The sequence below is a fragment of the Variovorax sp. J22G73 genome, from assembly GCF_030317035.1.
Taxonomy (GTDB): domain Bacteria; phylum Pseudomonadota; class Gammaproteobacteria; order Burkholderiales; family Burkholderiaceae_C; genus Variovorax.
On record NZ_JASZYK010000009.1, the window covers coordinates 55,082 to 165,411 of the forward strand.

At 69.0% G+C, this 110,330-nt stretch carries 107 protein-coding genes, 1 tRNA gene and 1 pseudogene (2 of these 109 running past the window's edge); 59 read left to right on the forward strand and 50 right to left on the reverse strand.

Translation table 11 applies throughout. The features are described from left to right. Together QTI51_RS27285 and QTI51_RS27290 are read right to left on the reverse strand one after the other, a co-directional pair. Positions 1-526: the start of a CaiB/BaiF CoA transferase family protein gene (locus QTI51_RS27285; RefSeq protein WP_116911831.1), read on the reverse strand. 713 nt of this gene lie to the left of the window's left edge; 526 of the gene's 1,239 nt are visible here — the first part of the coding sequence; its start codon is at positions 524-526; its stop codon lies off the left edge, out of view. 8 nt (positions 527-534) lie between these two features. After that, positions 535-1,734 carry an acyl-CoA dehydrogenase gene (locus QTI51_RS27290; RefSeq protein ID WP_116911830.1) on the reverse strand — a complete coding sequence of 400 codons (1,200 nt, stop codon included), beginning with the start codon at positions 1,732-1,734 and terminating at the stop codon, positions 535-537. Positions 1,735-1,923: 189 nt separating this feature from the next. On the opposite strand from QTI51_RS27290, the gene QTI51_RS27295 reads away from it, so the two are divergent. Next, positions 1,924-2,838 carry a LysR substrate-binding domain-containing protein gene (locus QTI51_RS27295; protein ID WP_116911829.1) on the forward strand — a complete coding sequence of 305 codons (915 nt, stop codon included), beginning with the start codon at positions 1,924-1,926 and terminating at the stop codon, positions 2,836-2,838. Here the strand turns inward: QTI51_RS27295 and QTI51_RS27300 are convergent. Beyond that, the gene (locus tag QTI51_RS27300; RefSeq protein ID WP_116911828.1) at positions 2,813-3,349 is read right to left on the reverse strand and encodes a GFA family protein; all 537 of its coding nucleotides are present in this window, start codon (positions 3,347-3,349) and stop codon (positions 2,813-2,815) included. The genes QTI51_RS27295 and QTI51_RS27300 overlap by 26 nt on opposite strands. A 122-nt stretch (positions 3,350-3,471) precedes the next feature. On the opposite strand from QTI51_RS27300, the gene QTI51_RS27305 reads away from it, so the two are divergent. Together QTI51_RS27305 and QTI51_RS27310 are read left to right on the forward strand one after the other, a co-directional pair. Further along, positions 3,472-4,182 (forward strand): 2OG-Fe(II) oxygenase, encoded by a 711-nt coding sequence (locus QTI51_RS27305; RefSeq protein WP_116911827.1) that lies wholly within the window; start codon positions 3,472-3,474, stop codon positions 4,180-4,182. Between the two features lie 230 nt (positions 4,183-4,412). After that, the gene (locus QTI51_RS27310) at positions 4,413-6,362 is read left to right on the forward strand and encodes an adenylate/guanylate cyclase domain-containing protein (protein ID WP_116911826.1); all 1,950 of its coding nucleotides are present in this window, start codon (positions 4,413-4,415) and stop codon (positions 6,360-6,362) included. A 33-nt stretch (positions 6,363-6,395) separates the two neighbouring features. On the opposite strand, the gene QTI51_RS27315 is transcribed toward QTI51_RS27310, so the two are convergent. Both QTI51_RS27315 and QTI51_RS27320 read right to left on the reverse strand, forming a co-directional pair. Then, a complete protein-coding gene (locus QTI51_RS27315; protein WP_116911825.1) occupies positions 6,396-6,854 on the reverse strand; it encodes a YbaY family lipoprotein in 459 nt (152 codons plus the stop codon). Between the two features lie 7 nt (positions 6,855-6,861). Then, the gene (locus tag QTI51_RS27320) at positions 6,862-8,955 is read right to left on the reverse strand and encodes an acetoacetate--CoA ligase (protein ID WP_286516841.1); all 2,094 of its coding nucleotides are present in this window, start codon (positions 8,953-8,955) and stop codon (positions 6,862-6,864) included. Between the two features lie 100 nt (positions 8,956-9,055). Between QTI51_RS27320 and QTI51_RS27325 the strand changes: the two genes are divergently transcribed. Genes QTI51_RS27325 through fahA form a run of 7 tightly spaced genes read left to right on the forward strand, consistent with a single transcriptional unit; the run spans position 9,056 to position 15,430 of the window. Continuing rightward, positions 9,056-9,844 (forward strand): TetR/AcrR family transcriptional regulator, encoded by a 789-nt coding sequence (locus QTI51_RS27325; RefSeq protein WP_116911824.1) that lies wholly within the window; start codon positions 9,056-9,058, stop codon positions 9,842-9,844. After that, positions 9,841-10,803, forward strand: coding sequence for an ABC transporter substrate-binding protein (locus tag QTI51_RS27330; protein WP_286516842.1), 963 nt, complete (start codon positions 9,841-9,843; stop codon positions 10,801-10,803). The genes QTI51_RS27325 and QTI51_RS27330 overlap by 4 nt, the downstream gene beginning before the upstream one ends. After that, positions 10,800-11,675 carry an ABC transporter ATP-binding protein gene (locus tag QTI51_RS27335; RefSeq protein WP_116911822.1) on the forward strand — a complete coding sequence of 292 codons (876 nt, stop codon included), beginning with the start codon at positions 10,800-10,802 and terminating at the stop codon, positions 11,673-11,675. Before QTI51_RS27330 ends, QTI51_RS27335 begins: the two co-directional genes overlap by 4 nt. Further along, positions 11,668-12,438: an ABC transporter permease gene (locus QTI51_RS27340; protein ID WP_116911821.1), complete on the forward strand. Its 771-nt coding sequence runs from the start codon at positions 11,668-11,670 to the stop codon at positions 12,436-12,438. The genes QTI51_RS27335 and QTI51_RS27340 overlap by 8 nt, the downstream gene beginning before the upstream one ends. Beyond that, positions 12,435-13,223, forward strand: coding sequence for an ABC transporter permease (locus QTI51_RS27345; protein ID WP_116911820.1), 789 nt, complete (start codon positions 12,435-12,437; stop codon positions 13,221-13,223). The genes QTI51_RS27340 and QTI51_RS27345 overlap by 4 nt, the downstream gene beginning before the upstream one ends. A gap of 54 nt (positions 13,224-13,277) precedes the next feature. Next, positions 13,278-14,084, forward strand: a complete 807-nt coding sequence (locus tag QTI51_RS27350; RefSeq protein ID WP_116911819.1) for a cyclase family protein — start codon at positions 13,278-13,280, stop codon at positions 14,082-14,084. An 11-nt stretch (positions 14,085-14,095) separates the two neighbouring features. Next, positions 14,096-15,430 (forward strand): fumarylacetoacetase, encoded by a 1,335-nt coding sequence (fahA, locus tag QTI51_RS27355; protein WP_116911908.1) that lies wholly within the window; start codon positions 14,096-14,098, stop codon positions 15,428-15,430. A gap of 87 nt (positions 15,431-15,517) precedes the next feature. Here fahA and QTI51_RS27360 read toward each other — a convergent pair. From QTI51_RS27360 to QTI51_RS27370, 3 genes are all read right to left on the reverse strand, one after another. Continuing rightward, positions 15,518-15,593: transfer RNA gene (locus QTI51_RS27360), tRNA-Gly, on the reverse strand. Positions 15,594-15,656: 63 nt separating this feature from the next. Further along, positions 15,657-16,559, reverse strand: a complete 903-nt coding sequence (locus QTI51_RS27365; RefSeq protein WP_116911818.1) for an NAD(P)/FAD-dependent oxidoreductase — start codon at positions 16,557-16,559, stop codon at positions 15,657-15,659. Continuing rightward, on the reverse strand, positions 16,549-17,010 hold the full coding sequence (locus QTI51_RS27370) for an RrF2 family transcriptional regulator (protein WP_116911817.1): 462 nt from the start codon (positions 17,008-17,010) through the stop codon (positions 16,549-16,551). The genes QTI51_RS27365 and QTI51_RS27370 overlap by 11 nt, the downstream gene beginning before the upstream one ends. 246 nt (positions 17,011-17,256) lie before the next feature. Between QTI51_RS27370 and QTI51_RS27375 the strand changes: the two genes are divergently transcribed. Beyond that, complete coding sequence (locus QTI51_RS27375) at positions 17,257-17,739, forward strand: adhesin (RefSeq protein WP_116911816.1); 483 nt, start codon at positions 17,257-17,259, stop codon at positions 17,737-17,739. Positions 17,740-17,808: 69 nt separating this feature from the next. Here the strand turns inward: QTI51_RS27375 and QTI51_RS27380 are convergent, their stop codons facing one another. The 5 genes from QTI51_RS27380 to QTI51_RS27400 form a co-directional block, all read right to left on the reverse strand. Then, complete coding sequence (locus QTI51_RS27380; RefSeq protein WP_116911815.1) at positions 17,809-18,252, reverse strand: MaoC family dehydratase; 444 nt, start codon at positions 18,250-18,252, stop codon at positions 17,809-17,811. Between the two features lie 10 nt (positions 18,253-18,262). Then, the gene (gene boxA, locus QTI51_RS27385) at positions 18,263-19,555 is read right to left on the reverse strand and encodes a benzoyl-CoA 2,3-epoxidase subunit BoxA (RefSeq protein WP_116911814.1); all 1,293 of its coding nucleotides are present in this window, start codon (positions 19,553-19,555) and stop codon (positions 18,263-18,265) included. A gap of 128 nt (positions 19,556-19,683) precedes the next feature. Continuing rightward, on the reverse strand, positions 19,684-21,111 hold the full coding sequence (boxB, locus tag QTI51_RS27390) for a benzoyl-CoA 2,3-epoxidase subunit BoxB (RefSeq protein ID WP_116911813.1): 1,428 nt from the start codon (positions 21,109-21,111) through the stop codon (positions 19,684-19,686). Positions 21,112-21,145: 34 nt separating this feature from the next. Next, complete coding sequence (gene boxC, locus QTI51_RS27395; RefSeq protein WP_116911812.1) at positions 21,146-22,822, reverse strand: 2,3-epoxybenzoyl-CoA dihydrolase; 1,677 nt, start codon at positions 22,820-22,822, stop codon at positions 21,146-21,148. A gap of 140 nt (positions 22,823-22,962) precedes the next feature. Further along, positions 22,963-23,904, reverse strand: coding sequence for a helix-turn-helix transcriptional regulator (locus QTI51_RS27400; RefSeq protein ID WP_116911811.1), 942 nt, complete (start codon positions 23,902-23,904; stop codon positions 22,963-22,965). Between the two features lie 164 nt (positions 23,905-24,068). Between QTI51_RS27400 and QTI51_RS27405 the strand changes: the two genes are divergently transcribed. The 12 genes from QTI51_RS27405 (at position 24,069) to QTI51_RS27460 (ending at position 38,522) form a co-directional block, all read left to right on the forward strand. Further along, the gene (locus QTI51_RS27405) at positions 24,069-24,560 is read left to right on the forward strand and encodes a 4-hydroxylaminobenzoate lyase (RefSeq protein ID WP_116911810.1); all 492 of its coding nucleotides are present in this window, start codon (positions 24,069-24,071) and stop codon (positions 24,558-24,560) included. Then, entirely contained in the window at positions 24,557-26,107 is a 1,551-nt protein-coding gene (locus QTI51_RS27410; protein ID WP_116911809.1) for a 3,4-dehydroadipyl-CoA semialdehyde dehydrogenase, read from the forward strand. The genes QTI51_RS27405 and QTI51_RS27410 overlap by 4 nt, the downstream gene beginning before the upstream one ends. Before the next feature lie 31 nt (positions 26,108-26,138). Continuing rightward, on the forward strand, positions 26,139-27,686 hold the full coding sequence (locus QTI51_RS27415; RefSeq protein WP_116911808.1) for a benzoate-CoA ligase family protein: 1,548 nt from the start codon (positions 26,139-26,141) through the stop codon (positions 27,684-27,686). 67 nt (positions 27,687-27,753) lie between these two features. Beyond that, a complete protein-coding gene (locus QTI51_RS27420) occupies positions 27,754-28,557 on the forward strand; it encodes an alpha/beta fold hydrolase (RefSeq protein ID WP_116911807.1) in 804 nt (267 codons plus the stop codon). Then, positions 28,557-29,756 carry an ABC transporter substrate-binding protein gene (locus tag QTI51_RS27425; RefSeq protein ID WP_116911907.1) on the forward strand — a complete coding sequence of 400 codons (1,200 nt, stop codon included), beginning with the start codon at positions 28,557-28,559 and terminating at the stop codon, positions 29,754-29,756. Before QTI51_RS27420 ends, QTI51_RS27425 begins: the two co-directional genes overlap by 1 nt. A gap of 146 nt (positions 29,757-29,902) precedes the next feature. After that, on the forward strand, positions 29,903-30,775 hold the full coding sequence (locus QTI51_RS27430) for a branched-chain amino acid ABC transporter permease (protein WP_116911806.1): 873 nt from the start codon (positions 29,903-29,905) through the stop codon (positions 30,773-30,775). Next, positions 30,772-31,722, forward strand: coding sequence for a branched-chain amino acid ABC transporter permease (locus tag QTI51_RS27435; protein ID WP_116911805.1), 951 nt, complete (start codon positions 30,772-30,774; stop codon positions 31,720-31,722). Before QTI51_RS27430 ends, QTI51_RS27435 begins: the two co-directional genes overlap by 4 nt. Positions 31,723-31,858: 136 nt before the next feature. Further along, a complete protein-coding gene (locus QTI51_RS27440; RefSeq protein WP_116911804.1) occupies positions 31,859-32,608 on the forward strand; it encodes an ABC transporter ATP-binding protein in 750 nt (249 codons plus the stop codon). Continuing rightward, a complete protein-coding gene (locus QTI51_RS27445) occupies positions 32,608-33,309 on the forward strand; it encodes an ABC transporter ATP-binding protein (protein ID WP_116911803.1) in 702 nt (233 codons plus the stop codon). Before QTI51_RS27440 ends, QTI51_RS27445 begins: the two co-directional genes overlap by 1 nt. 31 nt (positions 33,310-33,340) lie before the next feature. Next, positions 33,341-34,258, forward strand: coding sequence for a helix-turn-helix domain-containing protein (locus QTI51_RS27450; protein ID WP_116911802.1), 918 nt, complete (start codon positions 33,341-33,343; stop codon positions 34,256-34,258). Positions 34,259-34,365: 107 nt separating this feature from the next. Next, entirely contained in the window at positions 34,366-36,306 is a 1,941-nt protein-coding gene (locus tag QTI51_RS27455) for a tannase/feruloyl esterase family alpha/beta hydrolase (protein WP_116911801.1), read from the forward strand. 176 nt (positions 36,307-36,482) lie between these two features. After that, positions 36,483-38,522 (forward strand): sigma-54-dependent Fis family transcriptional regulator, encoded by a 2,040-nt coding sequence (locus tag QTI51_RS27460; protein WP_116911800.1) that lies wholly within the window; start codon positions 36,483-36,485, stop codon positions 38,520-38,522. Positions 38,523-38,574: 52 nt separating this feature from the next. On the opposite strand, the gene QTI51_RS27465 is transcribed toward QTI51_RS27460, so the two are convergent. Further along, positions 38,575-39,951, reverse strand: a complete 1,377-nt coding sequence (locus tag QTI51_RS27465; RefSeq protein WP_165840420.1) for a hypothetical protein — start codon at positions 39,949-39,951, stop codon at positions 38,575-38,577. Positions 39,952-40,337: 386 nt separating this feature from the next. Here QTI51_RS27465 and QTI51_RS27470 point away from each other — a divergent pair, with 386 nt between their 5' ends. Further along, positions 40,338-42,161, forward strand: a complete 1,824-nt coding sequence (locus QTI51_RS27470; protein ID WP_116911797.1) for an NAD(P)/FAD-dependent oxidoreductase — start codon at positions 40,338-40,340, stop codon at positions 42,159-42,161. 324 nt (positions 42,162-42,485) lie between these two features. On the opposite strand, the gene QTI51_RS27475 is transcribed toward QTI51_RS27470, so the two are convergent. Further along, on the reverse strand, positions 42,486-43,196 hold the full coding sequence (locus QTI51_RS27475) for a Crp/Fnr family transcriptional regulator (RefSeq protein ID WP_116911796.1): 711 nt from the start codon (positions 43,194-43,196) through the stop codon (positions 42,486-42,488). 16 nt (positions 43,197-43,212) lie between these two features. Then, positions 43,213-43,611, reverse strand: a complete 399-nt coding sequence (locus QTI51_RS27480; protein WP_165840419.1) for a DUF1090 domain-containing protein — start codon at positions 43,609-43,611, stop codon at positions 43,213-43,215. Positions 43,612-43,764: 153 nt separating this feature from the next. On the opposite strand from QTI51_RS27480, the gene QTI51_RS27485 reads away from it, so the two are divergent. The 5 genes from QTI51_RS27485 to QTI51_RS27505 all read left to right on the forward strand — a co-directional run bounded on the left by QTI51_RS27485 (position 43,765) and on the right by QTI51_RS27505 (position 49,714). Continuing rightward, the gene (locus QTI51_RS27485; protein ID WP_116911794.1) at positions 43,765-44,685 is read left to right on the forward strand and encodes a beta-keto acid cleavage family enzyme; all 921 of its coding nucleotides are present in this window, start codon (positions 43,765-43,767) and stop codon (positions 44,683-44,685) included. Positions 44,686-44,755: 70 nt separating this feature from the next. Further along, entirely contained in the window at positions 44,756-45,970 is a 1,215-nt protein-coding gene (locus QTI51_RS27490) for an ABC transporter substrate-binding protein (RefSeq protein WP_286516849.1), read from the forward strand. Between the two features lie 26 nt (positions 45,971-45,996). Continuing rightward, entirely contained in the window at positions 45,997-46,950 is a 954-nt protein-coding gene (locus QTI51_RS27495) for a 3-hydroxyacyl-CoA dehydrogenase NAD-binding domain-containing protein (protein ID WP_286547665.1), read from the forward strand. A gap of 137 nt (positions 46,951-47,087) precedes the next feature. Then, positions 47,088-48,896, forward strand: a complete 1,809-nt coding sequence (locus tag QTI51_RS27500) for a feruloyl-CoA synthase (RefSeq protein ID WP_116911905.1) — start codon at positions 47,088-47,090, stop codon at positions 48,894-48,896. A 38-nt stretch (positions 48,897-48,934) separates the two neighbouring features. Next, positions 48,935-49,714 carry a crotonase/enoyl-CoA hydratase family protein gene (locus QTI51_RS27505; protein ID WP_116911904.1) on the forward strand — a complete coding sequence of 260 codons (780 nt, stop codon included), beginning with the start codon at positions 48,935-48,937 and terminating at the stop codon, positions 49,712-49,714. Here QTI51_RS27505 and QTI51_RS27510 read toward each other — a convergent pair. Then, positions 49,704-51,092 (reverse strand): annotated as a pseudogene (locus tag QTI51_RS27510) (aminotransferase-like domain-containing protein). The gene QTI51_RS27505 and the pseudogene QTI51_RS27510 overlap by 11 nt on opposite strands. Before the next feature lie 119 nt (positions 51,093-51,211). On the opposite strand from QTI51_RS27510, the gene QTI51_RS27515 reads away from it, so the two are divergent. The 3 genes from QTI51_RS27515 (at position 51,212) to QTI51_RS27525 (ending at position 54,451) form a co-directional block, all read left to right on the forward strand. Then, a complete protein-coding gene (locus tag QTI51_RS27515; protein ID WP_286516877.1) occupies positions 51,212-52,516 on the forward strand; it encodes a hydroxymethylglutaryl-CoA reductase, degradative in 1,305 nt (434 codons plus the stop codon). Between the two features lie 88 nt (positions 52,517-52,604). Continuing rightward, positions 52,605-53,066, forward strand: a complete 462-nt coding sequence (locus QTI51_RS27520) for a hypothetical protein (RefSeq protein ID WP_116911791.1) — start codon at positions 52,605-52,607, stop codon at positions 53,064-53,066. Further along, positions 53,063-54,451 carry a tripartite tricarboxylate transporter permease gene (locus QTI51_RS27525; RefSeq protein WP_116911790.1) on the forward strand — a complete coding sequence of 463 codons (1,389 nt, stop codon included), beginning with the start codon at positions 53,063-53,065 and terminating at the stop codon, positions 54,449-54,451. Before QTI51_RS27520 ends, QTI51_RS27525 begins: the two co-directional genes overlap by 4 nt. Here QTI51_RS27525 and QTI51_RS27530 read toward each other — a convergent pair. Further along, positions 54,435-55,802, reverse strand: coding sequence for an AsmA family protein (locus tag QTI51_RS27530; RefSeq protein ID WP_116911789.1), 1,368 nt, complete (start codon positions 55,800-55,802; stop codon positions 54,435-54,437). The two genes, QTI51_RS27525 and QTI51_RS27530, sit on opposite strands and share 17 nt — an antisense overlap. Positions 55,803-55,917: 115 nt before the next feature. Here QTI51_RS27530 and QTI51_RS27535 point away from each other — a divergent pair, with 115 nt between their 5' ends. The 5 genes from QTI51_RS27535 (at position 55,918) to minE (ending at position 59,884) form a co-directional block, all read left to right on the forward strand. Continuing rightward, entirely contained in the window at positions 55,918-56,340 is a 423-nt protein-coding gene (locus QTI51_RS27535; RefSeq protein WP_116911788.1) for a hotdog fold thioesterase, read from the forward strand. Between the two features lie 166 nt (positions 56,341-56,506). Continuing rightward, positions 56,507-57,790: a solute carrier family 23 protein gene (locus QTI51_RS27540; RefSeq protein ID WP_116911787.1), complete on the forward strand. Its 1,284-nt coding sequence runs from the start codon at positions 56,507-56,509 to the stop codon at positions 57,788-57,790. A gap of 140 nt (positions 57,791-57,930) precedes the next feature. Next, positions 57,931-58,716, forward strand: a complete 786-nt coding sequence (gene minC, locus QTI51_RS27545) for a septum site-determining protein MinC (RefSeq protein WP_116911786.1) — start codon at positions 57,931-57,933, stop codon at positions 58,714-58,716. 64 nt (positions 58,717-58,780) lie between these two features. Further along, positions 58,781-59,596 carry a septum site-determining protein MinD gene (minD, locus tag QTI51_RS27550; RefSeq protein WP_116911902.1) on the forward strand — a complete coding sequence of 272 codons (816 nt, stop codon included), beginning with the start codon at positions 58,781-58,783 and terminating at the stop codon, positions 59,594-59,596. A gap of 3 nt (positions 59,597-59,599) precedes the next feature. Next, positions 59,600-59,884 carry a cell division topological specificity factor MinE gene (minE, locus tag QTI51_RS27555; RefSeq protein ID WP_116911785.1) on the forward strand — a complete coding sequence of 95 codons (285 nt, stop codon included), beginning with the start codon at positions 59,600-59,602 and terminating at the stop codon, positions 59,882-59,884. On the opposite strand, the gene QTI51_RS27560 is transcribed toward minE, so the two are convergent. Together QTI51_RS27560 and QTI51_RS27565 are read right to left on the reverse strand one after the other, a co-directional pair. Next, a complete protein-coding gene (locus tag QTI51_RS27560; protein ID WP_116911784.1) occupies positions 59,835-61,553 on the reverse strand; it encodes a rhodanese-like domain-containing protein in 1,719 nt (572 codons plus the stop codon). The two genes, minE and QTI51_RS27560, sit on opposite strands and share 50 nt — an antisense overlap. A gap of 17 nt (positions 61,554-61,570) precedes the next feature. Beyond that, entirely contained in the window at positions 61,571-62,551 is a 981-nt protein-coding gene (locus QTI51_RS27565) for a Bug family tripartite tricarboxylate transporter substrate binding protein (RefSeq protein ID WP_116911783.1), read from the reverse strand. 150 nt (positions 62,552-62,701) lie between these two features. Here QTI51_RS27565 and QTI51_RS27570 point away from each other — a divergent pair, with 150 nt between their 5' ends. Next, complete coding sequence (locus tag QTI51_RS27570; protein ID WP_116911782.1) at positions 62,702-63,637, forward strand: fatty acid desaturase; 936 nt, start codon at positions 62,702-62,704, stop codon at positions 63,635-63,637. Here QTI51_RS27570 and QTI51_RS27575 read toward each other — a convergent pair. The 3 genes from QTI51_RS27575 to QTI51_RS27585 form a co-directional block, all read right to left on the reverse strand. Next, positions 63,612-66,587: a WG repeat-containing protein gene (locus QTI51_RS27575; RefSeq protein ID WP_116911781.1), complete on the reverse strand. Its 2,976-nt coding sequence runs from the start codon at positions 66,585-66,587 to the stop codon at positions 63,612-63,614. The genes QTI51_RS27570 and QTI51_RS27575 overlap by 26 nt on opposite strands. 90 nt (positions 66,588-66,677) lie before the next feature. Beyond that, positions 66,678-67,613, reverse strand: coding sequence for an alpha/beta fold hydrolase (locus tag QTI51_RS27580; RefSeq protein ID WP_116911780.1), 936 nt, complete (start codon positions 67,611-67,613; stop codon positions 66,678-66,680). Between the two features lie 200 nt (positions 67,614-67,813). Then, the gene (locus QTI51_RS27585; RefSeq protein ID WP_116911779.1) at positions 67,814-68,416 is read right to left on the reverse strand and encodes a TetR/AcrR family transcriptional regulator; all 603 of its coding nucleotides are present in this window, start codon (positions 68,414-68,416) and stop codon (positions 67,814-67,816) included. A gap of 197 nt (positions 68,417-68,613) precedes the next feature. Between QTI51_RS27585 and QTI51_RS27590 the strand changes: the two genes are divergently transcribed. After that, the gene (locus tag QTI51_RS27590; protein WP_116911778.1) at positions 68,614-69,558 is read left to right on the forward strand and encodes a CysB family HTH-type transcriptional regulator; all 945 of its coding nucleotides are present in this window, start codon (positions 68,614-68,616) and stop codon (positions 69,556-69,558) included. A gap of 137 nt (positions 69,559-69,695) precedes the next feature. After that, positions 69,696-69,959, forward strand: a complete 264-nt coding sequence (locus QTI51_RS27595) for a hypothetical protein (protein ID WP_116911777.1) — start codon at positions 69,696-69,698, stop codon at positions 69,957-69,959. 78 nt (positions 69,960-70,037) lie between these two features. Here the strand turns inward: QTI51_RS27595 and QTI51_RS27600 are convergent, their stop codons facing one another. The 3 genes from QTI51_RS27600 to QTI51_RS27610 all read right to left on the reverse strand — a co-directional run bounded on the left by QTI51_RS27600 (position 70,038) and on the right by QTI51_RS27610 (position 71,338). Then, entirely contained in the window at positions 70,038-70,463 is a 426-nt protein-coding gene (locus QTI51_RS27600; protein WP_116911776.1) for an RcnB family protein, read from the reverse strand. Between the two features lie 159 nt (positions 70,464-70,622). After that, positions 70,623-70,751 carry a hypothetical protein gene (locus QTI51_RS27605; protein ID WP_286516851.1) on the reverse strand — a complete coding sequence of 43 codons (129 nt, stop codon included), beginning with the start codon at positions 70,749-70,751 and terminating at the stop codon, positions 70,623-70,625. Further along, complete coding sequence (locus QTI51_RS27610; RefSeq protein WP_132748924.1) at positions 70,727-71,338, reverse strand: CPBP family intramembrane glutamic endopeptidase; 612 nt, start codon at positions 71,336-71,338, stop codon at positions 70,727-70,729. The genes QTI51_RS27605 and QTI51_RS27610 overlap by 25 nt, the downstream gene beginning before the upstream one ends. A gap of 13 nt (positions 71,339-71,351) precedes the next feature. Between QTI51_RS27610 and QTI51_RS27615 the strand changes: the two genes are divergently transcribed. After that, positions 71,352-71,738, forward strand: coding sequence for a VOC family protein (locus QTI51_RS27615; RefSeq protein ID WP_207786769.1), 387 nt, complete (start codon positions 71,352-71,354; stop codon positions 71,736-71,738). Between the two features lie 30 nt (positions 71,739-71,768). Here the strand turns inward: QTI51_RS27615 and QTI51_RS27620 are convergent, their stop codons facing one another. The 6 genes from QTI51_RS27620 to QTI51_RS27645 form a co-directional block, all read right to left on the reverse strand. Continuing rightward, entirely contained in the window at positions 71,769-72,659 is an 891-nt protein-coding gene (locus QTI51_RS27620; RefSeq protein WP_116911773.1) for a VOC family protein, read from the reverse strand. Between the two features lie 42 nt (positions 72,660-72,701). Further along, positions 72,702-73,574: an ABC transporter ATP-binding protein gene (locus QTI51_RS27625; RefSeq protein WP_286516852.1), complete on the reverse strand. Its 873-nt coding sequence runs from the start codon at positions 73,572-73,574 to the stop codon at positions 72,702-72,704. Further along, positions 73,571-74,458 carry an ABC transporter ATP-binding protein gene (locus QTI51_RS27630; protein ID WP_116911771.1) on the reverse strand — a complete coding sequence of 296 codons (888 nt, stop codon included), beginning with the start codon at positions 74,456-74,458 and terminating at the stop codon, positions 73,571-73,573. The genes QTI51_RS27625 and QTI51_RS27630 overlap by 4 nt, the downstream gene beginning before the upstream one ends. Next, positions 74,433-74,999 carry an OsmC family protein gene (locus QTI51_RS27635; RefSeq protein WP_116911770.1) on the reverse strand — a complete coding sequence of 189 codons (567 nt, stop codon included), beginning with the start codon at positions 74,997-74,999 and terminating at the stop codon, positions 74,433-74,435. The genes QTI51_RS27630 and QTI51_RS27635 overlap by 26 nt, the downstream gene beginning before the upstream one ends. 13 nt (positions 75,000-75,012) lie before the next feature. Beyond that, complete coding sequence (locus tag QTI51_RS27640) at positions 75,013-76,842, reverse strand: ABC transporter permease (protein WP_116911769.1); 1,830 nt, start codon at positions 76,840-76,842, stop codon at positions 75,013-75,015. A 172-nt stretch (positions 76,843-77,014) separates the two neighbouring features. Beyond that, positions 77,015-78,211 carry an ABC transporter substrate-binding protein gene (locus tag QTI51_RS27645; protein ID WP_116911768.1) on the reverse strand — a complete coding sequence of 399 codons (1,197 nt, stop codon included), beginning with the start codon at positions 78,209-78,211 and terminating at the stop codon, positions 77,015-77,017. Between the two features lie 155 nt (positions 78,212-78,366). On the opposite strand from QTI51_RS27645, the gene QTI51_RS27650 reads away from it, so the two are divergent. Beyond that, a complete protein-coding gene (locus QTI51_RS27650; protein ID WP_116911767.1) occupies positions 78,367-79,005 on the forward strand; it encodes a GDSL-type esterase/lipase family protein in 639 nt (212 codons plus the stop codon). On the opposite strand, the gene QTI51_RS27655 is transcribed toward QTI51_RS27650, so the two are convergent. The 4 genes from QTI51_RS27655 to QTI51_RS27670 form a co-directional block, all read right to left on the reverse strand. Then, positions 79,002-79,544 (reverse strand): class IV adenylate cyclase, encoded by a 543-nt coding sequence (locus QTI51_RS27655; protein ID WP_116911766.1) that lies wholly within the window; start codon positions 79,542-79,544, stop codon positions 79,002-79,004. The genes QTI51_RS27650 and QTI51_RS27655 overlap by 4 nt on opposite strands. Before the next feature lie 114 nt (positions 79,545-79,658). Continuing rightward, complete coding sequence (locus QTI51_RS27660) at positions 79,659-80,018, reverse strand: hypothetical protein (RefSeq protein ID WP_116911765.1); 360 nt, start codon at positions 80,016-80,018, stop codon at positions 79,659-79,661. Next, positions 80,015-80,617, reverse strand: coding sequence for a cob(I)yrinic acid a,c-diamide adenosyltransferase (locus QTI51_RS27665; RefSeq protein WP_116911764.1), 603 nt, complete (start codon positions 80,615-80,617; stop codon positions 80,015-80,017). The genes QTI51_RS27660 and QTI51_RS27665 overlap by 4 nt, the downstream gene beginning before the upstream one ends. A gap of 21 nt (positions 80,618-80,638) precedes the next feature. Beyond that, a complete protein-coding gene (locus QTI51_RS27670; RefSeq protein WP_116911901.1) occupies positions 80,639-81,139 on the reverse strand; it encodes a DinB family protein in 501 nt (166 codons plus the stop codon). Between the two features lie 80 nt (positions 81,140-81,219). Here QTI51_RS27670 and QTI51_RS27675 point away from each other — a divergent pair, with 80 nt between their 5' ends. Beyond that, positions 81,220-82,644 (forward strand): FAD-binding oxidoreductase, encoded by a 1,425-nt coding sequence (locus QTI51_RS27675; RefSeq protein WP_116911763.1) that lies wholly within the window; start codon positions 81,220-81,222, stop codon positions 82,642-82,644. A 131-nt stretch (positions 82,645-82,775) separates the two neighbouring features. On the opposite strand, the gene QTI51_RS27680 is transcribed toward QTI51_RS27675, so the two are convergent. The 10 genes from QTI51_RS27680 to QTI51_RS27725 form a co-directional block, all read right to left on the reverse strand. Next, positions 82,776-83,684 carry a CsgG/HfaB family protein gene (locus tag QTI51_RS27680; protein WP_116911762.1) on the reverse strand — a complete coding sequence of 303 codons (909 nt, stop codon included), beginning with the start codon at positions 83,682-83,684 and terminating at the stop codon, positions 82,776-82,778. Between the two features lie 162 nt (positions 83,685-83,846). After that, complete coding sequence (locus QTI51_RS27685) at positions 83,847-84,812, reverse strand: ParB/RepB/Spo0J family partition protein (RefSeq protein ID WP_116911761.1); 966 nt, start codon at positions 84,810-84,812, stop codon at positions 83,847-83,849. After that, positions 84,812-85,357: an RBBP9/YdeN family alpha/beta hydrolase gene (locus tag QTI51_RS27690; RefSeq protein ID WP_116911760.1), complete on the reverse strand. Its 546-nt coding sequence runs from the start codon at positions 85,355-85,357 to the stop codon at positions 84,812-84,814. The genes QTI51_RS27685 and QTI51_RS27690 overlap by 1 nt, the downstream gene beginning before the upstream one ends. 42 nt (positions 85,358-85,399) lie before the next feature. Beyond that, positions 85,400-86,317, reverse strand: a complete 918-nt coding sequence (locus QTI51_RS27695; protein WP_116911759.1) for a ParA family protein — start codon at positions 86,315-86,317, stop codon at positions 85,400-85,402. Positions 86,318-86,335: 18 nt separating this feature from the next. Continuing rightward, positions 86,336-86,950, reverse strand: a complete 615-nt coding sequence (locus QTI51_RS27700; RefSeq protein WP_116911758.1) for a LysE family transporter — start codon at positions 86,948-86,950, stop codon at positions 86,336-86,338. Positions 86,951-87,146: 196 nt separating this feature from the next. Then, positions 87,147-87,788, reverse strand: a complete 642-nt coding sequence (rsmG, locus tag QTI51_RS27705; protein WP_116911757.1) for a 16S rRNA (guanine(527)-N(7))-methyltransferase RsmG — start codon at positions 87,786-87,788, stop codon at positions 87,147-87,149. Further along, the gene (gene mnmG / locus QTI51_RS27710) at positions 87,785-89,770 is read right to left on the reverse strand and encodes a tRNA uridine-5-carboxymethylaminomethyl(34) synthesis enzyme MnmG (RefSeq protein WP_116911756.1); all 1,986 of its coding nucleotides are present in this window, start codon (positions 89,768-89,770) and stop codon (positions 87,785-87,787) included. The genes rsmG and mnmG overlap by 4 nt, the downstream gene beginning before the upstream one ends. Before the next feature lie 176 nt (positions 89,771-89,946). Further along, positions 89,947-90,834 (reverse strand): transglutaminase-like domain-containing protein, encoded by an 888-nt coding sequence (locus QTI51_RS27715; protein ID WP_116911755.1) that lies wholly within the window; start codon positions 90,832-90,834, stop codon positions 89,947-89,949. Positions 90,835-90,844: 10 nt separating this feature from the next. Continuing rightward, positions 90,845-90,973, reverse strand: a complete 129-nt coding sequence (locus tag QTI51_RS27720; protein WP_286516853.1) for a hypothetical protein — start codon at positions 90,971-90,973, stop codon at positions 90,845-90,847. After that, a complete protein-coding gene (locus QTI51_RS27725; protein WP_116911754.1) occupies positions 90,973-91,158 on the reverse strand; it encodes a DUF1328 family protein in 186 nt (61 codons plus the stop codon). The genes QTI51_RS27720 and QTI51_RS27725 overlap by 1 nt, the downstream gene beginning before the upstream one ends. Before the next feature lie 197 nt (positions 91,159-91,355). On the opposite strand from QTI51_RS27725, the gene gstA reads away from it, so the two are divergent. From gstA to gloA2, 7 genes are all read left to right on the forward strand, one after another. Beyond that, complete coding sequence (gene gstA / locus QTI51_RS27730) at positions 91,356-91,964, forward strand: glutathione transferase GstA (protein ID WP_116911753.1); 609 nt, start codon at positions 91,356-91,358, stop codon at positions 91,962-91,964. Between the two features lie 196 nt (positions 91,965-92,160). After that, positions 92,161-92,904: an enoyl-CoA hydratase/isomerase family protein gene (locus QTI51_RS27735; protein WP_116911752.1), complete on the forward strand. Its 744-nt coding sequence runs from the start codon at positions 92,161-92,163 to the stop codon at positions 92,902-92,904. Beyond that, positions 92,901-94,817, forward strand: coding sequence for an acyclic terpene utilization AtuA family protein (locus QTI51_RS27740; RefSeq protein ID WP_116911900.1), 1,917 nt, complete (start codon positions 92,901-92,903; stop codon positions 94,815-94,817). The genes QTI51_RS27735 and QTI51_RS27740 overlap by 4 nt, the downstream gene beginning before the upstream one ends. An 87-nt stretch (positions 94,818-94,904) precedes the next feature. Beyond that, positions 94,905-96,008 carry an alkene reductase gene (locus QTI51_RS27745; protein ID WP_116911751.1) on the forward strand — a complete coding sequence of 368 codons (1,104 nt, stop codon included), beginning with the start codon at positions 94,905-94,907 and terminating at the stop codon, positions 96,006-96,008. A gap of 103 nt (positions 96,009-96,111) precedes the next feature. Next, complete coding sequence (locus tag QTI51_RS27750) at positions 96,112-96,594, forward strand: RidA family protein (RefSeq protein WP_116911750.1); 483 nt, start codon at positions 96,112-96,114, stop codon at positions 96,592-96,594. Continuing rightward, positions 96,591-97,088 carry a GNAT family N-acetyltransferase gene (locus tag QTI51_RS27755; protein ID WP_286516855.1) on the forward strand — a complete coding sequence of 166 codons (498 nt, stop codon included), beginning with the start codon at positions 96,591-96,593 and terminating at the stop codon, positions 97,086-97,088. Before QTI51_RS27750 ends, QTI51_RS27755 begins: the two co-directional genes overlap by 4 nt. Then, positions 97,085-97,846 (forward strand): SMU1112c/YaeR family gloxylase I-like metalloprotein, encoded by a 762-nt coding sequence (gene gloA2 / locus QTI51_RS38985; protein WP_353506557.1) that lies wholly within the window; start codon positions 97,085-97,087, stop codon positions 97,844-97,846. The genes QTI51_RS27755 and gloA2 overlap by 4 nt, the downstream gene beginning before the upstream one ends. A 170-nt stretch (positions 97,847-98,016) precedes the next feature. Here gloA2 and QTI51_RS27770 read toward each other — a convergent pair whose 3' ends face one another. Together QTI51_RS27770 and QTI51_RS27775 are read right to left on the reverse strand one after the other, a co-directional pair. Further along, positions 98,017-99,417 (reverse strand): sensor histidine kinase, encoded by a 1,401-nt coding sequence (locus tag QTI51_RS27770; protein ID WP_286516856.1) that lies wholly within the window; start codon positions 99,415-99,417, stop codon positions 98,017-98,019. A gap of 7 nt (positions 99,418-99,424) precedes the next feature. Continuing rightward, positions 99,425-100,114: a response regulator transcription factor gene (locus tag QTI51_RS27775; RefSeq protein WP_116911749.1), complete on the reverse strand. Its 690-nt coding sequence runs from the start codon at positions 100,112-100,114 to the stop codon at positions 99,425-99,427. Positions 100,115-100,254: 140 nt separating this feature from the next. On the opposite strand from QTI51_RS27775, the gene QTI51_RS27780 reads away from it, so the two are divergent. From QTI51_RS27780 to QTI51_RS27800, 5 genes are read left to right on the forward strand one after another with little or no spacing between them, the layout of a single operon-like run. Continuing rightward, complete coding sequence (locus QTI51_RS27780) at positions 100,255-101,115, forward strand: alpha/beta hydrolase (protein WP_116911748.1); 861 nt, start codon at positions 100,255-100,257, stop codon at positions 101,113-101,115. Between the two features lie 35 nt (positions 101,116-101,150). Next, on the forward strand, positions 101,151-101,459 hold the full coding sequence (locus QTI51_RS27785) for a phosphopantetheine-binding protein (RefSeq protein ID WP_116911747.1): 309 nt from the start codon (positions 101,151-101,153) through the stop codon (positions 101,457-101,459). Next, positions 101,456-102,736, forward strand: coding sequence for a beta-ketoacyl-[acyl-carrier-protein] synthase family protein (locus QTI51_RS27790; protein ID WP_116911746.1), 1,281 nt, complete (start codon positions 101,456-101,458; stop codon positions 102,734-102,736). Before QTI51_RS27785 ends, QTI51_RS27790 begins: the two co-directional genes overlap by 4 nt. Positions 102,737-102,785: 49 nt before the next feature. Next, positions 102,786-103,913 (forward strand): sterol desaturase family protein, encoded by a 1,128-nt coding sequence (locus QTI51_RS27795; RefSeq protein WP_116911745.1) that lies wholly within the window; start codon positions 102,786-102,788, stop codon positions 103,911-103,913. A 43-nt stretch (positions 103,914-103,956) separates the two neighbouring features. Continuing rightward, entirely contained in the window at positions 103,957-104,439 is a 483-nt protein-coding gene (locus QTI51_RS27800) for a GNAT family N-acetyltransferase (RefSeq protein ID WP_116911744.1), read from the forward strand. A 19-nt stretch (positions 104,440-104,458) separates the two neighbouring features. Here QTI51_RS27800 and QTI51_RS27805 read toward each other — a convergent pair whose 3' ends face one another. Then, positions 104,459-106,729: a heavy metal translocating P-type ATPase gene (locus QTI51_RS27805; RefSeq protein WP_116911743.1), complete on the reverse strand. Its 2,271-nt coding sequence runs from the start codon at positions 106,727-106,729 to the stop codon at positions 104,459-104,461. 158 nt (positions 106,730-106,887) lie between these two features. Between QTI51_RS27805 and QTI51_RS27810 the strand changes: the two genes are divergently transcribed. Continuing rightward, a complete protein-coding gene (locus QTI51_RS27810; protein WP_116911742.1) occupies positions 106,888-107,082 on the forward strand; it encodes a heavy-metal-associated domain-containing protein in 195 nt (64 codons plus the stop codon). Next, complete coding sequence (gene cueR, locus QTI51_RS27815) at positions 107,079-107,480, forward strand: Cu(I)-responsive transcriptional regulator (RefSeq protein ID WP_116911741.1); 402 nt, start codon at positions 107,079-107,081, stop codon at positions 107,478-107,480. Before QTI51_RS27810 ends, cueR begins: the two co-directional genes overlap by 4 nt. A gap of 45 nt (positions 107,481-107,525) precedes the next feature. On the opposite strand, the gene QTI51_RS27820 is transcribed toward cueR, so the two are convergent. Then, positions 107,526-108,527 carry a YcjF family protein gene (locus tag QTI51_RS27820; RefSeq protein WP_286516859.1) on the reverse strand — a complete coding sequence of 334 codons (1,002 nt, stop codon included), beginning with the start codon at positions 108,525-108,527 and terminating at the stop codon, positions 107,526-107,528. A 587-nt stretch (positions 108,528-109,114) separates the two neighbouring features. On the opposite strand from QTI51_RS27820, the gene creB reads away from it, so the two are divergent. Together creB and creC are read left to right on the forward strand one after the other, a co-directional pair. Next, entirely contained in the window at positions 109,115-109,918 is an 804-nt protein-coding gene (creB, locus tag QTI51_RS27825) for a two-component system response regulator CreB (RefSeq protein ID WP_116911739.1), read from the forward strand. Next, a protein-coding gene (gene creC / locus QTI51_RS27830) for a two-component system sensor histidine kinase CreC (protein ID WP_116911738.1) crosses the window boundary here: on the forward strand, positions 109,915-110,330 show its 5' end (the start). Its footprint extends 1,045 nt past the window's final position; 416 of the gene's 1,461 nt are visible here — the first part of the coding sequence; the start codon lies at positions 109,915-109,917; the stop codon falls past the right edge of the window. The genes creB and creC overlap by 4 nt, the downstream gene beginning before the upstream one ends.

A 110,330-nucleotide genomic window follows, 5' to 3' on the forward strand; every position in this document is an offset into this window, starting at 1 on the left:
GCAGAGGGCCGCCGCCGGGCACTTCGTCGGGGCGGCCGGTGATGCTCATCATGCCGGTCATGGCCTGGATCATCAGGTCGTAGCCCGCGCGCTCGGCATAGGGGCCGTCGTGGCCGAAGCCGGTCACGCTGCAGTAGATGAGGCGCGGGTTGGCCGCGCGCAGGCTTTCCTGGTCGAGGCCGTATTGCTTCAGGCCGCCGGTCTTGAAGTTCTCCACCACGATGTCGGCCTGCGCCGCCATCTGCCTGAGCAGCGCCTGCCCCTCGGGCGTGGCCATGTCGATGGTGACCGAGCGCTTGTTGCGGTTGCAGGCGGTGAAGTAGCTGGCCTGGTCCGTGTCGTTGCCGTCCGCGTCCTTGATGAAGGGCGGGCCCCAGGTGCGCGTGTCGTCGCCGACGCCGGGGCGCTCGATCTTGACGACGTCGGCGCCCAGGTCCGCCAGTATCTGCGTGCACCACGGGCCCGCGAGCACGCGGGACAGATCGAGGACCTTGATGCCGTCGAGTGCTGCGGGCTTGTTGCTCATGCCTTCGATCAGTTCGCGAACGCTGCGATGCCGGTGATGGCGCGGCCCAGGATGAGCGCATGGATGTCGTGCGTGCCTTCGTAGGTGTTCACCACTTCCAGGTTCACCAGGTGGCGCGCCACGCCGAACTCGTCGCTGATGCCGTTGCCGCCCATCATGTCGCGCGCCATGCGGGCGATGTCCAGCGACTTGCCGCAGTTGTTGCGCTTCATGATCGAGGTGATTTCCACCGCGGCAATGCCCTCGTCCTTCATGCGGCCCAGGCGCAGGCTGCCTTGCAGGCCCAGCGTGATCTCGGTCTGCATGTCGGCCAGCTTCTTCTGGATGAGCTGGTTGGCGGCCAGCGGGCGGCCGAACTGCTTGCGGTCCAGCGTGTACTGGCGGGCGCGGTGCCAGCAGTCTTCGGCGGCCCCCAGGGCGCCCCACGAGATGCCGTAGCGGGCGCTGTTCAGGCAGGTGAAGGGGCCCTTCAGGCCTTGCACTTCGGGGAAGGCGTTTTCTTCGGGGCAGAACACGCCGTCCATCACGATTTCGCCGGTGATGCTGGCGCGCAGGCCCACCTTGCCGTGGATGGCCGGGGCGCTCAGGCCCTTCATGCCCTTTTCGAGCACGAAGCCGCGAATGGGACCGACCGTGCCGCTTTCGCTGACTTCCTTGGCCCACACCACGAACACGTCGGCGATGGGGGAGTTGCTGATCCACATCTTCGAGCCGCTGAGCGAGTAGCCGCCCGGCACCTTCTTGGCGCGCGTGGCCATGCTGCCGGGGTCGGAGCCGTGGTCGGGCTCGGTCAGGCCGAAGCAGCCGATCCATTCGCCGGTGGCGAGCTTGGGCAGGTACTTCTGCTTCTGGCCTTCGGTGCCGAATTCGAAGATGGGCACCATCACCAGCGAGCTCTGCACGCTGGCCATCGAGCGGTAGCCCGAGTCAACGCGCTCGACTTCGCGGGCGATCAGGCCGTAGGCCACGTAGTTGAGGCCGGGGCCGCCGTATTGCTCGGGAATCGTCGGGCCCAGCAGGCCGAGCGCGCCCATTTCACGAAAGATGGCCGGGTCGGTCTCGCCGGTGCGGAAACCCTCGATGACGCGGGGCGCCAGGCGCTCCTGGCAGTAGGCATTGGCCGCGTCGCGGATCATGCGTTCTTCGTCGGTCAGTTGCTGGTCGAGAAGAAGGGGGTCGTCCCAGTGGAATTGCGCTTTGGCGGCCATGTGGCTGTCTCCGGAAGAGAAAAAATTGAAGGAAAAATTGAAGGGAATGGCCCGATCCTAGCCACCCGGGGGCCCCGAGGCAAACGAGGATTCCGCACCCAGATATGCGTTCGTAGAATGTCTTGCAAGATGTTGGAGCCGCATCTCCATTGGCAAGGCCCCGTTCCCATTCATACATTCCAGGCATACATGCGCCGCAAGATCCCACCCCTGCAGACCCTGGTGTGCTTCGACGCCGCCGCGCGCCACGAGAGCTACACGCGCGCCGCGCAGGAGCTTGCGCTCACGCAGAGCGCGGTGTCGCGCCAGATCGGCACGCTCGAGGCCTTCCTGGGCGTGGCGCTGTTCCGCCGCACGCGCCACGGCGTGGCGCTCACGGCCAGCGGCGCGGCCTACGCGCGGCAGACCGCCATGCGGCTGCAGGCCATGGAGCGCGACGCGCTCGACGCCATGGCGCACCAGGGCGAAGGCGGCTCGCTGTCGCTGGCGGCCGTGCCCACCTTCGCCACGCGCTGGCTGATGCCGCGGCTGAAAAGCTTCGCGGCGCTGCAGCCCGACGTGGTGGTGCACATCGAGACGCGCACGCGGCCCTTTCTGTTCGCCGACGCGGAGTTCGACGCCGCGCTGTATGCCGGCACGCCCGCGCAGGTCGAGAACTGGGCGGGCACGCATGCGCTGCTGCTGATGCACGAGGACGTGGTGCCGGTGTGCAGCCCGTCGCTCCTGCAGGCTCACCGGCACAAGGCGAAGGCCGTGACGCCCGCGGCCATCGCGAAGATGCCGCTGCTGCAGCAGAGCACCCGGCCCGACGGCTGGCGCCAGTGGTTCGATGCGCAGCAGATCGACGCGCCCAACGCGCGGGGCGGGCCGCGCTACGAGCTGTTCTCCATCCTCGCGGCGGCGGCCTCGCAAGGCCTGGGCGTGGCGCTGATGCCGACGATGCTGGTGGCCGACGAGCTGGCGCGCGGCGAACTGGTGGTGGCGTGCGCGCGGCCGCTGTCGGGGGAGCGGAACTACTACCTGGTCACGCCGGAGCGCGCGGACCAGCGGCCGTTGCTGAAGTTTTTCAGTGACTGGCTCATCGCGCAGGCGCGGGAGGGCTGACCGGCCTGAAAGGTCTGTCAGGCCGAGCTCCCTCCTTCGCATACGCCTCGATCAACCCCGCGAACGCCTCCATCGCAGGCAGCGCGCCGAAGCTGTGCTTAGCCGGCGTCGTCGCCCAGGGCAGCTTCTCGTCGGTCCAGGTCTCCACGTAGGGCGCCACCCATTCGTGGTGGTCGAGCATGCTGGGGCGCAGGTTGACGAACTGGTCCATGCCTTCTGTGCGCGTGAACATCCAGCTCTTGCAGTGCGGGCAGAAGTAGTGGTGCGAGTCGCCATGCAGCCCGCCGATGACGGGCTCGCCCGACACCACCTCGAAGCCCGGCGTCGGAATGGCGAGCGACAGCGAGAACGCGCTGGCGCTCATGCGCTGGCAGCCGGTGCAATGGCAGGCCATGGCCAGCAGCGGCGGCGCGGTGATGCGCAGGCGCACCTGGCCGCAGCGGCAGCCGCCGCTCCAGGGGAGTTGCCAGTCGGCGCCGGCCTTGTCGGGGGAAGGGTTCGATGGGGTCATGCGCGGAATTCTGCCTCGCGAGTGCTCTGCATTGCTCTTGTGTTTCGTTGCGTTGCGAGCGGCTGAAAGACGTGTCCGGAAACGGCGAGCCGCGCGCCCGCTGAAACGACACACTGCATGCCATGACATCTCCCGCCTCCCAGGTCGCGGCGTTCGACTGGCCCCGCATCGAAACCGACCTTGCCGCACGCGGCTGCGCCATCGCCGGCCCCGTGTTCACGCCCGACGAATGCGCCGCGCTCATCGCGATGTACGACGAGAGCGAGCGCTTTCGCAGCCGCGTCGTGATGCATCGCCACGGCTTCGGCCAGGGCGAGTACCAGTACTTCGCGTACCCGCTGCCCAAGAAGCTCGCGGCCTGGCGCAGCGCGCTGTACGAACGCCTGGCGCCCCTGGCCAACGCCTGGGCCGCGGCCATGGGCCAGCCGGCCGACTACCCGCCAGAGCACGCCGCCTACCTCGCGCGCTGCCACGCCGCGGGCCAGTTGCGCCCCACCCCGCTGCTGCTGCGCTATGAGGCGGGCGACTACAACTGCCTGCACCAGGACCTGTACGGCGAGCTGCAGTTTCCGCTGCAGCTCACGGTGCTGCTGAGCGTGCCGGGGCAAGACTTCATGGGCGGCGAGTTCGTGCTGACCGAGCAGCGCCCGCGCATGCAGTCGCGCGCCGAGGTGGTGTCGCTGGCGCAGGGCGAGGCGGTGATCTTCGCGGTCAACCAGCGTCCCGTGACGGGCACGCGCGGCAGCTACCGCGTGACGATGCGCCACGGCGTGAGCCGGCTGCGCTCGGGCCGGCGCCACACGCTGGGGCTGATCTTTCACGACGCGGGCTGAGCGGCGCCGCCGCGGCGCCCTTGCCGAGCATCACTTGGCGCTACCGGGCCTTGCCGGGCATCCGGTCTAGACAGGCCTGAGACACCCCGCCCGCGAACACAAGCGAAAATCTCGCCCGCCTGCGGCACTCACCAGGATCCCTGACGCACACGATCGGGGCCGTGGGCTCTCCGCAGGCCGACCCGCGGCCTTGGCGCCGCGGGTGTGTCCGATGGATGCCAGGGAGCTGCATGAACAAGAACTCGTCCGGGAACTCGACCGGAAACTCGGCCGCGGCCGCAAAGCCGCCGATGGAACCTGTCGCCGCCACGGCGGCTGCGCCGCCCGGGCGCTCACGCCGCTTCAGGGTCGACGTGGGCACCATCGTCAGCGCGGTGGCGCTGGCGCAGTCACTGCTGCTCGTGTCGCTGGGCTACTGGGGCTCGCAGCGGCTGGTGTCGCGCATCGGCGTGTCGGCCCACAAGTCGAACCACGACCGCACCGAGGACAAGGTGCTGGCCTTTCTGCAGAAGGCCGAGTCGGTCGTCAACGCGGTGGGCACGGCGCCCAGCCTGCGGCCCGCGGGCGAGCAGTCGGAGCACACGGCCGAGCTGCTGTGGACGCTGCTGCAGCAGTCGCCCGAGCTCGACAGCATCTACGTGAGCAACGAGCGGGGCCAGATGCTGATGGCCCTGCGCTACCCGGTGCCGGCCATGCGCCACATCGAACTCGGCGCGGGCTTCACCACCGAGACCTGGCAGTACAAGCTGCCGCTGGACGCCGAGGCCGACGTGCAGCAGCGCTACGCCACGCAGCGCATCGCCTCGTACCGCAGCGACTACAACCCGACGCAGCGCAGCTGGTACCTGCAAGCCAGCCGCACGCAGGGCCCGATCTGGACCCGGCCCTACGTGTTCGCGGCCGCGCAGGAGCTGGGTGTGACCTACGCGCTGCCCAGCAAGCGCCGTTACGCGGACAGCAGCCCGCAGGCGCTGGTGGTGGCGGGCGACGTGTCGCTGGGGCGGCTGTCGGAGTTCGTGCGGCAGTTCAGCAGCGGCGGCTACGGCGACAGCGCCCTGCTGAGCGCCGACGCCCGCGTGCTCGCGCGCAGCGACCAGCCGGGCGTGATGCACAAGCTCGACGCGCCCAGCGGCGTGCTGGGCGCGCTGCACCAGCACATGCTGGCCGACGGCACGGCCGGCAGCGGCGACGACACGGAGTTCTCGTTCACCCACGAAGGGCGGCGCTACCTGGCGCAGACATCGCGCATTCCCGCCACCGGCTGGCAGCTGGTGAGCTGGGTCCCCGAGGACATGCTGCTGGGCGACCTGCGCCGCGCGGTGCTGTGGGGGCTGCTGATGGCGCTGGCCTTTTTGGCGATCTCGCTGTTCATGTCGCTGAGGCTGTCGAAGCTGGTGACCTCGCCGGTGGAAAACCTCTCGCACATCGCGCGGCGCATCGGCCTGCTGGAGCTGGACAACCTGCCGCGCGAGACCAGCCGGGTGCTGGAGATCCAGCACCTGGACCAGGCGCTGGACGACTCCGCGCGCAGCCTGCGGGCCTTCAGCAAGTTCGTGCCGGTGGACGTGATCAACCAGCTCATCGACGAAGGCAACGCGCTCGCGCCCAACGGCTCGCCGCGCCGCATCACGGTGATGTTCACCGACGTGGAGGGCTTCACCTCGATCTCGGAGTCGCTGGACACCGACGTGCTGGTGGGCATGCTGACCGAGTACTTCAACCTGGCCACCGGCGTGTTCGCGCGGCACGGCGGCGTGGTCGACAAGTTCATCGGCGACGGCATCATGGTGCTGTGGGGCGCGCCGGCCGACCTGCCCGACGCGGAGCACAAGGCCTGCCTGGCCGCGCTGGAACTGCATGTGGAAATGAGCGAGCTCAACCAGAAGTGGCAGGACCAGGGCCTGCCCGAGTTCCGCACGCGCATCGGCATCCACACGGGCACGGTGATCGCGGGCGTGCTGGGCTCGAACGACCGGCTGTCCTACACGGCCTTCGGCGACGTCATCAACGTGGCGAGCCGCATCGAGGGCATCAACAAGCAGCTGGGCACGCAGATGCTGATGTCGGAGGTGACCTTTGCCGGGCTGGCCGGCCGGCTGCACACGCGGCGCATCGAGGAGCTGGTGGAGCTGCGCGGCCGGCAGACGCGCATGGTGCTGTACGAGCTCCTGACGAGTTGATGTCGAGTTGATGCCGAGTGGGTTGCCGCCGGGTCAGCGCGGGGCCTGCGCGACGCGCACCAGCACCAGGTCCACGCTGGCACCGGCGCCCTGCGTGAGCACCGGATGCTGCGTGTCGTTGATGAACAGCAGCTGCTCGCCGCGCAAGATGCGCGCCGACACCGCATAGCGCATGCGCGGGTCGATGCGCGCGACGTCCACCTTCAGCTCGTAGGCGAAGGGCGGCTGCCTGCCGTTGGCTTCGATGCGCTGCTCGGCCAGCACGGTGGAAGGCGCGTCCATGCGCGACACGTCGAGCAGCTGCACCACGACCACGGCCTTGGGGTCGAGGGCCATGCGCTCGCGGTAGGCGACGGTGCCGCTCACGCGCAGCGCGGCGGTGGAGGCACCGGAGGCCGCAGGCGTGGAAGGCGTGGAAGGCATCGCGCAGGCGCTCAACAAAGAAGCGCTCGCCCATGCGAAAAAGCCCAGCAGGTTGGTGCGCCTGTTCATTGCTGCCTCATGCTGAAGTCGTGGCCGAAGTCGTGGCCGCGCCCGCGCGCTCCGCGGCAAAGGCCACGTACCAGTCGAGGCTCGCGGGGTTCGCCATGGCCTCGCGGTTGACCACCTTCTCGATGGGCTGGCCCAGCAGCAGCTTCTTGATCGGCAGCTCCTGCTTCTTGCCCGACAGCGTGCGCGGAATCTCGGCCACCTGGAAGATGTCGTTGGGCACGAAGCGCGGCGACAGCGAGGTCTTGATGGCGTTGTTCAGCCGCGCGCGCATCGCGTCGTCCAGCGCCACGCCGGGGCGCAGCACCACGAACAGCGGCATGTAGCTGTCGCGGCCCAAGTACTCCAGGTCGACCACCATCGAGTCGAGCACCTCGGGCAGGCCTTCGACCGCGCTGTAGATCTCGCTGGTGCCCATGCGCAGGCCCTGGCGGTTGATGGTGGCGTCGCTGCGCCCGTAGATGACGCAGCCGCCGTCGGTGCCGATCTTGATCCAGTCGCCGTGGCGCCATACGCCGGGGTAGGTGTCGAAGTAGCTCGACAAGTACCGCGCGTTGCCCTCGTCGCCCCACAGGTACAGCGGCATCGACGGAATGGGCTGGGTGCACACCAGCTCGCCCACCTCGCCGATGACAGGCTGGCCGCTCTCGTTCCAGGCCTCCACGGCGTGGCCGAGTTCGCGGCATTGCATCTGCCCCGGCACTTCGGGCAGCTCGCGGTTGCCGCCGACGAAGGCGCCGCAGAAGTCGGTGCCGCCCGAGATGTTGCACCACCACACGTCCTTCGAGCCCGCGTCGAGGATCTGCCGCGAGCCCCAGCGCTGCACCTCTTCGGGCAGCGGCGAGCCGGTGCTGCCGAGCGCGCGCACGCGCGAGAGGTCGCCGCAGTCCTTCGCGACCAGGCCGGCCTTCATGCAGTTGGTGAAGTAGGCCGCGCCCGCGCCGAAGAAGGTGACCTTGTGGCGCGCCACGAAGCGCCACAGCACGCCCCAGTCGGGCTTGTCCTTGCTGCCGGCCGGGTTGCCGTCGTAGATGCAGATGGTCGCGCCGAAGGCCATGCCCGAGAGCTGCGAGTTCCACATGACCCAGCCGGTGGAGCTGTACCAGTGGTAGCGCTCGCCGAAGTTGTTGGCGCCGTAGCTGGGCCCCACGTCGTTGTGCAGGCCGCAGGCATGCATGGTGAGGATGATGCCGCCCTGCCCGTGCACGATGGGCTTGGGCAGGCCGGTGGTGCCGCTGGAATACACGATCCAGATCGGATGGTCGAAGGGCAGCCACTCGGGCTCGAAGGCCGCCACCTTGTCGTCGTAGCGGTCGGTGGCGTGCACCCATTCGACGTCGTGCGGCACGGCCTGCGTGGCGTACGGCGACTTCACCAGCAGCAGCTTGCGCACGCTGGGCAGCTGGCCGCGCAGCTCCTGCAGCACGCCGCTGCGGTCGAGCGGCTTGCCGCCGTAGTGCACGCCGTCCACCGCGATCAGCACCTTGGGCTCGATCTGGCGAAAGCGGTCGGCCACGGCGGCGGTGCCCATGTCGGGCGCGCACACGCTCCACACGGCGCCGATGCTGGAGCACGCCAGGAACGCGACCATGGTCTCGGGCACGTTGGGCATGTAGGCGGCCACGCGGTCGCCGCGCTGCACGCCCAGCGACTTGAGCGTGAGCGCCACGGAGGCGACCTGTCGGCGCATTTCGGGCCACGACATTTCGCGCACCTCGCCGCGCTCGTTGTCGCTCACCATGGCCGGCATGCCGGCCGCGTGCGCGGCGTCGACATGGCGCAGCACCTCGCGCGCGTAGTTGACCTGGGCGCCCGGGAACCAGCGCGCGCCGGGCATGCGCCGCTCGGCCAGCACCGCGGTGTGCGGCGTGGGCGACTCGATGCGGGCGTAGTCCCAGATGCTCTGCCAGAAGGCGTCCAGGTCGGTCACGGACCAGCGCCACAGCGCGTCGTAGCTGTCGAACGAGAGGCCGCGCTGCGTGCGCAGCCAGTCCTGGTAAAGGCGGATCTGGGGAACGTTGCGGGCAACGCCGGGAACCGTGCTCGAAGCGGTGTCGGTAGAGGGAGACGAGGACTGCGATGAAGGCTGAGATGAAGGAGGCATGTCACGAGCGTAGCGCTGCGAACCACCATGCTCAATGAGGGTTGACCTCAGGGTTTGTACGCGTGTTCAATGTTTTTGTACAAGCGTTCAATACGCCCCGATGAGCACCCGCACACCTGCCACAAGGCGCAGCGCCTCGCGCGCCCCCACGCCAGCCGCCGCCGCAGTCACGCCCGAGACTGCGCGGCCCGACCGCAAGCAGGCGATCCTGCTGGCGGCCGAGAAGCTTTTTGCGCGCCACGGCTACCACGTGGTCACGATCCGCCAGATTGCCGAGGAGGCCGGCGTGCCGCTGGCGCTCGTGGGCTACTACTACGGCCAGAAGCACGAGCTGTTCCACGCCATCTTCGAGCACTGGGGCCACTCCATCGAGGCACGGCTCGCCGGCCTGGCCACGGTGGACATCGCCCCCGACGACGCGCGTACGCTGCCGCGCATCATCGACGCCTTCACCGCGCCCGTGCTGGCGCTGCGCGCGAGCGCCGAGGGCGAGTACTACGCGCTGCTGGTGGCGCGCGAGCTGTACCACGCCACCGAGGAAGCCGACCGCGTGCTGCGCAGCTACTTCGACCCGCTGGCCGAGGCCTACATCGACGCGCTGCACGCCGCGCTGCCGCACGCCACGCGCAGCCAGGCCGCCTGGGGCTACCAGTTCGCGCTGGGCTCGCTGCTGCACCACCTGAACGACAGCCGCATCGAGCGCCTGTCGCGCGGCGAGAACAAGCGCGCCGACCCCGCCGTGGCGCCGATGCTGGTGAACTTCATCGTCGGTGGCCTGCGCGCGGCGCTGCCGAAGCCGAAGGCCAGCACAGCCGCCACAGCAGCCGCAGCAGCCGCAGTCGCCAAGACCCCACGCACAAGAACCACCCCCAGGAGACAGACCCCATGACGAGCACTCCCACGATGAAACGGCGCACCCTGCTCTCGGCCCTGGTGGCCGCGTCGGCGGCGTCGGCCACGCTGCCCGCCTTCGCGCAGGCCAACCCGAAGATCGTGTTCGGCTACACCGCCGTGACCGATTTCGCCTCGGTGTTCGTGGCCGCCGAAGAGGGCTACTTCAAGAAGCGCAGCCTCGAGGTCGAGCTCAAGTTCATTCCGCTGAACTCGACCATTCCGGCGGCGCTGCAGTCCGACTCGCTGCAGATCGGCGGGCCCACGCCCTCGGTGTTCCTGCAGGCGGTGGACGGCGGGCTCGACCTGGTGCTGGTGGCCGGCGGCGGCCTCACGTCGAAGACCATCACCGGCTTCGGCCTGGTGGCGCGCGCGGGCTCGGGCATCAAGGGCCCGCAGGACTGCGTGGGCAAGAAGATCGGCGTGCCCGGCCTGGGCGCCTTCCTGCACGTCACCTTCCGCGCATGGCTGAAGGACAGCGGCGTGGACTACCGCAAGGTCAATTTCGTGGAGGCCGCGTTCCCGCAGCATGCCGACCTGCTGCGCGGCGGCTCGGTCGACGCGGTGGTGTCGGCCGACCCGTTCATGAGCCGCATCACAGAGAGCGGCGCAGGCTACGTGGCCTCGTACTACTCGACCTTCCTGCCCGAGAACAACCAGACCATCGTGCATGCGGCCAAGCGCGACTGGGTGGCGAAGAACCCGGGCGCGGCGCGCGCGTTTCGCGAGGCGCTGGTGGAAGCCGGCGCGTTCATGCAGCAGCCGAAGAACGATGCCAAGGTGCGCGCAGCCATCGGCAAGTACATCAAGCTGCCGCCCGAGGTGCTGGCCAAGGTGCAGGTCTCTCCGCCCGGCCCCGTGGTGACCGAGAAGCAGCTCGCCTACTGGACCGGGCTGATGAAGGAGCAGGACATGCTCAAGACGAACATCGACGTGGCGAAGCTGGTGGCCAAGTGATCGCGGCACCCGCTCCTGTGGTGGCGCGTGCCGCGTTGGCCGCCAGCGCCTTTCCTTCGACCAACGGCGAGGCGGGCCCGGCGGGCCCGGAGATAGAGACCACCCCGTTCCTGCGCTTCGACGGCGTGGCCATCCGCCTGGGCGGGCGCGAGATTCTCTCGCCCACCTCGTTCGACGTGGCGCGCGGCGAGTTCGTCTGCATCGTGGGCCCGAGCGGCTGCGGCAAGACCACGCTGCTGCGCGCGGCCAGCGGCCTGGTCACCGCCAGCGCGGGCGAGGTGCGGCGCAACGGCGTGAAGATGAGCGAGCCTTCGCGCGAAGTAGCTTTCGTGTTCCAGGACTACGGCCGCGCGCTGCTGCCCTGGCGCACGGTCGAAGGCAACGTGAGCCTGGCGCTCGAAGCGGCCGGCGTGCCCGCGGCCGAGCGCGCGCCGCGCATCGCCGACGTGCTGGGCAAGGTCGGGCTCGCCAGGCATGCGCAGAAGTTTCCGGTGCAGCTGTCGGGCGGCATGCAGCAGCGCGCGCAGATTGCGCGCTGCCTGGCGCAGAAGCCCGAGCTGATGATGATGGACGAGCCCTTCGGCGCGCTGGACGCGCTCACGCGCCAGAGCCTGCAGGACGAGCTCGCGCGGCTGGTGCGCGACGACGGGCTCACGGTGCTGTTCGTCACGCACGACCTGGAAGAGGCCATCTACCTCGGCGACCGCGTGATCGCGCTGCAGGCCAACCCGGGCCCGGGCCGGCCCAGCCTCGCGCGAATGATCGACGTGAAGATCCCGCGCCCGCGCGACCAGCTGACGACCAAGGAGCATCCCGAATACCTGCAGTTGCGGCGTGAGCTGTTCGCCTTCATCGAGCAGGGCCATGACTGAGCGCGGCGTCGTCCGGTGGGTGCGGCCGTGGGTGCTTCCGGTGGTGCTCGTCGGCCTCTTCGAGTGGTACGCGCGGCGCGCCGCCGCGCTGGGCAGCGACTCGCTCGCGCCGCCCAGTGCCGCGGCCAAGGCCTTCGCGGGCGCGGCGATGGACGGCTCGCTCTGGCAGGCCACGGGCTTCACGCTGGGCACGGCGGCGCTCGGGCTGCTGCTGGGCGCGGTGCTGGGCATTGCGCTGGGGCTGGTGCTCGGGCTGTCGCGCCGCGCGGCGCAGCTCGGGTCGATGTCCATCGAGGTGCTGCGCCCCGTGCCTTCGGTCGCGCTGATTCCGCTCGCGATGCTGGGCTTTGGCTTCGGCGTGCGCATGGAGCTGGCCATCGTCGCCTTCGCCACCTTCTGGCCGCTGCTGGTGCTGGTGCAGGCGGCGGTGCAGCAGGTGGAGCCGCGCCTGCTCGAGGTGAGCCGCGTGCTGGGGCTGTCGGCGCGCGAGCGGGCCTTCAAGATCGTGCTGCCAGCCATCGTGCCGCGGCTGTTCGTGGCGCTGCGGCTCGGCGTGGCGGTGGCGCTGGTCGTGGCCGTGACGGTCGAGATTGCCGCCAACCCCAACGGCATGGGCTACGCGATGATGATCGCGCAGCAGAGCTTCGACCCCGCGCTGATGCTCGCGTGGCTGGGGTGGATCGGCGTGGTGGGCTTTGCGGTGAACGCGGGCATGCTGCTGCTGCAACGCACCGTGGCGCGGCGCATGGGAGTGCAGCCATGAACGGCAGCAGGGAACGCGCGGGCTGGAGTTGGCTCGGCTCGTTGGGCGTGCTGCTCGCGCTCGTGACGTTGTGGTGGGTCGCGAGCAACGCGGGCTGGGTCAGCCGCGTGTTCCTGCCGACGCCGCAGGCCACCTTCGCGAGCCTGCTCGAAGGGCTCAACCTCTCCGGCGATTCGGGCAACGGCGAGCTGCTCGCGTTCACGCGGGCCACGGTCGGGCGCATGGTCGAAGGCTGGTTGCTGGCGTCGCTGTTCGGCGTGGTGCTGGGCGCGGCCATCGGCGTGTCGCCCGCGGTGCGCGCCTGGGTGCAGCCAACGCTCGAATTCATTCGCCCGCTGCCCGCCTCGGCGCTGTTGCCGCTGGCCATTTCGATCTTCGGGCTCAACCCCGGCATGGTGCTCTTCGTGGTCGCCTTCGGCGCGATGTGGCCGGTGCTGCTGGCCACGGTGCACGGCTTCGCGGCGGTGGAGCCGCGCCTGTCGGAAGTGGCGCGCTGCCTGCAGATGTCGCGCGCCGCGTACATCTGGAAGATGGGCCTGCCCAACGCCATGCCCGACATCCTGGCCGGCATGCGGCTGGCGCTGACCATCGCGCTCATCGTGGCGGTGGTGGGCGAAATGATCGCCTCGCAGACCGGCCTGGGCCAGGCCATCCTGCTGGCCGCGCGCGCCTTCCGCGCCAGCGAGCTGTTCGCCGGCATCGTGCTGCTGGGGCTCATCGGCTTCGCGAGCAACGCGCTGCTCGCCTTCGCCGAACGGCGCCTGCTGCGCTGGCAGCAGCCCTGACCCTCTTTGCTTCGTCGTCCTCTTCATTCCCACGAAAACACAAGGAGCCTCCCCATGCCACGCCAATTCGTCGACCTGTCGATCTTCCTGGAGAACGACGTGATGTCCGACCCGCCGGCCTTCGCGCCGAAGATCCAGTACTTCACGCACGAGCAGACCTACGAGCAGATCGAGCCCTTCTTTCCGGGCCTGAAGAAAGAAGACCTGCCCGACGGCGAAGGCTGGGCCGTGGAGCTGGTGCAGCTGTCCACGCACAACGGCACGCACCTCGATGCGCCGTACCACTTCCACTCGACCATGGACAAGGCGCTGGGCAAGAAGAAACCCGCCATCGCCATCCACGACGTGCCGCTGGAGTGGTGCTTCCAGCCGGGCGTGAAGCTCGACTTTCGCCATTTCGCAGACGGCTACGTGGTCACGGCCGACGACGTGGAGGCCGAGCTGAAACGCATCGGCCACACGCTGAGCCCGCTGGAAATCGTGGTCGTCAACACGCGCGCCGGCTCGCGCTACGGCCACAACGACTACGTGTCGGCCGGCGCCGGCATGGGCTACGAAGCCACCATGTACCTGCTGGAGCGCGGCGTGCGCCTTACCGGCACCGACGCCTGGAGCTGGGACGCGCCCTTCGTGCACACCGCCAGGAAGTACGGCGAGACGCAGGACGCCTCGCTCATCTGGGAAGGCCACAAGGCCGGGCGCGACATCGGCTACTGCCACATCGAGAAGCTGCACAACCTCGAGGTGCTGCCGCCCACCGGCTTCTTCATCAGCTGCTTTCCGCACAAGATCCGCGGCGCGTCGGCGGGCTGGACGCGCGCGGTCGCGATCTTCGACGACGCGCTGATGGCGTCGGTGTGAAGGGTGTGCAGATGAGCGCGCTCAACCACACACACGACGCCGATGCACGCAGCTGGGTCGACTCGGCGAACGCCGCGGGCTGCGACTTTCCCATTCAGAACCTGCCGCACGCGGTGTTCCGCCGAGCGGGCAGCGCCGAGGCGTTTCGCGGCGGCGTGGCCATCGGCGACCAGGTGCTCGACCTGGCGGCGCTGGCATCGAAGCAGCAACTCGACGGCCCCGCGCACGGTGCGGCGCGCGATGCGGCACGCGCGGCCGCGTTGCCTGCGCTGAACGATTTCTTCGCGCTCGGCAAGGGCGCGTGGAAGGCGCTGCGCCACGCGCTGTTCGAGCTGCTGAAGCACGACGCACCGAGCGCCACCGTGCAGGCGCTGCGCGACTGCCTGGTGCCGCAGGCCGAGGTCGAATACACCGTGCCCGCGCGCATCGGCGACTACACCGACTTCTACACATCCATCGACCACGCGCTGAACATCAGCCGCCTGATGAACCCCGACGGCGACGTGACGCCCAACTTTCGCTGGATTCCGACGGCGTACCACGGGCGCGTGTCGACCATCGGCGTGAGCGGCCAGCGCTTTCACCGCCCGATGGGGCAAGCCATGGCACCGGGCGCGAAGGCGCCGACCTATCAAGCCTGCGCGCGCCTCGACTACGAGCTGGAGCTGGGCGTGTGGATCGGCACGGGCAATGCGCAGGGCGAGCCGATTGCGCTGGAACACGCGGGCGAGCACATCTTCGGCATCTGCCTGCTCAACGACTGGTCGGCGCGCGACATCCAGTTCTGGGAGATGGCGCCGCTCGGGCCCTTCCTGGCGAAGAACTTCGCCACCACGATCTCGCCGTGGATCGTGACGATGGAGGCGCTGGCGCCCTATCGCCAGGCGTGGACGCGGGCCGCGGGCGATCCGCAACCGCTGCCCTACCTAGAAAACGCAGCCAATCGCGAGAGCGGCGCGCTCGATATCCGGCTCGAGGTGTGGCTCGAAAGCGAGAAGGCGCGCAACGAGAAGACGGGGCCGTCGCGCCTGTCGGCCACCAGCTTCAGGCACCAGTACTGGAGCGTGGCGCAGATGGTGACGCACCACACCATGGGCGGCTGCAGCCTGAACCCGGGCGACCTGTTCGGCAGCGGCACGATCTCGGGGCCCGGCGAGGGCGAAGCGGGCGCAATCATCGAGTTGGCGCGCGCGGGGCAAAGCCCGGTCACGCTGGCCAACGGCGAACAGCGCAGCTTTCTGGAAGACGGCGACGCGGTGCTTTTGCGCGGCTGGTGCGAAAAGCCCGGGCATGCGCGCATCGGGTTCGGGGAGAGCCGGGGGACGGTGCTGCCGGCCAGGAACTGAAGTGACGGCTGACGCAGCAACTGAACCGCGAGAACCGAATCGCCAATGAAAAAGGCCACCCTTGTGAGGTGGCCTTTTTGCGCGATTTGGAGCGGGAAAAGAGTCTCGAACTCTCGACCTCAACCTTGGCAAGGTTGCGCTCTACCAACTGAGCTATTCCCGCGACAGCCTCAGATTATAGGGTGCTTTTTTGGCACTTTCACCGATTTGTCGAAAAAATTTGAAATCAGCCGCCGAACACCAGCGACCGGTGCAATGAAACACCCGCCGTCAGCCCGTCCGCCGAAGCCAGCGTGGCATTGGTGAACGCCATGGCCGCATCGCCCGCCGCGTACACGCCGGGCACGGTCGTCATCTTCATGGCGTCCACGCGCAGCACCGGGCCGAGCGGGCCCTCGTCGAAGGCGCAGCCGAGCTGCTCGCCCAGCGGGCTGGCCGGACGCGTGCGCGGCACGACGTACAGCGCGTCGATCGGCACGCGCCGTCCGTCGTCCAGCCGCACGGCAGCCAGGTCGGTGCCCGGGCCTTCGAGGCCGGCGACGCGCCCCGGCTCGATGGTCACGCCGCGCGCCAGCAGCTTCGCGCGCACCTCGGCGTCGAGTGTGTCGCTGCCGTTCAAGAAGAACGTGACCGGGCCCCACTCGGCGATCAGCAACGCGTGGTCCGGCGGCAGCGCGCCGGCGAACAGCAGGCCCAGTCGCCGGCCACCGAATTCGTAGCCGTGGCAGTAGGGGCAGTGCAGCACGCTGGTGCCCCAGCGTTCGCGCACGCCGGGAATGTCGGGCAAGCCGTCTTGCACGCCGAAGGCCAGCAGCAGCTTGTGGGCGGAGAGCTGCTCGCCGTTGTCGAGCGTGGCGGCGAACCCGCCCGCGTCGTCGACGCTCGCAGCGGCAACGCTGGCCTGCACGAACCGCACCGTCGGGTACGCGAGCAGCTTGTCGCGCGCGTCGGCAATCATCTTCAGCGGCGGCACGCCGTCTTGTCCGAAGAAGCCGTGCGACTGCGCGGCGAAGCGGTTGCGCGGCGCGCCCGCGTCGACCACGCACACGTTACGGCGCGCACGGGCGAGCTGCATGGCAGCGGAAAGGCCGGCAAAGCTGCCGCCCACGATCAAGGCGTCATGGCGCATGTTCGATGTCCTTCAAGGTAAAGCCGCCGCCCGTCATGCGGCGATGAAAGTCTTTGGAGAGGTCGGCCAGCGTGATGCTGTTGAAACGCCGAAGCAGCAGCGCCTCCGCCTCCTGGCAGGCGCCGTCGAGCGCGGCGTTCACGGCCTGCTCGACGATGCAGCCCGGGCTCTCGGTGCGGTTGCCCATGGCCAGCAACGCGGGCGCCCCGACGGCGTTGTGGATGTCGCCCAGCGTGACCGCGCCCAGCGAGCACGACAGCACCCAGCCGCCGCCATGCCCCTTGGCCGAGCTCACGAAGCCGGCCTGCCGCAAGCCCGCCATCACGCGCCGCACGACAACGGGGTTGGTGTGCATCGCGACCGCGAGCGACTCGGAGGTGACGGGGCCGTCCATCTCGGCCATGTGCAGCAGCACGTGGAGAACGCCTGAAAGCTTGCTGTCTCGTTTCATGCAACATTATTAGTTGCGTGTGTTGGAGCGTGCGCGCCCAGTGGCGGTTTGCACCTGCGCGCCGTCGGGTCTTTCCTTGTCCGACGTGTCGATGCGAACGCGCGAGCCCCCGCCGCCGCTGACAGCCAGTTCCCACACGCAAGGGCGACTGTCGCGCACACGGCGACACGTGTACCAACGCTGAAGGTGCAACCCGAACCAGCCGAAAGCCGGTTCGTGACCATTCAACGAAAGGAACAGTCACACATGAAGCAACAACAACACAAGCAAATCTTCGTCGGCGCCCTGCTCGCCGGCCTTCTGGCCGTGAGCGGCATGGCGCAGGCGCAAGGCGTGGGTGTAGGCGTGGGCGTGAATGCCGACGTGAACACCTCGGCGGGCGCGAAGGCAGCACCTGCACAAGGTAGCGCTGCCAGTGCCAACACCGGCGCGGCCGCAGGCGCCAGCACGTCTGCCAACGCGGGTGGTGCCGGCAACGCCGCAGGCGGCCTGGGCCAATCGGCAGGCGGCTTGCTCGGCGGCGCGACCGGCGCGGTCGGCGGCACGGTGGGCGGTGCGACAGGCGCCGTCGGCAACACCACCGGCGGCCTGACCAACACCGTCGGCGGCACGCTCAACGGCGCGACCGGCGCCGCAGGTTCCGCCGGCAGCGGGCTGAAGGCCCCCGGCGCGGGCGTGAAGGCCAACGGCAAGGCCAAGGGCTCCGGCGCGGTCGACCTGACCAAGTAACAACCAGGCTGTCACACACACAAAAACCCGCAGCGCTCGCGCGTTGCGGGTTTTTTCTTGGGGCAGCGCTCAAGCCGCGGGCTTGAGCTTGAACAGGCTGGTCACGTCCACCTCGAGCACCATCTGCTCGCGCTGGTTGAACAGCCGCCAGCGCCAACGCAGGATGCCCAGCGTGGGCCGCTTCTCTGAACGCCGCACCTCGCTCACATCGGCCACCAGGCGCAACGCGTCGCCGGGCCGCACCGGGTTCGGCCAGCGCACCTGCTCGAGGCCAGGCGACGCGAAAGACTCCGACCCCGCCAGCACCGCATCGACCACCAGCCGCATCGCGATCGCGCAGGTGTGCCAGCCGCTGGCGATGAGCCCGCCGAAGGGGCTGTCGGCGGCGGCGTGCGCGTCGGTGTGGAACCACTGCGGGTCGTACGCCCGCGCGAATTGCACGAGCTCGGCTTCGGTGAGCACGTAGGGGCCGGCCTCGATGACCTGGCCCGCATGGAAGTCGGCGAACTGCATCCGCCGCAGCTTAGTACGTTTCGAGGTGCAGCCGGCCTTCGCGCTTCAGTGCGGCGCCCACGTTGTCCCAGTCGAGCCCCGCGTCCTTCGCCACGTCGCGCAGCGCGAGCACCACGCCCTCTTCCATGCTCTTCAGGCCGCACACGTAGAAGTGGCTGCTGCCGTCCTTCAGCAGCGCGGCGAGGTCGGCGGCGCGCTCGCGCATCATGTCCTGCACGTAGCGCTTGGGTTGCCCCGGCGTGCGCGAGAACGCGAGGTTGATGTCGATGAAGTCCTTCGGCAGCGACTGCAGCGGCCCGAAGTACGGCAGCTCCTGCTGCGTGCGCGCGCCGAAGAACAGCATCAGCTTGCCGCCTTCGAACTTGCCGCTCTTGCGCAGCCGGCGGCGCCACTCGGTCATGGCGCGCATGGGTGCGCTGCCGGTGCCGGTGCAGATCATCACGATGTTCGACTTGGGGTGGTTCGGCATCAGGAACGAAGAGCCGAAGGGGCCCACCACCTGCACCGTGTCGCCCACCTTCAGGTCGCACACGAAGTTGGAGCACACGCCGCGCACCGGGTCGCCCTCGTGGTCTTCGGTGACGCGCTTCACGGTGAGCGAAACGTTGTTGTAGCCGGGCCGCTCGCCGTTGCGCGGGCTGGCCACCGAGTACTGGCGCGCATGGTGGCGCTTTCCGATGGCGTCCACGCCGGGCGGCACGATGCCGATCGACTGGCCCTCGAGCACCGGGAACGGCACTACGCCGAAGTCGAGCACGATGTGGTGGGTCTCGCTGTCGAAGCCCGCCTCGGTGCAGTTGAAGTTGCCGACCACGGTGGCGGTCGTCGGGGTCTTCGGCGGAAAGAGGTTGGTGTACGCATGCGCGGCCGACCAGGGCGGCACGCTGGCGCCGTACTGCGCCGAATTGAAGACGGGCTCGACGGAGTCGACCGCCGCCTGGGCCTGCGCCTGCGCCTGTGTTTCGGCGGGCACGTCTGCAGCGTCGGCCGCGGCGCCGGACACGCCGGCCGCCTCGAGCTCTTCGGGCGAAAGCTCCTCGGGCAGCGACTCCCAGGTCAGCTGCTCTTCGATGGTGTACGCGCGCACCAGCGGCATCGTGCGCCAGTTGTCGATCGAGCCCGTGGGGCACGGCGAGATGCACGCCATGCAGCCGTTGCAGGTGTCCGCGCGCACGACGTAGTTGTTGTCGTCGTGCGTGATCGCGTTCACGGGGCAGATGGCCTCGCAGGTGTTGCAGCGGATGCAGATCTCGGGGTCGATCAGGTGCTGCTTGATGACTCCGGCTTCAACGGCCATGTCCATGTCTTTTTCTCCTTTCCCTCGCCCCTTGGGGAGAGGGTCAGGGTGAGGGGGCGGCAGCTTGTCGTGGGGACGCCGCCTACCCTCACCCCTGCCCTCTCCCCCCAAGGGGAGAGGGAGTGATACCCCAATCAGCCGAAACGAACGTACTCGAAGTCCACCGGCTGGCGATTGATGCCCATCACCGGTGGCGAAATCCAGCCGGCGAACTTGCCCGGCTCCACCACGCGGCCCATCAACGATGCCACGAAAGCGAAGTCTTCGGAACTCGGCAGCCATTCGTCGCGCTTGGCGGCCCACTCGATGTCGTTCACCACGCGGCCGTCCGGCGACATCTTGATGCCCGCGAGCGCGCCGATCTGGCGGTTGAAGGCCTTGTGCGGCACGGTCAGGCGCGTCGGGATGCCGGCCTTTTCCAGCACCTTGTTCCAGCGGCCCACGCCGGCCACCGAGTCCTTGATGAAGTCGTCGCGCAGCACTTCGTTCAGCGCGTTGAGCATCGGCACGTCCTTCTCCACGAGCTGGCCGTCGCGCACTTCGAGCACCTTGTAGGTCTGGCCCTTGAGCACGTGGTCGTCGTCGCGCTTGCCTTCCTCGTAGCGGCCCTTCAGGCCCGAGCTGTAGAAGATGGCGGCGTTGCTCGACTGGTCGGCGCCGAACAGGTCGATGGTCACGCTGTAGTGGAAGTTCAGGTAGCGCTGGATGGTGGCCAGGTCGATGCAGCCGGCCGCGCGGATCTTCTGCGCGTCGTCGGTCTTCAGCTCGTTCATCACCTGCGCGGTGCGCGCGATGACGCGCGACACGCCGCTCTCGCCCACGAACATGTGGTGGGCCTCTTCGGTCAGCATGAACTTGGTGGTGCGCGCCAGCGGGTCGAACGCGCTCTCGGCCAGCGCGGCCAGCTGGAACTTGCCGTCGCGGTCGGTGAAGTACGTGAACATGAAGAACGCCAGCCAGTCGGGCGTCTTCTCGTTGAACGCACCCAGGATGCGCGGGTTGTTCGCATCGCCCGAGGTGCGCTGCAGCAGCGCGTCGGCCTCTTCGCGGCCATCGCGGCCGAAGTGCTTCTGCAGCAGGTACACCATGGCCCACAGGTGGCGGCCTTCTTCCACGTTGATCTGGAACAGGTTGCGCAGGTCGTACATGCTGGGCGCGGTCAGGCCCAGGTGGCGCTGCTGCTCGACCGAGGCGGGCTCGGTGTCGCCCTGCGTCACGATGATGCGGCGCAGGTTGGCGCGGTGCTCGCCGGGCACGTCCTGCCAGGCCTTCTCGCCCTTGTGGTCGCCGAAGTGGATCTCGCGGTTGGCATCGCCCGGGTTCAGGAAGATGCCCCAGCGGTAGTCGCGCATCTTCACGTGGCCGAACTGGGCCCAGCCTTGCGGGTCGACGCTCACGGCCGTGCGCAGGTACACGTCGTGGTTGGTGGAGCCTTCGGGGCCCACGTCGTCCCACCAGTTGATGAAGTTGGGCTGCCAGCCTTCGAGCGCGCGCTGCAGCGTGCGGTCTTCGCCGAGGTTGACGTTGTTGGGGATCTTCTCGCCGTAGTTGATCGTGCTCATCGTTGTTCCTTGGGTTGTTCGGACGGTCGGGTGCTCAAACGCGGTTCAGGTCGAAGCCGGCCTTCTCGCCGGTGCCGTAGACCTTCAGCGCGCCCTTGTCGCCCACGGCGTTGGGGCGGTTGAAGATCCAGTTCTGCCAGGCGGTGAGCCGCCCGAAGATGCGGGTGTTCATGTTTTCCTTGCTTGCGAAGCGCAGGTTGGCTTCCAGGCCGGTGAGCGCGTCGGGCGACATGGCCGCACGCTCCTCGATGGCGATGCGGATCTCGTCGCTCCAGTCGATGTCGTCGGGCGCGGCCGTCACCAGGCCCAGCTTCACGGCCTCGTCGGCGTCCAGCGCCTTGCCGACGGCGGCGCGCGCGGCTTCCAGCGGCGCGGCTTCTTCGTAGAAGCGGCGTTGCAGGCGGCTCTGGTCGTTCACCATCGGGAAGTAGCCGAAGTTGGCCTCGCCCAGCGTGAGCTTGGGTGCGCGGTCGGCGTCGTCGGGCAACGCGAGCATGTAGGTGCGGTCGGCGGCGAAGGCCAGCTCGGCCAGCGTGCCGGCGAAGCAGGAGCCGGCCTCCACCAGCGCGAACAGGCTGCGCGACGACACGTCGAGGCGCGCCAGCGTGCGGCGCAGCGCGCCGATGGTCTCGCGCACCAGCCAGTGGTCTTTGTTTGCGAACATCACGGCGTCCGATGCGAGCACGGCGGCGGCGTCGCCCTCGGTCTTCAGCAGCCAGGTGCCGGTGTCGAGCTCGTTGGTGCGCAGGTTGAGGATGGCGTCGTCGAGCTCGCGGCACATCGCCAGCGGCCACCAGGCGGCGCCTGCCGCTTCGATGGCGGCAATGTCGGCCGGCTGCGCGCCGGTGGGCGCCTTGATGGTGATGGTGGCCGTGCGCTTGCTGCGGTCGATCTGCACGTTCACGTTCGAGTAGGCGATGCCGTCGGCGCTGTCGGTGCGCTCGATGCGGGTCAGCGCCACGCCCTTGCCGTCGGCGGGGCGGTCGCTGCCGGCGGCGAGCTGCGAGGCACGCTCCTGCACCGCGGCCGGGAACTGCGCGGGCTTGGCCACGGCGTCGACCAGGCGCCAGTCGACCGCGCGCTGGCCGCGCACGCCTTCCACGCTGGTGCAGAAAATGTCGGCCAGGTCATGGCGCACGCGGCGCTTGTCGGTCACGCGCGTCAGGCCGCCGGTGCCGGGCAGCACGCCGAGCAGCGGCACTTCGGGCAGCGACACGGCCGAGGAGCGGTCGTCCACCAGCAGGATCTCGTCGCAGGCCAGCGCCAGCTCGTAGCCGCCGCCGGCGCAGGCGCCGTTCACGGCCGCGAGGAACTTCAGGCCCGAGTGCTTCGAGGTGTCTTCGATGCCGTTGCGCGTTTCGTTCGTGAACTTGCAGAAGTTCACCTTCCAGGCGTGGCTGGAAACGCCCAGCATGAAGATGTTGGCGCCCGAGCAGAAGATGCGGTCCTTGCCGCTGGTGACGATCAAGCTGCGCACTTCGGGGTGCTCGAAGCGCACGCGGTTCAGCGCGTCGTTCAGTTCGATGTCCACGCCCAGGTCGTAGCTGTTGAGCTTGAGCTTGTAGCCGGGGCGGATGCCGCCGTCTTCCGCAATGTCGAGCACGAGGCGCGCGATGGCGCCGTCGAAGCTCAGCGACCAGTGGCGGTACTTGCCGGGTTCGGTGCGGTAGTCGACGCGCGCTGGCGCCTGGAGCGTGGTGGTGTCGGTCATGCAGAAGTCTCCTGTGGGGCTGTGTTCGGAAACCGTGAACAGGAAAGATAGTGCACTTTCTTGCTCCGATGACATGCATCATGCTGCATGCGCACAGGCAAGTCAATGCCTGTTGTTCTTTTTTTCAGATTCGCGGCAGGCTAGACCAGGCCGATGGACTGGCGGGCCACGGCGCGCAAGGCCTGGAAGCTCTGCGACAGGCTCTTGCCGCTGGTGTCCACCGACAGGTCGGCCTTCGAATAGAAGGCGGCGCGGCCGTTCAGGATGCGGCGCAGGTCTTCCATCGCTTCCTTGCTCGCGGCCATCGGGCGGGTGTCGCCCTGCGCGGCCACGCGGCCCATGTGTTCCTCGGGCGCGGCCTGCAGCCACACGGTGGTGCAGTGCGACAGCAGCTCGTTGAAGGTGGCCGGGTCGGAGACGATGCCGCCGGGCGTGGCAATGACCACCTCGCTGTAGATCTGCACCGCTTCTTCCAGCGCGCGGCGCTCGTAGCGGCGGTAGGCGTTGGTGCCGTACAGGTCGTGAATCTCGCGCACGCTGCAGCCCGCGAGCTTCTCGATCTCGCGGCTGAGCTCGATGAACGGAATTTCCAGGTCTTCGGCCAGCATCTGCCCCAGCGTCGACTTGCCCGCGCCGCGCAGCCCCACCAGCGCGATGCGGCGGTGGCGCGCCGGGTCGACCGAGGCCGTGCCCAGCAGTTCGCCGAGCGCCACGCGCACGCGGCGCAGGTCGGCTTCGCTGCGGTTTTCGAGCAGTTCGCGAATCAGCAGCCACTCGGGCGAGCTGGTCGTCACGTCGCCCACCAGCTCGGCCAGCGAGCAGTGCAGCGCGCCCGCCACCTGCTGCAGCACCAGGATCGACGCGTTGCCGATGCCGTATTCGAGGTTGGCCAGGTGGCGCTCCGACACGTCGGCCGACAGGGCCACCGCCTTGCGCGTGAGGCCGCGCTGCGCGCGCAGGTTGCGCACGCGGTCGCCCAGCGCCGCCAGCAAGGGGTTCTTGGCCTCCCCGGCCTGGGTGGCGGCGGCGCCGTTGGCGCCTTCCGGCGCGGTGGCCAGCACCGCGTCTACATGCTCGTTCATGCAATTCCTCGTTCTTCGGCGGGATTGTGCGCGCTCAGGGTAAACACCACATATGCACTATATTGCTTGACACTCATTGTCTCGATGCTTATTGTTCGGCCACAAGCAAGATACTGCACACGCAGCAATCGCGCAAGGTCGTTTCCAACGTTCGAGGCCCCCCGATGTCCGACAGCAACCCAGCCACCCCCGGCAAGGCAGCATTCCACCAGTTGATTGCCGGCCTGACCGCAGAAATCGCCGGCAAGCCGCTCGACGGCACGCTCGACCAGTGGCTCAACGCCACCCACGGCGCCGGCAGCGCCCGCTTCGAGGCGCTGCGCCAGGCCTGCATCGGCGGCGTCGCCGAAGGCTGGCTGTGCGAGCGCGAAGGCGGCGGCATCAGGTACGGCCGCGTCTTCAAGGCCGAAGACGCGCTGCACCGCTTCTCGGTCGACGTGGTCGACATGCAGGACATCGCCGGCCCGCACCACACCCACCCCCATGGCGAGATCGACCTGATCATGCCGCTGGACGACCACCCCGCCACCTTCGACGGACGGCCCGCGGGCTGGTGCGTCTACGGGCCGGGCACCGCACACCGCCCGACCGTGGCCCAGGGCCGCGCACTCGTTCTCTATCTCCTGCCCGAAGGGCAGATCAAGTTCACCCCATGACCGAACTCCTTTCCAACTACGTCGCCGGCCGCTGGCAAAACGGATCGGGCGCCGGCACGCCCCTGTTCGACCCGGTGCTGGGCACCGAGCTCGCGCGGGTCGACGCCACCGGGCTCGACCTGCCCGCGGCCTTCGCCTTCGCCCGCGAGCAAGGCGGCCAGGCGCTGCGCGCCCTCACCTACCGCCAGCGCGCCGGGCTGCTGGGCGCCATCGTGAAGGTGCTGCAGGCCAACCGCGACGCTTACTACGAGATCGCCACCGCCAACGCCGGCACCGTGAAGAACGACTCGGCCGTGGACATCGACGGCGCCATCTTCACCGTGGGCCAGTACGCCAAGTGGGGCGACACGCTGGGCGACTTGCATGCGCTGCGCGACGGCGACGCGGTCAAGCTCGGCAAGGAGCCGGTGTTCCAGTCGCAGCACCTGCAGCTGCCCACGCGGGGCGTGGCGCTGTTCATCAACGCCTTCAACTTTCCGTCGTGGGGCCTGTGGGAAAAGGCCGCGCCGGCGCTGCTGTCGGGCGTGCCCGTGGTCGTCAAGCCCGCCACCGCCACCGCCTGGCTCACGCAGCGCATGGTGAAGGACGTGGTCGACGCGGGCGTGTTGCCCGCCGGCGCGCTCTCCGTCGTGTGCGGCAGCTCCGCCGGCCTGATGGATGCGCTGCAGCCCTTCGACGTGGCCTCGTTCACCGGCTCGGCTGAAACGGCGGCCATCATCCGCTCGCACCCCGCGGTGGCCGAGCGATCGGTGCGCGTGAACATCGAGGCCGACAGCCTCAACAGCGCCCTGCTGCTGCCCGGCGCCGCGCCCGGCAGCGACGCCTTCAACCTGCTCGTGCGCGAAGTGGTGCGCGAGATGACCGTCAAATCGGGCCAGAAATGCACCGCCATCCGCCGGATCCTGGTGCCGGCCGAGGTGTACGACGCCGCGGCCGAAGCCATCGGCGCCAAGCTCGCGGGCATCAGCGTCGGCAACCCGCGCAACGAAGGCGTGCGCATGGGCTCGCTGGTGAGCCGCGCGCAGCTGAACGCGGTGCGCGAAGGCCTCGACGCGCTGGCCGCGCAGACCACCGTGCTGCACGACGGCCGCGACAAGCCCCTGGTCGACGCCGACCCCGAGGTAGCCGCCTGCATCGGCCCCGTGCTGCTGGGCGCGCGCGATGCCGACGCGGCGCAGCGCGTGCACGACGTCGAGGTGTTCGGCCCCGTGGCCACGCTGCTTCCATACCGCGACCTGGCGCACGGCATCGCGTTGGCGCACCGCGGCCACGGCTCGCTGGTGACCTCGCTGTACGGCAGCGACGACGCCGCGCTGGCGCAGGCCGCGCTCGCGGTAGCACCCAGCCACGGCCGCGTGCACGTCATCACGCCCGAGGTGGCGCAGGCGCAGACCGGCCACGGCAACGTGATGCCGATGTCGCTGCACGGCGGCCCCGGCCGCGCGGGTGGCGGCGCCGAGCTGGGCGGCCTGCGCGCGCTCGACTTCTACCACCGCCGCACGGCCGTGCAAGCCAGCCCCGGCGTGCTCGCCGCGCTGGGCCTCTAGAAGAACAAACGGGCCCCAAGGAGACAACACGATGAGCCTGCCCCCCCGCTTCAACTTCGCCGAACACCTGTTCGGCCTCAACCGCGGCCGCGCCGAACGCATCGCCTACATCGACGACCGCGGCACGCTGAGCTACGGCCAGCTCGAGGACCGCGCGCGCCGGCTGGCATCCGCATTGAAGGCCGCCGGCATTCGCCGCGAAGAGCGCGTGCTGCTGCTGATGCTCGACAGCAACGACTGGCCGGTGAGCTTCCTCGGCTGCCTGTACGCGGGCATCGTGCCCGTGGCCGTCAACACGCTGCTCACGCCCGACGACTACGCCTACATGCTCGACCACAGCCGCGCGCAGGCGGTGCTGGTGTCGGGCGCGCTGCTGCCGCCGCTGCAGGAGGCGATGGCGCGAGGCGGCCATGAAGTGCAGACGCTGTTCGTGTCGCAGCCCGTGGGCGCATTGCCCGAAGGTGCGCTGGAATTCGACGCCGCCATCGCCGCCGCCCAACCGCTGGCCGCGCCGGTGACCACCGCGTCGGACGACCCCGGCTTCTGGCTGTATTCCTCCGGCTCCACCGGCAAGCCCAAGGGCACCGTGCACACGCACGCCAACCTGTGGTGGACGGCCGAGCTCTTCGGCAAGCCGGTGCTCGGGCTGACCGAGAACGACGTGTGCTTCTCGGCCGCCAAGATGTACTTCGCGTACGGCCTGGGCAACGCGCTGACCTTTCCGCTGTCGGTGGGCGCCACCGTGGTGCTGATGGCCGAGCGGCCCACGCCCGACGCCACCTTCCGCCGCTGGACCGAGCACAAGCCGACCGTGTTCTTCGGCGCGCCCACCGGCTTCGCGGGCATGCTCGCATCGCCCAGGCTGCCGGCACGTGAAGCCGTGTCGCTGCGCATGTGCTCGTCGGCCGGCGAGGCCTTGCCGGGCGAGATCGCGCAGCGCTTCAAGGCGCACTACGGCTGCGAGATCATCGACGGCATCGGCTCCACCGAGATGCTGCACGTGTTCATTTCCAACCGCCCCGGCGACGTGCGCTACGGCACCACCGGCAAGCCGGTGGAGGGTTACGACATCGAGCTGCGCGGCGAAGACGGCCGCCCCGTGCCCGACGGCGAGGTGGGCGACCTCTACATCCGCGGCCCGAGTTCGGCGCTGATGTACTGGACCAACCGCGAGAAGTCGCGCGACACCTTCCAGGGCGGCTGGACCAAGAGCGGCGACAAGTACACGCGCGACGCCGACGGCTACTACACCTACGCGGGGCGCAGCGACGACATGCTGAAGGTCAGCGGCATCTACGTGTCGCCCTTCGAAGTCGAGGCCACGCTGATGCAGCACCCCTCGGTGCTCGAGGCCGCGGTGATCGGCAAGGAAGACGCCGAAGGGCTGACGAAGACCAAGGCCTTCGTGGTGCTGAAGGACGGCAGCGCGGCCACCGAGGAAGAGCTGAAGGCCTTCGTGAAGGAACGGCTCGCGCCGTACAAGTACCCGCGGTATCTGGAGTTCGTGAGCGAGCTGCCGAAGACGGCGACGGGAAAGATCCAGAGGTTCAGGTTGCGCGAGAAGGAAAAGCAGGCATGAGCCGCGCGTCTTCCTCGTCTTCCTCCCGCCCCCTCTTGGCGAAGGAGCAACAGCCGGGAGCAGCGCCATGACCCCCGACTTCGCCACCATCACCTGGCGCGACCGCACCGTTCGCATCGAATGCCAGTGGATCGCACCTGAGAAAACCGACGCGCCCCTCATCGTCTTCCTGCACGAAGGCCTGGGCTCCGTCGCCATGTGGAAGGACTTTCCCGCGCAGGTGTGCGAAGCCGCCCAGGCGCGTGGCCTCGTGTTCTCGCGCCCCGGCTACGGCCGCTCCACCCCGCGTGCCGACGACGAGATATGGGACGTCGACTTCATGCACCGCCAGGCGCACGAGGTGCTGCCCGCGCTCTTCACCGCGCTGGGCCTCGGTGACCAGAAGCCCTGGCTCTTCGGCCACAGCGACGGCGGCTCCATCTCGCTGCTGTACGCCTCGCGCTTTCCGGAAAAAGTGGCGGGCCTCGTGGTGCTCGCGCCGCACATCTTCGTGGAAGACAAGACCGTCGCGAACATCGAAGTCGCGCGCACCGCCTACCTCGGCACCGACCTGCCGAAGAAGCTGGGCCGCTACCACGACAACCCCGACTCCGCCTTCTGGGGCTGGAACCGCATCTGGCTGCACCCGCCGTTTCGCGACTGGAACATCGAGGCCGAGCTCGACGCCATCCGCTGCCCTGTGCTCGCCGTGCAGGGCATCGACGACGAGTACGGCACGCTCGCGCAGATCCGCGACATCGCCACGCGCGTGCCCACCACCGAGCTGCTCGAAATCCCTGAATGCGGGCATTCCCCGCATCGCGATCAGCCGGATCGTGTCATCGTCGCGACCGCTTCTTTCATCACCAAAAACAGGAGACAGACACCGTGATCCCCTTCACCGCTTTCACCACTTTCACCCCGGTTCGCACCGCGCGCCTCGCCCTCACGGCCATCGCCTTCGCCGCGCTGGCCTCCGCCGCCGGCGCCCAGGGCACCGGCAAGCTCAAGGTCGGCCTGATGCTGCCGTACAGCGGCACCTACACCGCGCTGGGCGTGGCCATCGAGAACGGCTTCAAGCTCTACGTCGATGAACAAGGCGGCAAGCTCGCCGGCCGCGAGATCGAATACTTCAAGGTCGACGACGAGTCCGACCCCGCCAAGGCCACCGACAACGTCAACAAGCTCATCAAGCGCGACAACGTCGACGTGATCGTGGGCACCGTGCACTCCGGCGTGGCCATGGCCATGGCCAAGGCCGCGAAGGAAAGCGGCACCGTGCTCATCGTGCCCAACGCCGGCGCCGACGCCGTCACCGGCCCCATGTGCGCGCCGAACATCTTCCGCAGCTCGTTCAGCAACTGGCAGCCGGCCTACGCCATGGGCGAAGTGGCCGCCAAGCAGCAGGGCAAGAAGAAGGCCATGACCATCACCTGGAAGTACGCGGCCGGCGACGAGTCGGTCAACGGCTTCAAGGAAGGCTTCGAGAAGAACGGCGGCAAGGTCGACAAGCAGCTCACGCTGGCTTTCCCCAACGTGGAGTTCCAGGCGCTGCTCACCGAGATCGCCGCGGCCAAGCCCGATGCGGTGTACGCCTTCTTCGCCGGCGGCGGCGCGGTGAAGTTCGTCAAGGACTACCAGGCCGCCGGCCTGAACAAGACCATTCCGCTGTACGGCCCCGGCTTCCTCACCGACGGCACGCTGGACGCGCAGGGCGAGTCGGCCCAGGGCATGCTCACCACGCTGCACTACGCCGACGGCCTGAACACGCCGCGCGACACGGCGTTTCGCACCGCGTACGCCAAGTCGTTCAAGCTGCAGCCCGACGTGTATGCGGTGCAGGGCTACGACGCCGCGCAGATGCTGGGCGTGGGCCTGAACGCGACCAAGGGCGACATCTCGAAGAAGGCCGAGTTCGCCAGCGCCGTCGAGAAGGCGAAGATCGACAGCCCGCGCGGCACCTTCACGGTGAGCAAGTCGCACAACCCGGTGCAGGACATCTACCTGCGCAAGGTGGACGGCAAGGAAAACAAGCTGGTGAGCACGGCCATCAAGGGCCTGGCCGACCCGGCCCGCGGCTGCAGGATGTAAGCACACCCCCGGGCCTCGCGCACTTCGTGTCGCTGCGCCACCCCCCTCGCCGGGGGCGACACCTGCGGTCCGGCAATGCCGGTTCCGCGGCGTCTGGCGAACTGTACCCCTCCCCTTAACGATCCCGCCCAGAGAGAACCTCCAACGTGGATTTCGGAACCTTTCTCGTGCAGTGCCTGAACTCCGTTCAGTACGGCTTGCTGCTCTTTCTCGTGGCCTCGGGGCTGACGCTGATCTTCGGGATCATGGGCGTCATCAACCTCGCGCACGGCAGCTTCTACATGATCGGCGCGTACATGGCGTTCGCGCTCGCGCCGCTGTTCGGCGACCAGTTCCTGCTGATGCTGGTGGCCGGCGTGGTGCTGGCGGCCATCTTCGGCTACCTGCTCGAATGGGCCTTCTTCAGCTACCTGTACCAGCGCGACCACCTGCAGCAGGTGCTGATGACCTACGGGCTCATCCTGGTGTTCGAGGAGCTGCGCTCCATCCTCGTGGGCAACGACGTGCACGGCGTGAAGGTGCCCGCGTGGCTCGACGGCAGCTTCGCGCTGGGCAACGTCATGAGCTACCCGTGGTACCGGCTGTTCGCGTCGGCCGCCTGCATCGTGCTGGCCGTGGCGCTGTACTGGGTGGTGAACCGCACACGCCTGGGCATGATGATTCGCGCCGGCGCGAGCAACCGCGACATGGTGCGCGGGCTGGGCATCGACGTGAAGCGGCTGTACCGCATCGTGTTCGCGGCCGGCGTGGCGCTCGCGGCGCTGGCCGGCATGATCGCCGCGCCCATGTCCTCCGTGTACCCCAACATGGGCGCGAGCGTGCTCATCATCTGCTTCGTGCTGGTGGTGATCGGCGGCATCGGCTCCATCACCGGGGCGCTGGTGGCCTCGCTGCTGGTGGGCTTCGTCGACACCTTCGGCAAGGTGTTCTTCGCCGACCTGAGCGGCATCGGCATCTACCTGCTGATGGCCATCGTGCTGATCTGGAAGCCCGAAGGGCTGATGGGGAGGCGGTCATGAAGAAGGCGTCGTTCCTGCTGCCCGTGGCCTGCGCGGTGGCTGTCGGCATCGCCGGGCCGCTGATGGGCAACTACGCGTCGGACTTCATCGTGAAGATCATGATCCTGTCGATCTTCGCGCTGAGCCTGGAGCTGCTGGTGGGCATGACCGGGCTCGTGAGCCTGGGGCATGCGGCGTTCTACGGCATCGGTGCCTACGTGACGGTGCTGGCCTCGGGCAGCGAGGGCGGCAACTTCGCGCTGCTGCTGCCGCTGGCCATGGCCGCGGCGGCGCTGTACGCGCTGTTCGTGGGCGCGCTGAGCCTGCGCACGCGGGGCGTGTACTTCATCATGGTGACGCTGGCCTTCGCGCAGATGGCTTTCTTCGTGTTCCACGACACCAAGGTCGGCGGCGGCAGCGACGGCATCTACATGTACGTGCGCCCTGCGCTCGGCGCGCTCGACCTGGAGAACCGCACGGTGCTGTTCTACGTGGTGCTGGCGTCGCTGGTGTTCACCTACGGGCTGCTGGCGCTCATCCGGCGTTCGCGCTTCGGCGCGGCGCTGGCGGGCATTCGCGTGAACGAGCAGCGCATGCGCGCGGCGGGGTTCTCGGTGTACGGCTACAAGCTCGCCGCCTTCGTGCTGGCCGGTGCGCTGGCCGGGCTGGCGGGCTTCCTGCTGGCGTCGCGCGACGGCGTGGTCAACCCCGAGCTGATGGCGTGGCACAACTCGGGCGAGGTGCTGCTGATGGTGATCCTGGGCGGGCTGGGGCACCTGCGCGGCGCGGTCATCGGCGCCATCGCGTTCACGCTGCTGAAGGAAGTGTTTTCGACGCACGCCGTGATGGGCCCGCTGGCCGACCACTGGCAGCTGACGCTGGGGCTGACGATCATCGTGTTCGTGGCGCTGCTGCCGAAGGGGTTGATCGGGTTGGTGAAGCGGCTGTCGCCGAAGGAGGCTGCATGAGCGCGCTCCTGACTTTCTCCCTCCCCCGCTGGGGGAGGGCCGGGGTGGGGGCACGCGGCCTTCGCGAAGACAGTGCTTCAACCAGCGCCGCGTGCCCCCATCCCAACCTTCCCCCGGAAGGGAAAGGAGCAAGACCATGAACGCACTGCTCTCCGTCGAAAAACTGACCCGCCGCTTCGGCGGCCTCACCGCCGTCAACGCCGTCACGCTCGACCTGCACATCGGCGAAGTCCATGCCGTCATCGGCACCAACGGCGCCGGCAAGTCCACCCTCATCAACATGCTCTCGGGCGAGATCGAGGCCTCCGAAGGCCGCATCGCACTCGACGGCGTGGACATCACCGGCCGCGCGCAATCGCGGCGCGCGCGCGACGGCGTGGGCCGCAGCTACCAGCGCACGACCATCTTCCCGGAGTTCACGGTGCACGAGAACTGCCGCCTCGCCGCGCAGGCCGCCACCGCGAAGCCGTGGGCCATCTGGCAGTCGTCGCAGCGCTGCGCCACCAGCAACGCATCGGCCGACGCGGCGCTCGAAGCGGCCGGCCTCGCGCACGAAGCGCAACGCATCGCCGGCACCATGAGCCACGGCGCGCAGCGCCAGCTCGAGGTGGCAATGTGCCTGGCCACGCACCCGCGCGTGCTGCTGCTGGACGAACCCCTGGCCGGCATGGGCGCCGAGGAAACCGACCGCATGCTCACGCTGCTCGCGCGGCTGAAGGCCACGCACGCCATCTTGCTGGTGGAGCATGACATGGACGCCGTGTTCCGCATTGCCGACCGCATCACGGTGATGGTGAACGGCACCGTCATCGCCACGGGCAACCCGCAGGAAATCCGCGAAAACCCCGAGGTCCGCACAGCCTACCTGGGCGAGGAAAAACACTGATGCTGCTCGTACGCGACCTCAACACCTACTACGGCAACAGCCACATCCTGCGCGGCGTGCACGCCGCCATTCCGGCGGCCACCTCGGTGGGCCTGCTCGGGCGCAACGGGATGGGCAAGACCACGCTGATCCGCACCGTGATGGGCTACGTGCGCCCGGCCTCCGGCGAGGTGCAGGTCGACGGCCGCACCGTCACCGGCCTGCCGCCGGAGAAGATGGCCCGCCTGGGCATCGGCTACGTGCCCGAAGGCCGCGGCATCTTCCCGAACCTGTCGGTGCGCGAGAACCTCGTGATGAGCGAGCGCGCCGGCATCGACGGCCAGCGCGCCTGGACCTTCGATCGCGTGATGGCGACCTTTCCGCGCCTGTCGGAGCGGCTGTCCAACGGCGGCCAGCAGCTCTCGGGCGGCGAGCAGCAGATGCTGTCCATCGGCCGCGCGCTCATGACCAACCCGCGCCTGCTCATCCTCGACGAAGCGACCGAGGGCCTGGCCCCGCTGATCGTGGCGGAAATCTGGCGCGTGATCAGCGAGATCCGCGCGACCGGCATCGCCACGCTCATCGTCGACCGCGACTACCGCAAGGTGCTGGCCCACACCGACCTCGCGGTGGTGATGGAGAAGGGCCAGATCGTGCGGCACGGCGCGTCGGCCGACCTGCTGGCGCAACCGCAGGCGCTGGAAGAGCTGCTGGGCGTTTAGGCACGCCGCATCCCACGAAGGCGCAAGCGCCGTGACCCGCGAGATCAGCCTCATCGACGCCGCGGGCAAGCCCCTGCGCAACGAGGCCCGGATGCTGGTCGACGCGCAGGCCACGCCGTGGCAGGGCTTTGCGCTCGAGGTGCGCGCGATGACCGGCGACGGCGAGAACCCGCCCTGCTACAACCCGCACCCGCTGATCGGCCTGTGCGTGCGCGGCCATGTGAAGGGCGCGATGACGCGCGGCCGGCGCGTGCTGCCCTTCGAGGCGCATGCGGGCGGCATGTTCATCTTCGAGCAGGGCTACGAGGTCGATCGCGCCTGCTGGAGCGGCCATGTCGAGGAAATGATCGCGGTGGAAATCCGCCCCGAGGCGCTGCGCAGCCTCATGCCCGAGAGCGACGGCGCGCTGCACCTGCAGACCCACCTGTCGACCACCGACGCCACGCTGTCGGCGTTGGCCATCGCCATGCGCGACGAGGTGGAGCGCGGCTGCAGTTCCGGGCGCATGCATGCGCAGGGCCTGTCGATGGCGCTCGCGAGCTACCTGCAGAGCCGCTACGGCGGCGCGGGCCACGACGCCGCCAGCGCCCGGCGCCCGCGCGGCCGGCTCTCGCAGGCGGACCTGCACAAGGTCTACGACTGGGTGATGCAGCACCTGGCGGAAGACTTCGGCATCGACGAGCTCGCGGCCGAGTTGCGCATGAGCGCGGTGCACTTCACGCGCCTGTTCCGCGCGAGCACGGGCGCCACGCCCTATCGCTACGTGACGGAGCAGCGCGTGCGCCATGCGCTGTCGCTGCTCGAGGGCAGCCTGCCGCTCGCGGAGATCGCGCATGCGGTGGGCTTCTCGAGCCAGGCGCATTTCACGCAGGTGTTCCGCCAGCTGGTGGGCACCACGCCGGCACGCGCGCGGCAGGGCGCAGGCACGCGGCACACGCCACGCGGGTAAGTCCTTGTGCGGGGTGAAGGGATCCCGCTAGCGTTGATCGCATGTCGATAGACCGCGCGGGGACGCGGCGGCAAATTCAGTCTCCACACACAACAGGAGACAAGAAGATGCCCACCCCCTTCACCCCCTTCACCCGCTTCACCCGCTTCCATCGACCACACCTCGCGGCCCGCGCCCTCGGCGCCTGCTGCCTGGGCCTCGTCGCCGCCGCCGCGCTCACGGCCTGCGGCGGCAGCGATTCGTCGGGCGGCATCGTGCTGCCCGTGACCTCGGCGCCGCCACCGCCTCCCCCCGCAAGCGCCGGCCCGGTGCCACTGGCCTGCGACGAGAGCCTGAAGACCGCGTTCAAGCCCGACGCCGACACCACGGTCACGCTCGTCAGGCAGTTCAGGAAGGGCGACGACCTGAACCTCGACGGCAAGCCCACCGGCACGAAGGCGCTGGCCGACCTGTGCATGGTGAAGCTCAACGTCGGCCCCGGCCATGCCGGCCCCGCGGGCGCGCCTTCGACCTCGCCGGGCATCGGCATCGAGGTGTGGCTGCCCGCCGCGTCGGCATGGAACCAGCGCGTGCGCGTGCTTGGTGGCGGCGGCTTCGCGGGCGAGCCGACGATCAGCGCGCTCGAAAGCATCGGCAACGCCGGCGGTGTCGATTCGCCTGCGCGCGTCGCGGGTGCCGAAGGTTCGGTCAGCGCCATCACCGACACGGGCCACGCCTCGCACGCGCCCATGGCGGGCGTCGACGGCTCCTTCGCGATGAACCCCGACGGCACCGTCAACACCGCCGGCTGGGCCGACTTCGCGAGCCGCGGCATCCACGAGATGGCGGTCAAGGCCAAGGCGCTGGCCGCCGGCTTCTATGGCGAGGCACCCAAGTACTCGTACTGGGACGGCTGCTCCACCGGCGGGCGCCAGGGCCACATGCAGGCCCAGGTGAACCCCGACGACTTCGACGGCATCCTGGCCGGCAACAGCGCCATCAACTGGACCACCTTCATCACCGGCGAGCTGTACCCGCAGGTGGTGATGCAGCGCGACCTCGGCGGCACGCCGCTCACGCCGGACCAGATGACGCTGGTGTCGTCGGCCGCGGTGAGCGCCTGCGACAGCACGCTCACCGGCCAGCACGAAGGCTTCGTCAGCGACCCGGCCGCCTGCAAGTACGACCCCACGCAAGACGCCGCCGTGCTGTGCACCGGCAGCGGCGGCAGCAACGCCACGGCGGCCTGCCTGAGCACCGTGCAGGCGCAGGCCGTCAACAAGATCTGGTACGGGCAGACGCGCGACGGCAGCGCGCCCGCGCCCGCGAGCGACATCGGCTACGGCGCCACGCTGGCGTCGAACCAGCTCTGGTACGGGCTCACGCGCGGCACCGTCTTCAACAACCCCGCCGCGCCGGGCCTCGCGCTGGCCGACTCGACCGCCGGCGTGCCCAACCCCTTCCCCATCGCCGCGCACCAGGTGGCGCTGAACCTGCAGGACCCGACCCTGGCCACGCCCGACTTCGTCAACGCGACGGGCAACGGCGCGAACCGGTGGAAGGGCCTGTCTTATGCGCAGCTGGCCAATGCCAGCGACCGTGGCAAGGCGCTGCAGGCGGCGTTCTCGAACATCAACGCCGACAACCCCGACCTCGCGCGCTTTCGCGACCGCGGCGCCAAGCTGCTGACGTACCACGGCCTGGCCGACCCGCTGATTCCGAACTCCGGCACCGCCCACTACTACGAGCGCGCCGCCAAGGCCATGGGCGGCATCGACGCGCTGCAGAAGTTCTACCGCTACGTCGAGGTGCCCGCGATGGGCCACTGCGCGGGCGTGGGCTCGGTCAACGGGCTGGCGGGCACCAGCCCCGCGGCCAACCCGCCGCTGCCGGCACCGAACCAGCTGTTCGCGGCGCTGACCGACTGGGTCGAGAAGGGCGTGGTGCCGGACAGCGTGGTGCTGCAGAACGCCGACAAGTCGCTCGCGCGCCCGCTGTGCACTTATCCGAAGAAGATCGCCTACGTGGGCGGCGACGTGACAAAGGCCGCGAGCTTCGCCTGCCGGTGATGGGACGCTGGGGGGGGCTTGCATGCTGTTGCAAAGCGGGAAGGCGGCCGTCGGTATTCACCGGGTTTTACCTCTGTCCTGCGACAGCGCGACAGCCGAATGATGGGCGGCCGCGCGGCTTCGGCAAGGCCGCGCGCCCCTCCCTCGTCACCGCGATCACTCCCGCGAGGCTGCGCATGATCTCCCTGCAATCGCGTCACATCGACAACGTCTACGCCATCGCCACCGGCGCGGCGCTGGCCGATCCGCTGAAGGCCCATCCGCTCGATGCCGGCCTGCTCCAGGCCGACCCGGCGCAGAGCCTGGTCCACCGGTCGTGGGCGCGTTGCGTGCGCGACCACGGGCTCGACCCGTCCAAGCCCAGCCCCGCGCGCATCCTGCCCGCGCAGGAGGTGCGGGCGCACCAGCAGCAGCTGGAGCATTTCCTGCGCGCCGCGCGCGCGGGCATGGAAGACATCTACCGCCGCGTGGCCGACCTGGGCTACATGGTGCTGCTCACCGATGCCGAAGGCATCACCGTGGACTACATCGGCAACCCCGCCTGGGACGACCAGCTGCGCCAGGCCGGCCTGTACCTGGGCGCCGACTGGAACGAAGCGCACGCCGGCACCTGCGGCGTGGGCACCTGCCTGGTCGAACGCCAGCCCATGACCTGCCACCAGACCGAGCACTTCGACGCCACGCACATCGCGCTCACCTGCACCACCGCGCCGCTGTTCGACCACAGCGGCAAGCTGACGGCCATCCTCGACGTGTCCGCGCTGCGCTCGCCCGAGGCCAAGGAGAGCCAGCACCTGGTGCGCCACCTGGTGGCCATGTACGCGCGGCTCATCGAGGACGCCGACTTCCTGCGCAACTTTCGCGGCCACTGGATCTTGCGGCTGGGCAGCGCCTACGGGCTGGTCGACGTGGCGGGCGAGGTGATGCTGGCCTTCGACGAGGGCGGCACGCTGGCGGGCGCCAACGGCGGCGCGCGCCAGGTGTTCGCGGGCAGCGCGCTGCAAGGCCCCGTGTCTGAACTGCTGCACATGCCCATGGACGCCGTCTGGCGCATCGGCAGCGGCGGCGCGTCGGCCATGCCCTTCGCGCACACCGTGCTGCTGCCCGGTGGCGGCGAGTACCACGCGTCGCTGCTGGCGCCGCGCGTGCGGCGCGCCTCGGCGCCTTCACCCACATCCACACCCTCATCCACATCCACGCCTGCACCCACCCCCGTCACGGCATCGACCGCGCGCCCCTCCGACCGCCTGCCCCCGCTGGAGCGCATCGCCGGCGACGACCCCGCGATGCAGAAGCTGCTCGCCCAGGCGCGCCGGCTGGTCGACCGCGGCATCCACGTGCTGGTCGAGGGCGAGACCGGCAGCGGCAAGGAGGTGCTGGCGCGCGCGCTGCACGGCGCGAGCAGCCGCGCCGCCCTGCCCTTCGTGGCGGTGAACTGCGCGGCCATTCCCGATTCGCTGATCGAGAGCGAGCTGTTCGGCTACACGCCCGGCAGCTTCACCGGCGGCCGCGCGAAAGGCATGAAGGGCCTGATCGCGCAGGCCGACCGCGGCACGCTGTTTCTCGACGAGATCGGCGACATGCCGATGGCGCTGCAGACGCGGCTGCTGCGCGTGCTGTCCGAAGGCGAGGTGCTGCCGCTGGGGGCGGAGTCGCCGCAGCGGGTGGATGTTGCGGTGGTGGCGGCCACGCACCGCAACCTGCGCGCGCTGGTGGCCGAAGGGCGCTTTCGCGAAGACCTGTACTACCGGCTGTGCGGCGCGGTGCTGAAGCTGCCGCCGCTGCGGGCGCGCAGCGACCGGCGCTACCTGGTCGAGGGCATGTTCAACGAAGAGGCCGCCGCGATGGAAGCGGTGGGGACGATGGGGCCGGCGGCGCGGCTGTCGGGCGAGGCGATGCAGGCGCTGCTGGCGCACGACTGGCCGGGGAATCTGCGGGAGCTGCGCAATGTGCTGCGGCTGGCGCTGGCGTTGTGCACGGAGGGCGTGGTCGGCGTGGACGACCTGCAGTTGCCCGCCGGCAGAACTCTCATCGACACGCCGCATGCCGATGCCCCGCAGGCGGACGACATGGGCAGTGCGGCGCAGTTGATTGAGCTGCTCAAGCGGCATCGCTGGCATGTCGCACGCGCGGCGACCGAACTCGGCGTCAGCCGCGCGACCGTGTATCGCCACATGAAGCGGCACGGCATCGGCGCACCGCCCCGCCACCCATGAAAAAGCCCGCGACGCCGTGCACGGCGCGCGGGCTGCCAGGGTCAATGCACGGTCAGAAGGTCACGCCGATGTGCAGGAAGCCATGCTGCGGCGAGGGGCTGCGCGCGCCGATGAGCAACTCGATCCTGCTGGAACGCATCGCGAAGTAGGAGTCCGCGCCCGAAACGCCGAGCCGGATGCCGGTCGGGCTGCTGCCGGTGAGTGCGCTCAGCGCCAGCGTCGTCGTTGGAACGGGTCCCGTCGACAACAGCGTGTACTGCGTCGGCGTCACGTTCGAGAAGTCGGTCGTGCCGGCCGTCGTCCAGCCACCGCTGTCGAAAGCTGCATACGAGGCCGCGGCCGGAACACCGACCGACAGGATCTGGCTGGACGTGATGGGCGCGACACCCGCGCTCAGGTAGACCTTGTCGCCTTCCACATTGGCGATGCTGAACCTGCCGAGCAGCGTGCCGGTCGTGGCGTCCTTCAAGGTCCACATGCCGGGTTCCGCATCGGCCGCGACCACCGAGGTGGTCACGCTGCCGCTCGGGCAGTTCTCGATGCGGTAGATCTGCAGGTCGTTGCACTGCTTCATCACCGTGCCGCCGCCGGAAATCTGGATCTGCGCGATGGCCGATTCCGCGCCCGTGCCCGAGAACTCGATGCGCGCGCGGTCGTAGGTGCCGTCCAGCTTGTCCGGCGAGACAACGAATGCGCGCGTTGCCACGAAGGGAACCGTCTTGTAGCTGACCGGCGTGGTGAACGCGGCGGCAAACGGGAACGCACCGACGAAGGTGTCTTTCAGCGCGGTGAAACCCGTGTTGTTCGTGCCGACGACGCGGCTGCTGGTGAACATCCATCCGTGGATGCCCATGCTGAAGGTGCCGGAGGTCTTGTCGCCCGCGGCATCCGTCACGCTGTAGGTCTTGGCGTCGAAATCGACGTGCAGCTTCTGGCGCGAGCCGTTGGCGGCAAACACCATGTAGTCGCCGTTGCCGTAGTCGCCCGTGCCCACCGTGAAGTTCAGTTCGACGGAGCGGTTGTCCGACGCGTTGGCCACGAGCTTGTAGCCGCCTGCGCCGGTCGCGCCGGGGTTGGCGAAGCGCGAGATCCACTGCGCGGTGCCCGTGTCGACGTCGGTGCGGGTCACGCCGCTGCCGCCCGCGCTGCCGAGCCATGCGGCGCTGTCGCTGGCCTTGACCGCCACCAGCTGGCCCGGCGCCACGGCGTACTTGCCCGAGCTGTCGGGCGTGGCCGCGCTGCCGTCGATTTCAACCGTGAGCTTCAGCTCCGCCACCGCGGGCGGTGCCGGCGCCGGCGGCGGCGGCGGCGCGTTGACGATGGGCAGCAAGGGCACGCCGCTTCCACCTCCTCCGCCCCCACCTCCGCCGCAGCCGGCCAGTCCCAGAACCAAGGCCGCCGCGAGCGCGGTTCCCGTGCTTTTCTTCATCTCTGTCCCTCTACATGTTGTATTGATCTATCGCGCCCTCGGCGACGCCGAAGGTCGGGTAGGAATGTAGTGAAAACTTTACTTTTCTTAGACAAAAATATACAAATAAGTCGTTCCAGCGCGACATTGTTCAGTGTTTCGCGAACAGTTCCGAATGAAATTAATTAGAAAGTTTTCGGATTGATTCCGAACGAGCTGGCGCTCGTCGCATCCGCGTCTCACCCCTGTCGCACCGCGCACGCGACGCGCGACAGGCATGAGACAAAAGCCGCTCCAAGTCATTGATTCCACGTCGTCCGCGGCGCGGCACGAAAGCTGCGCAATGCATGCCGCGCCTCGACGCGCATTCATCAACGACGCGAATCAACGACGTTTGGAGACAAGCAATGACAGACCCGACCCCCAGCGCGAGCGGCCCCACCCGGGCCGCCGCCCAATGGCTCGCCGACTTTTCCGCCGCGCTCGCGCGCGGCGACATCGACGCGGCCGTCTCGCTGTTCGAGCCCGACAGCTACTGGCGCGACCTTGTCGCCTTCACCTGGAACATCCGCACGCAGGAGGGCCCCGACGCCATCCGCGCGATGCTGCAGGCCCGGCTGGCCGACACGCAGCCCACCGCCTTCGCGGTGGAAGGCGAGGCCACCGAGGCCGACGGCGTGGTCGATGCGTGGTTCACCTTCGAGACGCGCGTGGCCCGCGGACGCGGCCACCTGCGCCTGCGCGACCACGACGGAAAGCGCAAGGCCTGGACGCTGCTCACCACCATGACCGAGCTGAAAGGCTTCGAGGAGAAGACGGGCGACAACCGCGTGAAGGGCGCGGAGCACGGCGTGCACAAGGGCCGCAAGAACTGGCTGGAGAAGCGCCGCGACGAGGAAGCCGCGCTGGGCTACACCGAGCAGCCCGAGGTGGTGGTGATCGGCGGGGGCCAGGGCGGCATCGCGCTCGGCGCGCGGCTGCGGCGGCTGGGCGTGCCGACCATCATCGTGGAGCGCAACGCGAAGGCCGGCGACTCCTGGCGCAAGCGCTACAAGTCGCTGTGCCTGCACGACCCGGTCTGGTACGACCACCTGCCCTACATGCCGTTCCCCGACGACTGGCCGGTGTTCGCGCCCAAGGACAAGATCGGCGACTGGCTGGAGATGTACACGAAGATCATGGAGCTCAACTACTGGAGCGCCACCAACGCGAAGAACGCCCGCTTCGACGAGGCCACGCAGCGCTGGGAAGTGACCGTGGAGCGCGAGGGCAAGACGGTGGTGCTGCGGCCTAAGCAGCTGGTGTTCGCGATGGGTGTCTCGGGCTACCCGAACGTGCCGAAGGTGGCGGGCGCGGAGAACTTCAAGGGCGACCAGCACCACTCCAGCCAGCACCCCGGGCCCGAGGCCTACGCAGGCAAGAAGTGCGTGGTGCTGGGCTCGAACAACTCGGCGCACGACATCTGCGCGGCGCTGTGGGAACACGGCGCTGACGTGACGATGGTGCAGCGCTCGTCCACGCACATCGCGCCTTCGCAATCGCTGATGGAGCTGGCGCTGGGCGGGCTGTATTCCGAGCAGGCGGTGAAGAACGGCATCGACCACCACAAGGGCGATCTGATCTTCGCGTCGGTGCCCTACAAGATCATGCACACCTTCCACATTCCGGTGTATGACGAGATGAAGAAGCGCGACGCCGACCTGTATGCGCGGCTGGAGAAGGCGGGCTTCCTGCTGGACTTCGGGGTCGACGGCTCGGGCCTGTTCATGAAGTACCTGCGGCGCGGCTCGGGCTACTACATCGATGTGGGCGCCTCCGAGCTGGTGGCCAACGGCAGCATCCACCTGAAGAGCGGCGTGAACATCGAGCGGGTGAACGAACGCTCGGTGACGCTGACCGACGGCACCGAGCTGCCGGCCGACCTGCTGGTGTACGCCACGGGCTATGGCTCGATGAACGGCTGGCTCGCCGACCTGATCTCGCCGGAGATCGCCGACAAGGTCGGCAAGTGCTGGGGCCTGGGCTCGAACACGCCGAAGGACCCGGGGCCGTGGGAGGGCGAGCTGCGCAACATGTGGAAGCCCACGCAGGTGGAGAACCTGTGGTTCCACGGCGGCAACCTGCACCAGTCGCGGCATTACTCGCAGTTTTTGGCGCTGCAGTTGAAGGCGCGGATGGAAGGGATCGATACGCCGGTGTACGAGCGGGCGCCGTCGCACCATACGCGCTGACTCGCGTTGTCCCCTCTGCGGCAAGCGCGACGGGCGCGTTTGCCTTGTCCCCTCTCCCGCTTGCGGGAGAGGGCTAGGGTGAGGGCTGGTGCTTGAGATGAGGCGAGGCGCTTGGTTGAAGGCCGCCACCCTCACCCCCGCCCTCTCCCCAAGGGGAGAGGGAGTAACTCCCGAAGCCCGCCGACCCGTCTTGTCCCCTCTCCCGCTTGCGGGAGAGGGCTAGGGTGAGGGCAGGTGCTTCGGATGAGGCGCGGCGCTTGGTTGAAGGCCGACGCCCTCACCCCCGCCCTCTCCCCAAGGGGATAGGGAGTAACTCCCAAACCCTCACTCGCTGATGAACCGCCGCAGCCCTTCCAGGTCGATCACCGTGATCCCTCCGTACTCGATGCGCAGGAACCCCGCTTCCTTCAACCGGTTCAGCGCCGCATTGCACCTTTGCCGCGACACGCCCGACAGGTTCGCTATTTCTTCCTGCGACGTCTGCAGGTGCGGCTCGCTGCCCGGATGCAGCCAGGGGTGGAACAACCCCGCCAGCGCGCGCGCCACCTGGCTGTCGGCATCGAGCAGCCGGTGCGCCGCATAGCTGCCCATGAACCAGTGCAGCCGCTCGTTGATCTGCTGCAGCAGGAAGTGATCGAAGCCGCGCTGCGTGCGGTGCAGCCACTCGAAGGTGTCCAGCGGCAGTTGCGCCACGCGGCTGGGGCGCAGCGCGATGATGTCGGCCGAGCGCGGCAGCGCGCGCAGCAACGTGCCCTCGCCGAACCAGCTGCCCACCGACAGCCCGCCCAAGGTCACCGAGCGCCCGTCGCTCGAGGTGATCGACCACTTGAGCAAGCCCTCGAGCGTGCCGTACCAGTGCGCGGGCGTGTCGCCGCGCCGGCACAGCGCGGCGCCGGCGGCCACCTCGACCTCGCGCATCTCGTCGAGCACGCGCTCGCCCGCGCTCACGTCGAGCAGCGGAAACCAGGCCGAGCCTTGCAGCAGCTGCGCGATGGTGAGGGACGCCGCCTGCGCGACGGGCTTGGCCGTGGGCATAGATGCGGCGTAGTGCTTACCGCGCGCCCTTGAGCTGCTGCAGCTCGGCCTGCGCGTCGCGCAGCTTGCCTTCGCGATCGGCGATCTTGTCGGCGCGGCCCTTGCGTTGGGCTTCGCGCAGGTCGCGCTCGCGCTCGGCCACCTTGCGCTCCTGCGCCTTGACGCGGCGCTGGTGCTCGGCCGCCAGCCTGGCGTCGCTGCAGGTGCGGCGCACTTCGCCCAACGCTTTTTCCAGCCCGCGCACGCGTTGCTTCTGGCCCTTGGCCTTGGCCTCCTCGATGTCGTGGCCGATGGCCTCGCGCTTGGCTTCGCAGGTGGCGCCGCCTGCGCCGGCTGCGATGGCGGCAGGTTGCGCGACGGTCCAGGTCGAGGCGAATGCAGCCGCGGCGGCCAGCACGATGGGCAGTAGTTTCATGAAAGCTCCTTGTGTTGCGCAACGGCGCACGGGCGACTTTAGCTTCTGCCGCAGCGTAAACCCTGCCCCCAAATGTCGTCGCGATGACTGAGTGCAAACGCGCCCCCAAAAATAATGGCGCGCCCCCATGAAAGACACCAGGAGTCCCCGAGCATGTCGAAGCGCAAAGTGATCGTGACCATCGCCCCCACCGGCGGCATGGCGCACAAGTCGCAGAACCCCCACCTCCCCACCCAGCCCGCCGAGATCGCCGCCGACGTGCTGCGCTGCTGGAACGCCGGCGCCAGCGTGGTGGCCATCCACGCGCGTCGCCCCGACGACGGCGCCACCTGCAACGCCGAGGTGTACCGCGACATCAACAGCCGCATTCGCGCGCTGGGCAGCGACATCGTGCTGAACAACTCCACCGGCGGCGGCGTGCACGGCGACATGGTCAAGCCGCTGGCCGGCGACCGCTGGGAAATTGCCTGGGAAGAGCGCATCAAGGGCATGGACGCCGGCGCCGAGATGTGCACGCTGGACGCCACCACGCTCAACCTGAGCTTCGAGGGCAAGCAGATCCTGATGGACACGCCCATCACCCGCGGGCGCGAGCTGGCCGCGGGCATGAAGGCGCGCGGCATCAAGCCCGAGTGGGAGGTGTTCAGCCCCACCCACATCCTGCAGGACACGACCACGCTGATCGAGGAGGGCCACGACGACGAGCCCTACTTCATCAACCTGGTGATGAACGTGCACCGCAACTTCCAGAACGCGATGCCGTACTCGCCGCGCAACCTGCAGATGATGGTCGACACGCTGCCCAAGGGCGCCATCTTCGGCGTGAGCGGCATCGGCATGTCGCAGCTGGAGGCCAACGTGGCGGCGCTGCTGCTGGGCGGCCATGCGCGCGTGGGGCTGGAAGACAACCTGTACTTCCGCCACGGCGAGCTGGCCACCAACGTGCAGCTCACCGAGCGCATCGTGCGCGTGATTCGCGAGCTGGACATGGAAGTGGCCACGCCGGCCGAGGCGCGCCAGATCATGGGCCTGCCGCGCACCAGCGGCCCGCGGCCCGAGTTCGCGCTGGGCTGAAGAAGCGCGAGCACGGCGCAAAAAAAGAAAACGACGAAGACAACGCACACAACGAACAGAGACAAGCCACATGAACATTTCCCGCACCGCACTGGCCCTGGCGCTGGGCGCCGCTTTCACGGCCAGCGCGCCGGGCGCCTTCGCCCAGGTGTCCGACGACACGATCCGCATCGGCTTCATCAGCGACATGTCGGGCCTGTACCGCGACTACGACGGCCCGGCCGGCGCCGAGGCCATCCGCATGGCCATCGCGGACATGGGCGGCGCCATCGACGGCAAGAAGATCGAGCTGGTCACGACCGACCACCAGAACAAGCCCGACATCGCCGCGGCCAAGGCGCGCGAGTGGTTCGACGTGCAGAAGGTCGACATGCTGATCGGCGGCGTGAACTCGGGCGCGGCCATTGCCATGGCGGGCGTGGCGGCGGACAAGAAAAAGCCGTACTTCGTGGTGGGCTCGGGCGCATCGAGCCTCACCAACGAATACTGCTCGCCCTACACGGTGCACTACGCCTACGACACGGTGGCCATGGCGCGCGGCACGGCCAGCGCGGTGGTCAAGGCCGGCGGCAAGAGCTGGTACTTCGTGGCGGCCGACTACGCCTTTGGCGCGGCGCTGCAGAACGACGCCACCAAGACCGTGCAGGCCAGCGGCGGCACGGTGGCCGGCTCGGTGAAGCACCCGCTGGGCGCGAGCGATTTCTCGTCGTTCATGCTGCAGGCGCAAAGCTCGAAGGCGCAGGTGCTGGCGCTGGCCAACGCGGGCGGCGACACGGTGAACGCCATCAAGTCGGCGGCGGAGTTCGGCATCAGCAAGAACATGAAGCTGGCCGGCATGATCATCACCATCAACGACGTGCACGCGCTGGGCCTGAAGAGCGCGCAGGGCATGTACCTGACCGACAGCTGGTACTGGAACCAGAGCCCCGAGTCGCGCGAGTGGGCGCGACGCTTCTTCGACAAGCACAAGCGCATGCCCTCCTCCTTCCACGCCGGCGACTACTCAGCCGCGCTGCAGTACCTGCAGGCCGTGAAGGCCGCGGGCAGCGACGACGCCGACAAGGTGATGGCGCAACTGCGCAAGACCAGGTTCAATGACATGTTCGTCAAGGGCGGCTGGCTGCGCGACGACGGACTGATGGTGCACGACATGCACCTGATGCAGGTGAAGACCCCGGCCGAGTCGAAGGAGCCGTGGGACTACTACAAGGTGGTCGAGCCGATCCGCGGCGAGGCCGCATGGACGACGAAGGCGGAGAGCCGCTGCGCGCGGTGGAAATCATGAACAGCAATGGCACGAGCAGCAATGGCATGAGCAGCAATGGAGGCAACGCGGTGAGGCGCGTGGCGGTGGTCGGCACCGGCGTGATCGGCGCGAGCTGGGCCGCGTACTTCCTGGCGCACGGCCTGGACGTGAACGCGACCGACCCCTCGCCCGGCGCCGAAGAACGCCTGCGCGCGGCGGTGGCGCAGCACTGGCCGACGCTGCAGCGCTTCGGCCTGGCCGAAGGCGCGTCGGTCGACCGCCTGCGCTTTCACGACAGCCTGGAAGACGCGGTGTCGGTGGCCGACTTCGTGCAAGAGAACGGCCCCGAGCGCATGGACTTCAAGGTCGACCTGTTCCGCCGCATGGACGCGGCGGCGCCGCCCGACACCCTCCTCGCGTCGAGCTCGTCGGGCCTGGCCATCAGCGGCGTGCAGTCGGGCTGCGCGCACCCGCAGCGCGTGGTGCTGGGGCATCCGTTCAATCCGCCGCACCTCATTCCGCTGGTGGAAGTGATCGGCGGCGCGCAGACCTCGGCCGACGCCATCGAACGCACCATGGCGTTCTACGCGGCCATCGGCAAGCGCCCGATCCACGTGAAGCGCGAAGTCAAGGGCCACATTGCGAACCGGCTGCAGGCGGCGCTGTGGCGCGAGGCCTTCCACCTGGTGAACGAAGGCGTGGCGAGCGTGGCCGACATCGACTCCGCCATCGCGCACGGCCCCGGCCTGCGCTGGGCGGTGATGGGACCGTTCATGAACCTGCACCTGTCGGGTGGCGCGGGCGGCATCGAGCACGTGCTCGCGCACCTGGGCGGGCCGATCGAGGACTGGTGGAAGGACCTGGGCGCGCCGTCGATGACGGCCGAACTCAAGCAGAAGGTGGTGGAAGGCGTGTCGGAAGAACTCGGCCAGCGCCGGACCGCGGACCTGGAATCCGCGCGCGACACCCTGCTGTTAAACCTGATTCGCGCGAAGGCAGACAGCGGCAAGCTCGACTAGATGCGTGTTGTCGCGCGCCGGGTGCCGTGTTCAGGGCGCGATCGCGGCGTCGGGTGATCGCGGTTCACCAGCAGCATGCCCAGGTGAACGGCGCCAAGAGCACCAGCGCCAAAAAAGGCAAAACCCGGAACACCGAAATGACCGACTTCCTCCACGACGAAACCCTGGTCGCCCCGCCCCGCACGGTGCGCATCGACTTCGACGACGGCTCCTTCGCATTGCGCTCGACGCAAACGCTGAAGCCCTACGCGCGCTGCATCGGCGAATGGATCGAACGCTGGGCGCGGGAAACACCCGACGCACTGGCCTTCGCGGAGCGCGACGAAACCGGCGAAGGCTGGCGCAAGCTCGACTACCGCGCGCTGCGCCAGGCGGTGGGCGCGGTCGCGCAGGCACTGCTCGACATGGCGCTGCCGGCGGGCCGCCCGATCGTCATCCTCTCGGACAACGCCATAGACCACGCCGTGCTGATGCTCGCGGCCATGCACATCGGGCGCACCGCGTGCTCGCTGTCCAGCGCCTATTCGCGCATGGCCAAGGACCCGTCGCGGCTGCACGGCATGCTGCAGGCGCTGAAGCCGGGGCTCGTCTACGCGTCCGATGCCAAGGTGTACGGCGGCTCGCTCGCGGGCTGCGGCGTGGAGGCCGTCACGGTGTTCAGCCGCAACGCCGATGCGCATCCGGGGGCATTGGCTTTCGGGCAGCTGCTCGCGGCCGAGGAAACGCCGGCGGTGATGCAAGCCTTTGCGCAGGTGCTGCCCGACACGCACGCCAAGTACCTGCTGACCTCCGGCTCCACCGGCAAGCCCAAGGTGGTCATCAACACGCACCGCATGCTGTGCGCCAACCAGCAGATGATGGCGCAGACCTGGCGCTTCCTGTCGCAGGAAAAACCGGTGCTGGTCGACTGGCTCCCGTGGAGCCACACCTTCGGCGCCAACCACAACCTGCACATGGTGCTGTGCCACGGCGGCGCGCTCTACATCGACGAGGGCCGGCCCGCGCCGGGCCTGATCGAGAAGACGGTGCGCAACCTGCGCGAGGTGAAGCCCACGCTGCTGTTCAACGTGCCGCGCGGCTTCGACATGCTGCTGCCCTTCCTGGAGGCCGACGACGCGCTGGCCACCGAGGTGTTCTCGCGGCTGCGGCTGGCCTTCTACGCGGCGGCGGCGCTGGCGCCCTCCACGTGGCAGCGGCTGGAGGCGGTGGCGCGGCGCGTGCGCCCCATGCGACCGCTGTGGCTCACCACCTCGTGGGGCGCCACCGAGACATCGCCTGCCATCACCTCCGCGCACTGGAAGCTCGACGGCGCCGGCTGCATCGGCGCGCCGCTGCCCGGGCTGGAGCTGAAGTTCGTGCCCAACGGCGAGAAGCTGGAAATGCGGGTGAAGGGCGTCTCGGTGTTCCCGGGCTACCGGGACGCCCCGCGCGAAACCGCCGAGGCCTTCGACGAAGAGGGCTACTACCGCATCGGCGACGCCGGCTTCCTGGCGAACCCGGGCGAGCCCGCGCACGGCGTGATCTTCAACGGCCGCGTGGCGGAAGACTTCAAGCTCTCCACCGGCACCTGGGTGTCGGTGGGCACGCTGCGCGTGAAGCTGGTGTCGCTGCTCGCCCCGCACGTGCAGGACGTGGTGCTCACCGGCCACGACCGCGACGAGATCGGCATGCTGGTGTTCGCCAGCCCGCAGGCGGCGGCGCTGTCGCCCGAGGCGCTGGGCGAGCGCATCGCCGGCGTGCTGCGCGCGCTGCGCGACGAGGGCGCGGGCTCTTCGCAGTGCCCGGCCTGCGCGCTGGTGCTGGCCGAGCCGCCGAACCTCGACGCGGGCGAGATCACCGACAAGGGCTACATCAACCAGCGCGCGGTGCTCACGCGGCGCGCGGCCGAGGTGGCGCGGCTGCACGCGCGCACGCCGGGCGATGCGCAGGTGGTGCGCCTGAACTGATCCAGCGACCTGGAAACCAGCAACCCGGAGCCATGACCATGCCGCACGTGAACTACGACACCGAAGACACCGTCTGCACGATCACGCTGAACCGGCCGGACAAGCGCAACGCCGTGCATGGCCCGATGGCGACCGAACTGCGCGAGGCCTTCGAGCGCTTCGAGGCCGACGACGCCCTGCGCGTGGCGGTGCTGACCGGCGCGGGCGGCCACTTCTGCGCCGGCGCCGACCTGGCCGCGGTGAGCGACCCCGCGCTGCGCAACGCGCTCGACCCCGCGGGCGGCGGCAACGCGCCGATGGGGCCGACGCGCATGGTCCTGTCGAAGCCGCTGGTCGCGGCCATCGCCGGTCATGCGGTGGCCGGCGGGCTCGAGCTGGCCCTGCTGGCCGACCTGCGCGTGGCCGACGAAGACGCGGTGCTGGGCGTGTTCTGCCGCCGCTGGGGCGTGCCGCTGATCGACGGCGGCACGGTGCGCCTGCCGCGCATCGTGGGCATGGCGCGCGCGCTCGACATGATCCTCACCGGCCGCGCAGTGGGTGCCGCGGAGGCGTTGGCGATGGGGCTGGTCAATCGCACCACGCCGCCCGGCGGGGCGCTCGCCGCCGCGCAGCAGCTGGCGCGCGAGATTGCTTCGTTTCCGCAGCAGTGCATGCTGGCCGACCGCGCATCGGCCTATGCGCAGTGGGCGCTGCCGCTGGCCGATGCGCTGCGCGAAGAAGGCGTGCGCGGCGTGCCGATCGTGTTTGCCGAAGGCGAAGGCGGCGCCGCGCGCTTTGCCGCGGGCGCGGGGCGCCACGGCAGCTTCGTCAGTCGCTGACGCGGCGGCGCAGCGCGGCCCGCAGCGCCTTCGCGAAGCGCGGGTCGGCCATGGCGCCCACGTTGAAACGCGACCAGCGCGACACCTGCGTCGAGTCGACGCTGAAGATGCGCCCCGGCGCCATCACGATCTTGCGCGGCAGCAGCTCCTTGGCGAACGCCAGCGAGTCGGCCACGCCGGGCAGCGCGGCCCACACGTAGAGCGACTGCGGGGTGCGCGCGAACACCTCGGCGTCCACCGACTCGAAGAGCCTGGTCGCGTTGCGCGTGGCCTCGCCCAGCCGCGTCTGCAGCCGGTTCAGGTGGCGCTGGTAGTGGCCCTCGCTCAAGATCACGTCGACCGTGCGCTCGCAGTACTCCGAGCTGCTCACGTGGATCAGCGCCTTCAGGTCCGCCAGGTCGCTCGCCAGGTCGGCCCCGCAGGCGATGAAGCCCACGCGCAAGGCGGCCGAGAACGACTTCGAGAAACTGCCGATGTAGATGGTGCGCTCCAGCTGGTCGAGCGCCGAGAGTCGCGGCAGCGCGGTGGGCTTGAAGTCGGCCAGCGGATCGTCCTCGACGATGAGCAGGTCGTACTTCTACGCCAGCTGCAGCACGCGGAACGCCTTGGCCGGCGAAATGTCGGAGCCGGTGGGGTTGTGCGCGATCGACTGCGTGAAGAACAGGCGCGGGCGCTCGGCCACGAGCAGGCGCTCCAGCGCTTCGAGATCGGGCCCGTCGGCCAGGCGCGGCACGGCCAGCATCTGCGCGCCCGCAAGCTTGAGCTTGCCGAACAGCGGGTAGTAGCCGGGGTCGTCCACCAGCACCTTGCCGCCGGGCGGCACGAAGTAGCGGATGACGATGTCCATCGCCTCGTTGGCGCCGTGCGTGAGCACGATCTGCCGCGGCTCGGCGCCGATGCCGAAGTCGGCCAGCTTGCGCACCAGGTGGTCGCGCAGCGGCGCGTAGCCGAAGCGGCTTCCATAGCGAAACAGCGCGCCGAGCCCCGTGCGGACCACCTTGGGGTGGTACTTGTCCAGCCGCACGTCGGCCAGCCATTCGACCGGCGGAAAGCCGTCGCCCACGGCCACGGCGTCGGGCTGCGTCTTGAGCTGCTCGCGCATGAGCCACACGATGTCCATGGCGCGGCCCAGGCTACCGGCGTCTTCTTCCACCGGCTTGGCGGTCTGCTGCGCGAGCACGAAATAGCCGGAGCCGCGCCGCGGCTCGACCAGCCCGCGCGACACCAGCAGCTCGAAGGCCGCCACCACGGTGTTCTTGGCGTAGCCGTGCAGCTGGGCCAGTTCGCGCAGCGAAGGCAGCTTGTCGCCGGCCTTGTAGGCGCCGCTGGCAATCTGGCGTTCGAGGGTGCTGGCGAGCGAGTCTGCAATGGTCGTCATGGGGCGCGACTGTGACACAGCGCGGGCGTTGGGCACGTCACTGTCCGCACTGTCCCGCCAAACTGTGCCTTCCGCCGGCGGTACAGCCGACCTAAATTGCCTGCTCCCGAATTCACCTCCTGAAGAGACACGCAACGATGGTCGCCGACGCCCGCATTCCCAACTTTCGCGCACTCACTCCCGCACAGCGCTTCGAACACATCGCGCGCGCCGCCGCGCTCACCCCCGACGAGGTGGCGCTGCTGGTCGCGCCCGGCGCGCTAAGTGTGGAGCGCGCCAACGGCATGGTCGAGAACGTGATCGGCACCTTCGAGCTGCCGCTGGGCGTGGCCGGCAACTTTCTCGTCAACGGCCGCGAGTACCTGGTGCCGATGGTGGTCGAGGAGCCCTCGGTGGTCGCCGCCGCTTCGTTCATGGCCAAGCTGGCGCGCGAAGGCGGCGGCTTCGAGGCCTCGAGCACCGGGCCGATCATGCGGGCCCAGGTTCAGGTGCTCGGCGTGGGCGACCCCTACGGTGCGCGGCAGGCGCTGCTGCGCGCACGCGACCAGATCCTGGAAGTGGCGAACAGCCGCGACAAGGTGCTGATCGGCCTGGGCGGCGGCTGCCGCGACATCGAGGTGCACGTGTTTCCCGATACGCCGCGCGGCGCGATGGTGGTGATGCACCTGATCGTCGACGTGCGCGACGCCATGGGGGCCAACACCGTCAACACCATGGCCGAGGCCGTGTCGCCGCTGGTCGAGAAACTCACCGGTGGCACGGTGCGCCTGCGCATCCTGTCGAACCTGGCCGACCTGCGCCTGGCGCGCGCCCGCGTGCGGCTGACGCCCGAGGTGCTGAAGACCAAGGAGCGCAGCGGCGAAGAAATCGTTGAGGGCGTGCTCGATGCGTACACCTTCGCAGCCGTCGACCCCTACCGCGCGGCGACCCACAACAAGGGAATCATGAACGGCATCGACCCGGTGATCGTCGCGACCGGCAACGACTGGCGCGCTGTCGAAGCCGGCGCGCATGCGTATGCCTGCCGCAGCGGGCGCTATACGTCGCTCACCACGTGGGAGAAAGACAAGACCGGCGCACTCGTCGGCACCATCGAGATGCCGATGCCCGTGGGCCTGGTGGGTGGCGCGACCAAGACGCACCCGCTCGCGCAGCTGTCGCTGAAGATCCTCGGCGTGAAGTCCGCGCAGGAGCTGGGCGAAGTCGCCGTGGCCGTCGGGCTGGCGCAGAACCTGGGCGCGCTGCGTGCGCTGGCGACCGAAGGCATCCAGCGCGGCCACATGGCGCTGCACGCCCGCAACATCGCCTTGGTGGCGGGCGCCACGGGCGACGAGATCGACACGGTGGCGAAGCAGATGGCCGCGGAGCACGACGTGCGCACCGACCGCGCGGTGGCGCTGCTCGAGGCGCTGCGCAAGAAATAAGCAGGCAGGCATCGCGGGCGAGCCCCGCGTCCACGACGAGAACGACGACGGCAATGACGACAACCACGACAAAGACGGAGACAACAACATGAAGACAAACAGTGCGCCCCCCGCGGGCCACGGCCCCTGGCGGCTGGTCGAGATATGGGGCGACACGGCCGACCTGGGCCACCTGGCGTGGTCGATCGCCATCGGGCTGGTGGTGAGCCTGGCCGGCTTCCTGGTGGCCAACCGCGTGCTCGCGAGCGCGGTGGCCACGCCCGAGCTGGCGCGCGCCTACGCCATGCTCGCCGGGCTCGGCGGCTGCGTGGTGTCGGGCGTGATCTGCGCCCTGCTGTTCGCGCCCAAGCGCGAGGTGGTGGAAGGCGCCGCGGCCGATCCGCGCTGGCGCGAGGAGGTGCTGGCCGAACTGGCCGGCGAGCACGGCAGCCTGGGCTCGGTCGACGACCTGCCGCCCTCGGTGGTGCGCGAGATGAAGGAGCTTGAAATCTACGAGCTGTTCGCGTCGTACAAGCCGCGCGATGCGGCCAGGGAAGGGGTCGCGCCATGATCGACGCCGCACTCTTCCACCAGATCCTCGTCGCCACGGGCATGGGCCTTGTCGGCGCGGTGGTGTTCGCCGCCATTGGGCTCGTCTCGGGCACCGACGAGACCACCACGCTGGCACCACTCACGCTGCTGGTGGTGCTGCTGGGCGTGCCGCCCGAGGGCGTGTTCACCTTCTTCCTGGCGGCCGCCGTGGCCAAGCACATGACGCACGCGGTGCCCACCGCGCTGCTGGGCATTCCGGGCGACACCATGGCCACGCCGCTGCTGCAGGACGCCAACGTGCTGCGCAACCTGGGCGTGCCGCACATCGCGCTGCGCAAGATGGTGTCGGGCGCGATCATCGCGGCCTTCGTCGCGGTGCCGCTGGCCGTGCTGTTCGCGGTGCTGCTGGCGCCCTACGGCGCGGCCATCACCAAGGCGGCGCCGTGGATCTTCGTGGTGGCGGCCGTGGCCATCGCCTGGTTCTCCAGCGGGCGCTGGGCCTCGGTGGCCACGCTGGTGCCGTTCGTGGTGGTGATCGTGGCGCTGCAGGCGCTCACCGGCAAGTACGGCGTCAAGCTCAGCATCAGCTACTTCCTGGGCATTGCCATCGGGCCGCTGGTGGCCGACCTGTTCTCGGTGATTTCGCCGGCGGCGCGCTCCCGCATGAAGCGCGACACGGTGCGCACCTTTTCGCTGGCGCCCGACGTGAAGGGCTGGTCGGGCTACTTTCCCAACCCGTTCAAGGTGCTCGACCGCTCGCAGGTGAAGTGGACGCTGGCGACGGCGGCCGTTTCCAGCGCCACCTTCGTGTTCAGCCCGGTCGCGATGACGGTGGTGCTGGGCGAGCTGGTGGGCTCGCGCATCAAGCATGCGTACCACCGGCTCACCACCACGCTGGCCGCGCGCAACGGCGTGACCGAGGCGACCTACATCGCCGAGGCGCTGATTCCGCTGATTGCCATAGGCCTCCCGCTGAGCCCGGTGGCGGCCGGCCCGGCGGCGCCGCTGTTCAACGCGCCGCCGGTCTACACCATCGACGCGGCCACGGGCCAGACCCACAACCTGCACAACCTGCTGAGCCACTGGGAGTTCCTGGGCTACGGCATGCTGGCGGTGGTGCTGGCGGCGCTGGTGGCCTACCCGTTCACCATGAACTTCGCGCGCCGTGCGGCGCTGTTCGTCTCGCGCAAGGTGAGCCACGAGGCGATCATCGCGACCTTCGTCGGGCTGATCGTGGTCATCAGCGTGTGGGAAGGCCAGCTGCTCGGGCTGCTGGTGATCCTGACGATGGGGCTGCTGGGCGGGCTGCTGTCGCGGGCCATCGGCTTCAACACCGGCGTGCAGTTCATGGGCTACTACACGGCAGTGCTGACGGTGCCGGCGGTGGTCAAGGCGTTTTCCTAGGACCGGAGGCCTTGGGCGCAGCGGGCGCTGGCTTGGAGTCGGGCTTGGCCTGCGCCGGCTTCTTGTCTCCGCCGAACAGCTTTTCCACCTGCTGCCCCACGCGCGCGCCGATGGCGGTGCCCACGCCCGGCAGCACCGCGCTGCCGATGGCCGCGCCGGTGAGCGCGCCGCCGGTCAGCGACAGCTCGGGGTCGCTCATGGTGCCGCCGATCTTCAGCGGCACGCCGACCACGCCGTCGACCAGGTCGACCGCGATCTCGCCGTCGAGCTTGCGGTTGAACATCTTCAGGTTGCCGCTGGCGGTGAGCACGCCCGAGCGCGCCTTCAGGTTGGTGTAGCGCATCACCACGCCGTCTTCGGTGCCCTGGGTGTCGAGCGTGCCGGTGAGCTGGTCGAGCGGCGTGCGCCCGCCGCGGCTGATGCCGGCGGTGGTCACGGCCTTGAGCACGTCCAGCTTGGTGAGCGTGGCGGGCTGCACGGTGAAGGCGGTGCGGGTGTGCAGGCTGCGCATGAGCGCGCCCAGGTCTTCGGCGGTGTCGGCCTCGGCCGTGAGCGTGGTCTGGCCCGACACCTTGCCCGCCACCGACGTGCGGCGGTCGAAGGCCTGCACCAGGCTTTCGATGTCGATCTGCCGCGGCTCCAGCTCGGCCGACACGCGCAGCTTGCCGGTGGGCAGCGTCTCGAGCCGGGTCACGCCGTTCCACGTGCCGCCGCCCGCGTCGATGCGGGTGCGCCAGCGGTCCAGGCCCGACTCGCGGTCCAGCCGCAGGCGCACCGGCGACGCCAGCCCGGCGCGCTCGAGGCGCAGCTGGCGCGGGCGCCATTGGGGGTCGAAGCTGAGCTCGCCGTCGTAGGCCAGGGCAATGTCGCGCCGGTCGATCCAGACCACGTCGCGCCAGCGCACCTTTTCCACGGGCACGGGGGCCAGCGTCCAGGGCGCGGGCAGCGCGACCACGTTGGCGCCCTCCTTCGGCTTGGGCCCCTTGCCGCGAAACTCGCGCACCGAGGCGCGCGGCAGCACCAGGCTCTCGACCTCGATCTGGTCCAGCGCAATGACGCGGTGCAGCAGCGGCGCGAGCTGCAGCTGCAGGCGCACCCGCTTCAGGGTGATGGGGCGGCCCTGGTCGGTGGCGACGTCTTCGAGCACCAGCATGGGCGTGGGCAGCAACGCCCAGTGCGCGTTGCCGACCTTCAGCGCCACGCCGAAGCGCTGCTCGAAGCCCTCGGCGATGCGCGCGGCCACCTGCTCGTCGGTCGGGAGCTTGGCGCGCACCACCAGCACCAGCACGCCGATGCCCAGCAGCAAGACGGCGGCAATGCCGATGAGCCAACGGCGGACGGGGTGCTTCATCGATCCAAGTTAACACGCAAAGGCGACTGCCCTTGTCAGCCGCCGTCGCTATAGTTTTGCCACCTTTGCAGGCAAGAACACCTGAAGCACACCGTAAGCACACCGAAAGAACCGCATGCGTATCTGGAAAAAAGAAATCTCCGTCGAGCAACTCACCCTCAACCACGTCGGCACGGCCGTGTCCACGCTGGGCATGGAGTTCCTGGAGGTGGGCGACGACTTCATCCGCGCCCGTTGCCCGGTCGACGAGCGCACCCGCCAGCCCTACGGCATCCTGCACGGCGGCGTGTCGGTGGTGCTGGCCGAGACCCTGGGCTCCTGCGGCGCCCACTACTCGGCCCCCGAAGGCGACCGCGCCGTGGGCCTGGACATCAACGCCAACCACATCCGCTCGGTGACCAGCGGCTGGGTCATCGGCACCGCCCGGCCGGTGCACCGCGGGCGCACCACGCAGGTGTGGCAGATCGACATGACGAACGAGGCGGGCGAACTGACCTGCGTGTCGCGGATCACGATGGCGGTGCTGCAGCCGCGCTGAGCGGGCGCGTCCGGTGCCGGGCGCCTTCGCGGCCGGCCTTGTTTTCTCCAATGTGCAGGGTGCGAGCCGGTGTTCAGCCCCCCTTTCCTCACCCACAATCACGCCCCGGGAAAGCCAGGGCGTCCTGGCCACCGAGCACACACATCCAACAAGAGGAGAACAAGCAATGTTCAACTGGACAGAACGACCCGCGTCCGCGCTGGCCAACGGCGCGGTCATTGCGCCGGACGAGCGGCTGCCCTGGCTGCAGACCGGCGCCATGGGCGTGCAGCACGTGATCGCCATGTTCGGCGCCACGGTGCTGGCGCCGATCCTGATGGGCTTCAGCCCCAACATCGCCATCCTGATGAGCGGCATCGGCACGCTCATCTTCTATTTCGTCACCGGCGGCAAGGTGCCCAGCTACCTGGGCTCCAGCTTCGCCTTCATCGGCGTGGTGATCGCGGCCAGCGGCTACGCGGGCAAGGGGCCCAACGCCAACATCGCGGTGGCGCTGGGCGGCATCATCGCCTGCGGGGTGGTCTACATACTGATAGGGGCGCTGGTGCAGGCCATCGGCACCGGCTGGATCGAGCGCTTCATGCCGCCCGTGGTCACAGGCGCGGTGGTGGCCGTCATCGGCCTGAACCTGGCGAGCGTGCCCATCAAGAACATGGCCGCCAGCAACTTCGACTCGTGGATGCAGGCGGTGACCTTCCTGTGCGTGGGCCTGGTGGCGGTGTTCGCGCGCGGCATGCTGCAGCGCCTGCTCATCCTGGTCGGGCTGATCCTGGCCACGGTGGTCTACGCGGTGCTGACCAACCTGCTGGGCATGGGCAAGCCGGTGGACCTGAGCGGCATCGCCAACGCGGCCTGGTTCGGCCTTCCAACCTTCACCACGCCGGTGTTCACGGCCAACGCGATGCTGCTGATTGCGCCGGTGGCGATCATCCTGGTGGCTGAAAACCTGGGCCACCTGAAGGCGGTGACGGCCATGACGGGGCGCAACCTCGACCCGTACATGGGCCGCGCGTTCATCGGCGACGGCATCGCCACGGTGGTGAGCGGCGCCGCGGGCGGCACGGGCGTGACCACCTACGCCGAGAACATCGGCGTGATGGCGGCCACGCGCATCTACTCCACCGCGGTGTTCGTGGTGGCGGCGGTGATTGCGCTGGTGCTGGGCTTCAGCCCCAAGTTCGGCGCGCTGATCCAGGCGATTCCGCTGCCGGTGATGGGCGGCGTGAGCATCGTGGTGTTCGGGCTGATCGCCATCGCGGGCGCGAAGATCTGGGTCGACAACAAGGTCGACTTCTCGCAGAACAAGAACCTGATCGTGGCGGCCATCACGCTGATCATCGGCACGGGCGACTTCACGCTGAAGTTCGGCGACTTCGCGCTGGGCGGCATCGGTACCGCCACCTTCGGGGCGATCATTCTTTACGCCCTGCTGGGCCGCTCGAAGAACTGAGCCGGCGCGCCCCCTGAAAAGTGCAACCTCATGAAAGAAGTGTTGTCCAGGGGGCTACAGCCGGGGCCGGGTCTGCGGGGTTCGGCCCGCGCCCGTTAGACTCCAACGCTTTTCGCACCGACGTTTTCCGACGCTTTCCAATGGCCGATGTCTCCGCCGCGCGCACCAAGGCGGTTTTCGAATTCAAGAGCGCCACGCTGCCGCTGATCGCAGTGATCCTGAAGACGTCCGACCTGGACGTGCTGGCCGAGGCGCTCGACGCCCAGCTGGCGGATTCGCCCGATTTCTTCGAGCAGGAGCCGGTGGTCATCGATCTCTCCCTGCTGCAAGAGGCGCAGGGCGAGGGCCAGGCCGCCGACGCGGCCGCCGCCCCCGACATCGACTTCGCCGCCCTGCGCAGCCTGCTGGCGCGCCACCAGACGCAGCCCATCGCGGTGCGCGGCGGCAACGCCGCCCAGAACGCCGCGGCGCGCGAGGCCGGCCTGTCGGTGGCGGCCATGCCGGCAGCCCCCGCACCCCGCGCCCCGGCGCCCCCGGCCGAGGCCCCCGCCTCGGAAGCCCCGCAGATCGTGCGCGAGGTGCCGGTGCCGGCCAACGGCACGCTGCTGATCGACAAGCCGCTGCGCTCGGGCCAGCAAATCTACGCCCGTGGCGGCGACGTGGTGGTCACCGCGGTGGTGAGCTTCGGCGCTGAGGTCATCGCCGACGGCAACGTGCACGTGTACGCCCCGTTGCGCGGCAAGGCCATTGCCGGCGCGCGCGGCAACACCGAGGCGCGCATCTTCTCGACCTGCATGGAAGCGCAGCTGGTGGCCATTGCCGGCATCTATCGCACCAACGAAGTGCCGCTGCCGGACACGGTGCTGGGAAAATCGGCGCAGGTTCGCCTCGACGGCAAGAAACTAGCGATCGACCCGATCCCCTGAGCCCCCGCTCGGATCGCGGCGACCCTGACAACCAACAACTGAATCGAAACAAGAAGGAATGGCCATGGCCAAAATTGTGGTGGTGACTTCGGGCAAGGGCGGCGTCGGCAAGACGACCACGAGCGCCAGCTTCGCCTCGGGCCTCGCGCTCGCGGGCAAGAAGACGGCCGTGATCGACTTCGACGTGGGCCTGCGCAACCTGGACCTGATCATGGGCTGCGAACGCCGCGTGGTGTACGACCTGATCAACGTCATCCAGGGTGAAGCCAACCTGAGCCAGGCCCTCATCAAGGACAAGCAGTGCGACAACCTGTTCGTGCTGGCCGCCTCGCAGACGCGCGACAAGGAAGCGCTGACGCAGGAGGGCGTGGAGAAAATCCTGGCCGACCTGGCCGCGATGGACTTCGAATACATCGTCTGCGACTCGCCCGCGGGCATCGAGACCGGCGCCATGATGGCCATGTACTTCGCCGACGAGGCGCTGGTGGTGACCAACCCCGAGGTCTCCTCGGTGCGCGACTCGGACCGCATCCTGGGCATGCTCAGCAGCAAGACCAAGCGCGCCAAGGACGGCGGCGACCCCATCAAGGAACACCTGCTCATCACCCGCTACAACCCGAACCGCGTGGCGGGCGGGCAGATGCTGTCGCTGGAAGACATCCAGGACATCCTGCGCATCAAGCTGATCGGCGTGATCCCCGAGTCGGAAAGCGTGCTGCATGCCTCCAACCAGGGCGTGCCGGCCATCCACGACAAGGACACCGACGTGGCGCAGGCCTACAGCGACGTGGTCGCGCGCTTCCTGGGCGAAGACCGGCCGATGCGCTTCGTCGACGCCGAGAAGCCGGGCTTCTTCAAGCGGATTTTCGGAGGCAAGTAGGCCATGTCCTTTCTCTCGTTCCTGCTGGGCGAAAAGAAGAAGACTGCCAGCGTCGCGAAGGAGCGGCTGCAGATCATCCTCGCGCACGAGCGTTCCAGCCTCAGCGGCAAGAAGCGGCCCGACTACCTGCCCGAACTCCAGCGCGAGCTGGTGGCGGTGATTTCAAAGTACGTGTCGATCAACCCCGACGACATCAAGGTGCACCTGGAAACCCAGGACAACCTCGAAGTGCTCGACATCAAGATCGAGCTGCCCGACCCTGCGCCTGCGCCGGCCGGCGCGCGCTGAGGGCGAAGAAGCGAAAGCGCACGGACGGGTCCTGCAGGACCCGTTCGGACAGCGCGCGTTCCCACGCGAGGTAGTCGGCCCAGGCCGCATCGCGGCGCGGACCGAAGACGCGCATCACCGAGCCCCAGTCGTCGTCGAAGGGGGTCAGCAGCTGGTCCGGCGCGAAGGCGGTGGCCAGCGGCCGGCCCGATGCCTTCCAGCCCTGCGTTCCGCCCTGGAGCCAGGTAAATACCGCCCCTGAATCCTGTGCACCCTGCCAGCGCCGTCGCGCATCGCGCGCCACGCGGGCCGCGAGCGTGCCGTCGGGCGACGTGAAGACGAAGGTGCGGCCGGCCGTGGCCTGGGCCGCGAGCGGGGCCAGGGCGTCCAGCGAGGCCGGCAGCAAGTACAGCGCGCCCTCCAGGTGGCCGCGCTCGTAGTCGAGGCTGGGGCCCACGTCGATGACCGCGGCCGCACCGCGCGCCTGCAGTTCGGCCAAGGCATCGGGCGCCACGGGCGGCGGCGCGTCGTCGACGGCCGCCGACGGCGCCGCCGGGGCCTGCGCCGGCAGGAACTCGCCGTCGTACACATGCACCTCGGCCTGGCCCAGCTGCGTGAGCCAGAAAGCGGTGATGGCCGCGCGCAGCCGGTGGGCCGGATCGTCGACCAGCACGATGCGCGCGCCCCGCGTGCCCACGAGGTTCTCGAAATGCATCAGCAGCTGGCCGCCGGGCACGTGGCGCAGGCCGGTGCCGGCCAGCGCGGGGTCGGCCTCGGGCCGCACGTCGAACACGTAGAGGGTGCGGGCGCCGTCGTTGCGCCAGCGGGCCAGCTGCGCCGCGTCCGCCAGGGGCAAGGCGAAGCTGCGCAGCAGGTCGTCGGCGATGCCACGCAGCAGCGCCGGGGATTCGGGCGGCAGCTCGTCCTGCGGCGCGGCGTTCTGCACGGTGGGCGCGCCGTGCAGGCCCCAGTCCATCACGCCGTCTTCCACGAACACGGCGTCGCTCGCGCGGCCCAGCAGCCGCAGCGTGGTCGCGCCGACGATGCCGCGCGTGCGGCTGAAGCAGTTGATGGCCCACAGGTGATCGTCGGCTCCGACATTCCGGCCGTCCGGCTCGAAGCGCCGCAGCGCCAGCTCGGTGCCCGGGTGGTTGCGCGCGCCGGGCAGCGACAGGAATTCGAACTCCGCGCGCGGCCGCGCATCGACCAGCGTGGTCGGCCGGCCTTCGCGCAGGCGCTCGCGCAGCGCCTCCACCGGCAGGCCCGGCGTGCCGTAGTGCAGCCGCACGCGGTCGCCGAAGGCCTTCACCAGCGTGCCGTAGCCGTCGATGGCGGGCAGCCCCTCGGCCAGCCAGCGCTGCAGGCCGCCCGCGAGCGTGCGCACGTCGGTGTAGCCCAGCCGGGCGAGCACGGCGGCGGCCTGCCGCGCCACGCCCTCGGGCGCGCCCAGCTCGTCGATCAGCACCACCGGCGTGGACCGGCGCGGCACCAGCGCGCCGACCTGCGGCTCGAGCCCGCTGAAGGGCGCGTTGCGCGCCAGGTTGAGGTGGCGCTGCACGAACCAGCGCGTCTCGCGCACGTCGAGCACGGCAAGCTCCACCACGGGCTCAGTCAAAGGCTCGGCCAAGGGCTCTGCAAGCAGCAGCGCGAACAGTTCGTCGGGCGAGATGTGTGTCGCGGTCGGGCTCATGCGGGCATTCTCGGATGTCAGTTGGGCTGGATGCCGGCCTGCTTGACCACCGCCGTCCACTTGACGGTCTCGCTGCGGATGAAGCGGCCGAACTCCTCGGGCGAGCTGCCCACCGTGAAGGCGCCGATGTCGTCGTAGCGCTTGCGGAAGTCCGCGCCCTGCACGATGTCGCGCAGCTCGCGCGACAGGCGTTGCACCAGCGGCGCGGGCGTGCCGCTGCGCACCACCACGCCGTACCACGAGGTCACCTCGAAGTCGGGCAGGCCCGCTTCGGCGGTGGTGGGCACGTCGGGCAACCACGGCGCGCGCGTCTTGTAGGCCACGGCCAGGGGCTTGAGCGTGCCGGCCTTCACGAAGGGAATGGCGGTGACCACCTCGTTGAAGATGAACTGCGTCTGGCCCGCGAGCAGGTCGTTGAGGGCCGGCGCGCTGCCCTGGTAGGGAATGGCGGTGAAGTCGGCGCCGGTCTGCGTCTTCAGCAGTTCTCCCGCCAGGTGCGAGTACGCGCCCACGCTGATGCCGTAGTTGACCTTGCCGGGGTTCTTCTTCGAGTAGTCGATCAGCTCGCGCGGCGTGTTCACCGGCAGCCTGGGGTTCACCAGCAGCACCTGCGGCGTCTGCACCAGCAGCGACACGGGCGTGAAGTCGCGCGCGAGGTCGTAGCTCAGCTGCTTGAAGAGCGCGGGCTGCACCGTGAGGTTGGACGCCGGCGCCAGCAGCAGCGTGTAGCCGTCAGCCGGCTGGCGCGCCACGAAGTCGAAGCCGATGTTGCCGGCCGCGCCGCTGCGGTTCTCGACCACCACCGGCTGCTTCAGCCGCTGCTGGAGCTGCTCGGCGACCTCGCGGGCGATCTTGTCGGCGATGCCGCCGGCGGGGTAAGGCACCACCACGCGGATGGTCTTCGCGGGGTAGTCGTCCACGGTGGCGGCATGCAGTTGCACATCGACGGCAAGTGCGGCGAGCAGCGCGAGGGCCACGCGGATCAGTAGTTTTTTCATTGGAGGCAGGAACACGGGAACACCGGAGCACGACAGAGCCGGCGAGCGTAGGCCGCACCCCGCGCCGGGGCGAACGAAGTTTCACGTTCATGCTTATGCGAAAAGCGCGCATGCAAGCGCCCGCTTGCTACCTAGCATGCGGTCATCACCATGACATCGACTGCCACGCCCCCCACGGACAAGCCCCTCGCGCGCCGCCACTGGTGGTGGCACTACGAGGTGCCCACGCTGCTGCTGGCCGGCGCGCTCTATGCCGCATGGGCCGCGCTGCTGTGGTGGCATGCGGCGCTGCCGGGGTGGGCGCTGTTCGTGCTCGGCGGCTTTCTCGCGCAGCTGCATTTCTCGCTGCAGCACGAGAGCATCCACGCGATGCGCCACCTGCCGAAATGGCTGCGCCACGCGGTGGTGTGGCCGCCGCTGAACCTGTGGCTCCCCTACCCGTTCTACAACCGCGGCCACAGCTCGCACCACGTCAACTTCCACCTGACGCACCCCGAGCGCGACAACGAAAGCGCCTACCATTCCGCGCCCGCCTGGGCCGGCTACGGGCCGGTGTGGCGCTGGATCTACATGGCCAACCAGACCATCGCGTTCCGCGTGGTGCTGGGGCCGTTCCTGCGGCTGTGGAAGCTGCTGCGCTTCGAAACCGCCCAGGTGTTCTCAGGCAACTTTTCTCGCCTGCCGACCTGGGGCTGGCACGCGCTGAGCGTGGCGCCGGTGCTGTACTTCGTCGTGGCCGTGTGCGGCATGGGGCTGGGCGAGTACCTGCTGTACTTCGTGTACCCGGGAATGATGCTGGGCTCGCTGCGCACCTTCACAGAGCACCGCTGGGCCGACACGCCGCACGAGCGCGTGGCCATCGTCGAATCGAACGTGGTGTTCGGGCTGCTGTACCTGTTCAACAACCTGCACCACGTGCACCACCGCGCGCCGACCATGCCCTGGTACGAGATACCGGTGTACTTCCGCAGGCACCGCGCGGCGGTGCTGGCTGCGAACGGCAACTTCTACTACCGCGGCTACGGCGAGATCGTGCGGCGGCACCTGTTCAAGCCGGTGTTCACTCCGGTGCACCCGACGTGGTAGCGCCACTCAGCGCCTGCAGGCGCTGCGTCCACGCGCGGGCCTTGGCCTCGTCGAAGAGCGGGCTGCCGGGGTCGCCGTAGAGTTCTTCGGCCAGCGCCTCGACGCAGGGGCCCTGGCTCTCGCGGTTGTCGTCGCAGTCGTCCAGCGCGGCGCCGGTAAGCAGCCAGCGCTCGGCGGCGGCGGCGTCGCGCGGCGCGCCCTGGCCCCGGAAGCGCATCAGGCCCAGCTCGTAGCAGGCCCAGCCCTGCAGGCGCTTGTCGTCGTCCTCGGCCAGCTTCTGCAGCGCGTAGAGGGCTTCGGCGTGCAGGGCGTTGACCTCCGGTTGTGCGCGGCCTTGTTCGGCCAGCGCCAGCGCGTGGGCGCGCAGCGTGCCGCCGAGCTGCAGCGTGGCGTCGGCATCGCCGGCCGCTTCGGCGCGGCGAAAGTAGTCGATGGCCAATGGCAGGTCGGGCTCGCCCGATTCGTCGTGTTCGCCGACCTTGTGCGCGATGCCGAGGTTGAACAGCGCCATGGCGCTGTTGCGCTCGGCCGCCAGCGCGTAGTGCCGCATGCCGGCTGCCCGGTCGCGCTCGCCGCCCACGCCTTCGCACAGCGCGAAGCCGAGCTGGGCCTGCGTGGCCGCATCGTCGGCGCCGCCGTTCGCGACGGCGTGCAGCAGCCACGCGCGCGCCATGACGGCGTCGGCGCCCATGTCTGCGGTGCCTTCGCCGTCCGCGCCGTCTGCGGCATCCCTGCGCAGCATCGTCGCCAGCTCGCGCATGGCTTCGGGCAGGCCTTCGGGCGAGGCGGCCGTGGGCGCGTCGCCGGGTTCCCGCACGCCGGCGGCGCGCGCCATCCAGCGCAGGGCCTCGCGCGGATCGGCATCGACGCCCTCGCCGTCGCGCAGGTGGCAGGCCAGCTCGTACGCGGCCTTCATGTCGCCGGCGGCATGGCGCGCGGCCATGTGCTCGGTGTGCGGCTGCTCGCGGCCGTCGGCATGCAGCCACACGTACACGTCGCGGTCGTTGCGCGCGGCCTTCACCGGCTCGCCGGCGCTCCAGCGCTTGCGCAGCTCGGAGCGCACCACCACCGAGTACCAACCATCGGAGACCGACACCGGCGTCGCGATCCACGGGTAGGCCTGCGGGTGCAGCGTGGTGCCATCGGCGCGCAGGATGCCCACGGCCAGCTGGCCCTTGGCTGCTTTCGCTGAGCGCGCCAGCGGCTGCGCCACCAGCCAGCCGATGTCCTGCGTGCCCCACGTCAGCGGCAGCAGCGTGCGGTGCTCGCAAGGCACCAGCTCGCGGCCCGCGGCAACGTCGTAGATGCCGCGCAGCCACGGCGCGTTCTTCGCCTTGCGGCCGCCCTTGGACGCCACGCGCACCAGGTCGCGCGTGACCATGGCGTGCACGCGTTCCTCGCCGGTCAGCGGCTCCAGCGTCTCGAACAGGCCGTAGTCGAAAGGCACCAGCACGCGGCCCAGCGCGTCGACCAGGCCGCACTCGCCTTCCGCGCGTTCCACGGCAAAGCGCTTGGGCCGCGGCGCCTCGGGTTCGCGGTCTTTCCCCGCATCGCGTTCGTCGTCGGACTGCAGCAGCTCGACGGGGTACTCGCCCAGCAGTTCGATCTGCGTGTACACCGGCTCGATGGCCACGCGGCCTTGCGCGTCGAGCAGGCCGGTCTTGCCGCCGCGCGTGGCCTCGAACGCCTCCCAGTCGTGGCGCCATTGCAAAAGATCGAAGCTCGGCGGCACGGCCCATTCGCCGTCTGCGCGCACCAGCCCCCAGTCGCCCTCTTCCTCCAGCCGCGCGGGCGCGAGGCCGCAGGGAGCGAAGTCTTCGGCCTCGGCAAACCGCGGCGCGATGGCCCACCTGCCCTGCAGGTTGACATAGCCGATGCGCTCGCCCACGCGGGCGCGCACCATGCCTTCGGCAAAGCTCCACACCTCGTCGACCGAAGGCGCCAGCAGCCAGCTGCCGTCGGTGCGCAGCAGGCCGATGTGGTCGCCGACCAAGGCCGTGGCGATGTCGTCCTCGAAGTTCCAGTCTTCGTCGAGCTGCGGTTCGAGCAGCACGCGCGGCGCATCGGCGTCGGCCAGCAGCAGGCCCGAGCGCCCGTGCAGCGAGATCCAGAGCAGGCGCGGGTCGTTCGCGCCGGCATGCCGGATGTCGTCCCACGCGGGCTCGACCAGGGTGATGCGCCGGCTGCGGTCGCCGTTGTCGTCGTTGCCGTTGTCGTCCTGTGGGACGCGCATCACGCCCCATCGGCCATCGACCTCGAAGCGCCAGAGATCGCCGGCCAGGTGGTCGTCGTAGTCGAGGCCGTCGCCGCTCTCTTCGGTCTCTTCGTCTTCGAAGTCGGCGAAGCGCTCGTCGCGCGGTGGCTCGTAGCCGTCGAAGTACGCATGGGAGATGCCACCGAAGCCGACATGCCAGGCCCAGGTTTCCCAGTCCGCGAAGCGCTGGACGCCGAGCGCCGCATCCACGCCCGGGTGGTTGCCGCTGTCGATGCAGCGCCGCACCTCGGCCCAGCGCTCGTTGCACGCGTGGCGTTGGCGTTCGATGAAGCTCTCGGCCTCGGACTCGCCGCCGAGCCAGGAAAGCTCGTCGAGGTTGGCCGAGATGCGAGGCGAGCTGTCTTGTGGGGCCTGGTCGATCAGCTGGGCCAGGTGCAGCGCCAGCGCCTCGAACTGCAGCACGACTTGCGGCAGCGTGTGCAGCATCGGATGCCGCTCGACGAAGGCATGCAGTCGCCGGATGCGCGCTAGGGCGGCGTGCGCGTCGCTGGCAAGGTTGTCGGTGCCGGCATCGCCGAAGACGCGCTGCCGGTCGATGGCATCGCCAGCCGCACCATCGGCCAGCAGGATCTGCCAGAGAACGGGAAAGTTGTTGTTGGCGTCGGCGATTTCGTCGGCCGATGCCTGTTCGTCGTCATTGCCGTGTTCGAAATAGAGCCAGGAACGATTGCCCATGTGTGGTCGGTGCGAGTGCGGTTCATGGCGAAGGCCACGGTTGGCGCGCAGTGTAGGGGCGCCCCTTCTCGCCCACGCTCTCCGCGACCTCTAGGGCTGCGCCAGGAACCGCGCGACCTGCGCGAGCACCTCTTGCCCCTTCAGGATGCGTCGATGCCCCAGGCCCTGCGTGGCCACGAGCCGCGCGCCGGCGATGGCATCGCGGTAGGCCTCGGCATCGGCGAAGCGGTTCACGCGGTCTTCGCGGTCGTGCACGATCAATGTCGGCTGCGCGATGCGCGGGCCCACGGCGGCCGGCTCCAGCTGCGGCATGAGCACGCCTTCGCGCGCTTCGAACAGCCGCTGCATCGCCAGGCGCGTGGCCTCGCTCAGGCCGAAGGTGTGGGCGAAGTAGCGCGTGTACTCGCGTGGCGACGCGGGTGGCGCCAGCAGCACGAGCCGCTCGGCCGGCAGCCCGCGCGCCGCGGCCAGCGCCAGCCCGTTGGCGCCCAGCGAGTGCGCGACGGCGGCGCGCAGCGCATGGCCGTCCGCCGCGAGCCGGGCCGCGACGTAGGCGATGGCCCGCGCGAACTGCGCCGAGTTGCTCAGCGTGCCGGCGCTGCGGCCGTGCGCCGGCAGCTCGAGCAGCACCGGCCGCAGGCCCACGGCGGCCAGGGTCTGCGCCAGCGGCAGCATCTGCCCTGCGTGGCCGCCCCAGCCGTGCACCAGCAGCACCACGGGTGGCGACTCGGCCCCCGAGTCTTGCGCGGCCAGGTGGTAGATGCCCACGCTGGCGTGCTCGAAGGCCCAGCCTTCGCGTCGCCATTCGACGCCCGGCCCCTGGCCACGGTAGATCCACTTGAGCGGCAACGGCGTGCCGAACAGGCGGTAGGCCGCGCGCACGCCCAGCGCGGGCCACAGGCGCTGCGAGGTGGTCAGGCCGAAGCGCAAGGCGCGCATCGGGCGGCCGGGCCGGTAGTAGTTCGACTGCGCGGCGTGGCCCGCGGCGGAAGTCGAAGCGGCAGGCGAGGTTGAAGGGGCCGTCATGGCGTTCAGTACCAGACCCAGTCGCGGTTGCTGCGCGGCAGGCTGCGCAGGGTGTCGCACGCGCCCCGCACACCGAGGACCACCGCGTAGGCGGCAAGCAAGAGGGCAATGATCAGCATGGTGCTTCTCCTTTTATCGCACGTGTGTGCGAAATATCGGCAAATGAACGGGGTGGTGCGTTGTCCGCTTCGTTCAGCGGCTCAGGCGAGGTAGCTGGAAAGAAGGCGCCGCCACGTCGACGTGGCACGCTCCGTGGCCTGCGGGTCGCGCAGAAAGCGTGCGTCGTGCAGCTGGGTCATCATCACGCCGTTGAGCTCGCTCACGAGTTGCGCGGGGTCGGTGTCGGCCTTGAGCTCGCCGGTTTCCATGGCCTGCAGCACGGTGCGGCGCAGCGCGGCGCGCCAGCGCGTGACCTCGTCGAACAGCACGTTGCGCAGCTCGCCTTCGCGGTCGTCGAACTCGAAGGCACCGGCCATGTAGAGGCATCCGGTGTGCATCTCGACGTCGCGGGTGCGGGCGATCCAGCGCGACACGATCTCGTTGAGCCGAGGCAGGCCCTTGGCCTTCTGCATGGCGGGCACGAACACCTCGGCCAGGAAGCCGCGGCCGTACTCCTCGATGACCGCCTTCTGCAACGCTTCGCGCGAACCCACGCGCGAGAACACGCCGCTCTTGGACAAGCCCAGCCGGCTGGCCACGGCCTGCAGCGTGATGGCTTCCAGCCCTTCGGCCAGCGCAAGGGTCATCGCCGCGCCGACGATGGCGGCACGGGTGAGTTCGCTTTTCTGGGTCTTGGCGTCCATGCGGCGAACTTTAGCACAGTCGTGCGAAAACACAAGCAACGGCTCCAGCAGCCGAAGGAAAGGGTTCGCACCCGTCGATAGATGTTTTGCTCATGTGAAACCAACAAACGCATCGTTCCCCGAATAAGCACTTCTGCCGAGAATCGCGCCTCAGCCTCATCCGGGGCCCTGACTCTCCTGACTCACCTCCGCGGCAGATGAACTTCCAACAACTGCGCTCGGTACGCGAGGCCGTTCGTTGCGGCTTCAACCTGACCGAAGTCGCCCACACCCTTCACACTTCGCAGCCCGGCGTGAGCCGGCAGATCCGCGAGCTCGAGGAAGAGCTCGGCATCGAGCTCTTCGTGCGCGCCGGCAAGCGGCTCACCGGGCTCACCGAGCCCGGCGGCCACGTGCTGCCCATCATCGAGCGCATGCTCATGGAGAGCAGCAACCTCAAGCACGCGGGCCAGGAGTTCGTCGCGCAGCAAAGCGGCCTGCTCTCGGTGGCGGCCACGCACTCGCAGGCGCGCTATGCGATGCCGGTGGCGGTGCAGGAATTTCGCAGCCAGTTCCCCAACGTGAAACTGCACCTGCACCAGGGCTCGCCCAAGCAGATCGCGCAGATGCTGCTCGACGGCGAGGCCGACGTGGGCATCGCCACCGAGGCGCTGGGCGACTACCCGCAGCTGGTCGCCCTGCCCTGCTACCGCTGGACGCATTCGGTGATCGTGCCGCCCGGGCATCCGCTGCTGGACGCGCCGCTCACGCTCGACGCGCTCACGCGGTACCCGCTCATCACCTACGACACCGGCTTCACGGGCCGTTCGCGCATCGACGAGGCCTTCGAGCAGCGCGGGCTGCAGCCCAACATCGTGCTGGCCGCGATGGACGCCGACGTGATCAAGACCTACGTGCAGCTGGGCCTGGGCGTGGGCATCGTCGCCGGCGTGGCGTACGAAGCCGAGCGCGACACGCAGCTGCGCGCGCTCGACGCGGGGCGGCTCTTCGGCATCAACCTCACCAAGCTGGCGGTGCGACGGGGTACCTACCTGCGCAAGTACGTGTATGCGTTCATCGAATCGTTCGCCCCCACGCTCACGCGCGCGGTGGTGGAAAAGGCGCTGGGCGACGAGGCCAAGGCCTCGCACTACGAAATCTAGAGCCTGTCCAGTGGCACATCGCGGTCGGGGCCGAGGTGTGTACTGCGGACGACAGAAAGGTTAAAAAAGAAGAATGCAGGTTCACACAGGCGGCGTACATTCGGGTTAATTCCCTGGCTTCCTGGAACGGATCAGCAATGGCATCGACCCCGCAGCAGCAGCAACAGCAAACAAGGGCCGCCCTCAAGGCGGCAGATGCCGCAGAGCGCCGAGAGCGGCTCAAACGGGCCCTCCCCGCCACGGTGGAACTGCTGCAGAGCCGCCAAGCCGACCGCATCGACGACGCCGACATCGACGCCTACGTGGCCCTCAACTGGCTCGAATGGCACGGTGGCGGGCTTCGCCTGACCATCACCGGGCGCAATGTGTGCGCCCAGTCGGCGCCCACCGCGCTGGTCTGACCCCAACGAAAAAAACGCCGCAAGCCTTCAGGCCTGCGGCGTTCGTTCTTTGCGTGAGAGGGCCGGAACAGCGTCTGTTTACTGGCCTGCGATGATGTTCGCGATCACGCCGGTGGCAATGGCCGCGAGCACGAAGTCGCCGCCCACGCCCACCCACTGGTAGCCACGCGGTGGCTGCTGCAGGCGGTACGAGCGCCAGTCCTGCACCACGTAGTTGCGGCCACGGTACTCGGGCGGAATGCGTCCGCCGCGGCGCCATTCGGCGTGCGGTTGCGGGAAGCCACGGCGATCGAACTGGCGGCCGTCGCGGAAGTCCTGGTTGCCGCGATAGCCCGGAGGGCCGCCGCGGTGATCGAAATTGGGGCCACGCTGCTCGAAGCGGCCGTCACGGCCATCGCCCGGCCGGCCGTCGAAGCGACGGTCTTGCGCAAAGGCGCTCCCCGCGGCCATGCACATCGCAAGCGCCGCGGCTGCAACGGCCATGCTCTTTGAATTGCGGATCATCTGAACTCCTTGATGCGTTGATGACGAAGTCCATTGTGTGCCCCGCTTGTGTCCGCTTCGGGCACTTCAGGTCGCGGTCAGGTGAAATCAGGTAAGCGCTGGTATCCGCGCGGGGCCTTGTCCTTCAAGGCGCTCGGCACAAGGCCCCGGCACCGCCCTTCAGTACACGCCGCTCGCCAGCACGGCAATCGCCAGGCCGTGCGCCAGCGTGGCCGCGAGCAGGCCCGCGCGGTTGAACACACAGGCCGCCACCAGCCCTTCGATCAGCGTGAACACCAACACCGGCACGCCCGCGCGCGTGACCAAGAACGCCAGCCATGCATGGCACAGGCTGACAACACGCCGGACGCGATCGCCGCGCGCACCGCCGGCATGTGCTGCGCAAGGCGCTGCTGCAGCATGCCGCGGAACAGCAGCTCTTCATACGCATTGCCGAGCAGCGCGAAGACAAGCATCGGCGCGAGCATCGCCGCGCTCGGTGCGGGCAACGAAGGCAGGCCCGCAGCCGTCTTCAAGCCGGCCGCCAGCGCGGTGATGACCGCGGCCCCCAGCACGCCCCACGACAAGGAAGGCCCCAGCCGCACACCGCGCCACCACGTCACGCGCTCCAGCCACGCCACGCCCACGAACAACGCGGCGGACATGCCGGCCAATGCCAGCAGCACGGGCGCGGGCGCGCTCAGCCGCATCGAGCCCGCGTCCAACTGCCAGAAGCCCGCCGGGCTCATGGCATCGCGCGCGAAGATGAAGAACCCCATGTGCACCGCCACGCGCGCACCCATCAGAGCCCGCGGAATGGCCAGCAGCAACGCCAGCGCGAGCAGGCCCGCTGGCAAAATCGAAACGAGGTAGCCGAACAACAATGAAGAAGCCATCAGGAGAATGCACATGCCCGAACAAGCCGCCGCCGTGATCTATGCCAAGGACGTGGCGCGCGTGAGCGCGTTCTACGCGAGCGTCGCGGGGCTCGCGCTCACGCACGCGGAGCCCGGCCATGCGAGCCTCGAGTCGTCGGCGCTGCAGCTCTTCATTGTCGCGATGAACGCGGGCATCGCGGCCAGCGTGCAGATCGCGAATCCGCCGGTGCCCCGCGAGAACACCGCGCTGAAGTTCATCTTTCCGGTGGCCAGCCTTCAGGCGGCGCGCGCGCTGGCCGCGCAAGGCGGTGGTGCATTGAAGCCGCCGCAGGCCGAGTGGGCCTTCAACGGCTGGCGCCATTGCGACGGGCACGACCCCGAGGGCAACGTGTTCCAGCTGCGCGAGCGCGCCGCCTGAGGCTCAGCAAGCGCTCAGTTCACGCACCCATCAGGCGTTTGTCACGCTGGCGTTCTTCGCCTTGCGGCCGACCGGCGGCAGGTCGAGTTCGATCAACGCCCCATGCGTGCGTGCCAGGTCGAAGGCGCCGGTCGACTGCGGCTTGTCGGTGTGCAGCACCAGCGCGTAGGGGCCTTCGCCGCGCGCCGCGATGCGCTGCGCCAGCGCGTCGCCGCCCTCCCCTGCGCGCGATGCATTCGACGGGTTCTCGCGCGGCGACGACAGCACCAGCACGCTGCCGCCCAGCACGATGACCGCCACGCGCACGTTGCTGCCCGGCAGCGCCACGGGCTCGCCGATGTGCGTGCCGGCGTCTTCAGCATCAGTGCCGATCGCAGTGCCCAGCAAGGCGCGATAGCGCGCCAGCGTCGCATCGAGGTCACGCACGGCAATGGCCAAGCTGGCCACGCCGAGCGCGCCGTTCGCATGCACGCGCACCTCGCCTTCGGGCACGCGCAATGCGCGTGGCGTGAGGTCACCGCACAGGAAGGGCAAGTCCGCAGACGGCGAGCGTGCCGTCTGCCAGCGCAGGCGTTCACCATCGGGCCGCACCCGTCCGCCGTCGAGCGGGCCTTCGAGCAGCAGGCCGCGTGCCTTCGCATCGGCCACGGTGGTGGCGGTGCTGGGCGGCAGCAGCGCGAAGTCGACGATGCCTTCGCCGTGGCGTTGCAGCAGCTGCCACCAACGCTCGGTGGGCGACGGCTCGCGCCACGCGATCAGCTCGAAGTAGCTGCCGTCGGCGAACACCACCAGCGCGTTGTGCGTGGCGCGGCCCGGGTGGTCGCCGCCGCGCACCACGTGGAAGCCGAGCGCGCCGTAGTCGGCAATGGTGCGTTCGAGGTCGTGCACCGCGATGACGATGTGGTCGAGCTTCAGGGACATGGGTGTGTTTCTCTGTGGGTTGTCTGAATCGGAAAATTTGAGTCAGGAGGCCGTGCGCGCGGCGCCCTCGCCGCCCAGGTACGCATCGCGGATGCGCGCGTCGGCCAGCAGCTCTTTCGCCGGGCCCGAGAGCACGATGCGCCCGGTCTGCAGCACATAGCCGTGGTGCGCGATCTGCAGCGCCAGGCTCGCGTTCTGCTCGACCATGAACACCGACACGCCTTGCGCGTTGATGCGCGCGATGAGCTCCAGCACCTTGTCGACGTACAGCGGCGACAGGCCCATGGTCGGCTCGTCCATGCAGATGAGCCTGGGGCGGCCCATGAGCGCGCGCGCCATGGCCACCATCTGCTGCTCGCCACCCGACAGCGTGCCGGCCTGGAACTCGATGCGCTCGGCCACGCGCGGGAACAGCGCCAGCATGCGCTCCAGGTCTTCGGCCACGGCCTTCCGGTCGTTGCGCGCATAGGCGCCCATCAGCAGGTTCTCGCGCACCGTCATCGCGGGGAACAGCCTGCGCGCCTCGGGCACCGAGCCGATGCCCTTGCGGATGATCTGCGGCGTGCTCAGCCCGAGCGTGGAAGCGCCGTTGAAGTTCACCTCGCCCGAGCGCGGCTTGAGCAGCCCGAGCACGATCTTCATGGTGGTCGACTTGCCGCTGGCGTTGCCGCCGAGCAGGCTCACGATCTGGCCCTGGCGCACCTCGATGTCGAGGTCGAAGTGGGCCTGCACGGGGCCGTAGAAGCTGTTGATCTTCTTCAGTTGCAGCACCGGGTGTGCCGCACCGCCGGAAGCGGGCACGGCCGTGCGTTCGGGCAGGTCCTCGCCCCACCCCTCCCAACCCTCCCACCCCTCCCAACCCTCTCCCCGCTGGGGAGGGGGCGCCAGGCCGGAGCGGGCGACGGTGGCGATCATGCGGGCACCGCCTCTTGGGTATCCCGGATGTTTTGCGCCTTCGGCGCGCCGGCCGTGCCCACATGGCGATGGCCCAGGTAGGCCTCGATCACCGCGGGGTCGTTGCGCACGTCGTCGGGCAGGCCTTCGGCAATCTTGCGGCCGTCGTCGAGCACGGCCACGCGGTCCGACAGCTGCATCACCAGGTCGAGCTTGTGCTCGATCAGCAGGATGGTCTGGCCGCGCGCCTTCAGGCCGCGAATGATCTCCAGCATCTCGGCCGTCTCGCTTTCGTTCATGCCCGCGGTGGGCTCGTCGAGCAGCAGCAGGCGCGGCTTGAGCGCCAGTGCCCGCGCGATCTCCACGCGGCGGCGGTTGGCGTAGGAGAGGCTGTAGGCCGGATGGTCCACGCGCGGCGCCAGGCGCTCGCCGAAGAGCGCGATGATCTCGCGCGCCTCTTCGCGCAAGGCCTCTTCCTCGCGGCGCACGGCAGCGGGCTGCACCAGCGCCAGCGCGAGTTCGGCCAGCGCGCCCAGGCCGGGCACGCTGCCCATGCGCGGCTTGACGGCGCGCAGCCGCGTGTGCGCGCCGACCAGCACGTTGTCGAGCACCGAGAGGTTCGCGAACACGCGCCCGTGCTGGAAGGTGCGCGCCAGCCCGCGCTGCGCGAGCTGTTGCGCCGGCAGGCCGGTGATGTCCTGCCCGTCGAACAGCACCTGCCCTTCGTCGGGCCGGTCGAGGCCGGTCACCAGGTTGAACAGCGTGGTCTTGCCCGCGCCGTTCGGGCCGATCACGCTGAGCAGTTCGCCCTCGCCCACGTGCAGGTCCACGGCGTTGACGGCCGTGAGCCCGCCGAAGCGGCGCGTGATGCCGCGGATGTCAAGCAGCGAGGGAGTTGGCGACATGGGCGGCCTTCGCCTTCGAGTTCACGAGCTTCACCTCGGCGCGGATGGTCTGCGGGTTGCGCAGCAGGTTCAGGATGGGGCAGTTGCGCTCCACCGCCTCGAACAGCGCGTCGATGTCTTCGCGGCTTGCGGGCGAGTCGATGTGCACCGTGTAGCCGATCTCGTGCGGCCAGATGGGCGTCTGCTCGTGGCCCGGCTTGCCGCCGCGCGGGTCGATGACGCCGGTGACCTCCACCTCGAGGCTTTCGAGCGGCACCTGGCGCTCGGCCGCGTGGATCAGGAAGATGTGCGTCACGCAGGTGCCCAGCACGCCCAGCTGCAGCTCGGGCGAACTCGGGCCCAGGTTGTAGCCCGCGAAATCGGGCGGGCTGTCGCTGATGACCTGGTGCTCGCGAATGCGCAGGCGGCGCACGCCGCTGCGGCCTTCGGCCTTCACGCTGGCCTTCAGTTGCGCGGGCTGGGCGGTGCCCGCCTCGACGGCGGCATTGCGTGCCAGCACGGCGGCGCGTTTCTCGGCGAGGTAGTCGTTCAGGTGGCTCATGGTTGTGGTTCTTTCAGACAGTGCCCAGCAGACCTTGCGGGCGAAAACGAATCAGCAGGAGCAGCGCCACGCCGTAGATCAGCATGCGGTACTCGGCCGTCACGCGGAACAGCTCCGGCAGGCTCACGAGCGCGACCGCGCCCAGCAGCGCGCCGCTGATGTTCCCGAGCCCGCCCAGGATCACCATCGTCAGCGCGAGGATCGAGATCTGCGAGCCGAAGGTCTCGTGGTTGATGTACGAGTACATGTGCGCGGTGAAGGCGCCGCTCACGCCGGCCGCGAAGCCGCCGAAGCCGAAGGCCAGCGCCTTGTAGCGGTCGGGGCTCACGCCGTAGGCGCGCGCGGCCACCTCGTCCTCGCGCACCGCGCGGAAGGTGCGGCCCAGGTGCGAACGCAGCAGACGCCACTGCAGCAGGGCCAGCAGCACCATCGCACCCAAAGAAGCCCAGTAGATGGCCTCGTTCGACGAGGCATCGCGCCCGAACAGCGACAGCGGCGGAATGCCCGACACGCCGATGGGCCCGTGCGTGAGGCTTTCCCAGTTGAGGATGGTGAGCGCCACGATCTCGCCGATGCCCAGCGTGGCGATCGACACGTAGTGCCCGCGCAGCCTGAAGGCCGGAAAGATCAGCGCCGTGCCGATCAGCGACGTGAGAATGCCCGCCGCCACGATGCCCGTGCCCACCGGCAGGTGCAGGTCGAGCACCAGCAGCGACGAGGCATACGCACCAATGGCCAGCAGCCCCGCGTGCCCCAGCGAGATCTGCCCGATGGTGCCGGCCACCAGCGTGAGGCTGAGCGCGAGCGCGCCGTAGAGCCACGCATTCGTCAGCGTCTGCAGCAGGTAGGGCGACGGATCGAACAGCGGCAAGGCCACCGCCGCGGCGAACAGCGCGAGCAGCACGCGCGGCGGCACGCGCCACGGCTTGCTGGGCGCGATGAAGGTGCCCGTGAGCGGCTCGGGCGGCAGCGCGCGCTTGCGCCCGAACAGGCCGTTGGGCTTCCACACCAGGATGACCAGCAGCAGCGCGAAGGCGAACAGGTTGCGGTACGGCGTGCCCAGGATGGCCACGCCGTAGCTTTCGATGAGCCCCAGCAGCAGGCTGCCCACGATGGCGCCCGGCACGTTGCCCACGCCGCCCACCACCGTGGCCACCACGCCCTTGAGCGTGGCCTGGAAGCTCATGGCCGGGCTGATGTTGTTGTAGTACATGCCCACCAGCAGGCCCGAGAGCCCACCCAGCGCGGCCGCGATGGCGAACACGGCCTGGTTCACGCGGTCGACGTCCACGCCCATCTGCTGCGCCGCATCGCGGTCTTGCGCGGTGGCGCGCACGGCCCAGCCCAGCTTGGTGAAGCGCAGGAAGCCGAACAGCACCGTGGCGCTGGCGATGCCGATGCCCGCGATGAGCAGGTCGAGCGCGCCGATGGTGCCGGTGCCGATCTGCAGGCGCCAGTCGGGCAGCTGCGTGGGCAGCGAGCGCGGGTCGGGGCTGAACACCAGCTGCACCAGGATGTCGAGCACGAAGCTGATGCCGATGGTCGCCAGCAGCGGCGCGATGCGCGCCGCGCCCTGCAGCGGGCGCAGGCCCACGCGTTCGATCAGCATGCCCAACGCGCCCGAGCCGAGCACCACCAGCAGGATGGTCACGGGCAGCGGCGTGTGCAGGTAGGTGATCGACGCCCAGCCGATGTACGCGCCCACGGTGTACACCGAGCCGTGCGCGAAGTTGATGAGGTGCGAGACACCGAAGATCAACGCGAGGCCCACCGCCAGCAACGCGTAGATGTTGCCGATGATGAGACCGTTGACGGTGTAGTCGAAGAAGGAGGTGAAGCTCATGGCGTGGCCTCGAAAGGCACCACCACCTCTCTCCCTGCCTTGCTCCCTCTCCCGCTTGCGGGAGAGGGTTGGGGTGAGGGCACGCGGCATTCAAACCCGCGCGATGTTGCAAGGCCGTCGGCCCTCACCCTGACCCTCTCCCAAAGGGAGAGGGGATAAAACCGAAACGCGCTCATTTCGCAGTCGAAGCCACGGCCGCCTTCTCGTCCAGCTGCGCCCACTTGCCGTCCTTCACCACCAGGTTCACGCTCTTCACCCCGATGACCCGCCGCGTCTGCGCATCGAAGCTGGCCTTGCCGAAGATCACGCTCGGCACGTCCTTGATCTTGTAGAACGCGTCGCGCACCGCCTTGCGGTCGGCCGTGGGGCCGGCCTGGCGCAGCGCCGCGGCCGCGTACACCACCGCGTCGTATGCATACGCGTTGAACGCGTCGGGCTCCTTGGCGTACTTCGCGCGGAAGCTCTTCACGAAGTCCTGCACCTCGGGGCGCGGCTCTTCGGGGTAGAAGGCGGTGTTGGTGTGGATGCCGTTCACGGCCGCGCCGCCGAGCTCGATGAACTTCGGCGAATACACCGAGCCCACCGCCGCGATCGGCTGCTTCAGGCCCACGCTGCGCACCTGGCCCGCGATGAGCGCGCCGTCGGGGTAGTAGGAGATGAGCACCAGCCCGTCGGGGTTGGCGTCGCGCACGCGCACCAGCGTCGAGCGAAAGTCTTTCTCGTCGGGCTGGTAGCCCTCGGCGATGGCCAGCTGCGCGCCGCGCTCCTGCGCGGCCTTCACCAGCACGTCCTTGCTGGTGCGGCCCCAGTCGGTGTTCAGGTACAGCACGGCGATGCGCTTGAAGCCCAGCGTCTTCACCGCGAGCTCGGCCAGCAGCGGTTGCGCGTCGGCCTGGCTGATCGACGGGCTCCAGATGTAGTCGCCGCCCTTGGTGAAGTCGGGGTGCGAGTTGGTGAAGCCCAGCTGCACCAGCCCCGCGCGCTGGTAGATGGGCGAGGCCGCCATCGACGCCGGGCTCGAGAAGTCGCCCAGCTCGATGAGCACGCGCTTGTCGTTCACCAGCTTCTGCGCGATGGCCACCGACTGCCGCGGATCGCTCTGGCTGTCCTCGAAGTTGTAGGCCAGCGGCCGGCCATGGATGCCGCCCTGCGCGTTGATGTGCTCCAGCGCGAGGTCGAAGCCCGCCTTCCACTGCGCGCCGTACTGCGCGTTCTGCCCGGTGAGCGGCCCGCTCACGCCGAACCATACCGGCTCGCCGGTGGCGGGCGCGGCCCAGGCCACCAGCGGTGCCGCCAGCAAGGCGGCGGAGAGCGCGGCGGAGAGCGCAGCCACATGGCGCAGGAAGCGGTGGCGATTGAGCAGCAACATGGTGTCGAACCCCGTGATGAAAGAAGGTGCAGGGCCGCGATTCTTCGCCTGCGCCCCACGCCCGGGAACGAACAAAAACGGGGAGGCTTATGCGCTTTTCGCGCAAAGGGGCAAGCGCGCGCGGGCCGCGTGGCTGCGTTTATGCTGCGCGCCACATGAAGCGACGACACCTTCTCCACCTGGGCGCAGCGGCGTCTGCCCTGGCCCTTCTTTCAGCCTGCGGCAAGCGCAAGCCGGCAGCCGCCGCGCTGAAGTCCGACGCCCGCGTGCTGGCCATCGGCGACAGCCTCACGCACGGCTACGGCGCGCCGCCCGATGCGGCGTGGCCCGTGAAACTGGGCGAGCTCACGGGCTGGCAGATCGACAACGAAGGCGTCAACGGCGACACCTCCGAAGGCGCGCTGCAGCGCCTGCCCGCGCTGCTGGGTGCGACGAGCTACGACGCGGTGTTGATCGGCATCGGCGGCAACGACATGCTGCGCGGCGTGTCGGCCACGGCCACGCGCGACAACCTCGCGGCGCTGATCACGCAGGCGCGCGCCCACACCCCTTACGTGGCCGTGCTGGCCACGCCGGCACCGGACGCGATGCGCGCGGCCGTGGGCTCGCTCAGCGATGCGCCGTTCTACGAAGAGGTCGCGAAGTCGCAGCAGGCGCTGCTGGTGCCCAACGTGTATTCGAGCGTGCTGTCGGATGCGTCGCTGCGCTCCGACCGCATCCATGCCAATGCACGAGGCTATGAAAAGGTCGCGCAGCTGTTGGCCGACCAGCTGAAGGCCGCGGGCTGGCGCTAATCGGCCGCGGCCGATCGCGCGTTCAACAGGTCGACGTACGCGCCCTGCACCAGCTGCTCGGTACCGATGCCCAGCCGCGCCATGAGCGCGTGCGCTTCGGCGGTGCCGGCCTGCGCGGACTCGCCCTCTTCCAGCACCACCTCGAGCTCGAGGAATTCACCGAGCCCTTCGACCCGGTCGAGGTGCACGCGCGTGCGGCCCACGATGAACAGGCGGCGTTGCTTGCGCACCCGACCGGCCTGGCCCCACGCGAGCGTGAGCGATTCACGCAGCGCGTCGGGTGTGCTGCAAGGTGTGATCAGGTAGAACGATTCCTTCGGCCCGCTGCTGTTCGCGCGGCGGTAGAAGATGAGCTCGGCGCGGTCTGGTGCGAAGGTGCGCAGCTTGAGGCGGTCCGCGCTGTCGTTGCAGCGGAAGAAGGTGTCGTCCTGCGCGATCTCGATGGGGCCCTGGTCGGCGAGCGTTGCAGCGACGGTTGCGATGCGATCGATGCTGTCGATCCTGTCGATGTGGGCTTTGATCTCGACGTTTCTTGCCATGTGTCTCTGCGTTGGATTCGTTGGCGTGTTCACCGGGCCACGCGGTCGGGTCGTGGCCGATCGCCAACTGCACTGAAGGCGCACGCCGATGCGGTGCCCCCAGCAATCAATCAATCAAGGCGCGTTGCCTTGAGGCCCCACAGCCGGTGGACGCGCGCGCCCACTGGACCCCGGCGACAGCTTGCGACCGAAGGCCTCGCCCACGTTGCGCACCGGCCGGCTGGCCTTCTCCGACACGTTGTTCACACCGCGCCGCGTGGCGGCGTCCGCGCGGTTCACGCCACGGCCCGCCGCGTTGGTGCCGCGCTGCACGCTGCCCACGACGGTGCCGTTGCGGGCGGGGGCCTTCAGGGTGTGGGCGCGTTGCGCCTTGGGCGGGTTGTCGGCACTCTGGGCTTGCGCGCCGATGGGCAGCCACAGCGCGAGAACTGCGGACAGGGCGAGCGATGCGCGAAAGGTGTTCGTGAATTTCATGGGGCCTCCTTGGTATCTGCTTCAGCGGCTTCAGCCTCTGCCGCCGCGCGCGCCATGCGCTCGCTCTTCCAGTACACGTCGTCGCCGCCGTCCATGCGGTTGAGCACGCGCGCGAGCACGAACAGCAGGTCGCTGAGCCGGTTGAGGTACTGCCGCAGCGCGTCGTTGAGCTGCTCGTTCGCGCCCAGCGCCACCACCGCGCGCTCCGCCCGGCGCGCCACCGTGCGGCACACATGCGCGAGCGATGCCGCGCGCGTGCCGGCCGGCAGGATGAACTCGGCCAGGCGCGGCAGGACGGCGTTGTGCTCGGCCAGGGCGTTGTCCAGCTGCAGCAGCGCATCGGCCTTCAGCAACGTGAAACCCGGCATCGACAGCTCGCCGCCCAGGTTGAAGAGCTGGTGCTGCACATCGACCAGCAGCTCGCGAACAGGCTCTGGCAGCGGCTCGCACAGCAACACGCCGATGTTCGAGTTGAGCTCGTCCACGTCGCCCATCGCGTGCACGCGCAAATGGTCCTTGGGCACGCGCGTGTTGTCGCCCAGGCCGGTGGTGCCGTCGTCGCCCGTGCGGGTGGCGATCTGTGAAAGTCGGTTGCCCATGAATGAAGGCTCCTGGAAGGGTTAGGTGCCCACGGTCGACGCGTCGATCTTGCCGGCCAGCCACTGCAGCCCCGCAAGATGCTGCTGGTCGTGGCTGCACAGGTAGTGAATGAGGCTGCGCATCGTGAGCGGGCCGTAGCCCTCGAACACGGCCGTGCGCTGCAGTTGTGCGTCGCTCAGGCTGGAGACGATTTCCATCGTCTGGATGCGCGCCATGCGGAACTCGGCCAGCACCTTCTGCGCATCGGCCGCGCCGTAGCCGCGCTCGACGGCCAGCGGCTCGCTGTCGATGGAGGCGAGCGTCGGGTGGGCTTCGGCCAGCGTGCGGCGAAAGCGCACGTGGTAGCCCTCGATCTCGATGTCGCGCACGTGGCACAGCTGCTCGATGGCGGTGAAGGCCTCGCTGGGCACGCCCTCCCACGAGGGCGGCGTCCAGTGCCTGTAGGCCGTGGGAATGGCCGCGTAGTGGGCCTCCAGTTGCGAGGGGAAGGCCGCGAGTGCGCTGAGGGTCGTAGGGTTCATGTTTTTTCCGAAGCGCATTATGGTGCGCCCTCCGTAAAATGACCGATCCCCCTCGATCACACCCTGCCAGGAGACGCCCGATGAACGCACCGACCCAAACCTCGCACCTGATGCCGGAGCTTCATCTGCGCGACGTGCCCGCCGCACTCATCGACGGCCTGAAGGCGCGCTTCGGCGACAACTGTTCCACGGCCATGGCCGTGCGCACGCAGCACGGGCGCGACGAGTCGTCGTTCGACGCGCCGCCGCCCTCGGCCGTGGTGTTCGCCGAAAGCACGCAGGACGTGGCCGATGCCGTCAAGCTCGCCAGCGAGCACAGCGTGCCGGTCATTCCCTTCGGCGTGGGCTCCTCGCTCGAAGGCCACCTGCTGGCGGTGCAAGGCGGCATCAGCATCGACGTGTCGCGCATGAACCGCGTGCTGTCGGTCAACGCCGACGACCTCACGGTGACGGTGCAACCCGGCGTCACGCGCAAGCAGCTCAACGAAGAGATCAAGAGCACGGGCCTGTTCTTCCCCATCGACCCGGGCGCGGACGCCTCCATCGGCGGCATGACGGCCACGCGCGCCAGCGGCACGAACGCGGTGCGCTACGGCACCATGCGCGAGAACGTGCTGGCGCTCGAAGTGGTCACGGCCGCGGGCGAGGTCATTCGCACGGGCACGCGCGCGAAGAAGTCGTCGGCCGGCTACGACCTCACGCGCCTCATGGTGGGCAGCGAAGGCACGCTGGGCGTGGTCACCGAGATCACGCTGCGCATCTACCCGCTGCCCGAGGCGGTGTCGGCGGCCATCTGCTCGTTCCCGAGCATCGAGGCCGCGGTGCGCACCACCATCGAGACCATCCAGCTGGGCGTGCCGATTGCGCGCGTGGAACTCATCGACGTGAACACGGTGCGCATGGTGAACGCCTACGCCAAGCTCAACCTGCGCGAAGAGCCGATGCTGCTGATGGAATTCCACGGTTCGCCCGCCGGCGTGAAGGAGCAGGCCGAGACCGTGCAGGAGCTTGCGAGCGGCCACGGCGGCAACGCCTTCGAATGGGCCAGCACGCCCGAAGAACGCACGCGCCTGTGGACCGCGCGGCACAACAGCTACTTTGCGGCCGTGCAGTCGCGCCCGGGCTGCCGCGTGATCTCCACCGACACCTGCGTGCCCATCTCGCGCCTGGCCGACTGCCTGCTCGACTCGGTGGCCGAGGCCGACGCCAGCGGCATTCCGTACTTCCTGGTCGGCCACGTGGGCGACGGCAACTTCCACTTCGGCTACCTGCTCGACCCGAACATTCCCGAAGAGCGCGTGAAGGCCGAGGCGCTGAACCACCAGCTCGTGAGCCGCGCGCTGGCGCTGGAAGGCACCTGCACCGGCGAGCACGGCGTGGGCCTGCACAAGATGGACTTCCTGGTGACCGAGGCGGGCGCCGGCGCCATCGACATGATGCGCACCATCAAGCGCGCGCTGGACCCGAAGAACATCATGAACCCCGGAAAGATTTTCGCGCTTTGATGGCGTCGTGACGTCCCTCTGACGTCGCCCTGATCCCGCTCGGGCGCCCATAAAAAAAGCCCGGCAGCTCGTGAGAGCCGCCGGGCTTTCTGCTTTGCAGTTGCCGTGCTTTGCTGGTCGCTTCTTGTTTGTCAGTTGCTGTTGCTGCTGCGGCGGCGCGTGGGCGCTGGCTTTTCCGCGGGCACATAGGTTTGCGACGGTGCGGCGCCGCCGTCGACACCGAGCCGGCCGCCGCCGCCGAGGCCCTGGCCGCGAACGGTCTGCGCCTTGTAGTTGCGCAGCGAGCGGACCATCTGGTTGAAGGCGTCCATGAACGCGGCGGCAATCACCTTGCCCTGCGCCGTGTTGGTGTAGCCGCCCAGGCCGCCGCCGCCGCTGCGGCCGGCCAGCGCACCGAAGGCGCCGAAGTCGGTCTTGGAAGCGCTGCCTTCGGCGGCCGCCACCTGCACGCCCGAGCGGTTGTCGATGAGGGTCAGCAGCGCGCTGGCTTCCTTGGTCTGCATGCTGCCGCCGACCGCTGCGAGCGCACGGCCACGGCCGCCACCCACCAGCCCGCCGAGCGCGCCGCCGATGCCGCCGGCATCGCTGTTGCTGAAGACGATTTCAGGCGACAGGCCGTAGTCGGACGCCACCATCTGGCCGCGGCCGAAGTTGCTGCCACCGCGCATTTCGCCCGACTGCTGCAGCGCGCGTTCGCGCGTCATGGCGTTCATGCCGGCCGCGCCGCGTTCCACGACCACGAAGCAGTTCGATTGCTGCACCAGCAGGCGCAGCAGGTTGGCCGTGGGCGGCAGGCGGTATTCGCCGGTGAGGATGGTGTACCAACCCGCGCTCTGGTTCTCGATGAGCGAGACCGTGCCGAGCGGCGATTCGCAGCGCTCGAGCTGGCTGCTTTCGCCGGAGGTGGCACCGCCGGCTGCGCTGCCGGTGGCCATGGTCTTGGCCGACTGGCTGCCCATCTGCATGTCGGTGGCGGCGCAACCGGTGAGAAAAAACGCGCCCGCGGCAATGGCCGCAAGCGGAAACTTGGTGAGCTGCATGGGTGGACTCCCTCTGTGTTCAGAGATATTAGTTAACAAATCCAGCCGCGAAGGATACGCGCAAAGGATTGCAACAATCAATCAAACGAATGCCCGACGCAGCGTTCACACACTAGGCCGTTCGGCGGATGGTCTCCATGCCGCCGTTCTCGGTGGACGTGCTTACGTCGCCGTGCGACGGATGCGCTCTATCAGCCCGTTCAGCGCATCGATGGAGCCGAAGTGAATGACGAGCTCGCCGCTTTCGCCGCGCTTGGTCCGCTTCTTGATGCGCACCTCGACCTCGGCCGTAAGCAGGTCGGCCAGCTCTTCTTCCACGCGCTGCAGGTCGCGCGACTTCTCGCCGTCGTTGCTGCGGCGCGAGGGCGTGAGCGTGAACTCGGCCGCGAGCTTCTTCACCAGCGCCTCGGCCTCGCGCACCGACATCTTCTTGGCGGCGATCTGGTTGGCCGCGGTGATCTGCGTGCCGCGGTCCAGCGACAGCAGCGCGCGCGCGTGGCCCATGTCGATGTCGCCGGCCATCAGCATCTGCTGTGCGGGCTCGGCCAGGTTCAGCAGGCGCAGCAGGTTGCTGGCCGCGCTGCGCGAACGGCCCACGGCCTGCGCGGCCTGTTCGTGCGTGAGGCCGAACTCGTTCACCAGGCGCTGCAGGCCCTGCGCTTCTTCCAGCGGGTTGAGGTCTTCTCGCTGGATGTTCTCGATGAGCGACATCGCGGCCGCGGCCTCGTTGGGCACGTCTCGCACCAGCACCGGCACGCTGTCCAGGCCCGCGAGCTTCGCGGCACGAAAGCGCCGCTCGCCCGCGATGATTTCGTATTCGGCGTTCTTGGCGGCGGCCGATTCGGCGTCGAGCCGGCGCACCAGGATCGGCTGCATGATGCCCTGCACCTTGATGCTCTCGGCCAGCTCGTAGAGCGCGCCCTCGTCCATGCGCGTGCGCGGCTGGTACACGCCGGCCACCATCTGGTCGAGCATCAGCGTGCTGGGGTTCCGGGGCGCCCCGCCCTCCTGCGCGTCGGCGCCGCCACCGTAGGTGCCATCGGGGCCGTGATCGGCGGCAGGCGCGGCCGTCGGGCCGAGCAACGCTTCCAGGCCGCGGCCCAGGCCCTTGGGTTTCTTGGTCGCCATCAGTTCTTGTCTTTCGAGATTTCGTTCAATAGGTCGCGGCCTTCGGGCCAGTCGCCCAGGCCGGATTCGGCATTCAGGTGGCCGCGCGCGCCGGCGTCCACGAAGCGCGCGCCCCAGTCGCTGGCGAGCTGCCGCGAGCGCGCGGCCTCGCAGTAGGGGTCGTCGTTGGCGGCGACCAGCACCGCCGCGAACGGCAGCGGCTGCCGCACGATAGGCGCCCAGCCGGGAATGGCCTGGCGCAGGTCGTCGCGCTCCAGGTCGCCGGGCGCCACCAGCAAGGCGCCGCGCACCTTGTGCGTGTTGCGCGAATGCGCGGCCCAGGCGGCCACCAGGATGCAACCCAGGCTGTGCGCCGCGAAGACCACCGGGCCCGGCGCGGCCAGCACGGCCTCCTCGAGCTGGATCGACCAGTCGCCGCGCAGCGGGCGCATCCATTCATGCTGCTCGACGCGCTGGTCGCCGTACACCGCCTCCCAGCGGGTTTGCCAATGTCCGGGGCCGCTGTTTTGCCAACCGGGCAGGAGCAGGATGCGGGGTGCTGTCATTTGCTATTAATTTGATAGCGTAAAATCAAGTAACGACAGGCTTCAGGCGTTGTTGTCGCTGGTGGTCGAGTCGGGCGCAGGCACTGGCGCGAGCACGTCCGCGGGAATCGCAAGATCGGGCGCAGTGCGTTCGACCGGCGCAATCGGCGGCGCCACCGCACCGGAAGCGAAGGCGCTGGCGGGCGGCATCTTCTCGATCAGCTCCTGCGCGAAGGCGACGAAGGCCTGGCTGCCGCGCGCCGCCGGGTCGAACACCACGCCCGGCAGGCCGTAGCTCGGCGCCTCGGCCAGCCGCACATTGCGCGGGATGACGGTGTCGAACACCTTGTCGCCGAAGTGGGACTTGAGCTGCTCGCTCACCTGCTGCTGCAGCGTGATGCGCGGATCGAACATCACGCGCAGCAGGCCGATGATCTGCAGGTTCTTGTTCAGGTTGGCGTGCACCTGCTTGATGGTGTTGACCAGGTCGGTCAGCCCCTCGAGCGCGAAGTACTCGCACTGCATCGGCACGATCACGCCATGGGCGGCGCACAGGCCGTTCAGTGTCAGCAGGCTCAGCGACGGCGGGCAGTCGATGAGCACGAAGTCGTACTCGGCACCCACCGCCGCCAGCGCGGTGCGCAGGCGCTTCTCGCGGCGGTCGATGGCCACCATTTCGACTTCGGCGCCGGCCAGCTCACGGTTGGCGCCCAGCACGTCGTAGCCGCAACCGCCCTCCACCAGCTTGTCGGCCTTGACGCGGGCCTCGGCCACCGAAGCCGATTCGAGCAGCACGTCGTACACCGTCAGCTCGAGCTGGCGCTTGTCGATGCCCGAACCCATGGTGGCGTTGCCCTGGGGATCGAGGTCGATCATCAGCACGCGCTGGCCGGCCTTGGCCAGGCCAGCGGCGAGGTTGACGGTGGTGGTGGTCTTGCCGACGCCGCCCTTTTGGTTGGCAATGCAGAAAATCTTGGCCATGTCAGTACGGGGGGTCGATCAGCGGGAAATTGCGAGCTTGATGCCGAAGGCAATCAGGAAGGTGCCGGCCAGCTTCTCGAGCGTGCTGGAAATGCGTGGGTTGGCGCGAATTCGCTCGGCCAGGAAGTGCGTAAGCAGCGTGGAGGTCAGCCCGTACAGGAAGGTCAGCGCGGCAATGGTGACGGCCATGGCGCCGAAAGTGACCAGGCCCTGGTGGCGGGCCGGGTCCACGAACAGCGGAAAAAAGGCCATGTAGAACACGATGGCCTTCGGGTTCAACAAGGTGATGGTGAAGGCCTGGCGCAGGAAGTGGCTGGGCTTGATGTTCAGGATGGGCGCCGAGCCCGGCTTGGCCAGCAGCATCTTGAGGCCCAGCCACGCCAGGTAGCCCGCGCCCAGCCACTGCACCGCCTTGAAAGCGGCAGGGTAAGCAGCCAGCACGGCCGACACACCCGCAACGGCCGCCCACATCAGGCATTGGTCCCCCAGGATGACGCCCGACGTGGCCGCCAGGCCGCCGCGAATGCCGCCTTTGCTGGTCGAGGTGATCAGCGCGAGGTTGCCCGGGCCCGGGATCAGGAGGAACAAGACGATGGCGGCGACGAATGCGCCGTAGTCAGCGATGCCGAACATGGGATTGCCTCAGAAAAGAGCGCCGGACAGACGGGGGCGAGGGAAGAGCGACGAAAGGCGGGAGGCATCGAGTCTAAGCGAGCACGCCGCGGCAGGGGCGGTTCGGGCACCGGCATTTGCCGGTGCCCCCCGTTCTTTTACTGAATCGAACGCAAATCCGGGCGTCGGTGGCCCGAGCGGCCAGCGTGGCCCAAGCTCAGGCAGCTTCTTTGCGCGCCCAGACGATGCAGCGTTCGGCATCGAGGCCCGGAACCGTCAGTTGTTCCACGTGAAACACTGCGACGCCTTTCGGCAAGACAGCGAGTTCATCGCTGGGAACCTTGCCCTTCATTGCCAGCCAGACGCCGCCCGGCGCGAGCAGGTTCATCGAGCCATTGAAGAAGTCGGGCAGCGAGGCGAACGCCCGCGAGCTGATGACTTCATAGCTGCCCGCCAGCGATTCGACCCGTGCATGCAGGCCGCGCAGATTGGGTAGCTCCAACTCCGCCGAAACCTGCTGCACGAAGGCCGCCTTCTTTGCCACCGCATCGAGGCAGCTCACTTCCAGGTCCGGCCGCATGATCGCGATCACCACGCCCGGCAACCCACCGCCGGAGCCCACGTCGAGCAGCTTGCCCTTCCCTGCCCACTCGCGCTGCAGCGGCGCAACCGCCGCCAGGCTGTCGAGCAGATGGTGCGTGAGCACGATGGCCGGGTCGCGCAGGGCTGTGAGGTTGTAGACCTTGTTCCACTTGAGCATCAACGTGCCGTAGGCCAGCAGCTGCTCGCCCTGGCGGTCAGACAGGGCCACGCCCATGGCGGCTGCGCCTGCGCGCAGCGTGTCGATCGGCGCCGTCATTCGGCAGACTGCGGCTCGGTGGCTGCTTCCGTGGCGGTAGATGATGCGTTCGATGTACCTTCAGCGTCCCGGGCAAAGGCCTTGTGGCCGCCCTTTCGCAGGTGAATCATCAGCAAGGAGATGGCTGCGGGCGTGACGCCAGAGATGCGCGAGGCCAGGCCCAGCGTCTCGGGGCGATGCTTGTCCAGCTTCTGGCGCACCTCGAAGCTCAATGCCTTGACCTGTCCGTAGTCGAAATCGGCCGGCAGCTTCAGGTTCTCGAAGTGCGATGCGCGCTCCACTTCGTCGTGCTGGCGCTCGATGTAGCCGGAATACTTGGCCGAAATCTCGATCTGCTCGACTTCGGTTTCGCTCAGCGCTGCCGGTGCGTCGTACTTGCCGCCGTCCAGGGACATCAGCGTCTTGTAGTTCACATCGGGCCGGCGCAGCAGGTCAGCCAGGTTGTATTCGTGGTCGATGGCCTTGCCCAGAACCCGCTCCGACTCGGACGCCGGCAGATTGCGCGGGTTCACCCAGATCGACCTGAGCCGCTCTGTTTCACGTGAAACAGCGTCGCGCTTTCGGCTGAAAGCGTCCCAGCGCGCGTCGTCTACCAGGCCCAGCTTGCGCCCTGCTTCGGTCAAACGCATGTCGGCGTTGTCTTCGCGCAGCTGCAGCCGGAACTCGGCGCGGCTGGTGAACATGCGGTACGGCTCGGTCACGCCCTTGGTGATCAGGTCGTCGACCAGCACGCCCAGGTAGGCCTCGTCGCGGCGCGGCAGCCAGGCGTCTTCGCCACGGCATTGCAGCGCGGCATTGATGCCGGCGAACAAGCCCTGGGCCGCGGCTTCTTCATAGCCCGTGGTGCCGTTGATTTGCCCGGCAAAGAACAAACCCTGCACCGAGCGCGTTTCAAAGCTGCTCTTCAGTTCGCGCGGATCGAAGTAGTCGTACTCGATCGCGTAGCCCGGGCGCAGGATGTGCGCGTTCTCCAGCCCCGGCATCGAGCGCACCAGTTGGTACTGGATGTCGAACGGCAGGCTGGTCGAGATCCCGTTCGGGTAGTACTCGTTGGTCGTCAGGCCTTCAGGTTCCAGGAAGATCTGGTGGCTGTCCTTGTCGGCGAAGCGGTTGATCTTGTCTTCCACGCTCGGGCAATAGCGCGGGCCCACGCCGTCGATCTTGCCGGTGAACATGGGGCTGCGGTCGAAGCCCGAGCGAATGATGTCGTGGGTGCGCGCGTTGGTGTGCGTCACCCAGCAGGCCATCTGCTTCGGGTGCATGTCCGCACGGCCCATGAAGCTGAACACCGGCATCGGCCCTGCCCCGCCCGGCATGCCGTCGCCGGGCTGCTCGGTGCACTTCGAAAAATCGATGCTGCGCCCGTCCAGGCGCGGCGGCGTGCCCGTCTTCAACCGGCCTTGCGGCAGCTTCAGTTCCTTCAGGCGCGCCGACAGGCTGATGGCCGGCGGATCGCCCGCGCGGCCGGCCTGGTAGTTGTCGAGCCCGACATGGATGCGACCGTCGAGGAAGGTGCCCGCGGTCAGCACCACCGTGCGCGCGCGGAAGGCGATGCCCACCTGCGTGACGGCGCCGACCACGCGGTCACCCTCCACCATCAGGTCGTCGACGGCTTGCTGGAACAGGCTCAGGTTCGGCTGGTTTTCCAGGCGATGGCGAATGGCCGCCTTGTACAGCACACGGTCGGCCTGCGCGCGTGTGGCGCGCACGGCCGGGCCCTTGCTCGAATTGAGAATGCGGAACTGGATGCCGGCTTCGTCCGTGGCAATGGCCATGGCGCCGCCGAGCGCGTCGACCTCCTTCACCAGGTGGCCCTTGCCGATGCCGCCGATGGAGGGGTTGCAGCTCATCTGCCCCAGCGTCTCGATGTTGTGGGAGAGCAGCAGCGTCTTGGCGCCGATGCGCGCGGCGGCGAGCGCGGCTTCGGTGCCGGCATGGCCACCGCCGACGACGATCACGTCGAATTCTTCGGGGTACAGCATTTGAAATGGGGGCGCACAACGGAACGCGTGCGCGGCGCAAAAGGGGGCGCCAATTTTAATCGCCGGGGCCCCGTCGCGCCCGTTGTGTGGACAAGCTAGAGGGGCATGCCAAATCCAGCCCTAAAGCGCATCGAACATGGATAGTTTGCTATCTATTTGATAGCATTCAACCCACATCAACCGGTGACTTCAGCCACCTGCACCACCGGCACCGGCTTTTCGATGCCCACCAGCTCCCCGGTCGGCGCCGGCGCCTTTGAGGGTTGCAGGCTCTCGTCCTGCAGTTCGCGGATGACCAGGCGCTTGTCGGTCATGCGCACGTTGCCGAAGATCGTGCAGAAGGCCACGTCCTTGGCATCGCGCCCGGTGCCCACGCGCACGAGCCGGTCGACCGGCGCCATGCGCGTCGCATCGAACAGCACCCACTGCCCGCCCAGCCAGGCCTCGAACACCGCATGGAAGTCCTGCGGCGGTTCGTCGAACCACACGTAGCCCACCACCAGCCGCGCGGGGATGTTCAACGCACGGCAAAAGGTGATGCCCAGGTGCGCGAAGTCGCGGCACACGCCGGCGCGTTCCACGAACACCTCGCGCGCGGTCGTGGTCGACACGCTGCTGCCGGGCTCGTAGGCGATGCTCTCGTGGATCCAGTCGACGATGGCCTGCACCCGGCCGATGCCCGGCGGCAGGTCGCCGAACAGCTGCTGCGCGCAACGCGACATCAGGTCCGACTCGCAATAGCGCGTCGGCATCATGTAGTGCAGCACCTCGTCGGGCACCTCGTTGACCGGCACTTCGCGCAGGTCGGGCGGCACGATGACGTGGGTGCGCTGCACGCTGGCCCGGTAGCTGATCTTCAGCGGGCCGGGCACCGCGTCGAAGCGGATGAACCGGTTGCCGCTGCCCTCGTCGCAGAACACCTGCATCTCGGTCGGCGGCTCGATGCTGAGCACCTCGCTCACCACGGCCTGCGCACCGGAGCGCGCCGCCTCGATGTTCAGCAGCAGGTGGGCCGGCGCGACGACCTCGTAGTCGAGTTGCGCGTCGATGTGGGAGAGGTGCATGGGATTCTTTTCAACGGTGTTCCTGCAACTGCCAGTGCGCCTGCGTCACCAGCAGCACCCGCAGCACGCGGTGCGCGGGGCTTTGCAACAGCAGGCCGAGTGGCCGCGCCTGCGGCCACCTCAGCTTGGCACGTCGCATCAGTCGATGGCTTTTTTCACCGCGCCCACGCCCAGGGCGGCGAGCACGACGAACAGCACGGCCAGCACCAGGAACAGGCCGAACAGCAGCTTGGCGATGCCGGCGGCACCGGCGGCCACGCCACCGAAGCCCAGCAGGGCGGCAACCAGAGAGATGACCGCAAAGATGATCGCGTACTTCAACATGGAGAACTCCTTCAATCAATCGGCGGGTCGTTCCCACCGTGCGACGGAGCTTAGAAAAAGGGCCGCATCCGCCCGATAGTCGCCGCGCGCATGCCACCGTAGGACAAAAACGCGACGCCACCGGATGCGGCCGCTTCCGCTAGCATCCGCTGCGGTTTCTCACAACAATCACCTCGTCATCCACTGGAGTCATTCGAATGAAGCTGTATTACTCGCCGGGCGCCTGCTCGCTGTCGCCCCACATCGCGCTGCACGAGGCAGGCATTGCCATCGAACCCGTGCTGGCCAGCACCAAGAGCCACAAGCTGCAGGACGGCACCGACTACTACGGCATCAACCCGCTGGGCTACGTGCCGATGCTCGAGCTCGACGACGGCACGCGCCTGCGCGAAGGCCCGGCCATCCTGCAATACATCGCCGACCTGGCGCCCACCAAGAACCTGGCACCCGCCAACGGCACGCTGCAGCGCTACCGCCTGCAGGAGTGGCTCACGTTCATCGGCACCGAAGTGCACAAGACCTTCAGCCCGCTGTTCAACCCCAACATGCCCGAAGAGGCCAAGACCATCTTCAAGGACAAGCTGGCCTCGCGCTTCAAGTGGATCGACAGCGAACTCGCCGGCAAGGACTACCTGATGGGCGAGCACTTCAGCGTGGCCGACGGCTACCTGTTCACCGTCACCAACTGGACCAAGCCCACGAACGTGGACATCTCCGCCTTCCCCAACCTGCAAGCCTGGCACGCGCGCGTGGGCGCCCGCCCTGCGGTGCAGGAAGCGCTGAAGGCCGAAGGCCTGCTGAAGTAAGCACGCCACGCGCAAGCGGCCGGAGCGTTCCCTCTTCAGGGAAAACCCGGCCCGCTTCAGCCACAAGCCGCATGAAGCGGCTTTTTTTTCGGGCGACGCTTGCTGCATGCCCGATACGTCTTCATCCCCTCCCCCTTCGCCTCCACCTTCACCGTCGCTTGCTCCCACCGCCACCTCGGCCGGGCTGCACGTGGACATGCGCGGCCCCGTCATGTGGCTCACCATCGCGCGCGAAGAGCGGCGCAACGCCATCGACGCCGCGGTGCTCGCGGGCCTCGCCGATGCGCTTGCGCGCGCCAACGCCGACACCGCCGTGCGCGCCGTGGTCATCACCGGCGCCGGCACGCGCGCCTTCTGCGCGGGCGCCGACCTGCAGAGCGGCACCTCGTTCAAGTTCGACTACGCCGCGCCCTACCAGGGCATGGCCAACCTGTTTCGCCAGGCCCGGCAATCGACCGTGCCGCTGGTCGCGCGCGTCAACGGCGCGTGCATGGCGGGCGGCATGGGCCTCATGGCGATGTGCGACATGGCGGTGGCCAGCAGCCAGGCCGTGTTCGGCCTGCCCGAGGTGAAGGTCGGCGTGTTTCCCGCGCAGGTGCTCAGCGTGCTCGGCGGCTTGTTGCCGCGCCGCGTGCTGGCAGAGATGTGCATCACCGGCGAGCCCATCACGGCCGCGCAGGCGCTCGCGCTGAACCTCGTCAACCGCGTGAGCGACGACGTCGACGAGAGCGTCGACTGGCTGCTCGCGCGCATGCTCGACAAGTCGCCCGCTGCCATCCGCCGCGGCCTGTACACCATGAAGAAGATCGAAGCGATGGCCTTCGAGGAATCGATGGCCTTCACCGAAAGCCAGATCGGCCTCTTCGCGCTGACCGAAGACGCCGCCGAAGGACAGCTCGCGTTCCGCGAGAAGCGCAAGCCGCAATGGAGTGGGCGATGAACGGCAACAGCAGCGGCAACAACAACAACAACGACGGCAAGGACCCGTCCCGCGTCGTCCGCATCGGCGGCGCCTCGGGCTTCTGGGGCGACAGCAGCGTCGGCGCGCCGCAGCTCGTGGCAAGCGGCCACATCGACTACCTGGTGTTCGACTACCTGGCCGAGCTGACGATGTCGATCCTGGCCGGCGCGCGGCTGAAGAAGCCCGAGCTGGGCTACGCGACCGACTTCGTTTCCGTCGCGATGAAAGCCGTGCTGAAAGACGTCGTGGCGCAAGGCATTCGCGTGGTGAGCAACGCGGGCGGCGTCAACCCGCAGGGCTGCGCCGACGCGCTCGCCGCGCTGGCCGCCGAGCAAGGCGTGGTGTTGAAGATCGCGGTGGTGAGCGGCGACGACGTGTCCGCGCTGCTGCCGCAACTGCGCCAGCAGCAGCCACCCGTGCGCGAGCCGCAGAGCGGCGCCGCGCTGCCCGAGCGCGTGCTCACGGCCAACGCGTATCTTGGCGCGCGGCCCATCCAGGCGGCGCTCGATGCAGGCGCGCAGGTGGTCATCACCGGCCGCTGCGTCGATTCGGCCGTCACGCTGGGCGTGCTCATGCACGAGTTCGGCTGGCAGCCGGGCGACTTCGACCTGCTTGCCGCGGGCAGCCTCGCGGGCCACATCATCGAGTGCGGCTGCCAGGCCACCGGCGGACTGCACACCGACTGGGACACCGTGCCCGACTGGCCGAACATCGGCTACCCCATCGTCGAATGCGGGGCGGACGGCAGCTTCGTGGTCACCAAGCCCGCGAACACCGGCGGCAAGCTCACGCCCGCCGTGGTGGCCGAGCAGATGCTCTACGAAATCGGCGACCCCGCGGCCTACCTGCTGCCCGACGTGGTGGCCGACTTCACGCAGGTGCGCATCGAACAGGCCGGCGTGCACCGCGTGCGCGTGCACGGCGCGCGCGGCCGCGCGCCCACCGCCAGCTACAAGGTGAGCGCCACCTACGTCGAGGGCTTCAAGACCGCGGCGCAACTCACCATCGTCGGCTTCGACGCCGTGGCCAAGGCCCGGCGCACCGGCGAGGCCATCCTGGCGCGCACCGGCACGCTGTTCGCGCAGCAGGGCTTCGGCCCCTACAGCGGCACGCAACTCGAGGTGCTGGGCGCGGAGTCTTGCTACGGCCCGCATGCGCAGACGCAGGTGCAGCACACGCGCGAGGCCGTGCTGCGGCTCGCGGTGACGCACCCGCGCAAGGAGGCGCTGGCGCTGTTCGCGCGCGAGGTGGCGCCGGCCGGCACCTCGTGGGCGCCGGGCACCACGGGGGCGGGCGGCGGGCGCGCGTCGGTGTCGCCGTCGATCCGGCAATACGCGTTCCTGCTCGACAAGTCGCGGGTGCAGGCCAGTGTGCACCTGGGCGCGGAGCTCATCGAGGTGCCGGACACCGAAGCGCCGTCGACCGTAGCAGCGCCTTGCATTGCCGCAGCGCCTTCCATCACCGCAACGCCCGCCGAGGCCCCGCAGGGCGATGCCGCACCCCAGGCCACGGACGCCGTCGAAGTGCCCCTCCTGCGCCTCGCCTGGGCACGCAGCGGGGACAAGGGCGACACGTCGAACATCGGCGTCATCGCGCGCCACCCCGCCCTGCTGCCGCTGCTGCGCGCGCAGCTCACCGAGGCGCGCGTGGCCGGCTGGCTCGCCCACCTCGTGCAGGGCCCGGTCACGCGCCACGAGGTGCCGGGCATCGACGCCTTCAACTTCGTCTGCGAGCAGGCGCTGGGCGGCGGCGGCATGGCCTCGCTGCGCAACGACCCGCTGGGCAAGGGCATGGGGCAGATCCTGCTGGCCATGCCGGTGCGGGTGAGCCCCGCGCTGCTGGGGTTGATCGCACCGCACGGGCCGAGCGCGTTACACGGGCCGTTGTCCTAGCACCATTCGGGACAACCGTGCGACAGCAGGGTTGAGACCGCGCGCTTAGCCTTGCGCCTGTTTCAACTCTGTCCACCCCTTTCAACGATGTCCACCCTCTTCGACCCCGTCCAGGCCGGCGACCTGCAGCTCGCCAACCGCATCGTGATGGCGCCGCTGACGCGCAATCGCTCGCCCAACGCGATCCCGCCCGACATCGCCGGCACCTACTATGCCCAGCGCGCCTCGGCCGGCCTGCTCATCACCGAGGCCACCGCCATCAGCCACCAGGGCCAGGGCTACTCCGACGTGCCCGGCCTGTACGGCACCGAGCAGCTCGACGCCTGGAAGCGCGTGACCGACGCCGTGCACGCCGAGGGCGGCAAGATCGTGGTGCAGCTGTGGCACGTGGGCCGCGTCTCGCACACCGAGCTGCAACCCGATGGCGGCAAGCCCGTGGCGCCCTCGGCCATCACGGCCAAGACCAAGACCGTGCTCATCAAGGACGGCGTGCCCAGCTTCGTGGAAACCTCCGAGCCGCGCGCGCTCGACGCGGCCGAGCTCCCCGGCATCGTCCACGCCTTCGCGGTGGCCGCACGCAGCGCGGTGGAAACCGCCGGCTTCGACGGCGTGGAACTGCACGGCGCCAACGGCTACCTGCTCGACCAGTTCCTGAAGGACGGCAGCAACAAGCGCACCGACGACTACGGCGGCAGCATCGAGAACCGCGCGCGCCTGCTGCTCGAGGCCACGCGCGGCGTGGTCGACGCGGTGGGCGGCGGCAAGACCGGCATTCGCCTGTCGCCCGTGACCCCGGCCAACGACGCGCACGACAGCAACCCGCAGCCGCTGTTCACCTACGTGGTGAAGCAGCTCGCGCAGCTGAACCTGGCGTACATCCACATCATCGAAGGCGCCACCGGCGGCCCGCGCGAAATCGACGACCGCCCCTTCGACTACGAAGCGCTGAAGGCCGCCTACCGCGAAGCCGGCGGCAAGGGCGCGTGGATGGTGAACAACGGCTACGACCGCCCGCTGGCCGAAGAAGCCGTGAAGGAAGGCGACGACCTCGTGGCCTTCGGCAAGCCCTTCATCTCCAACCCCGACCTGGTGCGCCGCCTGCGCGAGAACGCACCGCTGAACGAGCTCGACAAGGCCACCATGTACGGTGGCGGCGCCAAGGGCTACACGGACTACCCGACGCTGGCCTGAGCCGCCCGGGCCGCCTGACCCTGCCACGCAAGGGGGTCGGGGGCAGGAGGGCCATGGCAAGATGCGGCGGACCCATCGTCCGCCGACAGGAGACCCCACCGCCATGGCCCGCATAGCGCAACGACTGGCCGATTCAGGCCTCGTGCTGCCCCCTCCCGTGACGCCGCCGCCCGGCGTCGTGCTCCCCTTCCAGTTCGTGCGCGTCGTCGGCCGGCGCGCGTTGATCTCGGGCCACGGCCCGCTCGCCGCCGACGGCACCATCGCCGCGCCGCTGGGCAAGCTGGGGCGCGAAGTGAGCGTCGAACAGGGCTACATGGCCGCGCGCCTCACCGCCCTTGCCATGCTCGGCAGCCTGCAGCGCGCGCTCGGCGACCTCGACCGCATCACCGCATGGACGCGCGTGTTCGGCATGGTCGCGTGCGCACCCGGCTTCGACAAGCAGCCGGCCGTGATCAACGGCTTCTCGGACCTCATCCTCGAACTCTTCGGCCCCGACATCGGCGCGCATTCGCGCAGCGCCGTGGGCATGGCGGAGCTGCCGTTCAACATCCCGGTGGAGATCGAGGGCGAGGTGGAGTTCGAGTGACGAGCAGCACCATGCCCACCAGCCAGCCCACGCCCTGGACCTTGCGGCGCGCCACCGCCGAAGACGAAGCCGCCGTGGCGGCCTGCGCGCACGACGCCTTTCGCATCTACGTTCCGCGGCTCGGCGTCGAGCCCCGGCCGATGCAGCGCGACTACGGCGAAGCCATTGCCAGCCTGCAGGTGTGGGTTGCCACGCTGGCACAGCACACCGTGGCCGCGCTGCTGCTCGACGTGACCGACGAAGGCTTCCTGATCGACGTGATCGCGGTGCTACCGGCGCACCAGGGCACCGGCGTGGGCCGCGCCCTGCTCGAGCTTGCCGAGCTCGAGGCCGTGCGCCAAGGCCATGCGTCGATCTACCTCTACACCAATGAGAAGATGACCGAGAACCGTGCGCTCTACCAGCGCATCGGCTACGTCGAATACAAGCGTGAAACGCTCGACGGGCGCACGCGTGTCTACCTGCGCAAGCCCTTGCACGCACCATCGAAATGAAGGCCGCGATGCAGCTCGATCGCATCCACCACGTCGCCATCATCTGCGCCGACTACGCGGTGTCGAAGCGCTTCTACACCGAGGTGCTCGGCCTGCGCGTCGTCGCGGAAAACCACCGCGCCGCACGCGACTCATACAAGCTCGACCTGGCCTTGCCGGACGGCTCGCAGATCGAGCTCTTCTCCTTTCCCGGTGCGCCGGCAAGGCCCACGCGGCCCGAGGCACAGGGGCTTCGTCACCTCTGCTTCGAGGTGCCCGATGTGCAGGCCGCGGCCGACAGGCTCGCGGCGCAAGGCGTTGCGGTGGAGCCGTTGCGCGTCGATGAATTCACCGGACGGCGCTTCACGTTCTTCGCCGATCCCGACGGGCTTCCGCTCGAGCTCTGCGAGGCCGCGCCGGCCGAAGACCTCGATGCGCTGCTGCTGAAACTCGAAAGCGCGCTTCACCTGCGCGAGGTGCGTGCGACCGCCGCGCAGCTCGAGGAATTGCTCGACGACGAGTTCCATGAACTCGGCGTGTCGGGCGCCGTGTGGACACGCGCAGCCATCGTCGAGGCGTTGCGCGACGAAGCGTTCTCGGAACGCACGATGACGGACTTTCGCGTGCTGCGCATGGCGAGCGACGTGGCGCTGGTGACGTACCGCGTGCACCGCGAAGCCAATGCACAAAGGCCTGCGGCGGATTCGTTGCGCAGCTCGTTGTGGAAGTGCAGGCAGGGGCGGTGGCGGATGGTGTTTCACCAGGGCACGCCGCTGTAGCGGGAGGTGGCTTTTCTCCTTCCCCCACTGGGGGAAGGCAGGGATGGGGGCAGGCCTTCGAACAGGCGCCGCGCTTGAACCCGCGCCGCCGTGCCCCCACCCCGACCCTCCCCCAGCGGGGGAGGGAGCAAGACACAAGGCCGCGCTGAGCGGCCCTAAGCCTCGCCGAACTAAGCCTCGCCGAACGCCACGCTCACACGCAGCCCCGTCGGCTCCGCCGCTTCCAGCCGCAGTTCCGCCCCCAGCAGCTCCGCGTAACGCGACACGATCGACAGCCCCAGCCCCGAGCCCTGCCCCAGCTTCTGCCCCTCGGGCCCCTGCGCCCAACGCTGCATCAGGTCGCGCTGCGCCTCCAGCGGAATGCCCGGCCCGTCGTCGATCACGCTCAGCGTGCGGCCCGCCAGCTCGACCGTGATGGTCTGCCCGCCATAGCGCAGCGCGTTGTCGATCAGGTTGTCGAGAATGCCCTCCACCAGCGCTTCGTTGGCCAGCACCACCACGCCGTCGTCCAGGCCGCGCGCGCCCAGGTCGACGCCGCGCGCATCGGCCTTCGCAAGGTGGCGCAGCACCGTCTGCTCGGCCAGCACGTCGAGGCGCACCGGCGCGCGCTCCAGGCTCGCGCGCGCTTCCTCGGCCAACGCCAGCGCCAGCAGCTGGTCGATCAGGTGGCTCGCGCGGCCCTGGCGTTCGGACACGCGCTCCAGCTGCTCGCGCCACACCGCGGTGTCGTGCTGCGCCAGGCCGTATTCGGCCAGCGCGCGAATGCCCGCGAGCGGCGTGCGCAGTTCGTGCGCCACGTTGCCCACGAACTCGCGCTGCGCCTGCACGCTCTGGCCGAGCCGCTCGAACAGCGAGTTCACCGCGTTGCCCAGGCGCTGCAGCTCGCGCGATGTTTCGGCCACGGCCACCGGAGACAGGTCGTGCACGTCGCGCCGGTCGAGCGCGCGCTGCAGGTCGCCCAGCGGGCGCAGGTCGCTGCGAATGCCGTACCACAGCCAGATGGCCAGCAGCACCAGCAGCAATATCTGCGGTGCCAGCGCATAGCCCAGCAGCTGGCGCACCAGCGCGGTCCGGCTCAGCGTGGTCTGCGCGATGATCACGCGGTAGGGCATGCTGATGTCGGGCTCGGCGTCGTGCTCGAGCACCACCGCGCGCAGCACGCTGCCTTCGTAGTTGATGTCCGAGAAGCGGTAGCGCGCGCCGTCGATCGGCAGCGGCGCCTCCAGCCCCGACTGCCCCGAAATGAGCGTGCCGTCGAGCCGCTGCACCGCGAAGTACACCTTGTCGACCTGGTCGAACAGCACCGTGGCCACCTCGCGCGGCGTGAGCAGCAGCTCGATGCCGCGCTCGCCCGCCTGCACATTGGCCGACAGCGCGTACGCGTCGTCGAGCATGCCGCGGTCGAAAGCCTGTTCCGAAAAGTAGTTGGCGATGACCAGCGCGATGACCGCGCCGACCATCCACGTGAGCGCCAGCGGCACCAGCACGTTGCGCAGCACGCGCCGCGTGAGCGACGGTGCGGGTCGCGGTTTCTTCGGCTCCTGCAGCCGTTCTTTCGCGGGTACGGTCACGCGCGGATCAGAGCTCGGCCTCGAGCAGGTAGCCGATGCCGCGCAGCGTGCGAATGCCCGCGCCCGTGCCCTGCAGCTTCTTGCGCAGGCGCGAGATGAAGGCCTCCAGCGCGTTGTCGCCCAGCGACTCGTCGAAGCTGGAGAGCTTGTCGGACAGCGCCCGCTTGCTCACCGTGCGCCCCGGCGGGCTCATGAGCTCCCACAGCACCTCGAACTCGCGCGCCGGCAGGTCGAGCGGGCCGCTCGCGGTGGAAAAGCGCCGCGCCTTGCGGTCGAGCTTCAGCTGCCCCAGCAGCACGATGTCCTCGGTGCCCTTGGCGCGGCGCACCAGCGCGCGCAGGCGCGCTTCGACCTCGGCCAGGTCGAAGGGCTTGCCCAGGTAGTCGTCGGCACCGGCATCGAGGCCGGCAATGCGCTCCTCGGTGCGCCCGCGCGCGGTGAGCACCAGCACCGGCGTGCGGTCGCCGCGCGCACGCGCCTGGCGCAACGCGGTGAGGCCGCTGGCCAGGCCGCTGGTGGGGCTGGCGGTGGCCGGCAGGTTGAGGTCGAGCAGCACGGCATCGAAGGGTTGCACGCGCCACAGGTGGTCGGCGTCCTCGACGTTGGTGGACACATCGACGCGGTGGCCCGCGTCGGCCAGGCTGCGAACCATCACGTCACGCAGGACGGCGTCGTCTTCGACAAGCAGAATTCGCATCGTATTTAAGGAATGGTTAAGGGTGGGCTGCCCTGCGAGCGATGGGTCAGCGGCCCGTCAGTCGCTCCAAGCGATAAACGCTGCATGAGCATACGACAGCCACACGAAATACGCGCCACTTTCATGGCCGGCGCCAAGCGATGAGTGCACGCGAACCCTCCGATCAGTTGAGCATGGTGCCACCCGAGGTGCAACGCACCGCGGTGGTCCTGCTGCACGGTTTATGCAGCACGCCTGACGAGTTGCTGACCGTGCAGTCCGCGCTGCGCAGCCGCGGCTACTCGGTGCATCCGCTGGTCATCGAGGGCTACTCGTTCGATGCCGGCGCGCCCCTGCAGCACGCGGCGCCGTACGAGCGCTGGATCGACGCGATCCAGGCGCAGGTGAAGGCGCTGCGCGCGCAGCACGACCGCGTGATGCTGGTCGGCATTTCGGCTGGCTCGTCGCTCGCGCTCGGCGCGGCCATCCGCTGCGGCGACGACGTCGATGCGCTGGTGCTCATGTCGACCACGCTGCGCTTCGACGGCTGGGCCATTCCGCGCACGCAGTTCCTGCTGCCGCTGGCCTTCTACACGCCGCTGGGCCGGTGGTGGCAGTACCGCGAGCGCCCGCCCTACGGCGTGAAGAACGAACGCGTGCGCGCCTGGATCGAGCGCGAGCTGCGCCACCGCAAGGTCTCGCGCGCCGGCAGCTCCGTCATCGGCGTGGGCCACCTGCGCGAGCACGACCGGCTCATTCGCCACGTGCGGCGCAACCTCAACAACGTGCAATGCGCCAACGTGCTCGCATTGCATGCCCAGCAGGACGAGGTGGCCAGCGTGGCCAACCTCGACATCCTGGCGCGCGGCCTGCGCTGCCGCGCGTTCCGCACCGTGGTGGTCGCGAACAGCTACCACATGATCACGATCGACAACGACCGCCAGCAGGTCGTGCGCGAAACCGTGTCGTTCGCCGATGCGGTAGCGCATGGCACGATGCCCGAGCATCCGCTGTACGCCTGAGCCCCACAGACCCCGCCTGAAAGGAAAGCATCTCCATGTCGTCTTCCGCTTCTTCCGCCTCCGCTTCGCCCACCTTCAACAGCATCGCCACCATCCTGGCGACCGACTTCCGCCTCGAGCGCTCGGCCATCTCGCCGAGCACCGCGCTGTCGGACCTGGGCCTGGACTCGCTCGCGCTGATGGAGTTCGTCTTCGCCGTCGAAGACGCCTTCCACCTGCGCATTCCCGAAGACCGCCTCGACCCGCGCGAAGCCGGCATCACGCTGCAGCGCCTGTGCGAAGTGATCGACGCCGAGAGCAGCGACGCCGCCGTGTCGGGCCAGACCGCCGAAGCGACCGCATGAGCAGCGGCGCCGCCCACGCCGTACTTGCCGCCTCGGCCGCGCGCGCTGCTTCGGCGCCGGTGCGCGTGAGCGGCATCGGTTTTGTCACCCCCATCGGCCGCACCGTGGAAGCCTTCGACGACGCGCTGTTCGCCGGCCGCTCGGCCGTGCGTTCGCACACGCTCGAAATCAAGGGCATGGACACCGTGCAGCTGGCCGTGGCCGCCTGCGAGTTCGACTCCAACGGCGTGCGCAGCACCTCGCGCCTGCCGCTGGACCGCGGCACCGCCATGGCGCTGGCCGCCGCGCAGGACGCGGCGGGCGAAGCCGGGCTCGACCTCGGCACGCTCGACCGCGAACGCCTGGGCATCTTCTGGGGCAGCGGCCTCGCGGGTGCCGGCACCTTCGACAACACCACCAGCGCGCTGTACGGCGAGCAGCGCCGCATGCGCCCGACCACCGTGCTCACCGTGATGCCCAACGCGGCCGTGGCCGAGCTGGCGCTGCACTTCGGCGCGCGCGGCGCCGCCATTGCGTACGCCTGCGCCTGTGCCTCCTCGGCCGTGGCCATCGGCGAGGCGATGCGCGCCATTCGCGGCGGCTGGATCGATGTGGCCATCGTCGGCGGGCACGACGCCATGCTCACCCCCGGCGTGCTGGCCAGCTGGAACGCCATGCGCGTGATGGCGCCGCCGCCGGCCGACGCGCCCGCTTCGGCCTGCCGCCCCTTCTCGGGCGACCGCGCGGGCTTCGCCATCGGCGAAGGTGCCGCGGCGCTGGTGCTCGAATCGGAAGCGCACGCAGCCGCGCGCGGCGCGCAAGCCGCGCCCTTCGTGCTCGCGGGCTACGCCACCAACTGCGACGGCACCCACATCACCAACCCCGACAGCGCGGGCCAGGTGCGCGCCATGCGCGCCGCGCTGCGCGACGCGGGCATCGAGCCTTCGGACGTGGGCCACATCAACGCGCACGGCACCGCCACCTCCGCCGGCGACGCCGCGGAAGCCGCGTCGATCCGCGAGGTGTTCGGCCAGGCCACGCCGGTCAGCGCGACCAAGGCCATCCACGGCCACGTGCTCGGCGGCGGCGGCGCCATCGAGCTCATCGCCGCATTGCGCGCGCTGGCACGTGAAAGCTTGCCGCCCATCGCCAACCTGCAGGCACCCGACGCCGCGTTCGAGCTGGACTTTGTCCAGGGCGAGGCGCGCGAGGCCAAGGGCTTGCGCTACGCGCTGTCCAACTCCTTCGCTTTCGGCGGCACCAATGCCGTGATCGTGGCCGGCCGCGCGTCGCAGTGACCCGCCGACGCTGAAGATTCACTGAACGCTTGCTGAAAAAAAGAACACGGTGCATCGGCTGGTCGTTTTCGTGGTGCCCGTGTTCGCGCTGCTCATGGCGTGCGAGTTCGCCTGGGGCTGGCTCAAGCGGCGCAACACCTACCGCTTCAGCGACACGCTCGGCAGCCTGAGCCAGGGGCTGCTGAGCCAGGCGCTGGCGGTGTGCACCCAGCTGTTCCAGATCGGGCTGTACGCCATGGTCTATCCGCTGGTCGCGGTGTGGACCCGGCCCGACTTCTGGGACAGCGCCCTCGGCTGGGTGCTGGCCGTGCTGCTGTTCGACTTCTTCGACTACTGGCTGCACCGCGCGGGCCACGAGTCGGCCGTGTTCTGGGCCGCGCACTCGGTGCACCACCAGAGCCAGCACTTCAACTTCTCCACCGCGCTGCGGCAGGAAAGCACCGTGGCGTTCCTGGGCTGGGCGTTCTATTTGCCGATGGCGGTGGTGGGCGTGCCGCCCGAGCAGTTCGGGCTGGCGGGGCTGATCGTGCTGGTCTACCAGTTCTGGATCCACACCGAGCACATTGGAAAGCTGGGCTGGTTCGACCGCGTGTTCTCCTCGCCGTCGAACCACCGCGTGCACCACGCGGTGAACGATGGCTATGTGGACCGCAACTACGGCGGCATGCTGGTGGTGTGGGACCGCCTGTTCGGCACCTTCGCCGAAGAAACCGAACCCTGCGTGTACGGCACGCGCAAGGCGCTGGCGAGCTTCGACCCGATGCGCGCCATCCTCGGGCCGTATGTGCCGCTGCTGCGCGACGCGTGGCACACGCGGCGCTGGCAGGACAAGGTCGCCGTGTGGTTCAAGCCGCCCGGGTGGCGGCCGGCGGATGTGGCGGCGCGGTTCCCTGAAGCGCCTTTTTCGCTGGAAGAAGCCAGGCACATCCACGACCCGGTGTTGACACGTGCGCAGGCCGCCTCGGCGTTGCTGCACTTCGCGGCGTGGGTCGGGGTGACGCTGGCTTTTCTGTGGCGCGCCGACGACCTGTCGTTCCACACCGGGCTGGCGCTGCTCGCCCTGGCGGTGGGCGGGTTCTGGGCCATTGGCGCGGTGCTCGACGGGCGGCTGCGGCTGCGATGGGCCTGGTGCGCGCAGCTGGTGCTGCTGGTGTTTTCGGCGTTGCTGCTCACCTGACCCTCGCTATGCTCGGCGCCTTCATCGCTCCGAGGCTCTCACCATGCGCAGGCTGGCCACACCGGAAGACATCGACACCGTCTTCGCCGTCTACATGCACGAAAAGGTCGTTCCCTTCCTGGGCTACGACCCGATGCCGCTCGAAGACTTTCGCCCCATCTACCAGGGCCTGCTCGACAGCGGCTCCTTCTTCATCTACGAACGCGAAGCCCGGGTCGCCGGCTTCTACCGCGCCACGCGCTACCCGGGCCGCGTGCAACACGTCGCCTGCCTCGGCACGCTGGCCGTCGACCCCGCGTTCCACGGCCAGGGCATCGCGCTGGCGATGGTGAGCGAGGCCATCGACACGCTCAAGGCCGCGGGCGTGAAGCGCATCGAGCTCTTCGCCGAAAGCGACAACGCGCCCGCGCTGCGCTTCTACGAAAAGCTGGGCTTCGAGCGCGAAGGCACGCTACGCAAGTTCTACAAGCGCGCCGGCGAGGCCGACTACATCGACGAGTACGTGATGGCGCTGCTGGTCGACTGACCCGCCGCGCGCGACACCCTCAGGGCTTCCAGCGCCGCAGCAGCAGCGCGTTGGCCATCACGCTCACGCTCGACAGCGCCATGGCCGCGCCGGCGACCACCGGGCTGAGCAGCCCGAAGGCCGCGAGCGGAATGCCGGCCACGTTGTAGGCAAAGGCCCAGAACAGGTTCTGCCGGATCTTGGCCACGGTGCGCGCCGACAGCTCGAAAGCCTGCGCCACCAGCGCGAGGTCGCCTCGCATGAGCGTGATGCCGGCGGCTTCCATCGCCACGTCGGTGCCGCCGCCCGAAGGCGCCATGGCGATGCCGACATCGGCCGCGGCCAGCGCGGGCGCGTCGTTGGCGCCGTCGCCCACCATCGCGACGACATGGCCGTTCTTTCGCAACGCGCTCACCTGCGCCGCCTTGTCGGCGGGCAGCACGTCGGCGCGCACATCGCCGGCATCGATGCCCAGGCGCTGCGCCATCGCCTGCGCCGCGCGCAGGTTGTCGCCCGAGATCATCACCACGCGCAGGCCACGCGCACGCAGCGCGCGCACCGCTTCCGCCGCCTGCGGCTTGGGTTCGTCGGCAAAGGCCAGCAAGGCCTGCGCATGCGCGGTGCCCGCTTCGTCGAAGCGCAGCAGCGCCGACACGGTGGCGCCTTGCGCTTGCAGGCCGTCGATGTCGGCGGCTTCGGGCATGGCGTCGAGCTCGCGGCACCAGCGCAGGCTGGCGATGGCCCAGTTGACGCCGCCCACGCCGCCGACACCGCCCACGTCCCCGCGCACGCCGCGGCCGGGCCACGCCTGCATCGCGCCCAGCGGCGGCGCCTGCAGGTTGCGTTGCGCCGCGGCCGCCAGCACCGCCTTGGCCAAGGGGTGTTCGCTGCCGCCCTGCAGGCTCGCAGCCGTGGCCAGCAGCTGGTCTTCGCCAGCCTGGGCGCCGGCCAGCGGCACCAGCGCGGTGAGCACCGGCCGGCCGATGGTCAGCGTGCCGGTCTTGTCGAAGGCGACGGTGTCGACGCGGTGGGCAATTTCGAGCGCGCGCGCGTCCTTCACGAGGATGCCGTGACGCGCCGCCACGCCCGTGCCCGCCATCACCGCGACCGGCGTGGCCAGGCCCAGCGCGCACGGGCAGGCGATGACGAGCACGGCCACCGCATGGATCAACGCGGTCTCGATGCCCGCGCCCGCCACCAGCCAGCCGGCGAGCGTGACGAGCGCAATCACCAGCACCACCGGCACGAACACGGCCGCCACCTTGTCGACCAGCCGCTGGATCGGCGCCTTGGCGGCCTGCGCGTCCTCCACCAGCCGGATGATGCGCGCCAGCACGCTCTCGGCACCGACCGCGCGCACCTCGATCACCATGCGGCCGTCGCCGTTGACGGCGCCGCCGGTCAGCGCATCGCCCGGGCCCTTGGCCACGGGCAGCGGCTCGCCGGTGAGCATCGATTCGTCGACCTCCGACTGCCCTTCGATCACCCGCGCATCCGCCGGCACGCGCTCGCCGGGGCGCACCGCCAGGCGGTCACCCACCATCACCTCGGCCAGCGGCACGTCGCTTTCCTTGCCGCGCGCGCCGACCAGGTGGGCCAGCTCGGGCCGCAGCTGCTGCAGGGCGCGAATGGCCGAGGTGGCCTGGCGCTTGGCGCGGGCCTCCAGCCACTTGCCGAGCAGCACCAGCGTGATGACCACGGCCGAAGCCTCGAAGTACAGGTGCGGCATGGCGCCGTGGCCCGCGTGCTCGCCGGTGGCCGAGCGCCACCACAGCCACAGCGACAGGCCGAAGGCGGCGCTGGTGCCGAGCGCGACCAGCAGGTCCATGTTGCCGGTGCGCGCCTTCGCCGCATGCCAGCCGGCGCGGTAGAAGCGCGCGCCCAGCCAGAACTGCACCGGCGTGGCCAGCAGCAGCTGCACCCAGGGCGGCAGCATCCAATCGTGTCCGAAGGGTTCGCCGAGCATGGGCGCGAGCAAGGGAATAGACAGCGCCAGCCCGACGGCGACCGGCGCGAAGCCGTGCCACGGCGACAGCGCCGCGGCCTCGTCCGCCGCGGTGCTCGCCGCGCGCGGCTCGTAGCCGGCGGCGCGCACGGCGCGGCGCAGCAGAACGCCGATGTCGCCACCCTCGCCGGGCGCGGTGACCACGCGCGCCGACTCGGTCGCCAGGTTCACGCTCACGTCCTGCACGCCGGGCACGTTCTTCAGGGCGCGCTCCACGCGCATGACGCAGGAGGCGCAGGTCATGCCACCGACCGAGAGGTCGAGCGTGGCGGCGGCAGATGTCGGCAGGGGCTGCAGGTTTTCCATGGGTTCGAGGCTAAGGCTTCACACGATGGCAAGGTCAAGCGGAAACTTTCGTTGTCCCTGCGCTGGACATTGACATCGTGAGAGGGTTCAGACTGCGGTCTTCTTTCCGGTCGTACCCTTTCATTCAGTTCCATTCATCTATCCAAGGAGTCGCAACGATGAGCCAGAAATTCCAGGTCACAGGCATGAGCTGCGGTCACTGCGTGAGCGCGGTGCAAAACGCGGTGCAGACGGTGGACCCCGAGGCCCAGGTCACGGTCGACCTCGAGACCGGCCATGTCGATGTGCTGAGCGAGCAGCCGCGCCAGGACATCGTGGTGGCGATCGAGAACGCGGGCTACGCCGTTCAATGACGGGCCTTGTCGCCATCGGCGAGGCGGCGCAGCGCTCCGGCGTGTCGGCCCGCATGGTCCGGCACTACGAAGGGCTGGGCCTGCTGCCGGCGGTGGCGCGCACCGACAGCGGCTACCGCCAGTACGGCGATGCCGACATCCACACGTTGCGCTTCATCAAGCGCTCGCGCGACCTGGGCTTTTCGATGGAAGAAATCGCGGAGCTGGTCGGGCTGTGGAACAACCGCCGCCGCGCCAGCGCGAGCGTGAAGCGCATCGCCCAGAAGCACCTGGGCGAACTGGAGCAGCGCATTGCGGACATGCAGTCGATGCGCAACACGCTGTCCCACCTGGTGCACTGCTGCCACGGCGACGCGCGGCCGGAGTGCCCGATCCTGGACGACCTGAGTCAGGCTTGATCCAGACTTGAACCAAGCCTGATCCGGGCTTGAGCCCGGCCGGCTTCAGGCCCCGCGCACCAGCGAAAGAACCTTGCCCGCGTCCAGCGTGCGGGCTTTTTCCTGGATGGCCGGCAGGTACTGCGTCTGCAGGCTCTGCCCTTCCTTCACCACGCCCGAGAACGCCTCTTTCAGCATCTGCGTGGAGAGCGTGCGGCCGCCCGCGTAGTAGCGCTTGGCCACATGGCCCAGCGCGTAGGTCGAGGCAAAACTCATCCCCGAGCTCACCGCCTGGTTGCCCAGCCCGCGCAGCAGGCTACCGCCCACCTTGCCGAGCAGTCCGCCCAGCAGCTTGCGCCCGGCTTGCTCCAGGTACTGCGAGGTCAGCCCGACGCCGACCGTGGCCAGGAAGTCTTTCACGTGGCCGCTGTCGAGCTGGTAGCCGTAGGACTGGCCGATGCGGTAGACCAGCTTCATCTGCAGCGGAATGATCGCCATGGTCGACAGCGTCTCGGGCAGCAGCTCGAGCGCGCCGTTGAGGATGGCGGCGTTGAGGATCGACTTGTCGAGCTCGGCGGTGTCGGGCGTGGCGGTCGGGGTCGACCCCGTGGCTGTGGCCACCGCCGTGCCGGACGCAGAAGTGGCACCGGCCGCACCGGCCGCACCGGCTGCACCGGCGGAAGCCACCCCAGGCACCGCCGCCGCGATGTCCTCCGCCTGCTGAGAAAACCCGGCCGCCGACGCGTCCAGCCCCAGCGAGGTCCGCACGTCGGTCAGGAACAGCCGTTCCGCCTCCGACTGCGTGCCGTCCGCATCGCACACGCACACCGCCATTTCATAGGCCAGCTGCCGCGACTCGGGGCTTTTGAGCTCGCCGGCCACCGACGCCAGCGACACGCGCTTCATCAGCACGTCCTGGTAGAGCGTCGGCAGGTTCACGCCGTCGGCCTGCGAGAGGCCTTCGGCGATCCGCTTGATCTCGGCGCGCTCGCGCTCGTGCTTCTCGCCGTCGACAAACGCAGCCAGCAGGCTCAGGGTCACGATCGATTTTGTTTCTGAAGGTGTCATTGATGACATTTCGCAATATGGAGCGCCAATTGAGGTCGCCGCGAGGGCCCGGCGGTTTCGCGGCGCGTTCTCCCCACAAAACTTGAGCAAGTCTGTGGATAACGTTGGCACTTCTGTGTAGGGGCGTTGCAAGTGTTTGATTTGCAAGGGGAATCTACATATTGCCCAAAAATTAAGCAATTAATTTCCCTGCCCGAAAAACGTCTTTGGCAGATTTTTCAGGGGCCGTCAAAGGACAACTCTGGGGACAGTTTTTGCACAAGCCATGGCTTATCCACAGGCCGGTCGGGTTACCCAATGTTGTTCATTTGTGCGGTACACCACCGAAGCGCAGCTGCGCACAGTGACGCAGGCATGACAACTCGTTGTCGCGTAACGGAAAAACAGGCATGTCCACAGAAGTGTGCCGCCCTTATCTACTACTACTAATTTGAATAAGAAGAATAAGAAGATAGGGAACAGGGAAAGCTGCGCGCAAAAAAAAGCCGCGAACGGCCGCGCCGGTCCACGGCGCCTTGGGCGGAAACGGCTCCTCCCCGTCCTCTCGGTTCTCTCTCCTCGCCCTCCCCTGGGTAACAATCCGGGGAATGAGCTTCAAACCCCGGATCCTGATTGCCGAAGACGAGTCGGGCATCGCCGACACGCTGCAATACGTCCTGAAAAGCGACGGATTCATCCCGGTGTGGTGCGCCACGGCCGAAGAAGCCATCGCCCAGTTCGCGCAGGAGCCGCCGGCGCTGGCGATCCTGGACATCGGTTTGCCCGACCTGAACGGGTTCGAGCTCTTCAAACGCCTCCAGGCGCTGAACCAGGCGATGGGCGGCCCGGAGGTACCGATGGTCTTCCTGACGGCCCGCAGCGACGAGATAGACCGCGTGGTGGGCCTCGAACTGGGGGCGGACGACTACATCGCCAAGCCGTTCTCGCCGCGCGAGCTGGTCGCCCGGGTGCGAACGATCCTGCGGCGGAGCGCCAGAAGCAGCACAAATGGCTCAAACGGCTCGCCTGCGGCCTCGCCACCGAACCATGGGGTACCCCATCAAACCGGAGCCCAGGCGCCTCCAGCGACCTCCCAGGTGCCTGCAATGCCGTTTTTGCTCGACAACGAGCGAATGCAAATCCGGTACTACGGCCGGCTGCTCGAGCTCTCGCGCTACGAGTACGGTCTGCTGAGGCTGCTGGTGCAGCGCCCGGGGCGCGTGTTCACGCGCGACGAATTGCTGCAGCTCGTGTGGGACGACGCCAGCGACAGCTTCGACCGCACGGTCGACGCGCACATCAAGACCTTGCGCGCCAAGCTCAAGGCGATCGCGCCGGAGGTGGAGCCGATCCGCACGCTGCGCGGCACCGGCTATGCGCTGAACGAAGAGTTGCCCGCCAAGGCGTCGTGACCCGGCGCACGCGGATCTTCATCGGCATCCTGCTGATCTACACGGCGGGCATCGCCTTCCTGCTGTACCGCGTCGTCTCGGACATCGATCCGCGCTACCGCGAGTCGGCGGAGGAATCGCTGGTCGAGACCTCGCAGCTGGTGGCCAGCCTGGTCGAGCAGGACGTGATCGCCGGCGCCATCAACACCGCGCGGCTGGAGCCGCTGTTCCGCACGGTGTACGCGCGCGAGTTTTCCGCGCAGATCTACAACCTGCACAAGAGCCGCGTGGAGCTGCGCGTGTACGTCACCGACCGCGGCGGCCGCGTGATGTTCGACTCGCTCGGCAGGCACCTGGGCGCCGACTATTCGCAGTGGAGCGACGTGAGCCGCACGCTCGCCGGCCTGTACGGCGCGCGCACTTCGCGCGACGT

Excerpts from the sequence above, each read along its gene's own strand:
- QTI51_RS27290 (WP_116911830.1), bottom strand. The coding sequence starts at position 1,734 with ATGGCCGCCAAAGCGCAATTCCACTGGGACGACCCCCTTCTTCTCGAC.
- QTI51_RS27295 (WP_116911829.1), top strand. The coding sequence starts at position 1,924 with ATGCGCCGCAAGATCCCACCCCTGCAGACCCTGGTGTGCTTCGACGCC.
- QTI51_RS27300 (WP_116911828.1), bottom strand. The coding sequence starts at position 3,349 with ATGACCCCATCGAACCCTTCCCCCGACAAGGCCGGCGCCGACTGGCAA.
- QTI51_RS27305 (WP_116911827.1), top strand. The coding sequence starts at position 3,472 with ATGACATCTCCCGCCTCCCAGGTCGCGGCGTTCGACTGGCCCCGCATC.
- QTI51_RS27310 (WP_116911826.1), top strand. The coding sequence starts at position 4,413 with ATGAACAAGAACTCGTCCGGGAACTCGACCGGAAACTCGGCCGCGGCC.
- QTI51_RS27315 (WP_116911825.1), bottom strand. The coding sequence starts at position 6,854 with ATGAACAGGCGCACCAACCTGCTGGGCTTTTTCGCATGGGCGAGCGCT.
- QTI51_RS27320 (WP_286516841.1), bottom strand. The coding sequence starts at position 8,955 with ATGCCTCCTTCATCTCAGCCTTCATCGCAGTCCTCGTCTCCCTCTACC.
- QTI51_RS27325 (WP_116911824.1), top strand. The coding sequence starts at position 9,056 with ATGAGCACCCGCACACCTGCCACAAGGCGCAGCGCCTCGCGCGCCCCC.
- QTI51_RS27330 (WP_286516842.1), top strand. The coding sequence starts at position 9,841 with ATGACGAGCACTCCCACGATGAAACGGCGCACCCTGCTCTCGGCCCTG.
- QTI51_RS27340 (WP_116911821.1), top strand. The coding sequence starts at position 11,668 with ATGACTGAGCGCGGCGTCGTCCGGTGGGTGCGGCCGTGGGTGCTTCCG.
- QTI51_RS27345 (WP_116911820.1), top strand. The coding sequence starts at position 12,435 with ATGAACGGCAGCAGGGAACGCGCGGGCTGGAGTTGGCTCGGCTCGTTG.
- QTI51_RS27350 (WP_116911819.1), top strand. The coding sequence starts at position 13,278 with ATGCCACGCCAATTCGTCGACCTGTCGATCTTCCTGGAGAACGACGTG.
- fahA (WP_116911908.1), top strand. The coding sequence starts at position 14,096 with ATGAGCGCGCTCAACCACACACACGACGCCGATGCACGCAGCTGGGTC.
- QTI51_RS27365 (WP_116911818.1), bottom strand. The coding sequence starts at position 16,559 with ATGCGCCATGACGCCTTGATCGTGGGCGGCAGCTTTGCCGGCCTTTCC.
- QTI51_RS27370 (WP_116911817.1), bottom strand. The coding sequence starts at position 17,010 with ATGAAACGAGACAGCAAGCTTTCAGGCGTTCTCCACGTGCTGCTGCAC.
- QTI51_RS27375 (WP_116911816.1), top strand. The coding sequence starts at position 17,257 with ATGAAGCAACAACAACACAAGCAAATCTTCGTCGGCGCCCTGCTCGCC.
- QTI51_RS27380 (WP_116911815.1), bottom strand. The coding sequence starts at position 18,252 with ATGCAGTTCGCCGACTTCCATGCGGGCCAGGTCATCGAGGCCGGCCCC.
- boxA (WP_116911814.1), bottom strand. The coding sequence starts at position 19,555 with ATGGACATGGCCGTTGAAGCCGGAGTCATCAAGCAGCACCTGATCGAC.
- boxB (WP_116911813.1), bottom strand. The coding sequence starts at position 21,111 with ATGAGCACGATCAACTACGGCGAGAAGATCCCCAACAACGTCAACCTC.
- boxC (WP_116911812.1), bottom strand. The coding sequence starts at position 22,822 with ATGACCGACACCACCACGCTCCAGGCGCCAGCGCGCGTCGACTACCGC.
- QTI51_RS27400 (WP_116911811.1), bottom strand. The coding sequence starts at position 23,904 with ATGAACGAGCATGTAGACGCGGTGCTGGCCACCGCGCCGGAAGGCGCC.
- QTI51_RS27405 (WP_116911810.1), top strand. The coding sequence starts at position 24,069 with ATGTCCGACAGCAACCCAGCCACCCCCGGCAAGGCAGCATTCCACCAG.
- QTI51_RS27410 (WP_116911809.1), top strand. The coding sequence starts at position 24,557 with ATGACCGAACTCCTTTCCAACTACGTCGCCGGCCGCTGGCAAAACGGA.
- QTI51_RS27415 (WP_116911808.1), top strand. The coding sequence starts at position 26,139 with ATGAGCCTGCCCCCCCGCTTCAACTTCGCCGAACACCTGTTCGGCCTC.
- QTI51_RS27420 (WP_116911807.1), top strand. The coding sequence starts at position 27,754 with ATGACCCCCGACTTCGCCACCATCACCTGGCGCGACCGCACCGTTCGC.
- QTI51_RS27435 (WP_116911805.1), top strand. The coding sequence starts at position 30,772 with ATGAAGAAGGCGTCGTTCCTGCTGCCCGTGGCCTGCGCGGTGGCTGTC.
- QTI51_RS27440 (WP_116911804.1), top strand. The coding sequence starts at position 31,859 with ATGAACGCACTGCTCTCCGTCGAAAAACTGACCCGCCGCTTCGGCGGC.
- QTI51_RS27445 (WP_116911803.1), top strand. The coding sequence starts at position 32,608 with ATGCTGCTCGTACGCGACCTCAACACCTACTACGGCAACAGCCACATC.
- QTI51_RS27455 (WP_116911801.1), top strand. The coding sequence starts at position 34,366 with ATGCCCACCCCCTTCACCCCCTTCACCCGCTTCACCCGCTTCCATCGA.
- QTI51_RS27460 (WP_116911800.1), top strand. The coding sequence starts at position 36,483 with ATGATCTCCCTGCAATCGCGTCACATCGACAACGTCTACGCCATCGCC.
- QTI51_RS27465 (WP_165840420.1), bottom strand. The coding sequence starts at position 39,951 with ATGAAGAAAAGCACGGGAACCGCGCTCGCGGCGGCCTTGGTTCTGGGA.
- QTI51_RS27470 (WP_116911797.1), top strand. The coding sequence starts at position 40,338 with ATGACAGACCCGACCCCCAGCGCGAGCGGCCCCACCCGGGCCGCCGCC.
- QTI51_RS27475 (WP_116911796.1), bottom strand. The coding sequence starts at position 43,196 with ATGCCCACGGCCAAGCCCGTCGCGCAGGCGGCGTCCCTCACCATCGCG.
- QTI51_RS27480 (WP_165840419.1), bottom strand. The coding sequence starts at position 43,611 with ATGAAACTACTGCCCATCGTGCTGGCCGCCGCGGCTGCATTCGCCTCG.
- QTI51_RS27485 (WP_116911794.1), top strand. The coding sequence starts at position 43,765 with ATGTCGAAGCGCAAAGTGATCGTGACCATCGCCCCCACCGGCGGCATG.
- QTI51_RS27490 (WP_286516849.1), top strand. The coding sequence starts at position 44,756 with ATGAACATTTCCCGCACCGCACTGGCCCTGGCGCTGGGCGCCGCTTTC.
- QTI51_RS27495 (WP_286547665.1), top strand. The coding sequence starts at position 45,997 with ATGAGCAGCAATGGAGGCAACGCGGTGAGGCGCGTGGCGGTGGTCGGC.
- QTI51_RS27500 (WP_116911905.1), top strand. The coding sequence starts at position 47,088 with ATGACCGACTTCCTCCACGACGAAACCCTGGTCGCCCCGCCCCGCACG.
- QTI51_RS27505 (WP_116911904.1), top strand. The coding sequence starts at position 48,935 with ATGCCGCACGTGAACTACGACACCGAAGACACCGTCTGCACGATCACG.
- QTI51_RS27520 (WP_116911791.1), top strand. The coding sequence starts at position 52,605 with ATGAAGACAAACAGTGCGCCCCCCGCGGGCCACGGCCCCTGGCGGCTG.
- QTI51_RS27525 (WP_116911790.1), top strand. The coding sequence starts at position 53,063 with ATGATCGACGCCGCACTCTTCCACCAGATCCTCGTCGCCACGGGCATG.
- QTI51_RS27530 (WP_116911789.1), bottom strand. The coding sequence starts at position 55,802 with ATGAAGCACCCCGTCCGCCGTTGGCTCATCGGCATTGCCGCCGTCTTG.
- QTI51_RS27535 (WP_116911788.1), top strand. The coding sequence starts at position 55,918 with ATGCGTATCTGGAAAAAAGAAATCTCCGTCGAGCAACTCACCCTCAAC.
- QTI51_RS27540 (WP_116911787.1), top strand. The coding sequence starts at position 56,507 with ATGTTCAACTGGACAGAACGACCCGCGTCCGCGCTGGCCAACGGCGCG.
- minC (WP_116911786.1), top strand. The coding sequence starts at position 57,931 with ATGGCCGATGTCTCCGCCGCGCGCACCAAGGCGGTTTTCGAATTCAAG.
- minD (WP_116911902.1), top strand. The coding sequence starts at position 58,781 with ATGGCCAAAATTGTGGTGGTGACTTCGGGCAAGGGCGGCGTCGGCAAG.
- minE (WP_116911785.1), top strand. The coding sequence starts at position 59,600 with ATGTCCTTTCTCTCGTTCCTGCTGGGCGAAAAGAAGAAGACTGCCAGC.
- QTI51_RS27560 (WP_116911784.1), bottom strand. The coding sequence starts at position 61,553 with ATGAGCCCGACCGCGACACACATCTCGCCCGACGAACTGTTCGCGCTG.
- QTI51_RS27565 (WP_116911783.1), bottom strand. The coding sequence starts at position 62,551 with ATGAAAAAACTACTGATCCGCGTGGCCCTCGCGCTGCTCGCCGCACTT.
- QTI51_RS27570 (WP_116911782.1), top strand. The coding sequence starts at position 62,702 with ATGACATCGACTGCCACGCCCCCCACGGACAAGCCCCTCGCGCGCCGC.
- QTI51_RS27575 (WP_116911781.1), bottom strand. The coding sequence starts at position 66,587 with ATGGGCAATCGTTCCTGGCTCTATTTCGAACACGGCAATGACGACGAA.
- QTI51_RS27580 (WP_116911780.1), bottom strand. The coding sequence starts at position 67,613 with ATGACGGCCCCTTCAACCTCGCCTGCCGCTTCGACTTCCGCCGCGGGC.
- QTI51_RS27585 (WP_116911779.1), bottom strand. The coding sequence starts at position 68,416 with ATGGACGCCAAGACCCAGAAAAGCGAACTCACCCGTGCCGCCATCGTC.
- QTI51_RS27590 (WP_116911778.1), top strand. The coding sequence starts at position 68,614 with ATGAACTTCCAACAACTGCGCTCGGTACGCGAGGCCGTTCGTTGCGGC.
- QTI51_RS27595 (WP_116911777.1), top strand. The coding sequence starts at position 69,696 with ATGGCATCGACCCCGCAGCAGCAGCAACAGCAAACAAGGGCCGCCCTC.
- QTI51_RS27600 (WP_116911776.1), bottom strand. The coding sequence starts at position 70,463 with ATGATCCGCAATTCAAAGAGCATGGCCGTTGCAGCCGCGGCGCTTGCG.
- QTI51_RS27610 (WP_132748924.1), bottom strand. The coding sequence starts at position 71,338 with ATGGCTTCTTCATTGTTGTTCGGCTACCTCGTTTCGATTTTGCCAGCG.
- QTI51_RS27615 (WP_207786769.1), top strand. The coding sequence starts at position 71,352 with ATGCCCGAACAAGCCGCCGCCGTGATCTATGCCAAGGACGTGGCGCGC.
- QTI51_RS27620 (WP_116911773.1), bottom strand. The coding sequence starts at position 72,659 with ATGTCCCTGAAGCTCGACCACATCGTCATCGCGGTGCACGACCTCGAA.
- QTI51_RS27625 (WP_286516852.1), bottom strand. The coding sequence starts at position 73,574 with ATGATCGCCACCGTCGCCCGCTCCGGCCTGGCGCCCCCTCCCCAGCGG.
- QTI51_RS27630 (WP_116911771.1), bottom strand. The coding sequence starts at position 74,458 with ATGTCGCCAACTCCCTCGCTGCTTGACATCCGCGGCATCACGCGCCGC.
- QTI51_RS27635 (WP_116911770.1), bottom strand. The coding sequence starts at position 74,999 with ATGAGCCACCTGAACGACTACCTCGCCGAGAAACGCGCCGCCGTGCTG.
- QTI51_RS27640 (WP_116911769.1), bottom strand. The coding sequence starts at position 76,842 with ATGAGCTTCACCTCCTTCTTCGACTACACCGTCAACGGTCTCATCATC.
- QTI51_RS27645 (WP_116911768.1), bottom strand. The coding sequence starts at position 78,211 with ATGTTGCTGCTCAATCGCCACCGCTTCCTGCGCCATGTGGCTGCGCTC.
- QTI51_RS27650 (WP_116911767.1), top strand. The coding sequence starts at position 78,367 with ATGAAGCGACGACACCTTCTCCACCTGGGCGCAGCGGCGTCTGCCCTG.
- QTI51_RS27655 (WP_116911766.1), bottom strand. The coding sequence starts at position 79,544 with ATGGCAAGAAACGTCGAGATCAAAGCCCACATCGACAGGATCGACAGC.
- QTI51_RS27660 (WP_116911765.1), bottom strand. The coding sequence starts at position 80,018 with ATGAAATTCACGAACACCTTTCGCGCATCGCTCGCCCTGTCCGCAGTT.
- QTI51_RS27665 (WP_116911764.1), bottom strand. The coding sequence starts at position 80,617 with ATGGGCAACCGACTTTCACAGATCGCCACCCGCACGGGCGACGACGGC.
- QTI51_RS27670 (WP_116911901.1), bottom strand. The coding sequence starts at position 81,139 with ATGAACCCTACGACCCTCAGCGCACTCGCGGCCTTCCCCTCGCAACTG.
- QTI51_RS27675 (WP_116911763.1), top strand. The coding sequence starts at position 81,220 with ATGAACGCACCGACCCAAACCTCGCACCTGATGCCGGAGCTTCATCTG.
- QTI51_RS27680 (WP_116911762.1), bottom strand. The coding sequence starts at position 83,684 with ATGCAGCTCACCAAGTTTCCGCTTGCGGCCATTGCCGCGGGCGCGTTT.
- QTI51_RS27685 (WP_116911761.1), bottom strand. The coding sequence starts at position 84,812 with ATGGCGACCAAGAAACCCAAGGGCCTGGGCCGCGGCCTGGAAGCGTTG.
- QTI51_RS27690 (WP_116911760.1), bottom strand. The coding sequence starts at position 85,357 with ATGACAGCACCCCGCATCCTGCTCCTGCCCGGTTGGCAAAACAGCGGC.
- QTI51_RS27695 (WP_116911759.1), bottom strand. The coding sequence starts at position 86,317 with ATGGCCAAGATTTTCTGCATTGCCAACCAAAAGGGCGGCGTCGGCAAG.
- QTI51_RS27700 (WP_116911758.1), bottom strand. The coding sequence starts at position 86,950 with ATGTTCGGCATCGCTGACTACGGCGCATTCGTCGCCGCCATCGTCTTG.
- rsmG (WP_116911757.1), bottom strand. The coding sequence starts at position 87,788 with ATGACGGCGCCGATCGACACGCTGCGCGCAGGCGCAGCCGCCATGGGC.
- mnmG (WP_116911756.1), bottom strand. The coding sequence starts at position 89,770 with ATGCTGTACCCCGAAGAATTCGACGTGATCGTCGTCGGCGGTGGCCAT.
- QTI51_RS27715 (WP_116911755.1), bottom strand. The coding sequence starts at position 90,834 with ATGCACCTCTCCCACATCGACGCGCAACTCGACTACGAGGTCGTCGCG.
- QTI51_RS27720 (WP_286516853.1), bottom strand. The coding sequence starts at position 90,973 with ATGCGACGTGCCAAGCTGAGGTGGCCGCAGGCGCGGCCACTCGGCCTG.
- QTI51_RS27725 (WP_116911754.1), bottom strand. The coding sequence starts at position 91,158 with ATGTTGAAGTACGCGATCATCTTTGCGGTCATCTCTCTGGTTGCCGCC.
- gstA (WP_116911753.1), top strand. The coding sequence starts at position 91,356 with ATGAAGCTGTATTACTCGCCGGGCGCCTGCTCGCTGTCGCCCCACATC.
- QTI51_RS27735 (WP_116911752.1), top strand. The coding sequence starts at position 92,161 with ATGCGCGGCCCCGTCATGTGGCTCACCATCGCGCGCGAAGAGCGGCGC.
- QTI51_RS27740 (WP_116911900.1), top strand. The coding sequence starts at position 92,901 with ATGAACGGCAACAGCAGCGGCAACAACAACAACAACGACGGCAAGGAC.
- QTI51_RS27745 (WP_116911751.1), top strand. The coding sequence starts at position 94,905 with ATGTCCACCCTCTTCGACCCCGTCCAGGCCGGCGACCTGCAGCTCGCC.
- QTI51_RS27750 (WP_116911750.1), top strand. The coding sequence starts at position 96,112 with ATGGCCCGCATAGCGCAACGACTGGCCGATTCAGGCCTCGTGCTGCCC.
- gloA2 (WP_353506557.1), top strand. The coding sequence starts at position 97,085 with ATGAAGGCCGCGATGCAGCTCGATCGCATCCACCACGTCGCCATCATC.
- QTI51_RS27775 (WP_116911749.1), bottom strand. The coding sequence starts at position 100,114 with ATGCGAATTCTGCTTGTCGAAGACGACGCCGTCCTGCGTGACGTGATG.
- QTI51_RS27780 (WP_116911748.1), top strand. The coding sequence starts at position 100,255 with ATGAGTGCACGCGAACCCTCCGATCAGTTGAGCATGGTGCCACCCGAG.
- QTI51_RS27785 (WP_116911747.1), top strand. The coding sequence starts at position 101,151 with ATGTCGTCTTCCGCTTCTTCCGCCTCCGCTTCGCCCACCTTCAACAGC.
- QTI51_RS27790 (WP_116911746.1), top strand. The coding sequence starts at position 101,456 with ATGAGCAGCGGCGCCGCCCACGCCGTACTTGCCGCCTCGGCCGCGCGC.
- QTI51_RS27800 (WP_116911744.1), top strand. The coding sequence starts at position 103,957 with ATGCGCAGGCTGGCCACACCGGAAGACATCGACACCGTCTTCGCCGTC.
- QTI51_RS27805 (WP_116911743.1), bottom strand. The coding sequence starts at position 106,729 with ATGGAAAACCTGCAGCCCCTGCCGACATCTGCCGCCGCCACGCTCGAC.
- QTI51_RS27810 (WP_116911742.1), top strand. The coding sequence starts at position 106,888 with ATGAGCCAGAAATTCCAGGTCACAGGCATGAGCTGCGGTCACTGCGTG.
- cueR (WP_116911741.1), top strand. The coding sequence starts at position 107,079 with ATGACGGGCCTTGTCGCCATCGGCGAGGCGGCGCAGCGCTCCGGCGTG.
- QTI51_RS27820 (WP_286516859.1), bottom strand. The coding sequence starts at position 108,527 with ATGACACCTTCAGAAACAAAATCGATCGTGACCCTGAGCCTGCTGGCT.
- creB (WP_116911739.1), top strand. The coding sequence starts at position 109,115 with ATGAGCTTCAAACCCCGGATCCTGATTGCCGAAGACGAGTCGGGCATC.